Genomic DNA, 109,380 nt, shown 5'->3' with positions numbered 1-109,380 from the left:
CAAGAGTGGAGATGCGCAATGTTGAAATTCCTGAATCCATGCAGCGGGCAATGGCTCAAGAAGCTGAGGCACTTCGTGAAAAGCGAGCGCGAATCATCAAGGCCGAGGCCGAGCTTGAGGCGGCGGTGAAGCTTAGAGAAGCAGCTGGCCTCATCATGGAAAATCCCGCGGGTCTGGAACTGCGACGGATGCAGATGATTACCGAGGTAGGAGCCGAGCAAAACACGACCACGATCATCATGATGCCAAGTGAGTTCGTGTCGATGGCTAAAGGCATCTCGGAATGGACAACCAAGCGTGGCGGCGAGGGGCCAAGAGATGATCGGGAGACCTAACCCTTCCTTCAAGCGGACGTGCCTACGGCACGCCGCTTAAGTCAAACGTTAGGCAACATCAGAAGCCGCCATGAGCCTGCATCCAGACTATCCTGTCGTCACGGGAACCTATCAAATGACCGATGAATGGGCGGTCGCTCTTCCTGAAAGGTTCAATCGACGAATAGAAGATGGAAGCCTTGTTCTCTGGAGGGCAACACTCACCTTCTGGGTCACCATTTGGGGGAACGACAAAGGCACATCCGAAGAGCAGCGGCTAGCTTCAATTTTGGAAACAGCCAGTGGTCTTCGAGGCGAGCAACAGATCGAACGCACCGGGAAGCTTATCCGGCTGACATACGAGTTGCCGGAGGAAGATTACTCCCGGGAAAAGTCTTCCTATAAGTCAATTTCCGGTTATGTCATCGCACCCATGGGGCATGTTCAGATCTCTGCTTACTTTGATACGCCTGCCGCTCGCACCCTCGGGTACAAGATCATTCATTCAGTGCGCAATCTTGCCTAACCCTTCCTTCATGCTGGCGTGCCTCCGGCACGCCGCTTAATTCAAACGTTAAGGGAGCACATGACACCACAGCAATTAATCGGCGTCGGAGTTCGTTTGTTCGCGATGTGGCTCGTAATAAGCAGTGTTGCTTACTTCGTTGCCATTCCGGGCCACCTCTCGAACGCCCCGGGATTTCCTGATGGTGCCACCGCAGTTTCTTTTGCAATCGCTGTGGCTTACCTGTTGGGTGCGCTCTTGCTTTGGTTCTTCCCGATGGTAGTCGCGCATAGACTCGTTCCGAGAACCCGGTACGAGGACCGGTTGTCTTTCCAGTCGCAAGAGCTTGCGCGCGTCGGTTGCTGCCTCATGGGTCTTTGGGCTTTTGCCAAAACGCTCCCCACGCTGACCTGGTTCTTCTTTCGCGCCTTCCTGGTGACTGGATCGACATCTTCCTTTTCGGCGCTGGATCCACAAGCGAAGCTGGACATTGCCGTGGCGGCTTTCGAGCTTGCTTTCGCTATGCTCCTGATGGTGAGGGCTGGCACGTTCGCCAAGATCGTGGTTCCGGAGTCTCCTTCGCCACCCGTTCCCGATGATCTTTAACAAATCAATCGACACGGACCCGCCACAGAAGGAACTTCTTCGCTGAAAATGTAGGCAATCCGGTCATTTTTACGTTAGGCGCCGCAAGATGCGGCGCGTTCACTCGGAGGTTCTAAATGTCTCTCCCTTTGTCTGCATCCGACTTGGCCACGCGCCTGGCAGTCGAGGACGCCGTCGTTCAGATGTTCGTTGCCACCGACGAACGAGACTGGCCAGCGCTGGAGAGTTGCTTTACCAGCCCCTTTACGCTCGACATGACCTCCATGGTCGGTGGAACGCCGACCGAAATGACGCCAAACCAGGTGGCTCAGGCATGGGCTGCCGGATTCAAGCCGCTAGACCACGTTCACCATCAGATTGGCAACCTTCGAACTGAGGTCAGTGGTAATCAAGCGCTTGTCAGATGCCACGGCGTGGCTTTCCACCACCGGGGCAAAGCAATCGGCCTGAAGAGCCGCATCTTCGTGGGCACGTACGAACTGCAGTTGCTGCCGTTCCCGGACAGATGGCGCATCTCCCGGCTTGTCTTCAAGCTCAAGTTCATCGAGGGCAACCTGGAACTTGAGAAGTCGGCGTCGCTGTGAGAATGACGCCTAACCCTCTGTCGAGCGGACGTCTTGCCCGTCACTTCGCGTCGGTCAGGACGCCCCTCATGTCAAACGTTAGATTTCACACAATCCTCAGGGGAAAACATTGATTCCATTGCACTTTCAGCCATCCGTCGAAACAGTAGATGGATATACCAACGATGCCATTCGGATGACGCAAAAGATCTACGCCGTCGACATTTCCTCCTTTGCCCCATCCACACTGCGCCGAGTCGACTCCGTTCTGGAAGAATGGAAAACCGGCGGTGCCAAGATGGAACAGGTAGCAAAGTCCATCTATGCCTTCGGTTCGTTTGCTGGTGAGGTTTTGCTTAAGGCCAGGCATGGTGAGTGGTGTAAGCCAGATCAGCCCCAAAATGAAGAGGACTTCTTCGACTATCCGTTCCTGGCTGTTCGCCTGAGGGGTGGAGCAGTTTGGCGCCCCATCAATCTTGGCTTTCAAATCATGGACTCAGTGCCAAACTCAAACTATTGGAACTCAATCGTCGATCTTCTTGGAAGAGTACCAAGTGAAGCCTGACCTATCAATCGACACGGACCCACAACAGCAGGAGGCGGCCTCGCCGCGAAGTGTTGTGCGCCGGTTATCTAACGGCCGGCTATCTAACGTTAGGCGTCACAAGGCGCATAGCCGAACTGCTTACACTGGGAGATCCTGAATGAGCTATGACTTGCTTGTCTTTGCACCCGCTAAGGCGCCGAATGAACGCGAGGCATTTCTTTCCTGGTGGGAAGAGACATCCGAATGGTCCGAGAATCACAGCTACGACGATCCAAAGGTCTCTACACCAGAGCTTCAGGCTTGGTTCCTTGAGATGATCAAGTCGTACCCGGCAATGAATGGCCCCTTCTCTTCGGAAGAGTTTCCAGAAGATGATTCGGCTGTCACTGACTATAGCGTCGGGAAGGAAGCAATCTACGCCGCGTTCGCCTGGTCCAAGGCAGAAGCCGCATATGAGCAGGTCTTTAGCCTTGCAGCCAAGCATCAACTTGGGTTTTTTGATGCAAGCTCAGAAACCGGGGCAGTGTGGCTACCGGACGGGAAAGGTGGGCTCAAGCTTTCTCATCAAGGTGAGTCATCAGACACTGACGACAGTGACGCCTAGCCCTTCCATCGAGAGAACGTGGCCCGGCAAGCCGGGCGCCCCCTCTCATGTCAAACGTTAGACCTCAGAGTACAAGCTATGCGCGCCCTAGAACTCAAGATCCCACCGCCGCTCGTGGCGCTAATCATCGCGGTCACCATGTGGATCGCTAGAAATGTTGCGCCGACGCTTGAACTGTCGCCCGCCACTCGTATCGTCGCAGCCGGCGTCGTCGCGGTCATTGGTGGCTACTTCAGCATCGCCGGCACCATTGCGTTTCGGCGAGCCAGGACCACGGTCAATCCGTTGAAGCCGGAGAGGGCATCGTCACTCGTCACGTCTGGTGTCTATCGGATCACTCGCAATCCAATGTACGTCGCACTCGCCTTGCTTCTGGTGGCCTGGGGCTTCTACTTGTCTGCACCTGCGCTCCTGGCCGGCTCTGCGCTCTTCGTTCTCTATGTCACTCGCTTCCAGATCCAACCCGAAGAGAGGGTACTGCGGCGCATGTTTGGTAACGAGTACACGTCATACACACAGAGGGTGCGAAGGTGGCTGTGAGACCTAACCCTCCTTCAGGCGGACTTGCCCTCGGTGGGCGCATAAGTCAAACGTGAGTGTGTCCATGAGGCCGACAATAGCTGCATCCTGGAAATTTCTGACGCTAGCCGTCTTATTCGGCCCTATGGCGCTCGGCGTATGCGTGCTGCTCCTTCCCCGGTTTCGCTCGTTGCATGGCACAGTTGCCGAATGGATACTCCTGGCCGTACTGTTACTGCTTCCGTTTGTCGGCGCGTTCGGCCTGATCAAATACATGCCGTGCTCGCTCAGGGTTCGAATTGCAATCGCCGTGGCTTACATATTGGCCATGGCTATGCCGGTGCTGCTCACAGCCATCTTCATCGGATGTTCATGGGCGGGCACGTGCTTCTAGGCGCATGCTCTAACATGCTGGGCGATACGGACGCCCAAGGGCGTCCGCGCTTACGGCGCTCCTGTTCTCTGGTCGCTGGTCCTCTCCAACGTTAGGTGTCAATATGCGCTCACCACCCAGAACACCCAAGCCTCTGCGCGACATTCGGTACCTCGAGAGCATCGATCCCCCTCAGCTCGATCTTCCCATGCCGCACTACGCATCGAAGCTCTATGGTTTCCCACGCGCATGTGTAGCTCTTGGCCAGCGCGTCGGAATGAAGTGCGAAGAACTTGGAATGTCTATCGGCCACGCTGATCATCTCTACCTGTGCTTTACACCATCTCTGCCCGATGGGGCAGTCAGGATGACCGAATACGCCACGGAGCATTGGCATCGATTCGTGCTCTGCGGAATGGATCCAGCGTTCAATTCCCTGCCGGACGAAAGAAAACTGGCTGTAGTTACCGAGGCAACGTTTTCAGCACTGCGCATGCTTGCGCCAACCGAGACGCCAGCGCTTGAAGTGCTTCGACACTCAGTCGAGTCAGAAGGCGAGGTGCTCAGAGTGTGTCTTAAGGTCAAAGCGACGAAGCAATACCGTGTACGCGTTGAGCAAACGGTCCCCGTGCATCCACAACCCACCGAGGTATTCGTTGAAGTCACAAATCTGAGAACGCAGCGCTCGAAGATGGTTAGAGTTGCAGAGGTGAAGTTCTACGATGATGCTCCAAGCTTGGTCGATCGCATTGCCATCGTTGATCACAAGCTCACGATCCATCCTCGAAAGTCCTTTCGAGCCAGCCTCATTGCCGCGGACTACCAAGTTCCAATTCAACTTGGCCTGGCCGACCTGAGTGGCGCCTAATCCTTCCTTCAAGCGAACGTGCCTGCGGCGGTCCGCTTAAGTCAAACGTTAGACATTATGAGTAGTAGAGAGCCGGAGCATGAAGCGCATCATGTACATCGAGAACAAATCGGGTGGTTTGAGCGGTTCCGGCCGCATTGGCTGGGTGGAGATGTCGCGCTCGACGCGCTCGTACACGTACGCCGGGAAGCGTTTTCTGAAAACGAAGTCCGGCTACAAATACAACTGCATCGAGGAAGAGACGGGAGCGCGTTACTGGATCTCTGGCCCCAAGAGGAAAGGTGGCGACACGATGTACGGCGGCATTATCGACATTGATGACGATGCAAGGCTTGAGTACTGGGCCAAAGTCCGAGGCCAGCCGGAGTGTATTCATCTAAAGCAGACCAGGTAACCAGACATGTCTGACATTTCGCCTGGCTCGGACACGCAGCAGCAGGATGCTGCTACGCGGCGCTTGCTGTGCGCCGGGAAGCCCGAACGGTAAGCCTCATCAGCGGCGCATCTCTCATCATCAAACAAGCATGACAGCACTTCGCGAAATTCACAGGCACAAAAGTACCTTGCAGTTGGCACGCAAACTCCTCACTGCGGCAATAGTGCTTCAGCTCCCGTTTCTGATCGAGATCGCGCTCAGACAAGCCGATTTACTGCTTCACCTGAACATCCTGGGCAACAGGCAAATGCCGGAAAAGACGTTTTGGTTTTTGAGCCTCACGGCGTCCGCCCTGGCGATCGTCGGGTTCATAATCGTTTGTCGCCAGCTATCGCTATGGGAAGGCGATCTGGAAAACACCGAATTCGTACAGCGAACCCGGCTACTTGGAACCATGAAAATTGCTGCGGGCATCCAGCTCTTCTTCTATCTCGTCTTTCTGCTTCCGCTGTTCAGCCTCATTCCAGTAGTTTGGGCCAGGTCGAAAGCCACCGCCGCCATTCAAGACCTTGAGGTCTTGATGCCCGCTCGTCGGCGCTAGGCGGAGGAGCAGCAAGGATGCGCGTGCCCCCATGTCGCGCGGATGCGTCATGTGGCCGTTGCGGCCATGCCATCGGACAAAAACGGACCCAGTACAGGTAAGTTTTCTCGGTGCCAAGGCTATAGTGCAAATACCAAACCCGCTCCCGGACCTGGTCCAGCAAGCGGGCAGACTGCAGTGGAGGATTGCGGGGTTTTACAGAATTTTTATACTTGTATGAAATTACAGTGTATTTCTTTGAATCTCAGCATACAAGCGGCTTACAGGAGGTTCTAATGTCCAGATTAGATTGCAAGCGCCAGGTTATACCGCAGGTTTTGCGGCATACATCACGTTATATGTCAGCGACCTGTCCATGAGCACGACGTCGTCCGAACTGCTGAACATCATGTCGGTCCGCCTGTCCATGATTGAATCTGGCGTAACGAACCCGCATCCAATTGTCGTAGCAGCAACGAGGCTTTTGGTTGAGCGGCTCAATGCACTGCCGTCGGGCGAAGCCGTTCAAATTACCTACACAGAGAATCCTCTGCATGCCAAGTACATCAGGCAGAGCACAGGTGAAGTTCTTGCCGAGTTACAGCTGCCCCATGACATATAACCTTTTGCTCCAGCGGACAGCTTCGCCGCCCGCTGAGCGCGAACGTTAAACGGCAGTCATGTTCGGTCCTAATCCAATCGGTCACTGGAGTGGTATCAAAGCGCCGAATACGGGTGGTGGCTATCGCTTTCTGAAAGTGGGGGAGAAGTATCGTGTCGTGCGTCCTTTTTCGGACCATGACAGCGACTCGCACCCGGAGGGCGAATCGTGGACGTTTCTTGGTCACGCATTCCTCCGTACGACGATGGGCTCTCTTTGTTTGTCTCGCTAGATGGGGCAAATGAGTGGCATATTCCTATGCAGTGTCGTCCTGAGGAGCAGGGTAGCGTGGTCGATGAATTCGATGACTATGTACAGTCGGTTTAAGGCATTGGCCTCCGGCGACGAGCCGTTTAACAGGTCAACCCCGGCGGACGCCTACGGCGGCGCCTGGTTTCCGACGTTAGATGCCTCACGCCTCCTCTCAATCGTTTACGCGCCTTCACATCCCAAAAAACATGTCTAGTTTCACCATTTCCGGTCGCTTGGGCCCTGCACTCTTAGGCGGAGCCCTCGTTGCTCTGCTCGGTTGGGTGTCCTTCGGATCACTCCTGCCAGGTGCTGCGGCGCCTGTTGGCGCCTGGATGCTCGGTGCCGCCGTAGCGTTTGGCGCGCCGAGTACATCCAAGGCATGGCGTAGGGTTCTGCTCCTGGCAGGGCTGCTTTCATTTGTGGCGGCCTGGGCAATGTGGGTTGCGGTTTTAGGCGGAACGCAGGGTGCCGTTCAGGCCACACGCGCCGAAAACGCGCCAGGCTTCTCCCTTCTTGTCCTGGTTGGCGCTGTGTTGTTATTGTTCCTTGGACCTCCATTCTTCATCTTGCTCGGTCTGGGGCTCATCGTACTTGCCCACTTTGTGGGCCGAGAGCCACCACGCCGTAAGGGAAAAAAACCAAGCCTCGCAGATGAAACAGGCGACTAACCCTTCCATCGAGAGAACGGCACAGGGGCTTCACCCTTGTGCCGCCTCTCATGTCCAACGTTAAGACGCATGGCAACCTCAAACACCGCTGGATACTCTGGAACGCCGCTTTCCAGGAAGCTTGGCATCAAAGAGGCGCATCGAGTGCTGCTCATCGCAGCACCTGAGGAGTACGAAAGTCTGTTGGCCCCACTTCCACCAGCCGTGCAGTTTGTGAGCCAGCCCGATTCAAAGGTAGATATCGCTCACGCCTTTGTCACGCAGCGAGAAGAACTGGCAAAGACTCTGAGTGTCTTGCGCAAGAAGCTGAAATCCGACGCAGCGCTGTGGGTCTCCTGGCCGAAGAAGTCAGCCAAGGTTCCGACCACCATCACAGAAGACACTATCCGCGAGTTGGCGCTGCCACTCGGCTTCGTAGATATCAAGGTCTGCGCCGTCACGGAAGTCTGGTCGGGACTCAAGTTGGTGGTTCGCAAGGAGCTTCGCTGAGAATGCGGCCTAACCCTTCCATCAAGACAAACGTTAGGTACCACTCATGGTCGCCACCAAGCTCCTGCTGATCTTTGCTCTTCTCTGCACCTCAGCCCTGCCTGTATCTGCTGAATACACGCCAACGGGACGGAAGGCCATTTCCGTAATCTCGGCCGATTTTCCGCATCTGGATTTCATTTGGACAAGCGCCGAAGGCGATCTGGACGGTGACGGAATCGCTGATCTGGCTTTGGTGGCCACTGGGCAGAGAGGTGGAAATCCACAGCGCGAGGAGCGCCTTTTCATTCTCAAGGGAAATCCGGATGGAAGCTATGGAGTCCTTTCCGTGTCTGACGAGTTTTGTCGCGTGAGCAAGTTCTATAACATCGATATAAAAAAGAATTCTGTGTTTGTTCAGGCGGTCGAGTATGCGGATGCCGCTCGCGCGTCGAGTTACACCATGCAGTTTCGATACAACGCGAGTTTCAAAGACCTTGAATTCGTCGGCGAAGAAACTCTTGACGAGAACTATAACGATGGGTCTTACTACAGGGTCAGCAGCAATTACTTGACGAAAACTGCCATTCATTCACGCCACGCGGGCAAGAGGCACAAGGACGTCAACGTTCGCCTTAACAGCTTTCCGATACTCAGATTGCAAGGCTTTGACTGTTCGAACCGTGGCTCGTCTGATTCGACCGTCCACATTGACGAAAACTTCAAAGTGCGATCCCGGTGAAGAGCAAGACAGTTAACAAATCGACCCAGTGGCGACGGCCTGCGGCCGCGTCTGGCCTCCGTCGTTAGACTCCATTTCACATATGCCATCACCAGTCATCGTCGCGCTCGACTTCGAATCCTCGGCTGAGGCGTCGGCATTGGTCAATCGGCTCGGTCCCGAAGCCGATCACTACAAGGTCGGCCTTCAGCTGCTCACAGAGGCTGGACCGCAGGTAGTTCGAGAGCTGGTGTCGTCGGGCAAACAGGTCTTCCTCGATCTCAAGCTTCACGAGATACCCAACTCCGTAGCCAGTGCCGTCAAAGCCGCTGGCAAGCTTGGGGTTTCAATGGTCACGGTCCATGCGTCAGCGGGTTCGGCTGTTCTGCGAGCGGCTGCTACCGCTGCGGAGTCATACACCCATCTAAAAGTCCTTGGCCTTACGGTCATCACAAGCCTTTCCGACGCCGAGCTCCCAGAGATCGGCCTCGCACCATCAGTCAAAGACCAGGTTTTCCGCCTCGCTTCGCTGGCTTGCAAGTCAGGCTGCCACGGTATCGTGGCTTCCGCCGAAGAGGCCGCCTACTTGCGTGGTTCCTTGCCTGCCGGGGTACTCATCGTCTGCCCCGGCATTCAGCTTTCCCAGGCGGCCACAGACCAGGTGCGCATCTCCACTCCTGCTGCGGCAGCCAGGGCAGGCGCCACGCACATCGTCATCGGCCGAGCTATCGCAGGTGCTTCGGAGCCACTGGTAGCGTACCGGACAGCGGTCGAGTCGTTTAGCAATGGCGTCTAACCCCTCAATCAACCAGACGTATCCTGGCATGCCGGCATCTTGTTTTTCGGCGTCGTCCTCGCTACATTCCTGGTTTGGGTCGCATATGAAGTCGCGACACGCCACGCCGCATAACATATCAACCAGCGCGGAGCCACAGCAGCAGGACGTGGCGCCGCGGCATTTATTAGTAGTCCGATCATTTTTACCTTAGGCCTAAGGAGCCACCGATGTTTCGAATCTTAGGTAGCCGAGTTGTCGCGATCTGTCTTGTTGTGTTTGGCATCTTTTTTATGTATGCCGGTCACAAGAACGCCACCAAGTTTTCGGCATTGCGCGATCACGGCAAGACGACCAAGGCCGAGGTAACCAGACTGGAGTGGAAGGAGAAGAAGAATACCCATGCTGACAGCCTGTACACAGCGCATGTTCGCTTCACTACGGAGGATGGTCGCGAAATTCGGACTGAAGTCGGCGTTGCTGCGGAGCTTGGCCGTGCCTTGCGCAGCAACTCTGTCCCATCCACCATGACGGTTCGCTATCTACCTGAGGCACCCAGCACGCTTCAAGACATCAACCAGGACGACTCCTCTGATGCCCAGAAGGGAGTTGGTCGCTATATGCTGCTTGCGGGACTGGCAATGCTGGTCATCCGCTTCTTCTTTTCAGGGCGTGCGAAATGATGCCCGATCCTTCCTTCAAGCGGACCTGCCTGCGGCGGTCCGGTTAAGTCGAACGTTAGACCGTTCCTCAATGTTCCGCTCTGCCACCATCGCTGAAGTCACTGACCTATTGGAGGACGGTCTTCGCAGGTTGCATCCGGAGCATAGAGCGGCTTTAGAGAAGGCCTGCATAGCTCCGCGTGAGCTGTCGGTCGCGGATTCACCGGGTGAGTATGTCGTTGCCGTGGCCGCCTTTGGCGATAAGCTGCTGTACTGGTCCGACGTAGAAGAGGGGTGGGAGCTCGAACGCCCAGACGACAAGGGCGGCATTGCGTCGCGTGGCTGCAACCAGTTTGAGCTAACTCATGTCATGTATCAAACGCTGGGAGATCCCAATGCGGTCTAACTGGTCGGTCAACGCGGATCCACAACTGCAAGGTGGCTCCGCCGCAAATGTTGCGGTCCGGTCACCCTCTACGTTAGGCGTCACGTGACGGCCGCCGAGGACATTTATTACGACCTGGCGCCCGAAGAGGCGCGGGAACGGCTGCTCGAACTCGCCGGAGATGGGGACCACGAGGCAGAGTTTTATCTTGGTCACTTGGCGGACGAGAGCTCGCCCAGGAACCCGGTCGAAGCGCTGGTCTGGTACAAGAAAGCTGCCGCCGGCGGCCTGCTGGAGGCAAAGCACTGGGTTGCAAGCTTCACGTATCACGGCATGGGCACAAGTCAGGACGTCTTGGCTGCCGTCCGCCTTCTCCGCGAATGTGCGGAGGCGGGGCTGGATTCATCCCAGTGGAAACTCGGCCAGCACCTTCTGCAGTTCCCGGAGAACACGACCGAGGCTCTCCGGTGGTTGACGGCCGCGGCAAGCCAAGGGCACACGGGGGCAATCGAGTTGTTGGCTGAAGCCGGTCAACTTCAACGTTAGGCGTCACTTGAAGCAGTTCCTCGCATCGTCAATTCAAAATTGAGAGGTCACATGCTCACGCTTTACTACACCCCCAATACTTGTGCGCTGGCAACGCATCTGGCGCTGGCTCATGCAAATGCTGGATACGAACTGGTACGGATCGACTTCTCGAAGAACGAACAACGGGCGGCCGACTATCTGAAGGTCAATCCGAAGGGCCGGGTTCCAGCGCTCGTGACTGCACGCGGGGTCCTGACGGAAACACCGGCCATGCTCATGTTCATCGCCCAGACGTACCCGGATGCGCTTCTGGCTCCGCTTGGTGACACGTTTCGGCTTGCGGAGATGAACGCTTTCAACAGCTATTTGTGCTCCACGGTTCATGTCGCTCACGCCCATCGAATGCGCGGCCACAGATGGGCAAACGAACCTGAAGCGTGGGACGCCATGCGAAGGAAGGTTCCTCAATCTGTGGGTGATGCCTTCTCGCTTATTGAGAGTGAGTATTTGCGTGGACCGTGGGTTCTGGGAGAAGAGTTCTCTGTGGCAGATCTGTATCTTCTAACCCTTGCTCGTTGGCTGGAGGGTGACGGGGTGGACCTCGCCCGCCTTCCCCGAATCCTTGATCACAGGGCGCGAATGCTGGCACTTCCTCTCGTCGCCAAGGTCATTGCTAAAGAGGAAGGGCAGCCGAAATGAGGCCTGACTCTTCCGTCAGGCGGACACTTCAGAGTCCGCTTCGCACCCCGCCTCTCATGTCAAACGCTAGAAGGCATCAGCATGGGCTTCGATAGCACATGGCAGTTCATGGGAGGCATCGCAATTGGGCTAGCGGTGATCGGGTCGTTGTGCCTTCGCGCTGTCGCGTCATACGTGCTTGAGTGCTGGGGCCGCAGCACGAAAGGTGCAGTGCTACGTTCAGTGGAGAAGAATGACGATGGAAGTATGGTGTACGTCGTGTCTTATGAATTCACAGCCACTTCGACGTCCGGTTCGCCTCAGATTCAAGCGGGGAAGCAGACGACGCGCTATGGCTTTCGCGCCAGCGACATTGTTGCCGTTCGATATTGGCCGAAGTGGCCGAGGCTCAACCGAATCGCGGAGCGCGCCGTCTGAAGACGGCAAGGACACGGGAGATGCCGTCTAACATATCCATCGACGCGCACCCACAACGACAGGATGCGGCTTCGCCGCAATTGTTGATGGTCCGGTCATCTTTACGTTATGTCGCGAACGCCACCGCCTCCTGACGTCGGCAATCTCTGGCGGCGCGTGCACAAGCAATGGCGCGACGCTGGAGTGGGCGTAAGCGCTGGCGCAACTGAGGAAGCGATTGCGGAATTTGAGCGCCGGTACGAAGTAGCTTTTCCTGAGGATGTCCGAGCCTATTTCGTTGCTGAAAACGGAACTGGCCATGAGATGGATGATGTGTACTTCCGCTTTTGGCCGTTGGCGGAGATCAGGCCCGTGAAAGACGAACTGGATGATTCAGGCGGTGTCATCTATCCGGATCGCTTCGCGTATCCCGACTGCTTCGTGTTCGCTGATCATCTTATGAACAGTTGGCTTTACGCAGTCCGACTGACGAGCGACCGGAATCAACTCGCCCCGGTGTACCGCGTCACAGCCTCAGACGAGGGTGGGGAACAGATGGCTCCGACATTCCGTCTATTCATGAGCCGATACGCGGATCGGCCGGAGAGCATTCTTTGAGGCTGTTGCGACATAACCTGTCGTTCGAAACGGACGTCCAGCGGCGTTCGCCCCCTTCGTTCCCAACTTTGCCGGGTCGCCAGTCAACGTCGCGTTAGGCGTCACGAATTCCCTCGCACATCACTCTCCGAGATCAGCCACAACATGAAGATCGGTCAAGCAGTCATTCGCACGATCCTGGGGCTCTCAGGTGCAAGTGCACTTGCCCTGGTTCTCGCAGCCGGCTATTACGCCAACGAAGTGAGGGCTGCCAGAGTTGCAACACCGTCTCTGATTTCCGAAACCTGGAAGCGCTTTGGAGCCCGGCTGAAACCCACAGACTTGTCGAAGGACAGGCAAGCCATGTTGTTGGCAGTCGAAGACCCGGCGTTCACCCGGCATCACGGCGTCGATCTTCAAACTCCCGGCGCAGGAATGACGACCATCACGCAAGGTCTGGTCAAGCTCATTTACTTCCCGGACGGGTTCAAGCAAGGTATCGCTAAAGTTCGCCAGACGCTGATTGCGCAATACGCCCTGGATTCGCTGGTTTCCAAGAACGATCAAATGCAATTGTTCCTGAATATCTGCTATCTGGGCAGCAAGAATGGCCAGCCTGTTCATGGCTATGCGGCCGCCGCACAGGCATATTTCGGCAAGAGCTTTGCGGAACTCACTGACGAAGAGTTCCTGTCGCTCGTCGCAATGCACATAGCCCCCGATAACCTGAAGCCCGGGACGCCGGAAAATACCCAACGCGTACAACGTATTCACGCCTACCTTTCTGGCAAGTATCAGCCTGCGAGCCTGCTGGATGTTGACTACAACGGAAAGCAACACGGAACACTGGCGGAAGAAGTCCTTATGTCATTCTTGCGGCTTGTCACCGACGCAAAGCCTGAGCGCGCTGGCAGCTAACGTCCCTGACATACCATGACGATCAACCCTTCAATCGAGAGGACGTGTCCCGGCAAGCCGGGTCATGCCTTGCATCTCAAACGTTAGACAACACGAAATACGCCATGGCTTTCGCTTCACATGAGGAGTACTTCGCAAGCGTGCCCGCTGATTTGCGCCTTCAGCTCCAATCCATTCAGGAAAAAGTTGAGGCGTTGGTGCCTGGTGCCTCGCGCTGCATAAGCTACAACATGCCCGCGTTCAAGCGCGGTCGGGTGTTCTTTTACTTCGCCGCATTCAAGAAGCACATTGGTGTCTATCCGCCGGTCACGCAAGATGCACGCCTCATGCAGGAACTCGCGCCATACCGTGGCGAAAAGGGCAATTTGTCCTTCCCGCTGAAGGAGGCGCTTCCTATCGAGCTTATTGGCCGGGTTGCCCTGGCGCTGTCGCAAGAGTACGGCCGCAAGTGAACGGCGAGCGTGGTCCCTGACCTTTCGTTGCTTCCTGGAGTTCTCTTTGCCGCAGGTGGGGCAGGGGGCAGCGCCGACGCTGCGGCATGCGCGCACTGAGGCCTGCCTCTGCATAGGGCTGAAACGAAGACGGCGCTTTTTTGCGCGCCCCCTTGTTTTGCTATCAAATCAGTAGCTGCTTGCGCTCATCCGCATTGGTCTTGGGGCCTGTTTCGTATATGAAAATACCCAAAAACAGTTGATTCTGGCGCTGCCATACCTCGCAAAAGACCCTGTAGTGGCCTCCAAAGAGCGGTTTTGACCTCTTTTTATGCATGAAAACTGGCTGCAGACCAATGTGGACGGGCGCAAGCAGCTATTAAATCAATAGCATTTCGAGCGGGAAGGGGGCCTATCTGACGACCGGACTCGTGCGCACGCCTGTGCTTGTCTGTCGCATCCACGCCATAGATTCCAAAGCGTTCTTGGCGAGGTCGATTCTCATGGTGATAATCGCCGTGATTTGCCTCCCCAGGTGAACTGATGAAGCCGCAGGTCTCACGACCGGAGGCCCGCCTGGGATGGGGATCCTCGCATTCATGCGAGACAAGCGGCGAGCACTGGATAAGGACCCCGTGCATTCGTCACTGATGTACTTCTAATATTGGGGGGATTGGCTTTGAGCCTGACAAAGATTTCACTTGTGCTATTCATTGGGGGCCTGGTATGGCTCGGTGCCGAATATGCAGAGGACCGCAAGCGCCCTTCGCGCCACAAGGTCCCTTCTGAGGCTGAATTGAGCACTGCCACCGGCAAAGCCCTGAGCGCCCGCGTTGTTGAGCGCAAGACAAAAAAAGGTGTACTTGCGAGCCGTTACGCGGAGCTGGACATACAAACCTCTGCAGGCATCGAGACTGTGCGCGTGGGCGAGCCGAACTCTGAGCGTTCGCTGGACGGGCTGGGTGGTGAAACCGTGACAGTCAGGTTCGATCCGAAGGATGAAAAGTCGGTGTTCAGTCTGAGCACCCCAAGCCGCCAGGTGATCGCGTACCGCGATACAGCCGCGTTCAAGGCCAAGCTTGTCGAGGGCAACAGCGGCGGCTACACCATTGGCTGGATCGCGGTAGCGTTGGGCGTTCTTGGCTTCTGGTTTGGCCGTAAGGTGGCAGCGAGTTGACCAGAAGTGCTGTGTCTTGCCCGGGGCCGCGCAGCTCAAACGGGGGCACGGTATTTCTGCTACTCAAAACAGCCACACCAACCCCATGAGTCTTATCGCCGAGCCCATTTCTCCCCAGTTCGCGGCGAGCACGCTGCGGAATTTGCTGACACCGACCTTCGGACCCCTTCAGGGCTGGAAGAGCGGCCGTGGCCACAGCTGGTTCACAAGCTCCACCAAGCTGTTCAAGCTTGAGTTCTACGGGCGTGTGCCGAGTTGGTCGTTCGAGTTCGCATTGAATCTCTGCCCCAAATATCCGTCCCATATGAAAGCCGCTGTCTCGTCGATGGCGAGCTTCGATCTGGAGATCGACCTCAAGCGATTGGCCGACGCGCACAACCTGCCATTGAGCCTAAAGGGCGTGCTGCCTGGTGGTGAAAACCAATACACCATGCTGGTGAACAACGGCCCGGCAGCAGAGCGTGCCGCGGCTGAGCTTGCCTCTGTACTGGCGCATGCACTGCCGTTGCTGGCAGGGATCGACAGTTGGCAGGCGCTGGACCATTGGGCCAACCGCGTACCGGATGCCGACTGCCCGTTTCGGTTCTTGCGTCGGCCCACCACCTGGACACCCATGAACCACCATGCCGACCTCGCCATCGCCAGGGCAGCAGATGCGCCTGACTTTGCCGCCCGGGCATCGGGCAAGCTGTCTCGCTACCGCGAGCGCGGCACGCCGATGGTTGGCTTTCTGGAAACGTTTATCGCCGCATGCGGCCTGCCCACATGAGCCGGCGTGGCGCCCGGAACCCTCCATTCAATGGTGTAGCCGCCATTGTTGGCCTTGGCCGCCTCGCCAAGCAGGGTTGTACCGGGTATCTCAAACCTTAGGCGTCACCGGCCATGCAAAAACTTCTACTCGTCGGTGCGTGCTGGGCCTTCTGGCTGATTTATGTCGTCGCGACCGTCAAGACCGATCTGAGAGCCGGCATCTCCTTGTGGCCATTCGTCAAGATGGCAGTCGCTGCCGTTGTTGCCGGATACGTCAGCTCAGTCCTTCTGCGCCCTTCGACCGAAGCTCAGGATGAAGCCGAAGAATCCCACTGGCGGCCCATGCCGCTGTTGATCAGGGTTGTCCTGGCCGTCGCAATCTTCACTGGAGGCCTTGGGCTGATCGCCATGAGCCTGGCTACCTCTTTGTTCGGTGTCATCGGAGTGGTGATCGGGATTGCCTGCTTGCCCATAGCGCTCTACTTTCTTGTCGCCGGCAAATACAATCCGCACGATGTGCCTTGAGTACTCTAAAAAGGGCACTGAACCCTTCTATCGGGAGGTGCTGATCGGAAAACCGGTCAGCACGGCCCTTCCAAAGCGTTAAGCTGTGCACGTGACGGCAATTCCACTCTTGCTATCTGACGCGGACCACAGGCTTAATACGCGGAAAGCATCACACACAACACCATGCGTTCACTTTTAGCCCTGCTTGCGTTTGTCATCACCTCAACACTCGCCACGGCTGCAGAGCCCAGCAAGGTCAGGACTAGCTCGTTTGTACTTCTTGCTGAATCAAGGCTTCCCGATGCAGCGGCCTTTCGTGCACAGCTTGAGGTGCGGCTCAAGGGAAGGGTCAAGATTGATGACATGGAAACAGACGGCCAAAAGGTCATTCTTCTTCGATCGCGGGGTGGCACCGTGATGATTGGGCTGATCGATGCGCCCCTGCCAAAAGGCCAGATTGACGACTTGTGCCAAGGCGCCTGGTACTGGAGGAGGGCCTGCGAAGAGACTGCCCGGCACAAAGCCCATGTCTACGTCAGTATTCTGGACACGAATCTCGATCAGCTGGACGCTTATCTCTTGCAGACCGATGTGGTGGCCACGCTGATGGACCAGAATGCCATCGCAAGCTATTGGGGCGCGAGCCTGCAGTCCCGAGAAGCGTTCCTGAAACAGAGCGGGCAGGCCAGTCGTGCGGGGCCGCCCGTTTGGCTCTGGACTAACTTTCGTATCTCAACCGATGTGGAGAAGGGGTTCTCGCTGTCCACACAAGGAATGGAGAAGTTTGACCTGCGGGAGATCGAAGCCAAGGACGTGAACCGAAATGGCCTGGAAGTTTTCTCCCTGCTCATGAACATGGCCCAGTATCTCGTCAGCAGCGGACCGGTGATTAAAGACGGGGAAACGATAGGCGCTTCACCAGCGTTGAACATCAGGGTTCACCAGGGACCGTCCTACTGGCGGGAAGGTGTCACAGTCTACAGAGTGACGTACCCAAAAGAATGATTTGATGTCCGGATTAGATTGCAAGCGCCAGGCTATACCGCAGGGTTTGCGGCATACATTACATTCGGCGTCACTATCTAACTTTGCGTACCCAGTCATGATTCGAAAACTCCTGTCACTTCTCATCTCCTTTGCCGCATCTTCCGTCGCTTTCGCACAACCGGCTCAGTCGTTCGACAACAGCTCCTCGAACCTCATGGTGGTGTTACGGGAGTCTGTTGGTTCGAACAGGCAGGACGAATCGCTGGTGCCAATGGGTAAAACCAAGGTCAAGCTTGCGGACGGCAAGGAAATCGAAATCGAAACGGGATGGTACTCGTACATCGGAGACATGCACGTTCGTTTTGTCTTCGATACACCCACGTCAATGCCGAACGCCTCTCCGAAAGACCTGGAGCGCTTGAGGCTCACGCCGGAGGCCGCGCTCGAGCTTGCGGTCAGCAACATCAAGCGTGTGTATGGAGAGCCCAAGGCGACTCCCTGGAACGATCTCATGCAGGTCAAGGGAACGTCGCCCGATCTCGACAGCAGCTATTTCCTCGACCGGGAGTTTTGGCTGGGTCTGCTCAAACAACATCCTGAAGGTGTTGTTGCCCTCGTTGCGAAGCGTGGTGGGTTACTCTACTCACCCTTGTCGGACCAAAAGGCCGTCGAGGGAATGCGAAAGGGAGTTGAGTATTTGCACTCCAGCAGCGAACGTCTTCGTGTCTCTTCTGCGCTGTATCTTTTCAAGGACGGAAAGTGGTCAGTCTTCCAGGCTCCAGTGGCGAGGTAGTGGAGCGCCGCGTGACGCCTAACCCTTTCAGCGGGAGGGCGTTCAACATTGGGCTTCGCCTGCTGTCGGCCGCCTCTCATGTCAAACGTTAAGCCGCATGAAACGCTTTACCATCACCCTCATCCTTTGTATCGCAGCGTCTGGTGCATCGACCCATCAAGACAGACGACTTTCGCTGTCTTCGGGAGGAGCAATTCCCGAACTGCCTCCCCGGTATGCAGCAACGCGCGTTCAGATCGAGTTCTCGAAGGGCAGAGCAGGAAGGCTCACGAAGCTGACACTAACTTCCGTCGGAAAGAGCACTGTCGTAAAAGGCTGCTTGCTCGAACTTGTCCCTGCCAGTTCGCGGAAAGGAGTTGCCCTGGCTGGGTCCTGGTATCACGACAAGCAATTCCTGCCCGACTACATCCAGGTTCTGTTCAAGACGTCGCCATCACCTCGCGGCCTTCCAGAAGAGCCTGGCGTCTTGTTCCTATTCAGCCTGGAAGACGCACGACTACTTGAGGTCAAGAAGATAGTTCCGCTTCCCCAAGAACACGCGGTCGAGTATCAAGAAATCGCGCTACATGATGGTTGCCCCGGCAAGCCGTAGGCCACGTCGCCGTATGCGGCCTAACCCCTTGCTCAAGCGCCGACGCGCTACGGCAAGCCGTCTCGCCTCCGCGCGTGTCTTTGCTCAAGCGTTAGGCCTCACATGACTATCTGGCGATTCATCTTGCTTGGACTCGCATGGGGCTTGGCCATGTTGGCCTTCTTTCTTTATGATTTTCGAGGCGGTTCGAATCCAGTCCTCACGCTTCTTCTGGTGACGGGCCTATTTTTGATTGGTGGCATCCTGTTTGGTGTTTCCATGTTCCTCTTAACGAAAGTCGCAGCTCGTGTTGCCGGTTTCGACATATCGAAGACTCAAAAGACCAAGCTTGGACTTCGGAACTCGATTCTCATCGCTGCGGGTATCGTGCCTTCTGTGGCAATCATCGGGGTCGTATTCACGCTTCAATACGAATTCTTGTGGGTAGCACTGGCGGCATGCTTGGGGCCCACACTTGTTCTCTTGCCGGGCTCGGCCAAGTCAATCAGTGGCCGATTGCTGTTCGTTCGATGCATTGGTTCGGTGACAGTGGGTGCACTCGCCGCCGCTACAGCCGGTGCATTGTTCATGTCCTTCGAGTTGGCTCCGGTGTTCATGTTGACGTGCGTTGCGTATGCGGCGGCTTGGACTATCGCTCAAGTTATTTCTATATTGGTTCGTCCGCATTTCAGTCAGGAGGCAGGGCAGTGACGGCGAAATCCAACATGTCGCTCGATGCCGACCCACAGCTGCAGAAGGCCGATTCGCCGCGAGTATTGCCGTCCGGTCAGCTCCAACGTTGTCCAGCATCGATCCGCAGCGCAGGCATGCGAACCGAAATGGCATGAGAGCTTCGACCTGGCTTCGGTGCGTTGGCTACTCTGTCGTAGTCATTGCTTTACTGCTGCTTTTGAGGGTTGGCGACCTGTTGCCATTTGACCTTTCTCTTTGGTTTCAAGTTCTCTGGTCTGGCGCTTCGACTCCGCGCTACATGCGTGTCGTTCCCACGAGGGAGTCGAGTATGCTCGCGTGGGGTTTGCTGGCATTTGGCCTCATCCTGATTGCGACGGGTTGGGCGCTAAAGCCGAAACGAGAGGAGAAGTGACTTATGGTGACTTATGCATAACATGTCAATCGACACGGATCCACAACAGCAGGAGGCGGCTTCGCCCCGGGTTTTGGTGGTCCGGTCATCTTCACGTTAGGCTCCTTCTTCCCTACCTCATGCTTGCAAAGCTATTCGCAGCACTCCTGGCACTCTCTGGAGTACTGCTGGTCCTTGTCGGGAGCGCGGCTATCATCCAGGCCGAACCCAACTCACCCATGTTCTTTGGAATGCTATCTGCCATCGTCGCGTTCGGAGTGGGCTGCCTCATCGCCTCCATCGGTGTCTTCAGAATGCGGCGATACGGCTTCGTTTTATGCATTGGCCTGGGCGTAAGTGCCGCCGGCCTCGCGCTTATCGTTTCTGAATCTGCAGGCCAGGGAGTACTCTGGCCAATCTTTGCGTTCATGACGGCCAGCGGCGCTGCCGGCTTGTTTGTAAAGTCAGGCGCCGATGTTGCGGGATGAACCGCGCCGTGACCAAGTGTTCAATTTTCTTGACGGCATATTGCCTTCGCTCTACAGCCTGACAGCTCACGTCGAACTTTCGGCGTCTTTCAGCGTCATCAATTTGCAAGGGAGCTAGTTTTGAACAAAGCATGTGCAGTATCGGCAAGTTTGTTGGCCTTCTTCTCAGTTGAAGCCGCAGCCCAAGCCATACCAATGGAGGAACAGACATTTACTGAATTTGCCGCACAAGCAGTACGGCGCGAGGTTGGCGACACGCCTGTCTCAATAAAGGGGCCACTTACATTGTCGGTTGGCGCCTCGCAGGCCAATCTAGAGAGGGTTTTCGGTTTTTGCCGCTCTAATAATTCTGGTTGCGTATCCGAAATCGACCGGTATGCCAAGGGTGTGGCGCAAGTGCTAAAACAACAGAATGCGCCGGTAGATAAAAGCTCAGTGCGCCTCGTTGTCCGGTCAAGCGAATATATCAAGCGAGCGCAGGAATCTTTGGGTAGTGATGGCCCGACGCTTCAGGCGAAACCACTCGTTGAAGGGCTGGTATCGGTAGCCGTGCTCGATACGCCGCGCGCGGTGAGACCGCTTGATGATCGCGACCTGAGAAAGCTCAACATATCACAGAATCAGCTATTTGAACTTGGTGGTGAGAATCTGCAAGCCACACTGAAACCTCTCGCTGACAGTGCGAAGCCCGTCGGAAACGGGCAGATTGGAGCTATTCCAGGTAGTGTGTATGAGGTCGGCCGCGTCGCCATTCTTTCTCAGTGGGCATCTCTTGCAAATGCTCAGCAAGGTCTCCTTGTTATAGCTCTGCCAACAACGGATATGGTCTTGTACATATCGGAATCCACTCCGTCAGCAATAGATGCGCTTCGGGCGCTCTCCAAAGACACCGCTGCAAAATCATCCAATCCTCTTTCGCCAACCACCGTACTCAAATGGACCGCTGAGCGATGGATGCCAGTGCAGTGAGTGCCAAGGTGGCCGCATCAATGCCTGACCCTTCCATCAAGAGGGCGCACCCCGGCATGCCGGGTCGAGCCGCTCATCTCAAACCTTAGACGTCAAGAGAAAATATGCGCAGTCCCATTGAGCGTTTCAAAACTGTATGGCTCGACGCCAGGAGCCGTGGGTCGTCCAAACACAGGAACGCTGTTTGTGTTTCCACCATCGATGCGGATGGATACCCTAGTTCGCGATTTGTCGATTTGAAGGAAGCGGAAGAGACGGGTTTCGTCTTTTGCACGCATTTGGACTCTGGCAAGGCCCTGGACATCGCTCGCAACCCCAAGACCGGCATTACGCTGTGGTGGGAGCATATCGCCACGCAAGTACGCATCAAAGGCGTTTGTACGGTAATACCGGAACAGGAGGCCGAAGTACATTGGGCTGGCCGTCTGCGGGATGCCCAAATTGCCACAGCGACATTTCAGCAGAGCCGCCCGCTCGCAAGCCTCGAGTCGCTTTCGGATCAATACGGACGCGCCGTGGCTGCGTACGATGGCAAGCCAATCCCTCGCCCCGCGAACTGGGGCGGATTCAGGCTCCAGGCGGAGCACATTGAGTTCCTGGAGTTCAAAGAGAGCCGCCTGCATGCGCGCACGACCTATTCCCGCATTGGTTCCCGCTGGGAGCAAGCGTTCCTGCAACCTTAGGGTATCTCGCCGGGAGTAACCCATCATCTGAGCGGACCGCAACAGCAGGCCACGTGACACCGCGCTGTTAGTTCCGGTTCCGCGCGGCCTGCTGCTACAGTCCACTCAGCTCAAATGTTAGGCCCTAACAATGCCCGATTACGACAACCCCGAAGTTGAAGCCCAGTGGTGTGCAGAGCGCCGTGCTGAAGTATCCGAATACTTGCAACGCGAAGGCTTGGTGCATGGCCGAATCGGCTTAGAGCCTGCGTGGCACCTTGCCCCCTATGTCTCAATTTGGACCGTCGAAAGCCTTGAGAGCCCTGGTTCAGTGGGCTGGTGGGCTATCTCTGGCGATATGCCGAACGACTATGTTTCCTCAAGCAAGGCTGGAACTCCGCGGGAGGCGGTGCATGCCATCGCTTCTCTCTGGCAGGACGCGGCTCGATGCATGGCGCGTGGAGAGCGGCACCCAACGTTGGTCATTGGTACGGGAGAGAACATGGAAGAGCTCGCCCCCATGCTTGCATCGAGGGCCGGGTTACTGCTGGAATGGGCCGATGACCCTGCGGTATGGGAAGAAGATGAGCTTTAACGCGCTTCAAGTTTTTTCTCTAATGACCTCGGTCTGCTCGCATCACAGGCCTGAGCCTTGCTTCGGGTGGGTACACAAACCTTAAGTTCTTCGCATATGCCATCAACAACTCAAGCCCTGTTCATTTTTCTCGCGTGGTCTGGCGTTCAGGCTGTATTGCTTCTTGCGTCGCTACGTTCCAGGCAACCCTTGCCGGAATTGCTCGCAGCTGTAGAGACAGTCGAGCCTTCGATGGCGCCGGCGGAAAAAGGTGACATGGCCAGAGGATTCCTCTGGATCAGCGTTGTCTGGTTCGCCCTGGCCACAACCATTGCGGCGGTTTCTTTCAGTTCGGCATCAAAAGGAAGCCTGTGGGGCCTGGCCGTTTTTACCGCCATAGGTGGCTGGTCGCTCTACGACGCAGCGTCAAGCCCTGTCGTTCTGGGCCGCATGTACCCGGGGAGCATTAAATGGACAAACTGGCTTACAGCTGTGTTGAGCTCAACGGTCTGGTTATTGCTCTTTGTGATGCTGGCCATTCAATGGCTCTCCTGATGCCACCTGGCTCTCATCTCAAACGTCAGGCGTCATGATGACCATTTATGCAACAAGTAAGGTCGTACACGCTGCGCTGAAGCGCGCGCTCAGTCCGTGGTTTACGGCCAACGGCTGGAAGCGGCGGCCCGGTTACTCCTGTGCGTTTATTCGACCTGCCGGGCCGGGTTATTGGTGTCTGTGGTTTCAGGTCAGTTCCTGGGGAGGCCAACTCTCGGGAAGTTCATTCACACTGAATCTGGTTCATCAGGAGTCTGCGGAATCGTCACTCTGCAGTGGGCCAAATGCCCGCGTGCTGCGTACCCTGAGTGCAGCTGATATAGAGCTCGGCTTTTCCATCGCAGCGGAGCTGTCGAAACGCATTCCAGAGCCCGCGGCATCGGATCCAGTACACGAATGGGCAAAACTTCCGGGCTATCAGGGCGAGATGTGGCGCAAGAGAATCGCTGATCTTCAGAAAGTGAATCCTGACGCATGGAAGCCGGATGTCGATGTCTGGCTGCCGTATTACGCGGTGGCTGACCTGGCTCTTTGGGTCGATTTTCTGCTTCCGAGGTTTCCGCACCTTCTGCGCCAGAGCCAAGGGCAGGATTTCACCGCACAATGACGCTCATCATCCATACGCCTCCAACTACCCGGTTCACCCATGGAATCTCCCAAACTCAGAGTCGGTCAACCAATTACGCCTGAACAGTTCGACGAACTCACGGACGCGCAGCTGTCACGGCTCGTTCCCAAGGCGTATCGCGAATTTTTCCCCGGCAAAGATTTTTGTGCCGATGGGTACTTCTATCTTCACGACGGAACTGCCTGGAGCTTTTACCGAGGGGATTTTCTTGATGAATAGTGTTTGCCCGTCGCTGAGTGGCTTGGCAAACCTTTAAGGCGCCACAAATGCCGTTTCACCATAGAAGATGGCTCGTCCTGGTCGCGTTCCAGCTCGCCGTCACGCCGGCCCTGGCCATGGACTTCAATCTCATTGGCGAAACACTGATCATGTCCGGACCGGTTGTTGGCGGCGACGTTGCCCAGCTTAAGGATCAGCTTGCCACGAATCAAGTGAAACTCGTTTTGCTGCACAACAGCCCCGGGGGAGATCTCTGGAATGGGCAAGAACTTGCAAGGCGCATTCGGGATGCAGGCCTCGACACTGCAGTCTCAGGAAAATGCGAGTCCGCATGCGGCCTTGTTTTTCTCGGAGGGGTACACCGCTATTACAGCGACGGCACTCCTCTGGCGAAAACCATGATTGGCCTGCACGGGGCGCACAACAAGGAAACCAAACAGGCGATCCCGCAACTTGGGGCCCGGATGGCCTATCTCATCAGGGAAATGACCGAGAAGAAATTTCCGGACGATCTTCTGGATCGCACCGTCTATCCAAAAGATCCCTCGGATCTCACCTACATCTTTCATCCTGCGCGTTTCAAGGTGGATGGCAAGTCTCGTGGTGTCATGGAATGCAACAAACAGGCGGATGCGACTTTCAAATGCACGATGGTCGACGGCCTGGACGCGATATCTGTCGGGGTGACAACAAGCCCGGAGGTTCTTCGCCTCAGCGAGGAAGTGAAAGCCATGGTTGCAAGACCGTGAGGCGTCGTGCGTGAAAGTGCCTCACACGCTTATTTATCTGCCGCCGCTGATCAGCACGCTATAAGCCTCACGCGTCTCCGGCGACACCGACTCCACCAGTTGCGCATGCGGCGTCTTGTGACGCACCAGCACGCGGGCTGAGGCGATGGCTTTTGATTTGCAAAACCAGTGGCAAGTGTGCTGCATCAGGAAGAGTTCGGCTGACATCGTGAAGGCCTTGGCCTTGGGGCTGAGCCCGGCCGCGTTTTGGGCCACGCGCGCAATACCGGCGGCGTGAATCGCCAGCGCAATGCGCATGTCGAAGCTCATGGCCGGCAGGATCAGGGTCGCAAAGGGAAAGCTGATGGGCAGCCGGCTGACGCGGGCCTCGGGTTCAGGCACCCTGGCAAACTCCGTCGCAAATTTGCTGAACTGTACGGCCAGTTGCGCTTCGGAGTTGGCCAGTTGTTGCCAGATCTGTTCGCGGCGCTCGGGTTCTTTTTCGCCGAGTGCCCGCAGGTAGCCGTCGGCCAGGGTTTCCATGAGTTTTTCAATCTGGTAATTGCCCAGATGGCTGCCCAGCAGCGCTATGCGTTGGCGTTCTTCCCTGGCTTTCAGGAGGTAGGTGCCGATGGCGACAAAGGTCACCAGGAGAAAAAAGTCCATTTCAGTTCCGGTTGCATGTGTCAAGCGCTGGCAAAGATCTTGCCAGCATGGGTTGAGTGTAGTCACGCAACCCTTTCCCGCGCTGACTGCCGCGTAACACCCCTGACCCCTGATTCCCTTCTGTCGTTGATGGTGAAACCGGTGCAACGATTCGTGGGTTCTGCTTACAAAATCACCTGCCTCTCGGCCAATGCCTTGCCCCAGGTCAGCAACCGGTAGCTGCGATGAGCCGGTACGTAGTAGGGGTCACTTTCGACCAGCTCCGCGGCACGCGCCCTGGACGCAACCTCCATGACCCAGAGGCCTCCTACAAAGCTTTCGCCAGGTGCTTCACGCAAACCGCCTGCGATAAGAATTTCATCCTGGTGTTGCCGAAGATAGGCAAGATGAAGGGGTTCACGCTCCTGCCGGATCGCCAGCATGGCGGGTGTGTCGTCAAATAGGGCTATCCAGCGCATTGGGCCATCCTGATTGAAGTGATGAATGAAGTGATGAAGATGAGGGGCTGGGGGGCTGTGAGATTCACGATGAGGGTTGTTTGCCCTTGCCGGGAGCCTTTGACGGCTTGGCAGCGCGCACCTTGCCGCCCTGGCTTCCCGCCGCGGCTTGCCTTAAGCCTGCCAGGGCGGGTTCCAGTACTTTCATGTCTGCGTTGGCCGCGTAGACGGCATAAGCGGGGTACAAAAACTCCGGTTTGCCTGGCACGCGAAACAGGCGACCTTCCTTGATGTGGTTGCGCACCACGTTTTGCCGGAAATAACCGGCACCGCCCACCGCAAGCAGGTACTCCAGCCCCAACGGCCCCAGGCTGGAGGAGACCCCGACACTGGAAAGCTCCGGGAACGCCAGGCTGTGCTGAGCCGAGAATTCGCGCCCCCAGTCCACGTAGACGTAGTCGGCGGGCTGCGGCATCTCGAGCCTGGGCGAGGTGGTGACCAGCACCAGCTTTTCTTCGATCAGCAGTTCGATCCTGAGGCCGGGGCGCTGCCGCGGTGCATAGGCAATGACGATGTCCAGGGTTCCGTGGGCCACGCGTTCCAGCAGGTCTTCTGCAACGCCCACCTCGGTGCGAAGCGCCAGATCGGGTGCGTTTTTTCGCATCCAGAACAGCCAGTCGAGCATCAGCGGTTGCCAGAGGCTGATTTCACAGCCAACGGTCACCAGCGCGCGGCGCCCGGGTGGCACGGCCATCTGGTGGCGGGCGCGCTCCCAGACTTGCACCAGCGTCATGGCGTGCCGTACAAACTGCTCGCCTGCGGGTGTGAGCGACGCGCCGGCCTTGTTCCTGACGAAGAGCGTGCGTCCCAGCAGGTCCTCCAGCGTTTTCACACGAGCGCTGACCGCGGTCTGGGTGACATGCAGCCGTTCTGCGGCCTGGACAAAGCTGTGGCAGGACACGATTTCCAGGAAGGTGCGGGCGAGGTTGATATCCATGGCGTGTCTCCCATTTGTCCGGCCTTAGAGGCCGTGCTCTAAATGCAATTTTTCTGCATTCAAACGCAATATAAGTCGTTTTACTTTTATACTCGTAAACCCTATATTCTCGTCACGACCTCTGTTTTGGCAATCGTTGCCGCTCACGTCACTTCGAAAGGACCTTCCATGACACGCACCGCATTTTTCACTGAGCCCGCTTCCGCCAACGCCTCTGTCGGCGGTCGTTCGTTGCAGGCTTCTTCCTCGTTTTCTTCCTTGCTGCGCAAGGTGATGGATGCTGCGCAATTTCTGCTGCCCGGTGCACCATCTGTCGCCGCAGCGCCTGGCCAGCCCTACCCATGGTTGGCGGCCAATATCCGCCGCAACATGAGCCCGCGTGCCCAGCGCCTGATCCGCGCCGACTATTGATCCCTTTGGGCGCTGCGCCGCAACTGCGGTCGGCGCCGGTCTGGCGCTACATCTTCAGGCGCTGCGCATACCCCGTCATCTCCAGGTAACCCATTCCCGCGCGCTTGCCGTTGCTGTCGATCAGCTCGCTCAAGCCTTCCCAGTAAATCGCACCCGTCGACTGGCGGCTGTCCAGCTCCTGGTTGTCGATGACGGCGCGCACGGTATAAAAATCGGCCGGTGTTCGCACGATCCATTCCACCGGGTAGGTGGCTTGTGTCAGCGGGCTTTTCCAATAGCGCACGGGTTTAAAAATCACCTCGCCGCGGCTGAAGGTGTAAAGCCCTCCTTTGGCTGAGCGGAACGAGCCGCCATCCCACAGCGTGTTGCCGTCTTTGCCCCGCAGCCTGAAAGCGGTGAGGGCGCTGCCGTCCAGCAGGTTCATGCCTATCCAGTCCCAGCCCATGGCGTCTGAATGCAGGATCTCTTCGCTCCACTCGTGGTCCAGCCAGGCTGTTCCGGTGACGGCAAAGTTTTTCCCTTTGACTTGCAGGTTGCCGCGCATGGCGAGCTGCGGCTGGCTATAGTAGTAGCTGGCCTGCTTTTCGTCAGGCCCTTTGCGCGACAGGCCTTTGTTGCCCTGCAGCAGCACGCCCTGCGTTTCTTCGAACTGCAGCTTGAGTGCAAAGTCGCTGGCCGGCAGCTCAGCGGTGTACCTTGCGCCTTCGGCTTTCAGGGACCAGTCGCGCAGCTTGACGGCCATGTCCTTCTCGCTGGCCATTGCAACGCCAAAACCTTCCCGTGCGATGCGCTGGTCGTGCCAGAGTTTGTTGCCCTGCACATCGGTGATGGCGGCATGCGCAAAAACCAGCTGCCTTGCGGCGAATTTTGACGACATGCCCTGCGTATCGTCCACGCGTGAACGGAAAAAGGTCAGCTGAAAGCCGAAGAGGCGCCCACCCGCTGCACCACCCGCAGCGCTGGCCGTGGCCTGGCCGGTGATGTACCACCACTCGGTGCGAAAGCCGGGATGGGCACCGCGGTCGCGTGGGAACGCCAGTGTTTTGGCCGGCAGGGCGTGGGCTTCCAGGCCAGCCAGGCTCGCCAGGCCGGCCGCGCCTCCCAGCAACAGCTGGCGTCTTGGCAAACCGGCGGGCAGGGGCGGGCGCATGCAGGCTCCGGGGTTCTTCAGGCCGGCACCGGCCGCATCAAGCGGTTGATCTGCTCGTTCGCTGCCGTGCAGTCCCCCATTTTTTCAGCGACCCAGCTGGCGTTGTAGTACGTGGGCAGGTAACGCTCGCCGGAGTCGCACAGCAGCGACAGGATAGAGCCCTGTTCTCCGCGCGGCAGCATTTCATGCGCCAGTGTGAGCATGCCCACCAGGTTGGTGCCGGTCGAAGGCCCGACCCTGCGGCCCAGCAGCTGCGACAAGGCCTGCATGGCGGCCAGCGAGTCCACGTCGGCCACTTCCACCATGCGGTCTATCACCGTGCGGATAAAGCTGGCTTCCACGCGCGGGCGGCCAATGCCTTCAATGCGCGAGCCTGCGCCGGTGAGGCCGGCATCGCCGGTGCGGTGATAGGCGCTGAAAACAGACCCCATCGGGTCAGCCACGCACAGCTGGCTGCCGTGACGCTGGTAGCGCACGTAGCGCCCGATGGTGGCGCTGGTGCCACCCGTGCCGGCGCCCACCACAATCCAGCGTGGCACCGGGTGCCGCTCGCGGGCCATCTGGCTGAACATGCTTTCGGCGATGTTGTTGTTGCCGCGCCAGTCGGTGGCGCGTTCGGCATAGGTGAACTGGTCCATGTAGTGTCCGCCGGTCTCGAGCGCCACCTTGCGCGCTTCGTCGTACACCTGCACCGCGCTTTCCACCCAGTGGCAGCGCCCGCCATAGAACTCAATCTGCGCCACCTTCTCGGGCGAGGTGCTGCGCGGCATCACCGCGACAAAGGGCAGGCCCAGCAGCCGCGCGAAGTAGGCTTCGCTGACTGCGGTGGAGCCACTGGACGCTTCAACGACAGTGGAGTTCTCGTGGATCAACCCGTTGCACAGCGCATACAAAAACAGCGAACGTGCCAGCCGGTGCTTGAGGCTACCGGTGGGATGGGTGGATTCGTCCTTGAGGTAAAAATCAATGCCGCGCGCAGCGAACTCCGGCAGCGGCAGCGGAATCAGGTGCGTGTCGGCGCTGCGCAGGTAGTCGGCCTCAATGCGGGCGATGGCGGCGCTGAGCCAGGAGCTGCTGGAAGTCTGGAGGGAAGTCATTGCCTGATTCTCGCAGCAAGACCTGTTGGCGTAAAACGTCTTTTACCGGCTTGCCGGCCGGCGCAGGGGCTTCAGCGCCATTCCCAGTGGCGGGGCCCAAGGTCATTCATCAGGCCGGGAATTTCACTGCGGCCAATGCCGATGTCATTGAGCTGGTGGTCGTTCATCAGCCGCAGCTCATTCAGGTTCCGTCGCCTCTGCGCGTTTTTGCGCAGGGCGGCCAGAAACCTTTGGCCCAGCTCTGTGACTGGAAAGCTGGGCAGGGCTCCCGGAAAAATTCTCATTGTCTTCGTCAGCATTTCGCGCACTCCTGGTAGGAAGTGCCCTATGGTGCTAAAAATCATGATATTGTGGAAGTTGAATTTTCTGATCGAAATTATCAGGATTACTGATAGATACACTTCCATGCGCGAACTGAACCTGGACCAATTAAGAACGCTGGTGGCCATTACCGACCTGGGCACCTTTTCTGCCGCAGCGCAGGGCCTGCACCTGGCGCAGCCCACCGTGAGCCTGCATGTGAGCGAGCTTGAAAGCCGTTTGGGCACGCCGCTGGTGGTGCGCGGCGGTCGGCGCGTTGAGCCCACACCGGCAGGCGCCGTGCTGGTTGAGCGGGCCCGCCGCCTGCTGCGCGACGCCGACGATGCGGTCGATGCGGTGAAGCGCCACGTCGAGGGCCGCACAGGCCGGGTCCGGCTGGGCACCACCACCGGCGTGCTGGTGTACTTTTTGCCGCAGGTGCTCAAGGCCATGGAGCAAGCCCACCCCGACATCGATGTCGAGGTCAGTATTCTTGGTTCCGCCGACACGCTGCAGCGATTGCTGGACGGCACGCTCGATGTCGGCCTGGTCGCCACACCGCCGCCTGCGCAGCGCGGCATGGTGATCACCCACTGGCGCAGCGACCCGATGATGGCGTTTGTACCCAAGCGCTGGAAGGCACCCAAACATGCCACGCCCGCATGGCTGGCCACCCGCCCGCTGATCTTCAACGAAACCCCGACCCACATGTACCGCATGACCATGGCCTGGTTTGCCGACGCGGGCTTCACGCCGCGCGCACGCATTGAGCTCAACTACTCAGAGGCCATCAAGAGCCTGGTGGCCGCCGGTTACGGCGCTGCGGTGCTGCCGAGGGAACAGTCGCTGGAAGAATCCAACGTGCGGCATGACGTGCAGCTGGTGCCGCTCAAGCCCGCACTGACTCGCCACACGGCCATGGTCCACAGGCCGCTCGATACGCTCGACGGCGCCACCCGCAACCTGCTCAAGACACTGGCGAGTTTTCGGCAGGCCTGAGCAGGGGCGTGGCCGCGACAACGGGACGCTGCTGACGGCACTCAATTTCGCCTTTTTTTCAGAGTTCACAAAAAAAGTTGCGCCAGGATGTCGATTGGGGACTATCCCGAACGTCGTGAGGTAGGTGACCGGTCAATCGCATGTCCGGCATCAACAAAACACTCAACCAGGCATCTCAGCAAAAGGAGAAACCACCATGACCCTTCCGACGACCCCTACCATGACGGCCTTTGAGCGTTCGCCCGACCGCGGCCGTGGGCTGGCGCGTGACATGCGCGTTCGCTGGGCGCTTGAAGAAGTGGGGCAGCCTCACGAGGTTCGTCTTGTTTCGTTTGCGGCGATGAAGGAGCCCGCGCATCGCGCGCTTCATCCTTTCGGGCAGATTCCGACCTATGAAGAAGGTGATCTCGCGCTGTTCGAGTCAGGGGCCATCGTGTTCCATATTGCTGAGCGCCATAAAGGCCTGCTGCCAGACGATGCAAATGCCCGCGCTCGCGCCGTCGCATGGATGTTTGCCGCGCTCAACACGGTAGAGCCGCCCATCATTGACCGCTCAATGGCGGTGCTCTTCGAGCGTGACAAGCCCTGGTATGCGGACCGCCTGCCCGCCCTTGAGGACAGCGTCCATGCGCGGCTGGGCGACCTTTCCAGCCGGCTGGGCAATTCCGACTGGCTTGACGGTGCATTCAGCGCAGGAGACCTGCTGATGGTGACGGTGCTGCGCAGGGCGGCCGTATCGGGGCTGCTGGAGAAATACCCGAACCTTTCGGCCTATGTGGCCCGTGGTGAAGCGCGGCCAGCGTACCAGCGTGCTTTTGATGCGCAATTGGCGGTTTTCACTGGCGGGTCATCGGCCGCCTGAGGAGGGTCAGCCTTTGGGGCCGGTTGTTTTACGGGCTGATGAGAAAAAGCGCTTCCGTTTGGGTCATTGCCGACACTGCAGCAAGCTCATTTTATCTTGGAAAAGTATTCCCAGAATCTTCCGGTGTGGATCCAGTAGAGCGTTGGGCTTAAAAAATGCAGGTGTTGCGCTGTTTCTTCACCGATGCGGCCAAACACAACAACCATGCTTGTTTCTGACTTCCAAATAACCCGATACGGTGTGACGGACTTGGCGTCCTCGAACATCGAGGTGAAGCGTGTTGGAGTGAATAGCAACTCTGTCTTGCCGAGTGTCCGAAGCATAATCGCCTGAAACTCTATAGAGCCTGGGGGATGCTTACCCCATCCGTCAACGGTCAACCCTTTGTCAGAGCGCCAACGGCCCAGCAACCAATCGGCGGGGCCGGAGGAAGGCGTTTTGGATGGCATCGATTGAGGTGACGAATTTCGACTTCTGGCCAAAAGCGGCCATCCGCTTTATAGCATCAGGCTCTACTTTCACACCCCGCAATGCGACGCGAGAGTTCGGAGCTGCGGGCCAGGAAGAAGCGATGCAGCTCGCGGGCATAGCCGCTGCCCACCGCTTGCTGGACAGAGGGACGCGCAGCGAGAGCGGCGCGCCAGGCCTGCACTTTTGGCAAATGTTCAAAGAATCCTGTTTCGCCCACGTCGTCCAGCACATCGAAATAACGAAACACCGGACCAAACACCGCGTCCACCATGCTGAAGGATGCTCCGGCGAAATAAGGGCCTCGATCCGGCAACACCGCCTCAAGCTGGGCAAGCCGGCGCCCAATATCTTCACGGTGCCGCGCCAGCGACGCCGCATCGGCCGCGTTGTAGAACGCGCCTATCGCATTGAGCAAGGCAGATCCGAACTCCATCCAGGCACGATGCTGTGCGCGCTTGAGGGCATCCGCGGGATGCAGGCGTGGCAACAGGGTGTCGTCCAGGTATTCGCAGATCACGGCCGATTCAAAAATCGCATCGTCATCTACCCGTAGCACCGGCGTCTTGCCCAGCGGCGAGATCGCCTTGAACCAGTCGGGCTTGTTGGCGAGGTCGACGTTGATTCGCTCGAAGGCGACGCCTTTTTCCGCGAGCACGATGGCTGCGCGCTGCACGTAGGGGCACAGGGTGTGGCTGATGAGGGTGAGCTTCATGGTGATGTCTTTCAGCGCAGATCAGCGCAGCACCAGCAGGCGGCTGCGGCGCGCGGCCCAGGCGCCGTCACCCAGCAGCCATTGGGCGAGCGAGGCGACCAGCAGAAAGAGCGGGTATTCCCAGCCGCCCTTGGGGCTGGTAAACACCCAGCCGTTGGGCCAGTGCACCCAGACGACCACCAGCAGCACCGGCGCCAGCAGCAGCGATGCCTGGCGGCCATAAAAGCCCAGCAGAAGCGCCGCGCCGCCGGCCAGCTCCACTGCCACGACAACGTAGGCCATGAAGCCGGGCAGGCCGACCGATTCAAAAAACAGCGCCGTGCCGGGCAGGGTGAAGACGAAGATTTTGAGCAGCGCGTGGGTGACCCACATGGTGCCAAGGGCCAGGCGCAGCAGGGTGGCGCCGTGGCTGGCGCTGGAGGTTTCGGAGGTTTCGATGGTCATGGTGTAAAGCCCGGCGAAGGGCGTAGCGTTGAAGGAGCCGCCACTTTACGATTGCAAAAATACAATGTAAATTGGCAATCATGAAACCATCTATTGCAAAAACGCAATACGCGCTGACGGCCTCTGACCTGGAAATTTTGCTGGCCATGGTGCGCGGCATGACGCTGGCCGAGGCCGCGCGGCGGCTGGGCGCGGATGCGTCCACGGTGTTCCGCTCGGTGCAGCGCATCGAAAAAAATCTGGGCCAGCGGCTGTTCGAAAGGTCGCGCCTGGGCTACCTGCCCACAGAGCCCATGCTGGGCCTGGTGCCGCATGCGGAGCGCGTGGAGGCCGAGCTTGAAGCGGTGCGCGCCAGCATGCAGCGGCCGCATGAAGGCGTTTCAGGCCTGGTGCGCCTGACCACGACTGACGCGGTATTGCGCGGGCTGGTGCTGCCTTCGCTCAAGCCGCTGCTGGCGCAGCATCCGCTGCTGCAGCTGGACATGCGCACCGGCAATGAACTCGTGAGCCTGAGCCGGCGCGACGCGGACCTGGCGCTGCGTGCAACACGCAAGCCACCCGACCACCTGGTGGGCCGCAAGCTTGGCACCGTGCGCTTTGTGCTGTGCGGGTCCAAAGCGCAAGCGAAGATGGCGTCGTCCAAAAAAATCCCCTTGCTTGATGCGCTGGCGAAACTGGACTGGATAGCGCCTGATGAATCGCTTCCGGAACACCCCTCGGTGCTGTGGCGGCGCAAGCAGTTGCCCAAGGTCACGCCGCGGCATTATGCGGACGGCATTGTGGCGGTGATGGATGCGATCAAGGCGGGGTTGGGGGTGGGCATTGTGCCGCGCTTCATGCTGGCGGGAGAGCCCGGGCTGGTGCCGCTGGCGGACACCCTGGCCGACTGCGAGTCAGACCTGTGGCTGCTGGCGCACGCGGAGTCGCGCCACCTGCGGAGAATTTCCGTGGTGTATGACCACTTTGCAAACAGCATCAGGCTGGCCTGATGCGGCGGGCCCCGGCGTCAAAACGCTGAAGTCCGGAAGACGACTTCCCCGCTGGGAACGTGCACGACGCGCACTTCCTGTCGCGTGGGGTCGGCCACACTTTTCACGGCCACCGCCACGGCCAGCGAATAGTCGGCGAAAAGATGGTTCGAGCTCGACGGCAGCAGGCTGCCTTCGGCCGGATCGACATTTTCAATGCGGTAGTCGTGCGGCGGTGCTTTAGCAGGTCTCATGATGCAAGCCCTCTCTGGTGAATGCCTCCATGGTAGGAGTTCATCCCGGCGCTGTGATGACAATCGCGCGTCAAAAACGTGACCATGAGTAAGCAAACGAAAACGCCTTTCGGCGTGGTCGCCTGCATTGGAGAAAGCTAAAGATGGGAAGGCGGCAGGTGTTGCACCATGCAGCGCGCAGGCCTTGAATTCATTGGCCAACCCGCAGAGCGCCTCGTATCAAGATGTACAGCACGATAAACACGATGAGACGAGGCTCGCAGGGGAAGCGGCCATTGCCTGGCAGGCAGCAATTCTCAGTGCAGGTCGCGCCTGGGATCGCGGTCGGAGAGCTCCAGGTTTTTCATCTCGACGGCCACCGACTTCAGCATGTCGAGCGCGGTCTCCGGCGTTTGCACAATGCCCAGCCAGCCGAACAGGTGGTGGCGCAGGAACAGCAGGATCTTGCCGGTCAACGGGTCGCAGGCAACCCAGTGCCGCGGGCTGTAGCTGGGCTCCAGCGCACTCAACGGTGGGCAGTCCAGCGGGTAGGGTGGGTCCATGTCGGCGCGCAAGCCGGCAAGGCTGGCGACGAGTTCTTCGAGTTCTTCGGCCTGCAACCTCAGGGGCTGGTTGAGTGCCAGGGTCACGCTGCCGTCGTCATTGCGGGTGAGCTGCAAGCCGTGGGACGGCCGGGAGGAGGCATGCCGTGAGAACTTGCCCGTCGGGTTCGCGTTGGCGCCGGTCAGGGGGCTGGTGTTGGTGGTCATCGCGTTCTCCGCAGGCATTTGAAAGAGAAAAAAGGGCGTGGGAGACAAGGGCTGGCAAAACACCTGCGCACTTGACGGCCACCGCATGAGTCACAGTGTGATGCCGGGAGCGGCCGGATGGCGTCGGAAACCGGCCTCCACGCCTGTAGGACGGTGCACGGGGGGGCTGCCCCTTGCCCGTGCGCATCCTTTCGCGGCAAATGCCGCAAAGGGGCAAGGCTTACCAGTCTTCTTTCACCGCCAGCACGGCGTCCCGGCCTGCGGCCGCGCGGCCCGCCAGCCAGGCCGTCACGGTGCCGGCCACCACCACCGCGGCGCACAGCAGGGCCAGGCGCAGCCAGGGCACCATCAGGTCCATGGTCCAGTGAAAGCTTTGCGGGTTCACCACGTACACCAGTACGGTCGATACCGCGAGCCCCAGGGCCAGCCCCGCAAGCGCGCCTATCACCGTCCAGGCTGCGCCTTCGCCGGCCACCACGGCCAGGATTTGCCGGCGTGTCAGCCCGAGGTGCGCCAGCAGGCCAAACTCCTTGCGGCGTGCCAGCACCTGGGCGCTGAAGCTGGCGGCCACGCCGAAAAGGCCGATGGCGATCGCCACGCCCTGCAGCCAGTAGGTGACGGCAAAACTGCGGTCAAAAATCCGGAGCGATGTGGCGCGCAGCTGGCTGACGGAGGCCAGCTCCAGCAGCGCGCCGGCACCGGACTGCTGTTCGGCAAGGCCGCGCACGGCCTGCTGCACCTGGCTGTCGCTGGCGCCTTCCTTCAGCCACAGCGCGAGGTCGTTGGTGCGCCGGTCGCCGGTCAGGCGTTCGAAGTCCGCATGGGCCATGGCGATGGCGCCGAACTGGCGTGCGTAGTCGCGCCAGACGCCCGCCACATAAAACACGGGCGTTTCGGATCCCACCTTGCTTGCTATTAAATCAGGAGCAGATCGCGCAGATCCTGATTGGTCTAGAGCCATAAAAGCTTGTGAAAGTGGGCGAAAGACGGTGCCTGGGCGTGCCGCGTACAGGTCCACCATCGGCTCGCTCACGTAGATGCCGATGTGCCCGGGCGGCACCGGCAATGCCTGGCCCACCAGCGGCAGCGCGGTGGCCGGGTTGTCCAGCGGGCGGGCGATCAGGGTGACGCTGGGCCTGGCGGTATCCAGCAGCAGCTGCGTGGTGCGCAGGCTGCCCACCCGCGCCACGCCGGGCAGGCGGCCCAGCGCATCCACAAACTCCGGCGAGAAATACGCCGTATCGCTGGCGGAGGTTCCCAGCGCCGTGCGCACATACAGGTCTGCCGGCAGCACCACGTCCAGCCATTGCGTTACAGACTCGCGAAAGCTGGTCACCATCACCGTGAGCGCCACGGCCAGGCTCAGTGATGCCACCACGCCGCTCACGGCCACCGCGGCGCTTTCGCGCACGCGGCGCGCACGCTCCACGGCCAGCAGCGGCAGCAGCCGGTGGGCGACCCAGGGGCTGAGCCGGTTGTAGATCAGCGAAATCAGCCAGGGCAAGGCGGTGATGCCGCCGACCAGCAGCAAGCCCACCGACACGTAGGCCGCCAGTGGAATGCCAAACAGCGGTGGAACCAGCGCCAGCAGAGCGCCGGCAGCTATCAAAATGATACTGAACCAGTGGCCGCTGCCGGTGCCTGCCGCGGCGCCGAGGCCCTTGAGGGTTTGCGCGGGCGGCAGTTTTTGCGCCGCACGAGCCGGCCACCAGCCGCCCACGCCGGCGGCGGCAATTCCCAGCGCGCCGTAAGTGAGTGCGGCCCAGCCGTTCCATTGCAGGGTAGGTGCGACGCCGGAAAAGTAGCCGCCCCCCAGGTCCCCGCCCAGCAGCCGCAGCGCCAGCGCAGCCAGGCCGGAGCCCAGCGCGATGCCCAGCACGCTGCCGGCCACGCCCAGCAGCAGCGACTCGGCCAGCACCAGCTGCAGGCGTTCGCGGCCCGTGAGGCCCAGCACGCCCAGCAGCGCGAATTGCTGCGCGCGTTTGGCCACGCTCAGCGAGAGCACCGAAAACACCAGGAAGGCGCCTGTGAACAAGGCCACCAATGCCAGCACCGTCAGGTTGACGCGGTAGGCGCGCGACAGGTTGCTGACGCGTTCGGCCGCATCGCCCGGCGCCGTGGCGGTGATGTTGGACGGCAGCTGCAGCGACTCGATCACACGGCGCGCATCGGCGCCGGCGCTGAGCCTGAGGTCGATGCGCGAGAGTTGTCCGGCCTTGCCGAAGAGTTCTTGCGCGGCGGCAATGTCCATCACGGCCAGGGGCCCGCCACCGGCGCCGACGCTGCCGGCCACAGAAACCCTGCGCAGTTCAAGGCCGCTTTGCAGGCGCAACTCCGGCGAGTGCAATGCTTGCTGCGCGGCGGGGTTCAAGAACACCTTGCCAGGCGCAAACAGGGCGAAGCGTCCCGCGTCGGAAGACGGCACCGGCATCAGCGACGGCGCGATGGCGGCCACCGCCAGCGCGTCGATGCCGATGATGCGCAGCGGCAGGCGGCCGGTGGGGGAGGTGCCGTCCAGCGCATACGTGCTGATTTCAAGCACCGGGCTGGCCAGCGCGACTTGCGGATGGTTGGCCACGCGCGCGTACACCGCCTCGTCAAAGCTGCCCTGCACGGCACGCAGCTCCAGGTCGGGTTGACCGTTGACCGCGCGCACCGCCTGTGAGAACTCACTGAGTGCCGACGCATTGATGAGCTGTACTGAAAACGCCAGGGCCACGCCCAGCATCACGGCCACTACGGCGGCGGCGTTGCGCCAGGGGTGGTGTTGCAATTCCCGCCAGGAGAAGCTTGAGAGCAGGGCGCGCATGCGCTCATTGTGCCTTTCAGCGCCGCAGCGAAATCAGGCCCTGGGCAGATGAACGAACCCGCCATCTGTATCGGTACAGAATCAGGCTTTCTGGCTCTGTCGGGAAAACGCCTGGTCATTTAAGCTTGCGGTCTTCCGGATGCCCTGGACCCGGATCTTTCTGATTTCTCACCCGGAATGAAAGCGTATTCACCATGCAACTCCCTACCTACGACGACGTCACCGCCGCTGCCGCGCGGCTTGAAGGCCATGCGCACCGCACGCCCGTGTTGCGGTCCAGTACGGCCGATGCCCGCTGGGGCGCGAATTTCTTTTTCAAATGTGAAAACTTCCAGCGCATGGGCGCTTTCAAGTTTCGCGGCGCCTTCAATGCGCTGTCGAAGTTCGACGCGGCGCAGCGCCGGGCCGGTGCTATCGCGTTTTCGTCAGGCAACCATGCGCAGGCGATGGCGCTTTCGGCGAGGCTGCTCGGTATGCCCGTGGTCATCGTGATGCCCAAAGATGCACCCGCTGCCAAGCTGGCCGCCACGCAGGGCTATGGCGCGGAAGTGGTGCTGTACGACCGCTTCACCGAAGACCGCGAGGCCCTGACGAAACGGCTCGCCACCGAACGCGGCATGACCTTGATCCCGCCTTATGACCACCCCGACGTGATCGCCGGCCAGGGTACGGCAGCGAAAGAGCTGATCGAAGAAACCGGCCCGCTGGACCGTCTCTACATATGTCTGGGCGGCGGCGGGCTTACCAGCGGCTCGGCGCTTGCAGCCCGCGCCCTGTCGCCGCAGTGCAAGGTCTATGGTGTCGAGCCTGAAGCGGGGAACGACGGCCAGCAGTCGCTGCGCGCAGGCCGCATCGTGCATATTGAAACGCCAAAAACCATTGCCGACGGCGCACAAACCCAGTACCTGGGCGAGTACACCTTTGCCATCATCCGGCGCGATGTGGACGACATCCTCACGGTAAGCGATGCGCAGCTGGTCGAGTCCATGCGCTTTTTTGCCGAACGCATGAAGATGGTGGTGGAGCCGACAGGCTGCCTGGCGTTTGCCGGGGCATGCGCCGCGCTGCAGGCCAACCCTGCCGCACCGGGTGAAAAGGTGGGCGTCATCATCAGCGGCGGAAATGTTGATTTGAAGCGCTACGCGGAGTTGCTCGCCCAGGCCTGAGCAAGGGGGGGCAGCTTACGGAAGAATTCCGTCGGCGCTCAGATGCAGCCGGCGATCAGCGCGGGCGGCTGCGGCTTCCGAATGGGTGACCAGCACCAGCGAGGCGCCGTGTTCGCGGGTCTGGGCAATCAGCGCATCCATTACTTTGGCGGCCGTCGTTGGGTCCAGGTTGCCGGTGGGTTCATCGGCCAGCAGCAGGCTGGGCCGGTGTACCAGGGCACGGGCAATCGCCACGCGCTGCAGCTGGCCGCCGCTGAGTTGCTGGGGCAGCCGCCCGCCCATGCCCGACAGGCCGACCGCATCCAGCAGTGACTGCACGCGCGCGTCGTCCGGCTCGCCGAGCAGCAGCAATGGCAGGGCCACGTTCTGCGCGACATCCAGGTGCGGCAGCACATGAAAGGCCTGAAACACAAAACCCACATGGCGGCGGCGTAGCAGCGCACGCTCGTCGTCGGTCATGGTGCCCAGGTCCTGGCCGTTCAGCAGCACGGTGCCTTCGTCCCAGGTGTCGAGTCCGGCCATGCAGTTGAGCAGCGTTGATTTGCCGACGCCTGATTCGCCGATGATGGCGACGAACTCGCCGGGCTCAACATCCAGCGTGACATGGCTGAACACGGCGGTTGTGCCGTAGCGCTTGGCGAGGTTCCTGAGTTGAAGGCTCATGTCGTCTGCCCAACAGAAGCGTCAACCAGTGCAAGCACCTGCTGCAACGCATCGGCCGCATCGCAGGCCACGACCTGGCGCTGCGGCATGGAGCGCAGCCAGGTGATCTGGCGCTTGGCCAGCTGGCGCGTGGCGAAAATGCCTTTGTCGCGCAGCTCGGCCAGCGGGTAGTTGCCGTCCAGTGCTTCCCACGCCTGGCGGTAGCCGACGCAGCGCATCGAAGGCAAGTCGGGGTTGAGGTCGCCGCGTGCGCGCAGGGCTTTCACTTCGTCCATAAACCCGCCGGCCAGCATGGCGTCGAAGCGTTGGGCAATACGCTCGTGCAGCCAGCTGCGGTCTTGAGGTTCAAGGGAAATAAGGGCTGTAGCCATTGATGGCTGTGCGCCAGCAGCTATGGTTTTTGTAGCGTTTTGCTGGTGGAAGAACGACAGCGGCTGGCCTGACACGCGGAAAACCTCCAGCGCACGCGAAATGCGCTGCGAATCGTTCGGTGCGAGCCGGGCGGCGGTGACCGGGTCCACCCGGGCGAGTTCGGCATGCAGAGCCGGCCAGCCGTTGGCGGCTGCTTCGTCGGCTATCACGGCGCGCGCGGCGGGGTCGGCTTTGGGCATGTCGTCCAGCCCGTCGAACAGCGCCTTGAAGTACAGCATGGTGCCGCCCACCAGCAGCGGCAGTTTGCCGCGTCCGCGGATGTCTTCCATCAGCCGGTTGGCGTCGGCCACAAACTCGGCCGCGCTGTAGGCGTGCAGCGGGTCGCGGATGTCAATCAGGTGATGCGGCACAGCGGCCAGCTCGGCCGCTGTGGGCTTGGCAGTGCCGATGTCCATGCCGCGATAGACCAGTGCGGAATCGACGCTGATGATTTCCACCGCGTGGCGCTGTGCAATCGCCATGGCGGCGGCGGTTTTGCCGGAGGCCGTCGGTCCGGCCAGTGCGATGCCGCGCATGTCAGGCCCTGGCTGCGGCCTCATGGGCAGGCTCTCCGTATTTCTGGATCACGGTCCAGGCCGTGGCGGCGATCAGCGCGCTCCAGAACCAGACGCCGTTGGTCAGCGGCCGCACCGTGCCGTCCATGTGGGTTCCCAGCCAGCCGCCCATGCCGAAGGCCACGACCATCATGAGAAATCCGTTGAGGGCCGAGGCAGCGCCCGCCGCCTGGGGGAAGGGACTAACGGCGCCGCTCTGCCCGCAGGGCTGGTGCACGCCATGCCCCAGCATGAACAGGTAGTAGGGCAGCATGATGGCCCAGACGTTCTGGATGCCGGCCCAGGCCAGCACGCCCATCAGGGTTCCGCCGGCCAGTGTGAGGCACGCGGCCACGGCCACCGAGCGCCGCACGCCAAAGCGCGGCAGCAGCCGACGGCAGATGAAGGTGCCGGTGAGGTAGCAAAAACACATCGAAAACATGATGAGGCCGTAATGTGTTTTGGTCAGGCCCAGCACCTTGATAAACACGAACGACGAGGTGGCCAGAAAGGTGAAGAGGCCGCCGTAGGAGGCCGCGGTCAACACCGAAAACGCCAGGAACGTGGGGTTGCGAAGAATATGGACCCAGGTGCGCAGCAGTGTGGCCGGCTGCAGCGCACGCGGGTTTTTCTGTGCCAGGGTTTCTTCAAACCGCAGTGAGATGAGGGCCAGCGTGGCCGCGCCGAACACGGCCAGCGCCATCAGGGCCATGCGCCAGCCGAAAAGCTCCGACAGCAAGCCGCCCAGCGGTGCACTGATGCAGGCCAGCACGCCCAGGCCGCTCAAGCCTTTGGACATGGCGCGGGCGCCTTCAAGCGGCTGGTACAGGTCGCGCACGATGGCGCGCGCGCACATCACTGCAGCGCCCATGGCGGCGCCCTGCACGATGCGCCAGGTGATCAGCAGTGTCATCGACGATGCGAGCGTGCTGCCGACGGAAGCGAGGGTGTAGGCGCACAGGCCCCAGAGCAGGATGGGACGGCGGCCGAAGCGGTCCGACAGCGGGCCCCAGATCAGCTGGGAGGTACCGAAGGCCAGCAGCAGGGCGCTGAGCGTGAGCTGCGCCTGCGACATCGGCGCGCCGAAACCTTCAGTCAGGGAGGGGAGGGCGGGCAGGTAGAGGTCGGTCGTGACCGGCTGGATGCCCAGCAGCATCGACAGGACCAGCACCACCATGCCGGGCGACATGGCAGGCGCCGCGGTCTTCGAAACAGGAACATCCATTGAGCTGAGCGTATCAGACAAAACGCCTGCTGCATCGCGGTACTGGCATGGCCCGAGGGGCCGTTTCCAGAATCAATTCAGGACCCGGAAGAAGGGGGCAGAGGGAGCAGGCGGTCCAGGCCGGTGATTTTTGCGTGCTGCAGCAGCATGATGGTCTTGGCGTCTTCAATGGCGCCGCTGCGCACCATGGCCAGCGCTTCTTCCAGTTGCAGCTCGATCACCTCGATGTCTTCACCTTCATGGGCGATGCCGCCGCCTTCTCCTGCCCGGTCTGAACTTTCGTAGGAGGCTACGAAGAAATGCAACTTTTCAGTGACCGAACCCGGGCTCATGTAGGCCTCGAACACCTTGTGCGGCGCCTGGATGCGGAACCCGGTTTCTTCGGCTGCTTCGCGGCGGATGCAGGTCTCGGGGTCGTCGCCATCGAGCAGTCCGGCGCAGGCCTCGATGAGCATACCGTCGGCGCAACCATTGACCCAGGCCGGCAGCCGGAACTGCCTTGTCAGCACCACGGTTTGCCGCCGGACGTTGACAAGAAGGATCGCTGCGCCGTTGCCGCGGTCATAGACCTCGCGTGTCTGCTGCTGCCACGTGCCGCCGCGGCGGCGCAACTCGATGGTGAGTTTGCGCAACACATACCAGTTGTCGGACAGGCGTTCATCGCCGAGCACGCGCACGTGTGGTGCGGGCGGTGGAATCAGGAAGGAAGGGCGCATTCGGATTGGTTGATTTCGTGTAATATCGTGCATTATTATGAAATTTCGTGCAATTGTCCAGCTTCACGCCAGATAGAAACCGGAGCCGAAACCCCATGCTGACCAGCCAACGCAAACACCTGCTGCTGACACGCCTTGACCGTGACGGGCAACTGGTTGCCAAGACCGTCAGCCAGGAACTGGGTATTTCGGAAGACACCATCCGGCGCGACCTTCGCGAGCTGGCCCAGGCGGGCAAGCTCCAGCGTGTCCATGGCGGGGCCTTGCCTGCTTCACCGGCCGTCGGCAATGTGACGGTGCGCGAGCAGATTGCGCCGCTGGACAAGCAGGCCATCGGCCGGGCGGCGGCGGCCATGGTCCAGCCAGGGCAGGTGGTGATCATCGACGGCGGCACCACCGCGCTGCAGATGGCGCGGCACCTGAGTGAAGACCTTCATGCGACGGTGTTTACCCACAGCCCGGCGGTTGCCATGGAACTGGCTCGCTGTCCCCACCTCGTGATTCAGCTGCTTGGCGGGCGGCTCTTTCGGCACTCCATGGTGGCCATGGGGGCCGAGTTGATGGAGCAGCTATCCCGCCTGCGGGCCGATGTGTTTTTCATGGGGGCGACCGGCGTGCATGCGTCGGCGGGCGTGACCACGGGAGATTCCGAAGAAGCCGCCGTCAAGCGGGCGCTGCACCGCTGCGCCTCGGAAACGGTGCTGCTGGCATCGGGCGAAAAACTTGGCGCGGCTTCGGCCTGCCGCATCATGGCGTTGGCCGATGTGTCGGCGGTGGTGGTTCACCGCGACGCGCAGGCAGCGTGGATCAGCAGCGCCAGACGTGCCGGCGTGCGTGTGGTGAGGGCGGGCTGATCAAGCCTGGGGTATCAGGGCGCTGTCGGGGCGGCCAGGCTGTTCAGCGCAGGCCTGACTTGTACCGGGCAATGGCCTTGGCCCGGAGGTCTTCGCTGATTTCTGTTTCACTTGCGGCAGGAGCGGCCGCGACGGCGCGCGACGGTGCGGGCGATGCAGCGGACGCTGACAGCAATGGTTCGCTGCCGCTGCGGGGTCCGAAAATCTTGGTCTGCGCATAGGCCGCATAGCTGCGCAGGCGCTCGTCCTTGCTGTTGAGCGCTTCCTGAATTACTTCAGTGGCGTACGGCAGGTCATGCAGGAATTGATGGACATTCAACGAACGGCCGAACTCCCGCTTCATGGGAATGACCATCCGCACCGCGTAGGCCATGAGATCGGAGTCGTCAGGCGGCGTCATGGTTAACAGCATGGTTTACGTGTCTTGATGGGGGGAACTCAAGCACCTGAAATCATCTCGCCGTGCTGGGCAAGGTCAAGGCCCAGTTCTTCCTCTGCCGTGGTTACGCGAAGGCCTGCAAGGGGCTTGACCACCAGCAAAATCAGCCAGGTCGCGACGCCTGCGTAAGCTGCAACGGCGCAGGCTCCCACGAGGTTGGTAAACACGGTGGCGGTCACGGGTGCAATTTCCTTGAGCGCAAAGACCGGGGTCAGGACCGTGCCGATGATGCCGCCCACGCCATGCAGGGCAAATACGTCAAGCGAGTCGTCAATTCCTGTGGCACGCTTGAAGCGGGTCACGGCCAGGAAGCAGCCGACGCCGCCCGCAAAGCCCAACACCGATGCGCCCATGACGCCGACAAAACCGGACGCCGGCGTGATGGCGACGAGGCCGGCAATGGCGCCAGTTGCCATGCCCAGCACGCTGAACTTGCCGCGCTGGACATATTCGCAAATGCCCCACATGAACGCGCCAACGCAGGCCGCCACCTGGGTGGCCAGCAGGGCGCCCACGGCGCGCGAACTGGCTTCAAAGGCCGAACCGGCATTGAAGCCGAACCAGCCCGCCCACAAGAGCCCGGCGCCGATGATGGATATCAAGAGGTTGTGCGGCACCATGGGTTCGGTTCCGAAACCCTTGCGCGGACCCACAACCTTGGCCGCCACCAGGCCGCTGACGCCGGCCGCGATGTGCACCACTGTGCCGCCCGCAAAGTCCATGTGGCCCATGCTGGCGAGCCAGCCGGTGGGTTGCCAGATCCAGTGCGCCACAGGGGCGTATACCAGGATGGTCCAGAAGGCCGCGAAGAAAATGGTGGCGCTCAGGCGCATTCGCTCCACAGTGGCGCCGATGATCAGCGCGAAGGTAATGATGGCGAATGCCAGCTGGAACAGGAAGAAAGCGGATTCCGGCACGGAAGGCGCTGAAACGTGCGCGCCGACTTTTGCGCCCAGCAGGCCTTCGCTCAGTGCCCGGCTCATGTCACCGATCCAGGGGTTGCCGGGCGTGAAGGCCAGCGAGTAGGCAATGCCCGCCCATACCAGCGTGACAACTGTGGTGGCCGCAAAGGTGTGCGCCACGATGGAGAGCGCATTTTTGGCCCGCATCATGCCGCTGTAAAACAGCATGATGCCGGGAATGGTCATCAACAGCACCAGGACGGTCGAGATGAGCATCCAGGCGGTGTCTGCGCCATTGAATTTCGCAACGGCAGGCGCCGCGGCGGCGGCGGCGGTCTGGGCATGAAGAGGGGCAGACGCCAGAAGCGCCAGCACAGGGGCCAGCACATTGATGGCAGACGGCCTGCGGATAACCAGGACTTGGCTCATACATTCCCCTCTCGTTGTTTTAGCTGCTATCAGCTGCTATGCGGTACGAGGGATGTTACATCCGGCTACATGTATTGGGTAAGTAAAAAATACCTGTTTTTGGGCATTATTCCTTGTTCTGTAGCATTTCGGCTTGTTTTGGGGCGCGTTTGCCGCCGGCCACCTGCAATGCCTCATTCTGCTGCGCACCGTCAGCAAGGCTCCTGTCCATCTGAAACAGCTGTGCCAGTGCCTGCCGGTATTGCGGCTGGCCGACCAGGTTGGTGTCGTGGTGCGAGCCACCCGGCACCAGCAGGAAGAGCTTGGGCTGCGCTGCGGCGTCATAAAGTTTGCGCCCCAGGTCCGGCAGGATGAGGCGGTCTTCGCCGCCATGCACCACCAGCAGGGGGGAGCCGATCTTGCCGACTTTTCGGACGGCCTCGAAACGTTGGGTGATGAGCAGCGACACCGGCATCCAGCCCCACTGGGACGTACTCACCACATCGGCGATGGAGGTGAATGTGCTTTCGACAATCGTGCCGCTTTCATCGGCCACTTCAGTGGCCAGGTTGATGGCAATTGGCCCGCCCAGCGAGTGTCCGAAGATGTAACGGGGGCGGCCGGGGTACTTTTTGGCCAGCCAGTCCCACGCGGCGCGGGCGTCTTCGTAGGCCGATGTTTCCGACGGCAGTTCGTAGGTGCTTTTGCCAAAACCGCGATAGTCGATCCCCAGGACCGAGAAGCCGAGCTCCTGCATGCGGCGCATGCGCGGCGCGGAGCCGGTAACGTTGTAACGCGCGCCATGCAGGTACAGCAGCACGGGGGTTTTGCTTGCGGCATCGGGCTCGTCTGCCGGCAGCCACAGGCCGTGCAGGCGGACGGGGTGGTCGCCGTCACTGCCGTTGCCGCCAGCGGCGTTGAAGTCAATCCAGACGTCTTCCATGCCAACAGCGGCGGCAGCGCCCCCGCTCCAGGTGCGGTCGCTGGGCTGGAAGATCCAGGCCCGCTGCTTTTCGTCAAGGGTGGCGCAGCCCGCCAGCAACGCCAGCGTCATCAGGAAAGAAGTAAAGAGGTGCCAGCGTTTCATGCAAGTGAATGATTCGCCGGGCGCCGGAAAGTTCAGCGTCCGCGCATGAAGAGCGTGTCAAGCTCCCGGATGCTGACCTGCCGCCAGGTGGGCCGCCCGTGGTTGCACTGGTCGGAGCGCTCAGTGGCTTCCATCTGGCGCAGCAGGGCGTTCATTTCGTCAAGCGTGAGCTTGCGGTTGGCGCGCACGGCGCCGTGGCAGGCCATGGTCGACAGCAACTCGTTCTGGGCCCGCTGTATGACGGTGCTGGCGTCGTGCTGGGCCAGTTCGGCCAGCACGCTGCGGGCCAGCTCCACCGCATCGCCCTGCGCCAGGCTGGTGGGCACGGCGCGCACCGCCAGGGTTTTGGGCGAAAAAGGCGTGATTTCCAGGCCCAGCGTTGCCAATGCCTGGGCGTTGGCCTCAGCCGTGGCCACTTCCTGGGGGCTGGCGGCAAAGGTGGCCGGAATCAGCAGCGGCTGGCTGATGATGCTGGCACCATCGGCGCCATCGGCACCGTCCATCTGGGTTTTCAGGCGTTCATAGACGATGCGCTCATGGGCAGCGTGCATGTCCACAATGACAAGGCCCTGGGTGTTTTCGGCCAGCACGTAGATGCCCTGCAGCTGGGCGATGGCGCGGCCCAGCGGCCAGTCGCCGGAGGGCAGGGCGCTTGCGCCTTCAGGCACGCCAGGGTTTGCCATGCCATTTCCGGCTGGGGGAATGGTGACGTACAGGGCATCCTCGCCAGATTCCCGCGGGCTGGGCGCGACGGCTTGCGATGACGGCCACATGGCGTCAAAGTCGGAGGCCCTGTGGCCGCCGTTTGCTACAAAATTGATAGCTGGTTGCGCCCATCCCTGTTGCGAAAAAGCCTTGTTTTGTTCAAGAAATCCGGTGGGCGTGACAGCAGCGTCTTCCGTGCCGGCCTGGACAGCTGCCATGGAGCGCGGAACGGCCAGCGCGTTTTCGGTGGCGTGGCGCACGGCCTGGTGCACCTCGCGGCTGTCGCGAAAACGCACTTCGATCTTGGTCGGGTGCACGTTCACGTCCACGCGGGACGGGTCGATCTCGACATACAACGCATAGACCGGCTGGCGGTGGCCGTGCAGCACGTCTTCATAGGCACTGCGCGCAGCGTGGGTCAGCACCTTGTCGCGCACGTAACGGCCGTTGACATACGCGAACTGCTGGTCGGCGCGCGAGCGGGCGGCATCCGGAATGCCGGCGACGCCCCAGACGCGCACGGCCGGCAGGCCGTCGGCGCGGCGGGCCGAGCTTTCATAGCTGACGGCGACGGACTGCTCAACAAATTCGCTGCCCAGCACGTCGGCCAGGCGCTGCTGGTGGGCGTTGTCGCCTGCCGCCGCGCGCCATTGCTCGACCAGCTTGCCTTCGTGCCAGATGGCAAAACCCACATCGGGCCGCACAAGGGCATGGCGGCGTACGGCTTCAATGCAGTGGGCCAGTTCGGTGGCATCGGTTTTCAGGAATTTGCGGCGCGCGGGCGTGGCGTAAAACAGCTCCCGCACTTCCACGCTGGTACCGCGGCTGCGGGCGGCGGGCTTCAGTTCGCCGGTGCGGCCGTCAAGCTGCCATGCGTGTTCATCCGCGGCGGTTCTGGACAGCAGGCTCATGTCTGCGATCGAATTGATCGCCGCCAGCGCCTCGCCCCGAAAACCCATGGTGCCGACGGCTTCGAGATCCTGCAACGACGCAATCTTGCTGGTGGCATGGCGCCTCAGGGCGACGGGAAGTTCTTCGCGCGGGATGCCGAAGCCGTCGTCTTCGACCATGATGAGCCGCACGCCACCGGCCAGCAGCCGCACAGTCACCTGTGTGGCGCCGGCGTCCAGTGCGTTGTCGACCAGCTCGCGCACGACGGACGCTGGGCGCTCCACCACTTCGCCGGCCGCAATCTGGCTGATCAGTTCATCGGGAAGTTCGCGGATCGGGCGGCGGGCGGGCAGGGTCATTGCGCAGATTTTACGGGTTTGGCTGTTGAGGGACATGCCGTAAACCCCCTGCGTCCTGAGGCTTTCCCGCACTGGTTCAATCAGCAACTTGTAATAGTCTGTTGGCGATTTGCAAGGTTTGGGGCATGCCATGAAGCTCATTGGCCATCCCTGCAGGCCTGCTGGTTTCATACCTGTCAAAATTGCCGGCATGGAACTAGTCACCTTTCTCATCGATTTCATTCTTCATGTCGACAAGCACCTGGAAGCCTTTGTCACCAGCTACGGCGCATGGGTGTATGCCCTGTTATTCCTGATTATTTTTGTGGAGACCGGCGTAGTCGTCATGCCTTTTTTGCCGGGCGATTCACTGTTGTTTGTGGTGGGTGCGATGTGCGGTGTCGGCCTCATGAGTTTTCCGGTAGCGGTGGCGTTGCTGTTTGTGGCGGCTGTGCTGGGCGACCAGTGCAACTACAGCATAGGGCGGGCTTTGGGGCCCAAGGTGTTCCAGTGGGAAAACTCGCGCTGGTTCAACAAAAAGGCTTTTGACCAGGCCCACGCGTTTTACGAGCAGTATGGCGGCATCACCATCATCGCGGCGCGTTTCATGCCCTTTCTTCGCACCTTTGCCCCTTTTGTCGCGGGCGTATCGGACATGACACGCAGCAAGTTCACGTTGTACAACCTTGTGGGCGGCGCGCTGTGGGTCGGTGGAATCATCACGGTAGGGTATTTTTTCGGCAACATTCCGTTTGTCAAAACCCATCTCGACAAAATCATCTGGGCCATGATTTTTATTCCCGGCCTGATTGTTATTTTCGGCGCCTGGAAGGCCAGGCGCAAAGCAGGCAACGCCGGCGCCTGAAGGTGCGCTGATACGCATTCGCCCAAAAGGCCTGTTGTTGAACGGGCTTGATGCAACGCCGCCACGCGCAACTGCGCACGTGATAAAAAATGACAGTGCCGCCTTTCCGGCTGGCAGGAAACCTGAATGAACATCACCCCCCTGGACCTTGCCGCAGTGCACACGCTGCCGGAATTACTGGCCTTTCGCGTGGCACACAGCCCCGAGGCTGAGGCTTACCGTGAATTTGATGCCGTCACCGGGCAATGGTGCAGCACCTGCTGGGCTGAGGCCAGCGAGCGGGTCGCGCGGTGGCGACGCGCGCTGGCGGCCACGCAACTGCCGGCCCATGCAAGTGTCGCGATCCTCTTGCCTAACGGCCTTAATGCGGTGAGCATTGACCAGGCAGCCCTGTCGTTGGCGCTGGTGCCTGTGCCGCTGCACGCCATTGACAATGCCGGCAGCATTGCCTACATCCTGGCCGACTGCGAAGCTTCCCTGCTGATGGTGTCATCGCTTTCGCAGTGGCAGGCCATTGAGGCTGTCGGAACGCCCTTGCCGGCGTTGCGCTGCGTGGTGGTCGCCGCGCCTGAAGCGGCATTGAGCGGGGCGGGTGGGCCGGTGGCTGTTGTGCCCCTGGCCGACTGGCTGGCGGTGGGGGAAGGGTACGCCGGCTTGCTGCCCGCACCGCAGGAGGACGACCTCGCGGCCATCGTCTATACCTCCGGCACCACGGGAAAACCCAAGGGTGTGATGCTGACGCACCGCAACATCGTGTCCAACGTGCGGGCCATCCTGTCGCTGGTGGTGCCGGCGGTGGACGATGTGTTCCTGTCGTTCCTGCCGCTGTCGCATACGTTTGAACGGACTGCCGGTTATTACCTGCCCATTGCCGCCGGAAGCTGTGTGGCTTATGCGCGTTCCGTGCCCTTGCTGGCCGAGGACCTGAAAACCGTGCGCCCCACCGTGCTGATTTCGGTGCCGCGTATTTACGAACGCGTATTTGCCAAACTGCAGGAAACACTGACGCAGTCGCCGCTTAAAACACGCCTGTTTCTGGCGGCGCAGTCTGTCGGCTGGCGGCGGTTTTGCCGCGCACAGGGATTGCTTTTGGCGGAAAGCGAAAAAAGTCCGTGGGCATGGCTGGATCCCCTGGTCTGGCCCCTGCTGGAGCGGCTGGTGGCCGGAACCCTGCGGGCGCAGTTTGGTGGGCGCGTGCGGGTGGCGGTGAGCGGTGGTGCGCCCTTGTCGCATGCGGTGGCACGCTGTTTCCTCGGCCTGGGCCTGCCGCTACTGCAGGGCTACGGCATGACGGAGACATCGCCCGTGGTGTCGGGCAATGGTGTGGACGACAACGACCCGGCCACGGTGGGCAGGGCCTTGCCGGGTGTCGAGGTGCGCATCAGCGCCAACCAGGAGCTGCAGGTACGCGGCCCGCTGGTGATGAAGGGCTACTGGAAACGCCCCGAAGACACGGCCCGCGTGCTGACGGACGACGGCTGGCTGTGCACAGGAGATCAGGCCGTGATCGATGGCGGGCGTATCCGCATCATGGGACGCCTGAAGGAAATCATCGTGACGTCGACCGGCGAAAAAGTACCGCCTGGCGACCTGGAGGTGGCGATTGCCGCCGACTCCCTGTTCGACCAGGTCTTTGTCGTCGGTGAAAACCGCCCCTTCATCGCCTGTGTGGCGGTGGTCAACCCGGCCGAATGGCGGCGTGTGGCTGCAGCGCTGGCGGTGGACCCCGAGGATCCGGCCAGCCTGCACCTGCCGGCTGTCCACAAGCTCGCGCTGGAGCGCATGGCAACCCAGACAAAGGACTTTGCACGCTACGCGACGCCGCGTGCCGTGTACCTTACGCGGGAGCCGTGGACGCTCGAAAACACCCTGATGACGCCGACGCTCAAGCTCAAGCGCAACAACCTGATGACCCGTTATGCACGCGAAATTGAGGCGATGTACCGTCCCGAAGCGCGGATCAGCGGCCACCCTTGAGAAACAGGTCTCGGTCAGGTGCGAAATTGGCATGTAGGGGCAGCATGGCACCGCCCAGCGCGCGAGCGTCGGAGCCAATGCTGCCGGCGATCACCTGGGCGGGCCAGAGGCCTTCCCAGTTGTAGCGGCCGAGTGCTGCGCCCGTGGCTTCAATCAGGCGCTGCAGCAGCGGGCGGCAAAAGGAGCCATCCATCACCACGGCATCAATATCCAGCAGGGCCGTTGCGCTGACCACGCTGTGGGCCAGTGCATTGGCGGCGCTGGCCACCCAGGCCTGGGTGTCGGACTCGAACGGCGGCTGCAGGGCGCGTTCGTCATAGGCTGCAGTCGGATCAAGCCCGCGCGCCTTGAAACACTGCTCCAGTTCCCAGAGCGAAGCCTGGCTGACCAGCTGTGGCGGCGCGCCGGGTGGCCGGGCCGCCTGCAATGGCAGCGACGCCACGGCGCCGGCGTTGTTGTGGATGCCGGCGTGAAGCTGTGAGTTGATGACCAGGCCGCCCCCCACAAAGGTGTCGACAAACAGGTAGAGAAAGCTCTTGAGGTCGCGCCCACGGCCCGACACCAGCTCGGCCACGCAGGCCGCCGAGGTATCTTTGGCAAAACTCACAGGCAGCTCGGTCATGGCTTGCACTTCGGCGCTGAGGTCGATGTGGTTCCATCGGTCCGACTGCTGCGCTGACAGCCCCAGCATCCGGTGCCAGCCACCGAGCTGGAAGGGAGCGGCCACCCCCACACCGACCAGTCGCGGAGCCAGTGCACCGAGTTGCTCGCGCAGGATGCGCAGGTTCTGGCCGATCACGGGGAGCAGTGTGTCGGCATCTGGGAAGGCATAGGCCAGCGACAGGCGTTGGCGGACCTGACCGGTGAAGTCGACCAGCAGCCAGTCGGTGCTGCGCCGGCCAATCTTGATCCCCACAGAGAAGGCTCCGTCGGGGTTCAGCGCCAACGGCACCGAGGGCTGGCCAATGCGCCCGCGCACGCGATCATGCCGGATCAGCAGGTCGTCTTCTTCCAGCCGGGCAGTGATCAGCCCGATGGTCTGTGCGGTCAGGTTGGTCAGGCGGGCCAGTTCGGCTTTCGGTACGCTGCCGTGCAGGCGGATGGCCTGCAGCACCACGCGTTCGTTGAACTGGCGCATACCCACGTGGTTGGAGCCGCGCTGGCGCAGCCACACAGGTGTGGCTGCTTCGGATTCCGCAGGGGTAGCGGGAGTGGCGGCGGTGACAGGAGATTCGGTCATGGACGCAGATTTTCGCCGATGACCCCTTTGCGCAGGATGAAGTTGCCAAAAGGCTGCAATTCACCCGTCACCACAATGGCATAGGCCTGGCGTACCCGTTCATAAAACGCGTAGCGCTCAACGGCCTCGGCCTGCTGGTGCGGCAGCCAGCCCGGGGCCAGCAGCGCCAGTACCTCGCGCTGTAGCTCTGAACGGTAGGGTGCCTCGGTACCGCTGACCTGCATGTAAGCCACCGGATGATCCACGTCTTCAGCCAGAGGCAGCAGCGACGCCACGGCCCGCACTGTCCGCGCCATGCCATGGCCAGGCAGGCGCAGCACGGGTTTGCCCGCGCCCACACTCATGGCCGTGAAGTTGGCGTCGGCCAGCAGCAGCGCATCGTCATGGCCCATCTCGGCCAGCAGCTTGAGCAAGTCGGGCGTGAGTAGAGGGTCAATGCCTTTAAGCATGAGCGGGCCTCACGCATTTTGGAGTGACAGTGCCCCCTCGAGCGGCAGCAGTACGCGAAGCGATAAGCGCGGGGGGCCCCTCTTTACCAGCCGGGGCCGCGGATCTGGCTTTGCCAGTCCGCAGGCGCAGCGCCCCCTCGGGGGGCAGCGTAGTACACGCAGTGACAAGCGTGGGGGCCAATATGTCAGGCAAGTGCGGACTCCGGCAGTTCTTCGGCCGTCTTGGCGCCCGTCATCACGGCCACGGTGTCGCTCATGCTGATGGTCTTGGGATTGACGACCGCCGCACGGCGGCCCAGGCGCTGGATGTGGATGCGGTCGGCGATTTCAAACACATGCGGCATGTTGTGGCTGATCAAGATGACGGGCAGTCCCTTGTCGCGCACCCGGCGAATCAGCTCCAGCACCATGTTGCCTTCTTTCACGCCAAGGGCGGCCGTGGGTTCATCCATGATGACCACATGCTGCGCAAAGGCAGCGGCGCGCGCCACGGCCACGCATTGGCGCTGGCCGCCGGAGAGTGTTTCCACGGCCTGCGTCATCGAACGAATCCCGACCTTGAGTTCCTGCATGCGGGCAATGGCCTGCTCCAGCATCTTCTTCTTGTCGAGCAGGCGCAGCCAGCGGCCCAAGGGGCCGGGCTTGAGGAGTTCGCGGCCCAGAAACAGGTTTTCCGCAATGCTCATGGCAGGGGCCACGGCCAAATCCTGGTAGACGGTTTCGATCCCGGCACGGCGCGCATCGATAGGAGACTTGAAGCGCATCGGCTTGCCGTCGAGCAACAGTTCGCCTTCGTCAGGCACGGTGGCGCCCGACAAGGCCTTGATCAGCGAGGATTTTCCGGCGCCGTTGTCACCGATCACGGCCAGGATCTCTCCGGCGCGTAGTTCGAAGTCGGTACCGTCCAGTGCGGTGACCTGGCCGTAGCGCTTGACCAGTCCCTTGGCCTGCATGATCAGAGGTGCGGAAGTGGGGAGGGGCGTTGAGGTGTTCATCAGCGGGGCCCTTTGCGCGACATCTGGTCGGCCGCGACTGCCAGGATCACCAGAATGCCGGTAATCAGTGTCTGGTAGACGGAGGCAACGCCCATCAGGGTGAGACCGTTGCGAAACACGCCCACAATCACCGCGCCGACGAGCGTGCCGAGGATGATGCCGCGTCCGCCAAACAGGCTGGTGCCGCCCAGCACCACGGCGGTGATGGCATCGAGGTTTTCGGTTTGCCCGGCATTCGGGTCGCCGACGCCGGTGCGCGCCACCGACAGGAGCGCGGCGATGCCGTAAAAAAGACCGGCCAGCGCGTACACGGCCACCAGTACGCGGTCGACCCGGATGCCGGTCAACCTTGCTGCTTCGGCGTTGTTGCCCACGGCATACAGGTGCCGGCCCGGCGCGGTGTCCCGCAAGACAAACCACGCCAGCAGATACAGGCCAATCATGGTGACGGTTCCCAGGCTGACTTCGGTGCTGCCCAGATCGAATGTGTTGCCCAGCGCGGTCAATTCCGCCGGGAGGTTGGGAACGATTTGCGCGTTGGAGTAGATCTGTGTGATCGCAAATGCGATGTTCAGGGTGCCCAGCGTCACGATGAAAGGGGGCAATTTGATACGGGTGACCAGCAAGCCATTGACGAGGCCGAAGCCGGTCGTGACCGCCAGGCCGCAAGCAATGGCCAGGTAGGGGTTGATGCCGTAATTCACGGCGAACTTGGTCATCACCATGCCGCCCAGTGCCATCACCATGCCACAGGACAGGTCGATGCCGGCCGTCAGGATGATCAGGGTCTGTCCAATGGCCAGGACACCGACCACCATCACCTGCTGCAGCACCAGGGACAGGTTTGCACCCGTCAGGAAGCGGTCTGACTGGGTGGTAAAAAAGATGCAGGTGGCCAGCAGGGCCAGCCAGGGGCCGAGGGCCCCCCACGGGATGTGGCGCGAAGACAGGTTCATCGGTAAAGATCCAGGATGGAGAAAATGATGTTGTCATCCTGCACCGGACCTGGTGCAAGATGACAGGCGGCAGGCGTCTGGCCGATTACTTCGCACCCCAGCAAAGGTTCAGTCCCGTTTTGGTGTCTTTGCTGTCTACACCCGGAAGGGCTTTTGCCGAGACCAAGGTCACGCCGGTGTCGGTGTAACCCGAAGCCTTTTTGCCGCCCTTGGCGTAGCTGACACCTGCTGCCACGCCCAGCGCCGCCATGGTCAGGGGGTATTGCTGCGACGTTGCGGTGATGATGCCGGCTGCCGTGTCCTTGATGCCCTGGCAGCCGCCATCGACCGAGACAATGGTCACGCCTTTTTCCTTGCCGGCCTTTTTCAGCGCATTAAACGCACCCGCGGCCGCAGGCTCGTTGATGGTGTAGACCACGTTGACGTCGGGATTTTTCTGCAGGCAGTTTTCCATGGCCGTCTGGCTCTTGGCCTGGTCACCAAAACCATCGGCCATGCAGACCACGGCCGCGTCTTTGGACAGCTCGTTGGATTTCGCGTCTGCCGCAGGCAGGCCGAAACCCTTCATGAACCCATTGTGACGCTGCGCCCCCACCGGATGGCCTGGGAACAGGTCGATCGTGACAATCCTGGCAGGTTTGCCGGCCATGGCCGCCTTCGCATACTGGCCGATCAAAACGCCGGCTTTGTAGTTGTCGGTGGCGAACAGGGCATCGGCACCTTCAAAAGGGCTGTCCAGTGCAATCACCTGCACGCCTTTGGCCTGGAGTTTTTTGACGGTAGGGCTGATGGCGTCGCCGCTGGCGGTGATCAAAATGGTTTTGGCGCCGCCGGCAGCCATGTTTTCCAGTGCGGTGATCTGGCCTGCTGTGTCGCCGTCGGATTTGCCGGCGGCGGTCAGCAGCTTGGCGCCGAGTTTTTTGGCCTCGGCTTCAGCACCTTCCTTCATCTTGACGAAGAAGGGGTTGGTTTCGGTTTTTGTAATCAGGCCGATCACGGGTTCGCCCGCTGCAAAGGCCGATGTGGCGGCCAGGGCGAGGCTGGACAGTGCCAGGAGGGCGGTGGTCTTTTTCATGAAATGGTCTCCTTGTTGAATCGACATTCAGGCCCGGGTTCGCGGGAAAGTACCCATAAGTGATGGGTGTTGGTGAACTATAGTGGCGCTTGAGTTATTAAATCAAGTTGTTTTAGTTATGGATTACCCTGAGAAAAACCCTGAAAAAGTGCTGCAAGTTGCAACCGCTGGTGAGGCATTGATTGACCTGATCGTTCAACCGGACGGACGTTATGAACCTTGCCCGGGTGGCGCTGTTTTCAACCTGACGCGTGCGCTGGCCCGGCAGGGCGTCAGCACCCTGTACCTCAACCCTTTGTCGCGCGATCGCTTTGGCCGCCAGCTGGCTGCCGCGCTGACCGGGGATGGTGTGCGGCTGGCCTGCCCACAGCCTGTGGCACAAAGCACCTCACTGGCCGTGGTGGGGCTAAATGATGCAGGCCATCCCGACTACGTTTTTTACCGGCAGGATGTGGCGGACCGTGCGGTCACGGCGGACAGCCTGATCCAGTCGTGTCAACGCGTCCCCGCGCTCGAGATGGTGTATACCGGTGCCCTGGCACTCGCGCCCGAGGATGCGGGCCGCTACCTGCCATGGCTGCGTGCCCAGCATCAGGCGGGCAGCATGGTGGTGGTGGATGCCAACCTGCGGCCGTCGGTCATGCCGGACCTGCAGGACTACAGGCGCAACGTGCACGCTGCGCTGCAACACGCCGACGTCGTCAAGGTCAGCGATGAAGACCTGGAAAGCCTGGCGATACCTGGCGCTGATGTATTTGCGCGGGCGCAGCATCTGCTCGGCACGAGCGGTGCCGGCTTGCTGGTTCTGACCCTGGGGCCGCACGGAGCCTGTCTGTTGACAAGCGATGGCCGGCGGTGGCGCGCCCGCGAATCCCGGCCGTTGTCGGTGGTGGATACCGTGGGTGCAGGCGACTGTTTTCTCGCCGGTTTCATGGCCGCTTTGCTGGCGCGAAAAAACGGTGTGACTGGCACTGCTGACCTGCTGGCACTACCGGATGATGTGGGACGCAGCTTGCTGGCCCACGCCATGGCCAGTGCCAGCTTGTGCGTGATGCGACGCGGCTGTGTGCCCCCGACTGGGGCGGAAGTGCAGGCCAGGATTGAACAGGCAACCTGCGTATTTGACTGACGGCCGCTACCGATGCCTTACTGAAAAGATCAGGGAAAGAAGTCGGAAATCGTAAGTAAGCGTATTATCTGTCCGAAATCCTGTGCGCAGGTACGCTGCAGGACCCGGAGACACTCAGATGAACGCACCTCATACCCTGTCACGCTGGAGCGACCCTGGCTCCAGTCGCGTGCCCTTTTGGGCCTACACCGATGCGCAGCTGTACCAGCGCGAGCTGGAAAAAATCTTTTACGGCACGCACTGGTGCTATGTGGGCCTGGAGGCCGAGATTCCCAATGTGGGCGACTACAAACTCAGCCATGTCGGTGAACGACAGGTGCTGATGGTGCGGGATCGCATCGCACCCAAAGACCGTGCCACCGACCACGGCATACGCGTTGTTGAAAACCGTTGCGCCCACCGCGGCGTGCGCTTTTGCCAGAACCCGCAGGGCAATGCGCGCAGCTTTGTCTGCCCGTATCACCAGTGGACCTACAAGCTCAATGGCGACCTGGCGGGGCTGCCTTTCAAGGACGGCGTGAAAGAGGGGGATTGCGTCAACGGCGGCATGCCCGAAGGGTTCGATCTCAAGGACCATGGGCTGACCAAGTTGCGAGTCGCAGTGCTGCACGGCCTGGTGTTTGCCACTTTCAGCGATGACACCGAACCGCTGGAAGACTATCTCGGCCCGCAGATCACGCCGTGGCTGGACCGCATCTTCAAAGGCCCCGACGGAGCGCGCAAGCTGACGCTGCTGGGCTACAACCGCCAGCGCATTCCGGGCAACTGGAAGCTGATGATGGAAAACATCAAGGACCCTTACCACCCCGGCCTGCTGCACACGTGGTTTGTGACCTTCGGCCTTTGGCGTGCCGATCAGAAAAGCCGCATGGTGATGGACGGCGAGGGCCGCCATGCCGTGATGATTTCGCGCCGCAACGAGGGTGGGCAGAACGACGCCGTGACCGAAGGCGTGACCTCGTTCAAGGCCAACATGGCCCTGCATGACGACCGCCTGCTGGACGTGGTGCCCGAGCCTTGGTGGAAGATGCCCGACCCATCCAGCCCGGGCGGCGACATCACGCCCACCGTGACCATGATCACGCTGTTTCCCAGCCTGATCATCCAGCAGCAGGTCAATTCGCTGAGCACACGCCACATCGTGCCGCGTGGGGAGGGTGAGTTTGATTTCATCTGGACGCACTTCGGCTTTGCCGACGACACACCCGAAATGACGCAGCGCCGCCTGCGCCAGGCCAACCTGTTCGGACCGGCCGGTTTCGTCAGTGCGGATGACGGTGAAGTGATCGAGTTCAGCCAGGCCGGCTTTGCACAGGCCTGCGACACCGGCTCAACACTGTGCGAGCTGGGCGGCACCGGCACCGAGATGACGGAGCACATGGTCACCGAAACCCTGATCCGCAGCATGTATGCCTACTGGAAGAAAGTCATGGGTCTATGACGGCGAGTGAACAGGGACTGCAGCGCCTGATGCTGCAACTGGAGGTGGACCAGCTCAACGCAGCCTACGCGGCGGCGCTGGACGAAAAGCGGTTTGATGCGTGGCCGGAATTCTTTGTGGAGGAGGGCAATTACAAGGTGCAGGCCCGCGAGAATTTTGACCGCGGCCTGCCGCTGGCCCTGATGGCGCTGGAAAGCCGGGGCATGATGAAGGATCGGGTGTATGGCGTCACGCAGACGATCTATCACGGGCCTTACTACATGCGCCACATCGTCAGCCCGGCGCGCATCCTCTCGGAAGAAGGCGATGTCGTCAAGGCCGAGGCCAACTACGCGGTGTTTCGCACCAAGCCGGGTGGGGTGAGCGAGGTCTACAACGTCGGGCGTTATATCGACGAGATCATCAAAAAAGACGGCGTCCTGAAATTCAGGAGCCGTCTTTGTGTGTATGACAGCGAGATGATCCTCAACTCGCTGATCTATCCGGTATAGAGGGAATAGAAATAGCCGGCGCAATCGGTACCCACCCGGCAGGTGCCGAGCCCGCGTTGTCTGGCGTTTCTTCTAGCGCCTCTTCCCGACTTCATTACCGATCAGGGCGCCCGCTGCTGCGCCGCCTACGGTACCCAGGGTGCTGCCGAAAACGGCATTGCCCACGACACCACCTGCGACTGCACCAACACCGGTGCCTATCTGTGCATTGGTCGGGCTGGTGCTGCAACCACCCAGGCCGATCAGTGCCGCCGCTGCTACTGCTGACATCATCAATTTCGTATTCATCTTGTCCACCTTTGCTCAGAGTTTCAGGCTCTTGCTGGGGTATTCACATCGTGAAGTCCTGACCTTGCCTGTGATTTCACTGTAGGGGGACGGATATTTGGAGGTTGTAGGAGAAAGTTGCCGCGGCATGTCGGCTTGCCGCGGTCTTTGGTGGTAATTTTCGGCGCATCAATGTGCGCCGATGCGGTGCTTAAACGGCGCGGTTGCGCGCCAGTGGCGGGTTGCGCGCGAAGTAGCGCGTGATGCCGCGCATCAAGGCGTCGGCCAGCTGTACCTGGTATTCGTCGCTGCGCAGTTTGGCTTCTTCGTCGGGGTTGCTGATAAAGGCGGTCTCCACCAGCACACTGGGAATGTCAGGCGCTTTCAGGACAGCGAAGCCGGCTTGCTCGACTTTCGGTTTGTGCAGCTTGCCGACATTACCGATCTCGCCCAGCATGGCGCTGCCGAGCTTCAGGCTGTCGTTGATCTGCGCCGTGGTGCTCATGTCGAGCAGAGCTTTCTGTACCTGGGCGTCCTTGGCCTTGACGTTGATGCCGCCCACCAGGTCGGCCGAGTTTTCCTTGTCGGCGATCCAGCGCGCGGCGCTGCTGGACGCGCCTTTTTCGCTGAGCGCGAACACGCTGGCGCCCTGTGGACGCGCCGTAAAAAATGCGTCGGCGTGGATGCTGATAAAGAGGTCGGCCTGCACGCGACGCGCCTTTTGCACGCGCACATGCAGCGGCACAAAGAAGTCGGCATCGCGCGTGAGGTAGGCGCGCATATTGGGCTGCTGGTTGATGCGGTCGCGCAGGCGGTGCGCGATCTGCAGCACCACGTCTTTCTCGCGCGTGCCGCCGGGGCCGACGGCACCGGGGTCTTCTCCGCCATGGCCCGGGTCCAGCGCGACGATGACGAGGCGGTCGGTCTTGTTCTTCGCAATGACGGCCGCTTCGGGCGAGGTCTTGGCGCCGCCGGGGGTGGCAGGGCCGGTCGTTGGCCCGTGGGTCTTGTCCTTGTCTTTTTCCGCGACGACTGCCGGCGGTGGCTTGCCGTCGGCCTGCTTGCCCGACTGCCGTGCGATCAGGTCGGCAATAGGGTCATTGGCAGGCGCGGGCGTTGCGCCTGGTTGCCTGTCGGCGAGCTTCTCGGCAATCAGGGCTTCGAGCGGGTCGGCGACCTGCGTCGGGTACAAGTCAAACACCAGCCGGTACTGGTAGGCGGCCACAGGCGGCAGCGTGAACACCTGCGGCTGTATGGGCTGCTTGAGGTCTATCACCAGCCGCACCACGCCAGGGGCGTTTTGCCCCACGCGTATGCCCGAGATATTCGGGTCGTCGGATTTCACCTTGGCGACCAGTTCGCGCAGCGCGGGAATCAGGTCTATGCCTTCCATGTCGACGGCAAGGCGCGGCGGGTCGGCGACGAAAAATTGTTTTGCCTTGATTTCGCCGTCGGACTCGATGGTGAGCCGCGTGTAGTCTTTGGACGGCCAGACACGTACCGCCACGATGGTTGCGCCGCGCGCGATGTGCTGCACACCCAGCAGAAGCACCAAGCTGCCCAGTTGCAGGGCGCTGCGGCGGTTCAGGGTCCGGCGCTTCATGCCAGCAGCTCCACGCCCGTGGGCGTGTGGGCTGTCAGGGTGACGGCACGCGTTTCATCAGGCAGGACTTCCAGCTGCAGCAGCAGGTCGGGCTGCGGCAGATGCGGGCCGGCGTTCTCGGGCCATTCGACGAGCTTGAGGCCCGGGCTGGCAAAGATGTCGCGGAATCCGGCTTCTTCCCATTCGCGGGGATCGTTAAAACGGTAGAAGTCGAAGTGCCAGATGTTCAGGCCGGCGTGCCGGCTGGACGCGGGCAGGGTGTAGGGCTCAACCACCGCATATGTCGGGCTTTTGATGCGGCCCTCGACGCCCAGGCTCTGCAACAGGTGACGCACGAAGGTCGTTTTGCCGGCGCCCAGGTCGCCCTGCAGTTCGACCAGTGCGCGCACGATGGAGGGATGCCGCGCCAGTGTCTGCGCGAAGGCTGCCGTGGCCGCTTCGTCCTGCCAGGCAATGTTTTTTACAATCAGCGGGTGCCCGCCAGCAATTCTTTGAACAGTCATCAATTCGTTTCTCAAATTCAAACTTGGGCGCGCGAGCTTGGATTTTCGCAAATTGGCGTGGCCGGTGTGGATTTATCGTCGGCCGAGCCTGGATTATCAGCCTGGCTCGCTGCAGGCTTCCATGGTGACATGCATTACATGGCGGCGCACGGGCTCAAACGGGCCCGGCCGGCCGAGCTGATTCCGGGCACCATCAGCGTCATCACGGCACGCATGGACTATCTGCCCGCATCGACGGCTGCCGCCCCAGGCGAATGGCAGGCCCTGGAGTTCAGCCGGCTTGAGCGGCCTGCGGAAGGGATCGTATCGGTGTATGCACGTGGCCGCGACTATCACAAGATCATGCGCACCCGCCTGCAAAAGCTCAGCGAACGCATCTCCGGCCACGTCGGCCAGCTCGGCCATCGGGCTTTCACCGACTCTGCGCCTGTGCTGGAGGCCGAACTGGCAGCCCGCAGCGGCCAGGGCTGGCGTGGCAAACACACCTTGCTGCTCAACCGGGAAGCGGGCTCCATGTTCTTCCTGGGGGAAATCTACGTCGACATTGCCCTGCCGCCCAGCGAGCCGGTGACGCCGCACTGCGGCACTTGCCAGGCCTGCATTGACGTATGCCCCACGCAGGCGATCATCGCGCCCCACAAACTTGATGCGCGGCGTTGCATCTCTTACCTCACCATCGAACACGTGGGCCCGATCCCGCTGGAGCTTCGTCCGCTGATGGGTAACCGGATTTATGGCTGCGACGACTGCCAGCTGGTCTGCCCGTGGAACAAGTTCGCCCAGCGTAGCGCCTTGCCCGACTTTGACGAGCGCAGCAGCTTGACCGGGCAGCAACTCGTCACTCTGGTCGGCTGGACGGAGGCGGATTTTTTGCGATTCACCGAAGGCAGCCCGATACGCCGTATAGGCCATGAACGCTGGCTGCGCAATATTGCGGTGGCCATGGGCAATGCCCTGCGGGTGCTCGATCCTGAGGCGGGAACGCCCCTGCGCGAAGCCCTGCAAATGCATGCCGCTTCTCCCAGCGAGCTGGTGCGGGAACATGTGGCTTGGGCCCTCGGTCAATAAATTTGAATGAAATTGGCCTGCAGCCCTTTAAGGGTGTGCGCAAGCAGCTATTAAATCAATAGCAATTTGCCGGCTTCTCCCTAACGCAGAACACCCAGCGCAAACGGCAGGCTGACTACGCCCAGGATGGTGGACAGCGTCACCAAACCCGCCACGTAACCCCCGTTGTACCCCATGCGCGCCGCCAGCACGTACGCGCTGGAAGCCGTCGGCAGGGCAGAAAACGCCAACAGGATGGTGCTTTGCACCGGCGACAGCCCGAAGGCTTTACACAGGCCCAGGGCCATGACCGGCATCAACAGGTGCCGTATCGACAGCACGGCCACTGCCAGCGTTTTGGCTTGCGACAGGTGGCCGAACTGCATGCCGGCGCCTGCCGCCATCAGGCCCAGTGCCAGCGAGGCGGCTCCGATGCGGGTCACCGTGGGTTCGAGCCAGACAGGCAGGGTAAAGCCGAGCAGGTTGGCCACCAGGCCTGTGGCCGTGGCAAGGATCAGCGGATTGCGCACCAGCTCGCCCATGAAACCGCGCTGGGCATGCCGCGCCATGGGCCACACCGCCGCCACGTTGAAAAGCGGCACGCACACACCAATCAGCACGGCGATCAGCTGCAGGCCCTGGCTGCCCGCCAGCCGGTCGGCCAGGGCCAGCGCAATGAAGGAGTTGAAGCGAAATGCCACTTGCGCGCTGGCGGCGTGCTCACGCGAGTCGATGTGCCTGCCCAGCCATGGCAGGTGCGGCAGGCTGTAGGCCATCGCAATACCGGCAACCCCCAGCAGGATACCGGCGCTGATGAGGCTGGAGGCGGCGCCCAGGTCCAGCGGGCTTTTGACGATTGAATGAAAAAGCAGGACCGGAAACAAAAAGTAATAAACCAGGCTCTCCACCTGTTCCCATACGGTGCGGTTGAGGGCGGTGTAGCGGCAGACAAGGTAGCCGCAAACAATGAGGGAAAAGTCGGGAAAAAGAAGCTGCGCGTAGTTCACTCGCCGAGAATAACCGCAATCCCCCCGGGTTTGCCCTTATGCGTAATCCACAACTGCGGGGCATGAATGTTGCGATTACCATTTCTGCTGTTTTATTGAAGGACTGAACATGCAACGTCGTTATCTGTTTGCCTATTCCGTGGTGTCCGCGCTTGCGCTGGGCACCGCCGCAGGCCCCGCATTGGCACAGGGTTATCCCAACAAGGTGGTCAAGCTCGTGGTGCCGTTTGCACCCGGTGGCACCACTGATATCGTCGCCCGCGTCATCTCCGAGCCCCTGGGCAAGGCCTTGGGCCAGAGCGTGATCGTCGAAAACCGGGCCGGCGGCGGCGGCGTGGTGGGCGCACTCGAGACATCGCGCGCCGTTCCCGATGGCTATGCGCTGGGTGTGGCCACGGTGTCCACCACCGCGGCCAATCCCGCCATCAACCCCAAGATCCCGTACAACACGCTGACGGACTTCACGCCCATCATCAATATTGCGGCAACGCCCAACATCATTGCGGTTCACCCGAGCTTTCCGGCGCGCAACTACAAGGAGTTTGTGGCTGAGCTCAAAAAGAACCCCGGCAAGTATTCCTATTCATCCTCGGGCACCGGCGGCATCGGTCACCTGCAGATGGAGCTCTTCAAGAGCATGTCGGGCACCTTCGTGACGCACATTCCCTACCGCGGTGCAGGTCCGGCCCTGAACGACACGGTGGCGGGGCAGGTGCCCATGATTTTTGACAACCTGCCGTCGGCCCTGCCATTCATCCAGCAAAAACGCCTGATCCCCATTGTGGTGGCCGCGCCCCAGCGCCTGGCCGTGCTGCCGGATGTGCCCACCTTCAAGGAAGTCGGCCTGGAACCTGTGAACCGCATGGCCTATTACGGCATCATCGGCCCGAAGGGTTTGCCAAAGGACGTGGTCGACAAGGTCAGCGCCGGCGTGAAGAAGTCGCTGGAAGACCCGGCGATACGCAAACGGATCGAAGACACCGGCTCCCTGATCATTGCGAATACGCCTGAGCAGTTCACGGCGCAGATCAAGGCCGAATTTGATGTCTATAAAAAGGTGGTCGATTCGGCCAAGCTCAAGCTCGAATAAGGCTGGGAATCCGGCACGACCGGATGTGAAGCTACCCGTAAGCCGCCGTGCATTCAAATGTGCGGCGGCTTTTTTGTTATGGTCACCCCATGCAGCCAGAAAGCCAGTCCAGTATTGATGGGTTTATTGACGCCTTGTGGCTGGAAGACGGGCTGTCCAAAAACACGCTGGCGGCTTACCGCCGCGACCTGTCGCTCTACGCCGGTTGGCTGGCTGCCAGGGAGCAGGGAGGGCGAAGACTTGACGAGACGGCGGAGGCCGACCTCAACAGCTACTTTTCGGCCCGGCACGCTGCGACCAAGGCAACATCCGCCAACCGGCGCCTGACGGTGTTCAAGCGCTACTTTCGCTGGGCATTGCGCGAACACCTGATTGCTGCAGATCCGACGCTCAAACTCCAGTCGGCAAAGCAGGCGCTTCGGGTGCCCAAAGTCATGAGCGAAGCCCAGGTTGAAGCACTGCTGGCCGCACCCGACGACGACACGCCGCTGGGCCAGCGCGACCGCGCCATGCTGGAGCTGCTGTACGCCAGCGGCCTGCGTGTGAGCGAGCTGGTGGGCCTCAAGACATTTCACCTGGGACTGAACGAAGGGGTGCTTCGCGTCATGGGCAAAGGCAGCAAGGAACGGCTGGTGCCCTTCGGCCAGGTGGCGCGGGAATGGATTGTGAAATACCTGGCGGACGCCCGTCCGGCCATCCTGGGCGGGCAACAGACCGACGACCTGTTTGTCACCGGCCATGGCAAGGGCATGAGCCGCGTGATGTTCTGGATGCTGGTGAAAAAATATGCACGGCTTGCCGGCATCAACTCGCCGCTGTCACCCCACACTTTGCGCCACGCGTTTGCCACACACCTGCTGAACCACGGCGCCGATTTGCGCGCGGTGCAGATGCTGCTGGGGCATGCCGATATTTCCACCACCACGATTTATACCCACGTGGCACGTGAACGGCTGAAGGCGCTGCATGCGCAGCATCACCCTCGAGGTTGAGCGGTGGAGCCCTCAAGGGGCGGCGCTGTACATATAGTTTCGGCTGAAGGGATAGCTTGATTGGGCGCCGGTGACGGCGGTGTTGTGCACATCGCCCGAGGGCCGCGCCGCCAGCATCTGGTGCAGCGAAATCCAGCCCTGCTCAAAACTCATCGCACTGCCCGCCAGGTAAAGACGATAAGCCCGGAGCGTCTTCTCGGCGCGCTCGGCGCCGCCATCCGCAACCAGCACCTGGCGCGCCTCGTCCAGCTTGGCTTCCAGCGCGTCTGACCAGTTCCACAGCGTGCGGGCATAGTGCGGGCGCAGGTTTTCGGTGTCCACCATCTCCAGGCCCGCGCGTGACATATGCTCCAGTACGGCGCTGACATGCATCAGCTCGCCGCCCGGGAAGATGTACTTTTCGATGAAGTCACCCATGCCGGCGCCGAGCTGGCGGTTTTCCAGGCCGCCGGCGGTGATGCCGTGGTTCATGACCAGCCCGCCCGGTGCCAGCAGGCGCATGATTTTCTGGAAGTAGCCGGTCATGTTGGCGTGGCCCACGTGCTCAAACATGCCCACGGAGGACACCTTGTCAAAGGGCTGATCCTCCGGCATGTCGCGGTAGTCGCGTAGCTCCATTCGCACGCGCCCGCCCAGGCCTTTTTCCTCGATCAGGCGCTGCACATGCGCATGCTGATTTTTCGACAGCGTGATGCCGGTGGCGTCCACGCCGTAGTGCTCAGCGGCCCACAGCAGCAAGCCGCCCCAGCCGGCGCCAATATCAAGAAACCGTTCACCGGGCTTGAGCATGAGCTTGCGGCAGATATGGTCGAGCTTGGCTTCCTGGGCCTGGGCCAATGTCATGGCGTTGTCGCTGTAGTAGGCGCATGAATACACCCGTCGGGGGTCGAGCCAGAGCGCATAGAAGGCATCGGACACGTCATAGTGGAACTGGATTTGCGCTGCATCCCGGCTTTGGGTGTGGGCGGCCAGGGACTTGGCGCGGTGCAGCAGGCCGGACCACCAGCCTGTGTCGCTTTGCACCGGGTTGCCGGGAAGCAGCTTGGTGACGGCGCGCATCACGTCGCGCATGGCGCCTTCCAGTTGAAGCTTGCCTTCGACGTAGTCCTCTGCCAGGGCGCCGATCTGGCCGGCCTTGAGGCGGGCGATGGAGGACCAGTGCGAAAACGCGAGCTTGACGGGGGCGTTGGGCTCTCCGAGACGCTGGCCCTGCGGCAGCTGCAAGGCGATGTCCGCGGGCAAGCCCGGCATTTGCGAAGGGATGTCTGGGACGAGATGCCGGATCATGCGCAAACTCCTTTTCAAGAGTTTTGCAGTCTAGCGCTGTTCGAAAATCCCTGCCGTGACTGTATGTGTAGGAATTCGCCGCGTCCTGGCGTCTGTTCCTAGACCAGAAGCGCCAGTTCCACCTCGTCAAAACCAGCCCGCCGGCGGGCGTCCAGGTTCAGCGGGCCCTTCAGGCGAGGCGCCCCATACTGCCTGGCTAGCACCGGATAGGTCGCCACCGGGTCCAGCCCCCGCTGGGCGCACAGGTGGCGATACCAGTGGTTGCCGATGGCGACGTGGCCGATCTCGTCGGCGAGGATGATGTCCAGGATGTCGACGGCCCGAAGCGCTTCGGGAGAACCGACCTTGCGCAGTTTCGCCTGCATGGGCGGGGTGGCGTCCAGGCCGCGGGCCTCCAGGGTGCGTGGCACCAGCGCCATGCGCGCGAGCACATCGCCTTCGGTTTTGGCGGTCATGTCCCACAGGCCCGTGTGTGCGGGGAAATCGCCGTAGTCGTAACCCATGGCCTGGAGATGGGCGCGCAGCAGGCTGAAATGGTGGGCTTCTTCGGCCGCCACCTGCAGCCAGTCCAGGTAGTAGGCCCGCGGCATGCCGGCAAAACGCCAGATGGCGTCCAGGGCGAGGTTGATCGCGTTGAACTCAATATGGGTGACGGCATGGAGCAGGGCCGCCAATCCTTCGTGAGTGAACGGTGAGCGCTTGGGGACGTCGAGGTGGGACCGCAGTTCCGGCCGTTCCGGGCACCCGGGCAAGCTAGGCACCGCGGGAATCACCAGCTCCGTTGCTATCAAAACAGTAGCTGCTTGCGCGTGTGCCTGTTGGGTCAGGAGCACTTTTTGTTCCGGATTTGTGGCGAGCAGGGCCTGCAGCGCTTGCTGGCGCAGTTCTGCAGGGGCCGGTAGGTCCGTCATGAATCCATTGTCGTTGATACCTCGGGGATGTCTGGATTGGCTGCCGGCGGCTTGTGCTGGATGGCAGGGGGAGGCCTCCTTACAATCAGTACATGGCTGCCGCGCTCTTTCCTGCCTGTGGCCTTTGGCTTTAATTTTGAGTGAGAACGCATGGCTATTTACCAATTGGACAAGCTGACCCCCACCGTTCCTGCATCTGCCTGGGTGGCCGACAACGCCCAGGTGATTGGCGATGTGCGGCTTGGCGAAGACTGCAGCGTCTGGTTTGGCGTGGTGATCCGGGGCGACACCGAAACCATCACGGTAGGCCGGGGTACCAATGTCCAGGACAACAGCGTGCTGCATGCCGACATGGGCGTGCCCCTCACCCTCGGCGAAGACGTCACGGTCGGCCACCAGGTCATGCTGCACGGCTGCACCATCGGCGATGGCTCGCTGATCGGCATCCAGGCGGTGGTGCTCAATCACGCGAAGATCGGCAAGAACTGCCTGGTAGGCGCGGGCTCCGTGGTCACCGAAGGCAAGGAATTCCCGGACGGCTCCCTGATCATCGGCAGCCCCGCCAAGGCGGTGAGGCAGCTTTCCCCCGAGCAGATCGAGGGTTTAAAAATGATCGCGAAGCACTATATAGAGAATGCCCAGCGCTACAAGGCCGGACTCAAGAAAATCGCCTGAACACCCAATGACCAAACCACCAAATACATGCAGAGCGTTAACGTCAGGGCTCCCCTTCAAGCAGGGGCCGCGGAACCGGCTTCGCCGGGCCGCAGGCGCAGCGGCCCCCTCGGGGGGCAGGGAGCTACACGAAGTGAGCGACCGTGGGGGCCTGTTTAATGTCTGAGTTGCATAAATTCATCTTTGAAGGCCTGCCGGTTCGCGGCATGCTGGTCCGCCTGACCGATTCCTGGCAGGAAATCCTCAAACGCAGACAGGCGGCCGGCGGCTACCCGGCCGAGGTCATGCAGCTGCTGGGAGAAATGACCGCCGCAGGTGCGCTGATGCAGAGCAACATCAAGTTCAACGGTGCGCTGATTCTTCAAATCTTCGGCGACGGCCCGGTCAAGCTGGCCGTGGCCGAAGTGCAGCCCGACCTGAGCTTGCGCGCCACCGCCACGGTGACGGGTACGGTCGATGCGGGCAGCTCACTGAGCCAGCTGGTCAACGTAAGCAATCAGGGCCGCTGCGCGATCACGCTGGACCCCAAGGACAAGCTGCCGGGGCAGCAGGCCTACCAGGGTGTGGTGCCGCTTTTTGGCGACCAGCGCGAGAAGATTGAGAACCTGGCGGAAGTGCTTGAGCATTACATGCTGCAAAGTGAGCAGCTCGACACCAAGCTGATTCTTGCAGCCGACGGCAAGGTGGCTACCGGTCTGCTGATCCAGCGGCTGCCGGTCAAAGGCCAGGGGAACCTTGAAGGCCAGATCGACCGGGACGCCAATGAAGACCAGATCGGCGTCAATGAAGACTACAAACGCATTGCCATGCTGGCCGGCACGCTCAAACGCGAAGAGCTTTTAACCCTCGATGCCGACACGATCCTGCGCCGCCTTTTCTGGGAAGAGCAGGTTACCCGGTTTGAACCCGCCACCCCCAGTTTTGCCTGCAGCTGTTCGCGCGACCGTGTGGGCAACATGCTGCGCAGCCTTGGTACAGACGAAATCGAAAGCATCATTTCCGAACGCGGCAAGGTCGCGGTCGGGTGCGAATTTTGCGGCGCACAGTATGAGTTTGACCCGGTGGATGCGGCGCAGCTTTTCACCAGCCAGACCAACCAGCAGCCACCCACGTCCACCGTGCAATAGTTTCGTGGGCCGCGCTGCGGCAGGGCAATGCCTCAAGCGGTTGCTGCAGCGCGCTCCGCCAGCAGGTCGCTGAGCAGGCGGTGCTCACAAGCAGGATCGCTGCACTTTTCGCAGACCCACACCCAGGCCTTCTTGCTTTTTTGGGGGCTTGGTATTGCACCGGGCGTGCTTCGGGTGAAAGCTGGAGCACGGGGCCGCAGGCTTTGCGCGGCCTCCAGCGCCCGGGTAAGGCGCTGCTCCGCGGTCCCGTACATGACGCGATAGGGAATGCCCGCTTGCGACAGGGCTGCACGAATCGATTGGTCGGCGTTGTGTTGAAGGTGCCGGCATTCATCGGCCGTTTTGGCCGCTTGCAATGGCGCTTCTTCCAGTCCCATGAGCAGCGTCAGCCCAAAGCTGGGGAGGTCGGCAGGAAGGGGGGCGGCATCAGTCACGGCTACGGTGGCTTCGTGCCCCGAGATTTTCAGGGCGTTGTCCAGCGCAGCGGCAAGCTGTCTCTTTCCGGTAAGTGGAGCGCCGGTAACGGCAATTTTCAACACGGGCACTTTCGCAGGATGGATGCCAGGGCTTACTTGGTCACCTGCACGAAGATTTCATTCGGCTTGACCATGCCGAGTTCGATCCGGGCTTTTTCTTCGACCATTTCGAGGCCTTCCTTGAGGTCCCGGACTTCTGCAGCGAGCTGGTCATTGGCGGCCTGTGCCTGGGTGTTTTTGGCGAGTTGTTCGGTCAGCCGGTGCTGCATGTCGCGCACGCTGGGAATGCTGCCCCGGCCAATCCAGAGTTGCGCGTGGAATATGGCCAGGAGCGCAATCAGGATGGCGGGAACGAGCCGGTTTCCCATGCCTATGCTTGAGCGTGATGATTAAAGGGCAGGGTTTTTTCGCCGGGCCGCACCAAGAAAAAACGCACCCCCCCGGGGGGCAGCGAAGTACGCGAAGCGACGAGCGTGGGGGCCATTTACCGGAGGTTATAGAAGGCCGCGCGGCCCGGGTAGGTGGCGATGTCACCCAGGTCTTCTTCGATGCGCAGCAACTGGTTGTATTTCGCCATGCGGTCCGAGCGCGAGAGCGAGCCCGTCTTGATCTGGCCGGCATTGGTGCCCACGGCGATGTCGGCAATCGTGGAGTCTTCGGTTTCGCCCGAGCGATGGCTGATGACGGCGGTGTAGCCGGCGCGCTTGGCCATCTCGATGGCGGCAAAGGTTTCGGTCAGGGTGCCGATCTGGTTGATCTTGATCAGGATGGAGTTGGCAATCTGCTTGTCGATGCCTTCTTTGAGGATCTTGGTGTTGGTGACGAACAGGTCGTCGCCGACCAGCTGCACCTTTTTGCCCAGACGCTCGGTCAGGGTCTTCCAGCCGTCCCAGTCGCCTTCGGCCATGCCGTCTTCGATGCTGATGATGGGGTATTTGTCGACCCAGGTGGCCAGGATGTTGGTCCACTCGGTGGCATCCAGGCTCAGGCCTTCCGCGCCCAGGACGTATTTGCCGTCCTTGTAAAACTCCGATGCTGCGCAATCGAGGCCCAGGGCGATTTGTTCACCGGCCACATAACCGGCGGCGTCGATGGCTTCCAGGATCATCTGGATCGCAGCTTCATGGTTGGCCACATTGGGGGCAAAGCCGCCTTCGTCGCCGACGGCCACGCTCATGCCCTTGTCGTGCAGAATTTTCTTGAGGGCATGAAACACTTCAGCACCGTAACGCACGGCTTCGCGAAAGCTGGGCGCGCCGACAGGAATGATCATCAGCTCCTGCAGGTCCAGGTTGTTGTTGGCATGCGCGCCACCATTCACCACGTTCATCATGGGAACAGGCATTTGCATGGCGCCGCTGCCACCGAAATAACGATACAGGGGCAGGCCGGCTTCTTCAGCCGCTGCGCGTGCCACGGCCATGCTGACAGCCAGCGTGGCGTTGGCGCCCAGGCGCGATTTGTTGTCGGTGCCGTCCAGGTCAATCAGTGTGCGGTCCAGGAAGGCCTGTTCGCTGGCGTCCAGGCCCAGCACGGCTTCGGAGATTTCGGTGTTGATGTGTTCGACGGCCTTGAGCACGCCCTTGCCGAGGTAGCGCGACTTGTCGCCGTCGCGCAGCTCAATGGCTTCACGCGAACCGGTGGACGCGCCCGAAGGCACTGCAGCACGGCCCATGACGCCGGACTCCAGCAGCACGTCGCACTCAACGGTAGGGTTGCCACGGCTGTCGAGAATTTCGCGGCCGACGATATCAACAATTGCGCTCATTAGGTTCCTTTTTTTGTAGAGAGGGGATCAGACCGGGGCGGCAACGCCTTCGACCAGGACCATATTGAAAAACTCGGTGGCGCCAGCACGCTTGGCACGTGCGGCGCGGTACATTTCGTCGTCATAAAAGGCCTTGGCCTTCTCGTAGCTGGGAAAGCGCAGCATGGCGACGCGTGCAGGTTGCCAGGTGCCTTCCAGCGCCTCAAACTTACCACCGCGTACCAGGTATTCACCCCCAGCGGCTGCAACTGCGGCGGGCGCGGCCGCCATGTACTGCTTGTACTGCTCGGGGTCGGTGATCTTCATGTCGACAATGATGTAGGCGAATGTCATGGCTTGTGTAGGCTTGCGGGATGGATCGCTGGCTCAGGCGCTGAAGTTGTTTTCGAGGAAGCCGTTTTTCTTGGTGACACGATCCAGCTCGAGCAGTGTTTCCAGCAGCGCCTTCATGTGCTTGAGCGGTACGGCATTGGGGCCGTCGCACAAGGCCTTGGCCGGGTCTGGATGGGTTTCCATGAACAGGCCAGAGACGCCGACGGCCACTGCGGCACGCGCCAGCACCGGCACCATCTCGCGTACGCCGCCGCTGCTGGTGCCCTGGCCGCCGGGCAGCTGCACCGAGTGGGTCGCGTCAAATACGACCGGCGCGTTGGTCTCCCGCATGATGGCCAGGCTGCGCATGTCGCTGACCAGATTGTTGTAGCCAAAGCTGGCGCCGCGTTCGCAGGCCATGAAGTTGTCTTCCGGCAGACCGGCTGCCTTGACGGCCGCGCGCGCCTTGGTGATGACGTTCTTCATGTCGCCCGGGGCCATGAATTGGCCCTTCTTGATATTGACCGGCAGGCCGGACAGTGCGACGGCGTGGATGAAGTCGGTCTGGCGGCACAGCAGGGCCGGTGTTTGCAGCACATCGACGACTTTGGCGACCTGGGCGATCTGGTCTTCGGAATGGATGTCGGTCAGCACCGGCACGCGAATTTCCTTTTTGACCTTGGCCAGAATCTCCAGTCCTTTTTCCGTGCCCAGTCCACGAAAGGCCGTCTCGCTGGTGCGATTGGCCTTGTCGAAACTGCTTTTGAAGATGAAGGGAATGCCCAGCGAGGAAGTAATTTCCTTGAGCGTGCCGGCAGTGTCCATCTGCAACTGCTCGGACTCCACCACGCAGGGGCCGGCGATGAGGAAAAAAGGTTGGTTCAGACCAATGTCGAATCCGCAGAGTTTCATGGTCAGGCTACCGCCTTGAGAGGCTTGGCGGCCGCTTTCGGGTCCTGGCCTGCCGTGGTGCGCTGTTGGAGTACGGCCGCGATATAGGCATTGAACAGCGGGTGGCCATCCCAGGGCGTGGACTTGAACTCGGGGTGGAACTGCACGCCGACAAACCAGGGGTGGACGTCTTGCGGCAATTCGACGATCTCGGTGAGTTGCTCGCGCTGCGTCAGCGCGGAAATGACCAGGCCCGACGCACGCAGGGCATCAAGGTAGTTGACGTTGGCTTCATAGCGGTGGCGATGGCGCTCCGTCACCACGTCACCATAAATCTTGTGGGCCAGTGTGCCGGCTGCGACGTCCGAGCTTTGCGCACCCAGGCGCATCGTGCCGCCCAGGTCGGATTTGGCATTGCGTGTCTTGATGGTGCCGTCGGCGTCTTTCCACTCGGTGATGAGCGCGATCACCGGGTGCGGGGTAGCGGGGTCGAACTCGGTGCTGTTGGCGTCCTTGAGTCCTGCCACGTGGCGCGCGAATTCGATGGTCGCTACCTGCATGCCCAGGCAGATACCGAGATAGGGCATCTTGTGCTCACGGGCAAAACGGGCCGCGCAAATCTTGCCTTCAACGCCGCGAACGCCGAAGCCGCCGGGCACCAGAATTCCGTCAAAGCGTGCCAGGCGCGAGACATTGTCCTGCGTGATGGTTTCGGAGTCGACATATTCGATGACCACCTTGGCGTGGTTTTTCATGCCGGCGTGGCGCAGGGCTTCGTTGAGAGACTTGTAGCTGTCGGAGAGGTCCACATATTTGCCGACCATGGCGATGTGAACTTCGGTCTGGGGGTGCTCGGTCTCATAGACCAGGTCGTCCCAGCGCTTGAGGTTGGCCGGTGGCGTGTTCAGGCGCAGCTTGTCGCAGATCAGGCCGTCCAGGCCCTGTTCGTGCAGCATGCGGGGCACTTTGTAAATGGTGTCGACGTCCCACATCGAGATCACGCCCCATTCGGGAACGTTGGAGAACAGCGAGATTTTTTCGCGCTCTTCGTTGGGAATTCGGCGGTCGGCACGACAGAGCAGCACGTCGGCCTGGATGCCGATTTCACGCAATTGTTTGGCAGTGTGCTGGGTCGGCTTGGTTTTGAGTTCGCCGGCGGCAGCGATCCAGGGGACGTAGCTCAGGTGCACGAAGGCGGTGTTGTTGGCGCCCAGGCGCAGGCTCATCTGGCGCACGGCTTCCAGGAAGGGCAGGGACTCGATGTCGCCGACGGTGCCGCCGATTTCGACGATGGCCACGTCGACCGCATCAGCCGTTTCGTAGCCGGCGCCGCGCTTGACGAATTCCTGGATTTCGTTGGTGACGTGCGGGATGACCTGCACGGTCTTGCCCAGGTAGTCGCCGCGGCGTTCTTTTTCAAGCACGCTTTTGTAGATCTGGCCGGTGGTGAAGTTGTTGGCCTTGCGCATGCGCGTTTCGATGAAACGCTCATAGTGGCCGAGATCCAGGTCGGTCTCTGCGCCATCGTCGGTCACAAAAACTTCGCCATGCTGGAAGGGCGACATGGTGCCCGGATCCACATTCAGGTAGGGATCGAGCTTGATTAAAGTGACTTTGAGGCCTCGCGATTCGAGGATCGCAGCTAAGGAGGCTGAGGCGATTCCCTTGCCCAGGGAAGACACCACACCGCCGGTGACGAAGACAAATTTGGTCATGTCAGGTACGAACCGCAAGTTCGTAGAGGTGGTAAACGGAGATTATACGGGTTGCCCGCCGGGTTACCTCTTGCAGGGGATACTGAATTTCAGCCCACAGCTGTTCGGGCTTGCACGGTGGCTCGCAGCCCACGTAAGGCTGGCCGGTGTTGACCAAGCAAGCCGGGGCCGCGGAACCGGCTTAGCCGGGCCGCAGGCGCAGCGGCCCCCTCGGGGGGCAGCGCATTACACGAAGCGAAAAGCGTGGGGGCCTTTCCTCCAACTGAGATACATTGCGGAACATGACGAATCAAGTGAATCCCATGGGAAGCGGCCCGGACGGCAATGAAGCCCTGGACCTGGCCGGCAGACACATCGTGCTGGGCCTGTCGGGTGGCATTGCCTGCTACAAGGCAGCTGAACTGTGCCGGGCGCTGATCAAGGCGGGTGCCACGGTGCAGGTGGTCATGACCGAAGCTGCCGAGCAGTTCATCACGCCCGTCACCATGCAGGCCCTGAGCGGACGGCCGGTCTACAGCAGCCAGTGGGACAGCCGTGAAGCGAACAACATGGCGCACATCAACCTGTCGCGTGAATCCGATGCGATCCTGGTTGCGCCCATGAGCGCCGATTTCATGGCCAAGCTGCTTCATGGGCGTGCCGACGACCTGCTGAGCCTGATGTGCCTGGCCCGGCCCATCGACAAGGTCCCGCTGCTGGTGGCCCCGGCCATGAACCGTGAGATGTACGCGCACCCCGCCACGCAACGCAACTTTATTCAACTGGATGCTGATGGTGCCACGGTACTGGGTGTGGGCAGCGGTTTCCAGGCTTGCGGCGAGACCGGCGACGGACGCATGCTGGAGCCAGAGCAGATCCTCGAAGACCTGATTGCCTTCTTTGCGCCCAAGGTGCTGGCTGGGCAGCATGTGCTGGTCACGGCCGGCCCGACCTATGAGGCCATAGACCCTGTGCGCGGCGTCACCAACCTGTCGAGCGGGAAAATGGGTTTTGCCATTGCGCGGGCTGCGCACGAAGCGGGGGCTGAGGTCACCCTTGTTGCGGGTCCGGTCGGGCTGCCCACGCCACGCGGGGTCACTCGCGTTGACGTCAAATCTGCACAAAATATGCTTGAAGCCGTTACAGGACGTGCGCAAGCAGCTACTATTTTTATAGCAACGGCGGCCGTCGCCGACTGGCGGCCGGCAGCGCCTTCAACGCAGAAGATCAAGAAAGACGGCTCCGGCCAGACGCCGCAGCTGGTGTTTACCGAAAATACGGACATCCTGGCCACTGTCGCGCAGTCGCCTGCAGCCCAGGCCGGCCAGCTGTTTTGCGTGGGCTTTGCGGCTGAAAGTCATGATCTGGCTGACAACGCAGAAGCCAAGCGCCTGCGCAAAAAAGTGCCGCTGCTGGTCGGCAACATTGGCCCGGATACCTTCGGGCAGGACCACAATGCTTTGCTGCTGGTGGATGCGCAAGGCAGCACCGCGCTACCCAGGGCTTCCAAGCTCTCACTGGCGCGCCAGCTGGTGGCCGAGATCGCGACCCGGATGGCGGCGCCGCCGTCCAACGGGAAAGCGACCGCACCATGAACCTTCCCTCGAACACACCGCCAGACGGCGATTTTGTCAGCTATGTGGAACGCCTGACAAAAGCGAACGCGCCGGCCAGCCATGAAGACCAGCCGAGGCCGCAGGAAAAGATTTCGTTTCGCACGCCGTCTCCGGCAAGCCCCGCAACGCCTGCTGCCAAACCCGCGACAATCGCCGGCTCCGGCGCCGCTTTTATCGCTCACATCAAATGGGTTGTCATCCTGTGGATCGCCACGCAGGTGCTGTCCGAGGTGGTGCCCGGCGCGGGCTTCCTGTTTCTGCCCGCGCTGCTGGTTTACGGGGCGTGGGCAATCTTTCAGGCCAACCGTCACTCATCCGGCGCGCTGGTCCAGCGCCTGCGCGAGCTGGCGCGGCAAATGGCCGAAGAAGCCCAGAAAAATCAACCACCCAGGAAAAAATAGTTCATGCACATCGACGTCAAGATCCTCGACCCGCGCCTTCAAAACAACCTTCCCGCCTATGCAACACCCGGCAGTGCCGGCCTCGATTTGCGTGCCTGCCTGGACTCCCCGCTCACGCTGGCCGCCAACGCCTGGCAACTGGTACCGACCGGCATTGCGATCTACCTGCACAACCCCGGCTATGCCGCGCTCATCCTGCCGCGTTCGGGGCTGGGCCACAAGCACGGCATCGTGCTGGGCAATCTGGTTGGCCTGATTGACAGTGACTATCAGGGGCAGCTGATGGTCAGCGCCTGGAATCGCAGCGACGTGCCATTCACCATCGAGCCGATGGAGCGGATTGCGCAGCTGATGATCGTGCCCGTGGTGCAGGCGCAGTTCAATGTGGTGGCGGAATTTCCCGCCAGTGAGCGTGGCGAAGGCGGGTACGGCTCCACGGGCAAAGCCTGAACGGCTGGCGGGCAAAAGGCGTCAGGGAGGGTGTTTTCCTACAACCCCTGCGACACGGCTCCCACGCCGCGACAGCTCTAATCCCCACCTTGTATTTGCTGCGGCGTGCCCTTAATGGGTCATGGGAGTCTCCGCGCTCCTGGTATCGGCTTCTCGCTAGCGTGAAGCCGATGACAGGGGCCGGGAAGCTCATGAACTTATTAACAGGAGAGACTCATGCAAAACACATTCCGCTTTATTTCCTCGGCTTCTGCCGTGCTGGCACTGGTGGGCTTGGCCGCTTGCGCGCCCATGAGCCCGAGCGGCGATTCGTCCTATCCGGCCACCACTTCAACCTATCCTGCTTCTTCGTCCTACCCTGCCAATCAGCAAAATAACTATGTAGAGTATGGGCGGGTCATCAATGTGGAAGCCATCCAGACTACGGAAAAAGGCCGCGGCTCTGGCGTGGGTGCTGTGCTGGGCGGTGTGGCGGGTGCTGTGGTGGGTCACCAGATCGGTGGCGGCAGCGGCAAGGATGCGGCAACCGTGGTGGGTGCGGTGGGCGGTGCGGTGGCCGGTAACGCCATTGAAAAGAACCGCAACGCGACCATTCGTGAGAGCTATCGCGTCTCCGTGCAACTGGACAATGGCAGCTCACGCGCCTACGACGTGCCCAGCTACGGCAACCTTCGCGTGGGAGACCGCGTAAAGATTGAAAACGGCCAGATCAACCGGATCATGTAACGCTGCGGTTCATCCGCCTTTAAAGAGCCGGCTACTCCCGCAGGGGATGGTCGGCTTTTTTTACGTCCGGAATCACACCTGTCTCAGTGCAGCGTGCCACTTCCCGGCGTGATCGGCTCAAGTTTAAAAAAACCGGTGCCAAGTGATCCCTGGCCGATTTCCTCTTCGCTGGCTTCGCGCACGGCTTCAACCTTGAGGTTCAACCGGATGGCAATGCCCGCAAGGGGATGGTTGCCGTCGAGCACGACGTGATCGGGATAGATCTCGGTCACGGTGTAAATATGATCATGAGGTGCTTGCCCGGTGCTTCCTGGCGGAAGGGCCATGCCGTCGAAGGTCATGCCTTCTTCCAGTTCGGCGGGAAAAATCTTGCGGGGTTCGAGGAAAACCAGGTTCTCGTCGTAGTCACCGAAGGCATTTTCTGGCTCAAGGTGCAGCTCGAGCTTCTCTCCGGCTTCATGGCCTTGCAGTGCCTCTTCGATCTTGGCGAGGAGGTCATCGCCGCCGAGCAAAAACTCGATGGGTTCGTCCAGCTCGTCCAGCACATCGCCCAGAGTGTCTTTCAGCGTCCATGTCAGGGCTACGACGCATTGCGGGGTGATTTTCATCCGACAATTGTCCCATGGATGTAAATCAATCTCTAGAGCTCCTCGCCGGCCTGAGCCCGGCGCAATTCATGCGCCGGCACTGGCAAAAAAAGCCGCTTCTCATCCGCCAGGCGCTGCCGGGGCTGCAGCCTGTGCTCAGCCGCGCAGCACTGTTCAGGCTCGCGTCGCGTGAGCAAGTCGAGTCCCGGCTGATTGTCCAGCAGCCCAAGGGATGGCGGATGAAACAGGGGCCTTTTGCCGCGCGAAGCCTCCCGCCGCTGAGCCAGAAAGCCTGGACCTTGCTGGTGCAGGGGGTGGATCTGCATGACGCCGGCGCGCATGCGCTTTTGCAGAAGTTCCGTTTTGTGCCTGATGCCCGGCTCGACGACCTGATGATTTCGTTTGCTACGCCCGGCGGCGGCGTTGGGCCGCACTTTGACAGCTATGACGTGTTCCTGTTGCAGGCCAGCGGCCGGCGGAGATGGAAGATCGGGCGGCAGAATGACCTGACGCTGCAGGAAGATGTGCCGCTGAAAATCCTACGGAATTTTGTTCCTGAGGAAGAGTTTGTACTGGAGGCGGGCGACATGCTCTACCTGCCTCCGCGCTATGCCCACGACGGCATTGCCGAGGCGTCGCTGCAGGCCGATGGAAAACCTGCAGATTGCATGACATATTCCATCGGATTCAGGTCGCCTGCACAGGGAGAACTGGCCGCGGAACTGCTGCATCGCCTGGCCGAGTTCACTGAGGACGAGCGCCATGAGGGCGATGAATCTGCCGCGGAAGAAATCGGCCGCAAGGCACGGCCCCGCCTGTACCGCGATGCGGGGCAGGCCGCAACCGCAACACCGGCTGCCATGCCGTCAGAGCTTACGGCCTTCGCCGGCCAGGCCGTTCTGGACGCGTTGAAAGATCCCCTGGCCGTGGCTTGCGCCCTGGGTGAATACATGACCGAACCCAAGCCCTCGGTATGGTTCGATGAGGTGGAGTGCGAGTGGAACGCCGATGCGGCGCGGCAGGGGAGTGCCGGCGTGCATCTCGACACACGCACGCGGATGATGTATGACAGCGACCATGTGTTTATCAATGGCGAGAGCTATCGCGCCAAAGGTGCCGATGCTGCCCTGATGCACCGCCTGGCCGACCAGCGCAGCCTGGCCCCCCGGGAGCTGCGCAAGGCTGGCGCATCGGCCATCGCGCTGCTGGGCGACTGGCACGACGCGGGCTGGCTGCGGCAGACGCTGCCTGCGGAAGACGACTGACCTGCTTGCCAAACAGCCTGGAGACGTTTTATGGATACGGAAAAAACCAGTTCTGCCCTGCCGCCTGCCTTGCTGGAAGGCCGGTTTACTGGCCGCAGCGATTTCACGGAGTTGATCAGGCAGTCGCTTTCAGCGGCAGCCGCACAGGGTTGGCGCGAAATCATTGTGTGCGATCCCGATTTCGAAGACTGGCCCCTGGGAGAACGTGCAGTCGTTCAGGCGCTGAATGATTGGTCCATGACGGGCCGGAAATTCACGATGCTGGCCAAAAACTACGATGAAGTGGTCAGGCGGCACGCCCGGTTCGTCACCTGGCGGCGTACCTGGGCGCACATTGTGGAATGCCGCGCCAATACGTCGGGCGCGGCGGACGATATGCCCAGCGCCTTGCTCGGCCCCGGCTGGGTCTTTGAGCGGCTGGATGTGCAGCGCTGCACTGGCATTGCCGGCTCTGAGGTTGCCAGGCGGGTGGCGTTGAGGGAGCGGATCAATGAGCGTTTGCTGAAAAGTTCGCCGTCGTTCCCCGCCACCACGCTGGGGCTTTAAGGCGGGCATTTGTGCGTCTGAGGGCGCTAAGGGCCTGTAAAGGCTGGCTTAGGGTTTTCCGGCTTGCGTTCCCATTTGTAATATCCGGCATATAATTTAAAGCTGGGTAGAAAGAGCTCGAGTCCTTTCCCCGGTCAAAAATAACTTGAATTCCGGTTTGGGTTTTCTTTTGGCAATTTCCGGAAATTGTTTTCTTAAATATCATCAAGGATCGTAAAAATGAACAAGTCACTCGTTTTGGCAGCTATCGTTGCCGCTGTTGCTCTGGCTGCTTGCGGCAAGAAAGAAGAAGCTCCAGCACCGGCACCAGTTGCTGCACCAGCTCCAGCTCCAGCCCCTGCTGCTGACGCATCGGCTCCTGCCGCTGCTGCATCCGCTCCGGCTGCTGCCGCCTCGGCACCTGCTGCTGACGCCGCTGCCGCTGCAGCCGCTGCTACGGCCGCTCCAGCCAGCGCTGCGAAGTAATTCTTCAGCGAGTCGAAAAAAGCCGCCGCGAGGCGGCTTTTTTATGGACGCTTGTTTGCCGCGATGGACGGCATGCACCCGCATTGCAGGGCCCACGACCCTTCCTCAGATATGGATCCAGCGTGTGCCGACGTCGGGCCTGGCCACAATGATGTCTTCCGCGTCCCAACCCACGGCTGCGGCCATCAGGTTTTGCACCAGCTCCGGCCGGTTGTTTTGCGCGCTGAGATGGGCTGCCACCAGGTAGCGTAGCCCCTGATGCATGACGCCGCGGGCGACATCCGCTGCGGCCGTATTGGAAAGATGCCCAAATTGGCCGCCCACCCGCCGCTTCAGGAATGCGGGATAGGACGATTGGGCCAGCATGTCGGAATCGTGGTTGCACTCCAGCATCAGGGCGTCGCAGCCCCCAAGGTTTTCCAGTACATGCGAAGTGGCATGACCGAGATCAGTGAGGATGCCCAGCTTTGCCGATCCGTCGGTACAGCTCAGTTGCAGGGGTTCCCGGGCATCGTGGGGCACCGTAAAAGGCGTCAGCTGCATGCCGCCGAGGTCAATGGCTTTACCGTCGCGCGCCTTGTGCAGCAACCCGTCAAAATCCGGTGCCCCTATGCCTGCGTGGGTGCCATGGCTCATCCAGACCGGGATCCGGTAGCGAAGCGACAGTGACCGGGCGCAACCGACGTGGTCACCGTGCTCATGGGTGATGAACACGGCGTGAATGTCTTCGGGTTGCAGGCCCGCCTCACCGAGCCTGTAGAGCAGGTGCTTGAGCCCTAGCCCGCAGTCGACAAGAACGCGAAGCGGCGTGATTCCTGACGCTTCAACCAGTGTGGCATTGCCTGAACTGCCACTGCCCAGACTTTTGAACCTCAACACACCGGTATGGAATCGTCAGTCGGGATGAACAGGGTCACGAACCGGGATTTATCGCAGATCGTCGGCAATCACCTGGATGATGCGCTGGGCATTGGCCGATGCTTCAGGGGCGCCCTGGGCATTGAGGACCGATACCGTGGTGCTTTCACCCTGGCTCTTGACGGCGATACGGTACTTCAACGGCGGCACGGCGGCTGGCGAGCCGCTGAACAGCTTGCTGAAGAAACCGGGCTCGGTTTTGTTCACGATGGGCTCGACGTAGCGCACGAAGTAGGTTCCCTGGCTGCGGTCGCGATCTTCAACCGTGAAGCCGGTGCGGTCCAGTGCCAGGCCGACGCGGCGCCATGCACGTTCAAAGCCTTCGTCGATCTGCACGACGGGCTGGCTGTTGACAGTGGCGATCCGCGAGGTCTGTTTGTCTGCACCGGCGGCCACCAGGGCCTTCGATTGCTCTTGCGTGACACCCAGCTTGACCATCAGGCGCCGCAGGAATTCGGCTTCCAGCTCCGGGTCGGCAGGGCGCGGTTGCCACATGGTGCTGTCGCCGCCGGTTTGGCCGGCTTTGACGCCGGTCAACACCTCGACCATGCCGCGGTGGCTGACATAGATTTCCGTGCCGCCATCAGGACGGCGCTCCAGCCGTGTGCGGAACTTGTCGCGTTCACCGGTGGAGTAAAGGCTGTCGAATACTTTGCCGATGGTGTTGCGGATGAAATCCTGCGGGAGCTTGGCGCGGTTTTCAGCGTAATCGGTTTCCATGATGCCGAGGTTTTCCTGGTCCTGGGACAGCAGGAAGCCGCTCTCCAGCCAGAAATCACGCACGGGCGTCCAGAGCTTGTCTGCGGGCCGGTTCACCACCAGCCAGCGCTGGCTTCCCGCGCGCTCGATGCGAACGTCGCCCACGGTCACAGCGGCTGTCTGCACGGCCTGGGTTGGCTGGCCTACCTGGTAGCTGCTGGCGGACACCGCGGTGCCGGGCACCACATAACGGGTTTCGCGGCTCAGTTGTGTGAGGTCGGGAGGGATCGCCAGGGAAGGGGCTTTGGCGCCGCTGCTTTTGTAGTCGACGCGTTCGCCTTCCATCACATCCCTGATGGAGGAGCAGCCGGCGAGCAGACCGAGGGCAACCAGTGCAGACACGGTGGCGGCGCTCCGGGCTTTGGAAAATGCAGGATGTGTTGGCAATATCTTCACTTGGGTTCCCTTAAAAATCAGATCAGGCAAATCAGACCAGGCCGCAGATGCGCAGGGCGCTTTCCACGGCGGCTTCGTTCGATGTTTCCAGCGGCGTCATCGGCAGGCGCAATGTGCCGCCGCAAAGGCCCATCCGGGCCATGGCCCACTTGACGGGAATCGGGTTGGCTTCGACAAACAGGTTTCGATGCAGCGGCAGCAATTTAAGTTGCAGCTCCATGGCGCGGCGGGCATCGCCGGCCACGGCGGCCACGCACAGCTCGTGCATGAGGCGAGGCGCGACGTTGGCCGTCACGCTGACATTGCCCTGGCCGCCGCAAAGCATCAGCGCCACGGCGGTCGGGTCGTCGCCTGAATACACGGCAAAGCCCTTGGGCACTTCCTTGATCAGCCACTGGGCGCGCTCGATGTTGCCGGTGGCTTCCTTGATGCCGACAATGCCGGGCACCTGGGCCAGGCGCAGCACGGTGGCATGCGCCATATCGGCGACGGTGCGGCCGGGCACGTTGTAAAGCACGGTGGGGAGGTCGCCAACCGCTTCCGCAATCGCCTTGAAGTGCCGGTACTGGCCTTCCTGGGTGGGCTTGTTGTAATAGGGAACGACCTGCAGCTGGCAGTCCGCGCCGACGCCTTTGGCAAATTTGGCCAATTCGATGGCTTCGGCGGTTGAGTTGGCGCCGCAGCCGGCCATGATAGGCACGCGCTTTTTGGCTTGCTCCACCGACACCCGGATGATTTCGCAATGTTCTTCGACATTGACGGTTGGGGATTCGCCGGTGGTGCCGACCACGCCGATGCAGTCGGTCCCTTCGGCAATGTGCCAGTCAACCAGCTTGCGCAGGGTGGGGTAATCTACGCTGCCGTCTTCGTGCAAGGGCGTTGCCAGTGCAACGATGCTGCCAGTAATGGGTTTCATGCTCTGCTTGTAAACGTTCGCGGCCATGCAGGTATCTGGGGTGTTCCGGCCTGAACAGCTTCAAGCCGGCCCCGGAAAAGGCCAATCCTGCATTCTACCCAGAGCCTAGGTCAGTCTATAGCGGGGTGGAGCCCCCTCCGCGGTATGAAGGGGGGCGGATAAACCCGCAGTGGTGGCTGATTCGCGGACGGCGGCGATGCGCTGGACAAATCGTGGCGGACGCTCCTCAAAACCCTCCTCGAAGGCCACCACTCTCAAGCCCTGGCAGACCTGCAGCAATTCACCGGGACGCAGCAAAAAGTCGGGGCGCGAGGGTTTGCCCACCGTTTCATTGCCCTGCGTAAAAGTTTCGTAAATCAGCACGCCACCCGGCGCCAGACTGGCCAGCAGCGCGGGCAGGAGCGGGCGCCACAGGTAATTGGTGACGATGACGGCCTCAAACTGTCGTCCTTCAAAGGGCCAGGGACCCTCCTCAATGTCGGCCACCACGGCTTCAACGGTTTGGGCGGGGCGTGTGGGAAGAGCTGATGCTATGAATTCGATAGCTGCTTGCGCACGGTCTACAAGGGTCAGAGGATGTTCTTTCTCATAAAACCAGCGCGCGTGGCGGCCATGGCCGCAGGCCACGTCCAGCACCATGCCACCCTGGGGCACCAGGTGCGACCAGCGCTGCACCCAGGCGGAGGGTGGTTCCGTGCCATGCGCATTGTTTTCCATCAGTAGGGTCTTACGTCATCTTTGAGCGCGGCGAGCGCCATCGCCTCGACCCGGCCCGGCGCGATCAGCTTGAGCCAGCGGCCCAGCTTGCCCTTGGCCGTCATGACCACCTCGCGTTCCCGGCGCTCCATGCCCTCAAGGATGAGCCGCGCGCATTCCTCGACACTCATGGCGTCGTCTTCTTTCAGGCCGCTGGCACCTGCCGCCACGCCGGCCGCGTTGAAGCCACGGTGGCGGATGCGGGTGGCGACCACGCCCGGGTAGGCCGTCGTTACGCTGACACCGGCCGTTTTAAGCTCGGCCCGCAATGCCTCGAAGAAGCCCGTCATGGCGAATTTGGTGGCGCTGTAGGCGGTGCGGCCGGGCACGCCGATCAGGCCTGCCAGGCTGGAGACCGCCACGATGCTGCCGTGGCGCACTTTTAAATACGGCAGTGCGGCATGGGTGCACCAGACGCTGCCCCAGAGGTTGATGCGCATCAACTGTTCGTACCAGGCCAGGTCCTGGGCCTTGACGTCTTCAAAAAGGGCTTGCGCCGACATGCCTGCGTTGTTGATCAAGGCATCGATTTGCCCGAACCGGCCGATGGCGGCGGCCACCAGCTGGCGGCATTGGTCCTCTTGCGACACATCGGTCTTGACGGCCAGGGTCAGTGCCCCGTGGGCAACGCATTGGCCCGCAACCTCATTGAGCAGTGCTTCATTGCGCGCGGCCAGCACCAGCGCCATGCCGGCGCCGTGGGTTTTGGCCAATTGCCGCGCCATTTCAGCGCCTATGCCGTCCGAAGCTCCGGTAATTACTATTGTTTTCATAGCTGCTTGCGCCCGTCCTGATTGGGCCGCAGCCCAAAACACACATAAAACCCCCAGGCAGGGCCTTGCGCTAGAAGCAGGCCCAGACCTGGTTGGCGAGTGTGAACAGGAAATCCGGCCGTGTGTAGAGGGCAAACACCCCCAGCGACGCGATGATCGCAAGCGTCCACAGGCCGATTCTTTTGGCCACGTCAGGCCCCTTGGGGCACGGCCGCGCGTGCAATCGGTGATTCACGAACCGGCAGGTTCACCAGCGCGGCAAACACGCCCAATGCAATCGCGATGTACCAGACGATGTCGTAGCTGCCCGTGCGGTCATATAAATAGCCGCCCAGCCAGACGCCCAGGAAGGAGCCGATCTGGTGGCTGAAGAAGATAAAGCCACCCAGCATCGACAAGTGCTGGATGCCGAAGATCTGCGCCACGACGGCATTGGTCGGCGGGATGGTCGACAGCCATAGCAGGCCCATCAGGCTGGCAAAGATGTAGACGCTCAAGGGGCTGAGCGGTGCCGCCAGGAACACGGCGATCACGATGGCGCGCGAGAGATAAATCGTCGCCAGGATCTTGCGCTTGGCAATTTTCTGGCCCAGCGAGCCCGCAATGTATGTGCCGAACACATTAAAGAGGCCGATCAGCGCCAGCGCGTAACTTGCGACTTGGGGCGACAGGCCCTTGTCCTTGAGGTAGCTGGGCATGTGGACGCCGATGAACACCACCTGGAAGCCGCAGACAAAGTAGCCCGCCATCAGCAATTGAAAGCTCGGGTACTTGAAAGCCTCGCGCAGCGCCTGAAGGATAGTCTGCTCGCGTTTGGCAGGCTGCCCGCCGGTGAAACCGCCTTCGCGCAGGCCCAATGCCAGCGGCGCAATCAGCAGCACGGCGCCGCTCAGCACCAGTAAAGCCTCTTTCCAGCCCAGGCTGCTGATCAGGAAACCTTCGGTCGGCACCATCAGGAACTGGCCGAATGAGCCCGCCGCCGCGGCCACGCCCATGGCCCACGAGCGTTTATCGGCCGAAATATTGCGCCCGATCACGCCATAAATCACGGCATACGTGGTTCCGGCCTGCGCGGCACCAATCAGCACGCCGGCTGTCAGGGTGAACAGGAAACCGGTGGGCGACAGCGCCATGCCCACCAGGCCCAGCCCGTACAGCAGGGCACCGCCCACGATCACGCGGAAGGCGCCAAAGCGGTCAGCCGCCATGCCGGCAAAAATGCCGAACACCCCCCAGGACAGGTTTTGCACCGCCAGCGCAAAGGCAAAAGTCTCGCGCGTCCAGCCCTGCGCCTGCGTGATGGGCTGCAGCCAGAGGCCAAAACCGTGGCGAATGCCCATGGACAGCGTGACGATGGTGGCGCCGCAGATCAGCACCTGCAGCATGGAGAGTTTTTTGGTTTCGGTGGTCATGGGCGAGTCGCCGCGAGTGGCGAAAAAAAGGAAAGGCCTGAGGCGGCCGGAAGGCTCTTTGCCGACTGTAACGAAAATGGCGGAACACTGCCCGGGCCGCACTTCGTTCCCTGTCTCAAATCAGGTTGGCTGTATATTTATACAGTGACTTTGCCGGCCCCGACTACAATTGCGGCAATTCTTTCATCTGCCATGGCTGACAAACTACCCACCGAATATTCCGAAGGCTCGATCCGCGTGCTCAAGGGCCTGGAGCCCGTCAAGCAACGGCCGGGCATGTATACGCGCACCGACAACCCCCTGCACATCATCCAGGAAGTGCTGGACAACTCCGCCGACGAGGCCCTGGCCGGCTACGGCAAGAAGATCAAGGTCACGCTGCACACCGACGGCTCGGTGAGCGTCGACGACGACGGCCGAGGCGTTCCTTTCGGCCTGCACCCTGAAGAAAAGGTACCGGTCATCGAGATCGTCTATACCCGGCTGCACGCGGGCGGCAAATTTGACAAAGGCAAGGGAGGCGCCTACAGCTTCTCGGGTGGCTTGCACGGCGTCGGCGTGAGCGTGACCAATGCACTGTCCAAGCGGCTGGAAGTCACCTCTTACCGTGAAGGCATGGTCGCCCACCTGGTGTTCTCGGGCGGTGACGTCATTGAAAAGCTGCACCTGCGCAAAAACGGCGATGGAGACCGCAAGACGGGTACCACCGTCCGCGCCTGGCCCGATTCCAAATACTTTGAATCGGCCGCGCTGCCCATGGCCGAGCTCACGCACCTGCTGCGCAGCAAGGCGGTGCTGATGCCCGGCGTCACGGTAACGCTGACCAACGAGAAAACCAAAGATACCCAAACCTGGCTCTACAAGGGCGGCCTGCGCGATTACCTGATGCAGACGCTAACCGGCGACCCGGTGATCCCGATGTTTGAGGGCGAAGGTTTTGCCGACGCTTCGCACGAGAGTTTTGCCGAAGGCGAGGGCGCGCAGTGGTGCGTGGCCTTCACCGAAGAGGGGCAGCCGGTGCGCGAAAGCTACGTCAACCTGATTCCCACCAGCGCCGGCGGCACGCACGAAAGCGGCCTGCGCGACGGCCTCTTCAATGCCGTCAAGAGCTTTGTCGACCTGCATTCGCTGCTGCCCAAGGGGGTCAAGCTCTTGCCGGAAGACGTTTTTGCCCGCGCCAGCTATGTCCTGAGCGCCAAGGTGCTCGATCCACAGTTCCAGGGCCAGATCAAGGAACGCCTCAATTCACGCGACGCGGTACGGCTGGTGTCCAGCTTTGTGCGGCCCACGCTGGAGCTTTGGCTTAACCAGCACGTCGATTACGGCCGCAAACTGGCCGAACTGGCCATCAAGGCCGCCCAAACCCGGCAGAAAGCCGGCCAGAAGGTCGAAAAACGCAAGGGCTCCGGTGTGGCCGTGCTGCCCGGCAAGCTGACCGACTGCGAAAGCCGGGATTTGGCGCACAACGAAGTCTTCCTGGTCGAGGGTGATTCGGCCGGCGGCAGCGCCAAGATGGGCCGCGACAAGGAAAGCCAGGCCATCCTGCCGCTGCGCGGCAAGGTGCTCAATACCTGGGAGGTCGAGCGCGACCGCCTGTTTGCCAACACCGAAATCCACGACATCGCGGTCGCCATCGGGGTCGACCCGCACGGCCCGAACGATACGCCGGACCTCTCTGGCCTGCGCTACGGCAAGGTTTGCATCCTGAGCGACGCCGATGTGGACGGCTCGCATATCCAGGTGCTGCTTTTGACCCTCTTTTTCCGCCACTTCCCCAAATTGATCGAATCAGGTAATGTCTATGTGGCCCGGCCGCCGCTGTACCGGGTGGATGCGCCGGCGCGGGGCAAAAAGCCGGCTTCAAAGGTGTACGCCCTTGATGAAGGCGAACTGACCGCCATATTGGACAAGTTGCGCAAGGATGGCGTGAAGGAAGGCGCCTGGAGCATCAGCCGCTTCAAGGGCCTGGGCGAGATGAGCGCGGAACAATTGTGGGAAACCACACTCAATCCTGACACCCGCCGCCTGTTGCCCGTGCAACTGGGCAACCAGGATTTTCTGCAGACCGAGACGCTCATCACCAAGCTGATGGGCAAAGGCGAGGCCGCAGCGCGCCGCGAACTGATGGAGTTGCACGGTGACGCCGTGGAAATAGATATTTGATGAATTCTTTTTTGAAATTGCCGTCAACCTTGCCGCGCTTTGCACGCCTGTTGCGTGCGCCGGCATTGCCCTTGCTCGTTCTGGGGCTGGCGGCGCTGTTCGCGGGGCCCGCCCGGGCTGACATCTGGGGTTACGTCGATAAAGAAGGCATTGCGCATTTCTCGGCTGTACGGCTCGATGAGCGTTATGAGCTTTTTTTCCGCGGCGCAGAAAGCTTTAGTGCAGGCAACAGCGTTGCCAAAAGCGGCAAGGCGGTTGGCAATGGCGCCAATCAGGCCACCGGCGTGGCCAATGCGCCGCCCAAGCTGCTGGCCTACTTTGATGTGTCGCCCAACTACAAGGCCGTCAAGCACTTGCTGCGCGAGGCTTCTGCCAAGCACGGCATCGACTACGAGCTGCTGCAGGCACTGATCGCCACCGAATCCGGATTCAACGCCCAGGCCGTTTCGCCCAAGGGTGCGGTCGGGCTGATGCAGCTGATCCCGCCGACAGCGGAGCGCTATGGCGTGCGGGCCACCAAGGATTCCACCATCCACAAAAGGCTCACCGATCCCAAGACCAACATCCGGGCCGGCTCCAGCTACCTCAGTGACCTGATTGCCATGTTTCCCGGCCAGCTCGAATTGGCCATCGCTGCGTACAACGCCGGCGAAGGCGCCGTTCAGCGTGCCGGCAACAAGATTCCGAACTATCCTGAAACCAAAAACTACGTCAAGACCGTGATGCAGCTCTATAACCACCTCAAGCCACCCAGCATGGCGTCCGGCGGCCGCGTTCGCATGGAAATGATGGGCGGGGCCACCGGCCGCGGCAACATGGTGTCACCCACGGTGGTGTCCACCGCCACGCCAGAGGCCTTGCCCGAGCCGTACTGAGGTCACAATGCGCCTTGTGTCCTGCCCGGCAGCCTGATAGACAGCTTTTCTTTTTGTAACCCTGTGGCGGCCGCACCCGCGTGTGCCGGCATGCCTCACGCCACCTTACCCGCCAAGCCAAACTCAAGATGGATCTCTTTACACCGGACGCAGTAGCCCCGATCCCCGAACCCGCAGACCAGGATTCCCTGGCCGCGTACGCGCAGCGGGCTTACCTTGAATATGCCCTCAGTGTCGTCAAGGGCCGCGCCTTGCCCGACGTTTGCGATGGCCAGAAGCCGGTGCAGCGCCGCATCCTCTTCAGCATGTCGCGCATGGGCCTGGGTTTTGGCGGGGCGAATGGCGCGAGCGGTGCCAAGCCTGTCAAGAGCGCGCGCGTTGTCGGCGACGTGCTCGGTAAATACCACCCGCACGGCGACCAGGCGGCGTATGACGCCATGGTGCGCATGGCGCAGGACTTCAGCCAGCGCTATCCGCTGGTCGATGGCCAAGGCAATTTCGGCAGCCGCGACGGCGACGGCGCAGCGGCCATGCGATACACCGAGGCTCGGCTGGCCCGCATCACGACGCTGCTGCTCGATGAGCTTGATGAAGGCACGGTCGACTTCGTACCCAACTACGACGGCTCTTTCGAAGAACCGCGCCAGTTGCCGGCACGGCTGCCGTTCACGCTGCTCAATGGCGCCAGCGGCATTGCCGTGGGCCTGGCCACCGAAATCCCCAGCCACAACCTGCGCGAAGTCGCCGACGCCTGTGTGGCGCTCATCAAGACGCCCAAGCTTGCCGACGAAGAGCTGTATGCGCTGATCGCCGGGCCCGACTACCCGGGTGGCGGGCAAATTATTTCCAGCGGCGCGGAAATCGCGGCGGCCTACAGCACGGGCCGCGGCTCGCTCAAGGTGCGCGCCCGCTGGAAGATCGAAGAACTCGCGCGCGGCCAGTGGCAGCTGGTGGTGCAGGAGCTGCCGCCCGGCGTCAGCACGCAGCGTGTGCTCGAGGAAATCGAAGAGCTCACCAACCCGAAAATCAAGGCCGGCAAAAAAGCCCTGAGCCAGGACCAGGTGCAACTCAAGCAGACCATTCTGGCCGTGCTCGACGTGGTGCGCGACGAATCCAGCAAGGACGCCGCCGTGCGCCTGGTGTTCGAGCCCAAGACCAGCAAGATCAGCCAGTCCGAACTCATCAACACGCTGCTGGCCAACACCAGCCTGGAAAGCTCCTCGCCCATCAACCTGACCATGGTCGGGCTGGACGGCAAGCCGACGCAGAAAAACCTGCGCCAGATGCTGGCGGAATGGATAGAGTTCCGCCAGACCACGGTGCAAAAGCGCTCGCAGCACCGGCTCGACAAAGTGCTGGCCCGCATCCACATCCTCGAAGGCCGCCAGCTGGTGTTGCTCAACATCGACGAGGTGATTGCCATCATCCGCCAGTCGGAAGAGCCCAAGCTGGCGCTGATCGCGCGCTTCCAACTCAGCGAAATCCAGGCCGAGGACATTCTTGAAATCCGCCTGCGCCAACTGGCACGGCTTGAAGCCATCAAGATCGAGCAGGACCTGAAAAACCTGCGCGAAGAGCAAGGCCGGCTTGAGGAAATCCTGGGCAGCCCGGCTGCGCTCAAACGTCTGCTGGTCAAGGAAATTGAGGCTGACGCCAAGCAATTCGCCGATGCGCGCCGCACGCTGATCCAGGCCGAGAAAAAAGCCGTGCTCGAAGTCAAGGTGCTCGACGAGCCGGTGACCGTGGTCATCAGCGACAAGGGCTGGGTGCGCGCACGCAACGGTCACGGACATGACCCGGCAGGCTTCGCCTTCAAGGCGGGCGACGGGCTGTACGGCACCTTCGAGTGCCGCACCATCGACACGCTGCTGGCCTTTGGTTCGCGCGGCCGCATTTATTCGGTGCCGGTGTCATTGCTGCCCGGTGCGCGCGGCGACGGCCAGCCGCTCACCACCCTGATTGATCTGGAGTCGGGCACGCAGCTGGTGCATTATTTTGCGGGCCCGTCCAATGCCGCATTGCTGCTGAGCGCCAGCGGCGGCTACGGCTTCCTCGCCACGGTCGAGAACATGACGTCGCGCCTCAAAGCCGGCAAGGCCTTCATCAGCTGCGCTGAAGGTGAAACCATTTGCAGGCCTTCGCATGCCGCTTTCACCAGCGCAGCGGCGCCCTTGGTGCCGGCCACGCATGTGGCTTGCGCCTCGACCGGCGGCCGCATCCTGACGTTTGAAATCGCGGAACTCAAGATGCAGGCCGCCGGCGGGCGCGGCCTGATGCTGATCGACCTCGAAGCCAAAGACACTTTGGCTGGTGCAGCCGCTTACACGCGCAGTGTGAAGATCGAAGGCATTGGCCGCGGCGGCAAGGCGCGCGAGGAGACGCTGGAAATTCGCAGCCTGAACAATGCCCGTGCGGCGCGCGCGCGCAAGGGCAAGGCGGCCGATCTGGGCTTCAAACCCACCGGCATCAACCGCGTTGAGTAAAACTGACCGAAAGCCAAAACTGGCGGGCGCAAGAAGCTATTGATTTAATAGCAAGATGCTGCGCTCGCCGGTCTGCCAGCTTTCAGCAATCAAGCTGCCAGCAACAGATCAAGCTTCTTCAGGCCGGCCACCGTCTCCAGGCAGGCTTGCGCCACTTCCTTGCCCTTGGTCAGGAAATGTTCCGTGAAGAACTTGCGGTGTTCCTCATGCTCATGAAAATGCTGCGGCGTCAGCACCGCTGAAAACACCGGCACGCCGGTTTCCAGCTGGATGCCCATCAATGCGCTGATCACCGCGTCAGCTACAAACTCATGGCGGTAGATGCCGCCATCGACCACCAGACCGCAGCAGACCACGCCTGCATAACGGCCCGACTGTGCGAGCTTTTTCGCGTGGAGCGGAATTTCGAACGCGCCGGGCACTTCAAACGTGTCGATGGATTCAGCGGCGACGCCTTGCCTGGCCATCTCAGCCAGGAAAGCGCCGCGGCCCTGGTCCACGATGTCTTCGTGCCAGGACGACTGGATAAAGGCGAAACGTGCCTTGGTGGGTGTGCCGCCCGAACGGGAAGCCGAAGGTGGGGAAATATCTGTCTGACTCATGGATGCCTTTTTGCCAGGTGTTACCAGAATCAGGGCGCACGAGCCTGCGGCCAGCACGTGGGAGAACGAACAGCCGCTGCGGAGAACCCGCACCCAGCCATAGGCGCCCACGGCACAGCCGTAAACATCGCGCTCTCTTTCATCCGGACTGTGACCGTCGGCTTCGGAGTTGAACCGAATCTGCTGACCCTGGTTGCCGTATGAAGCACGGCAACCAGGCGCTCGCGGGCTGATGCAGTTTCCTGCAAACACCGCCGGTGGGGAATTTCACCCCGCCCTGAGAACGCTGCCCGGCGAAATGGCCGAGCGTTACGAGTTTAAGCCGGGCCGCTGGATAGCGCTTGTCGCCGGCGCGTCGGCCCCACAGCCATTGCGGATGCTGTGTAGCCGGCTTATTCGACTTCAGCCACCAGGTCAATCTCCACACAGGCGCCCATGGGGACTTGCGCCACGCCGAACGCGCTACGCGCATGCTTGCCAGCGTCGCCGAAGACTTCTGCAAACAACTCGCTGGCGCCGTTGGTCACCAGGTGCTGCTCGGTGTAGTCGCCGGTGGAGTTGACCAGGCTCATGAGCTTGACGATGCGCTTGACCTTGCCCAGGCCGACGGCGGCTTCGAGCGTGCCCATCAGGTCGATGGCGACCGAGCGCGCGGCGGCCTTGCCTTCTTCTGTCGTCATGTTCTTGCCGAGCTGGCCGACGAGGGGCTTGCCGTCCTTCTTGGCGATATGGCCGCTCAGGAACACCAGGTTGCCGGTCTGCACGAAGGGCAGGTAAGCTGCCAGGGGCGTTGCCACGGTGGGCAGGGTGATGTTCAGTGCTTTCAGCTTGTCGTAGGCGCTCATGGTGGTCCTTTTGGTGAAGAAAAATGGTTCCAGCCCAATAGGAACGAGTGCAAGCAGCTATGTTTTTGATAGCGAAGGAGGCTGCGTGACCGGCTGGCAGTGCAGGGAATTGTAGGATGGTGCGCGGGTTCCGGAGGCCTTTGGGGTCATGAAAGGAAATGATGGAACGGCGCCAGGGCCTGCGCGGCTTGTTCCGTGCTCTTTCAACCTTCCACATGCCGGCGTCACTCGGGCTTGATGCCGGCCTTTCGCACCACAGCACCCCAGCGGTCTACTTCGTTGCGCATGAAGGCACGCAGTTCGTCGCGTGTCGAGCCTTTCAGGTCAATGCCCAGGGTGGTAAGGCGCTCGCGTGTGGAAGGGTGCGCCAGCGCCGCCACCGCTTCGCTGCGCAGCCGCTCGACGATCTCGATCGGCGTGGTGGCCGGCGCCACCAATGCCCACCACTGGTTGAACTGCATGCCCTCAATGCCGGCTTCGTGCGCGGTCGGTACGCCGGGCAGGGCGGCGAGGCGCGCATTGCCGGTCACCATCAAGGCAGAGATCCTGTTCGCGCCGAGCAGCGAACTGCCGCTGGCCAGCGTGGCGAAATGCGCGTCCACCTGGCCGGCCGCAACATCGGTGAGCGCGGGCGCAGAGCCGCGATAGGGAATGGCGTTGACCTTGATCCCGGTGGCGCTGGCGAACAGTTCGCTGGAGAGGTGGCTGATGGAGCCATTGCCGCTGTGGGCCAGCGCCAGCGGCACCTTGCTGCTCCGGTAGTTTTTGAGGAAGCCCTTGATGTCGCCATTCTTGTACTGCGCGCCGCCGGCAAACAGCAGCAGCGGCGAGGTGCCGACCATGGACACCGGCGTGAAGTCGCGCAGCAGGTCGTAGGGCATCTTGTTGAACACGGCCGGCGCAATCGCATGCGGCAGCTCGACGATGGCGAAGGTGTAGCCGTCGGGCGCGGCCTTGGCCGCGGCTTCGGTGCCGATGCGCCCGGAAGCGCCGGAGCGGTTGTCGACCACCACGCTTTGCCCCATGGTCTCGCCCATGCGCTGGGCAATCGCGCGGGCGATGGCGTCGGTGCTGCCGCCCGGCGCCCAAGGCACGATGAGGCGGATGGGTTTGTCGGGGTAGGCGGCATGGGCGGTTCCCGCCAGAGTGGCGCAGGCCAGAAGCAGGGTGGTGAGCAGTCGGGTCTTCACGGTGAAATTTCCTTTGCGGGCTGAAGAAAAGGGGGCGTGCGGTCAAGGGATGGGGTTAAAGGTGTCACGGTCGCCTTTGGCCGTGAGCAGCAGCAACGCGTGTTCTGATGCCTGCACTTGGCCAAGTGCGCGCAGGCGGGCCAGCGCATTGAGGCAGGCGCCGGCGCAAAGCTCCACCCACAGGCCTTGCGCTGCAAGCCTGGCGCTGCCCTGGATGGCGCCGGCGTCATCAATGACCACGGCGCCGCCGCCCGACTGCTGCACGGCCAGTTGCTGTTGCAGCGTGACGGTGCTGCCGCCTGTCGAAAACTGCGTCGTCTGGCCGTTGAATTCCGACTGCAGCGGCGCGCCCTCGAGCACACGGGAAAGGCGGGGGAACGGCTCAACGGCCCATAACCTGGGCATGTGCCCAATGAGTCCCGCCCGGTGCAAATCACGCAGTGCGCTGTAAATGCCCCAGAGCAGGTCGCCACGGGCGGTGGGGACCAACACGTGGTCCGGCACGCAGCCGCCAGCGACAAATTCGAGCGCCACGGCGCGGTAGCCTTCCACGCCAAAAGCAGGGCTGCCGACCGCCGGCACGCTGTAGTTGGTGAGGGCAAAGGCCCCGTCCTGCTCGACCCGCCGTCGTACATGGTTCCAGCGCTCAAAGCCGTGGTCGAACTCCATGCGCCGGGCGCCCAGGTGATGGAGGGCCCGCGCGAAGGGCGCCGGCATGTCGCGGTAGGTGGCGATTTCGCAGGGCAGCCCGGCCGCGGCGCAATAGGCTGCTGCCGAAACTGCTGCGTTGCCGCTGGAGGCCAGCACCACGGTCTGCGCGCCTGCGTCCAGCGCCCGGCTGACGGCCTGTGCCGACATGCGGTCTTTGTGCGAGCCAGTGGGGTTCATGCCCTCATGCTTGGCGCTGAGCTGGCACAGGCCAAGCTCGCGCGCCAGGCGCGGCAGGTCCAGGCAAGGCGTGTTGCCTTCACCCAGGGAAACGCCGCGGGTGTAGGGCAGCCAGTCGCCCCACTTATAACCTGTGCTGGCTGTTTTCAGTGTTTGGGGCAACCCGGTGTAAACGGCTTCCAGGCTGGCGGGCGTGCCCTGTGCCGCGCAGTGCGGACAGCCGGCGGGTAAATCTTGCAGCGGGTATTCACGGGCGCAGAGGATGCACCGCAGCCTCATCAGTCGGGGGTTGCGGCTGATGGCGTTCCATGCCGCAGGGTTTGGAAGGGATTCGGGGAAAACAGGATTCATGGGCAGATGGTACGAAGACGATGGCCTCTCATGCATCGCTTGTTTGCGATTTAAAATAAGTAAAACTTATAGGAAACCGCCATGGCCGAAGCCAGTGCACGTCAGATTGAAGTGTTCCGCATGGTCATGCGGCTGGGCACCGCCAACCGCGCGGCGGCGGCGCTGCACGTGAGCCAGCCGGCCGTCACGCAGCTGCTGCAGCAGCTCGAAGCGCGCGCCGGGCTCAAGCTGTTTGACCGGCCCAAAGGCAAGCTGACGCCCACGCCGGAGGCGCACGCGCTGATGGAAGAGGTCGAGCGGGTCTACGAAGGCCTCGAGGCCGTGCAGCGAAAAATCGTGGCCCTGCAGTCGCATGAGGACACCGTGCTGCGCATCGGTTCACTGCATGCCATGGCTGCCAGCGTGATGCCCTGGGCGCTTGCCGAGTTTCAGCGAAGCTACCCGCGCACGCGTTGCCTGCTGCTGGTCGACAGCTCGAAGGTGCTGCGTGAGGCCTTGTTCCAGGGGGCGGTGGACCTGGCTTTCCTGGGCGACGAGGCGGACACCAGCGGCCTGGTGTCCTCGCTTTTTTACCAGGTGCCCGCGGTGTGCGTCATGCCCGCGGCCCACCCGCTCGCTCGCAAGCAGGTCCTGCAGCCCAGGGATCTCGCAGAAGTGCCGCTGGTCGGCCTGTCTGCCTCGGATACGGCCCAGCGCCGGCTGGAAGCCGCGTTCGCACAGGCGGGTGTGCAGCCGCGCTTTGTGATTGAAACGCCTTACAGCGCAACGCAGTGTTCGCTGGTGCTGGCCGGGGCCGGGCTGGCAGTTACCAATCCGCTGGTGGCGCGTGAACATGTGGCGCTGGGCCTGCGCAGCGTTCCGCTGGCGGCTGATGTGTCGTTCCGGGCCTTGCTGGCTTTCAAACCGCGCCAGGCCCAGTCGGGCGCCGCGCAGGAATTTGTGAGCCTGTGCCGGCGCTGCCTGGCACGCAGCCTGCCTGAGGGCTCGTTGCTGGAAGAGCTGCCAGCGCCGCCGAAGCCGCTCAGTCCCCGGCGCTTGCCACCGGCTCCACCGTAACGGCCACGTCGAGGATGTGCTGCGCACCGCCGCGGATCACACCGCGCATGGGCGATACATCGAGGAAGTCGCGGCCGATGGCCAGTGTGACGTAATCTTCACCCGGCGCGCGGTTGTTGGTGGGGTCGAAGTCGAGCCAGGCGCCCAGGCCGGGGCAGTACACCGAAGCCCAGGCATGCGAGGCGTCGCTGCCCACCAGCCGTGGCTGGCCGGGCGGTGGCGTGGTGAGAAGGTAGCCGCTGACATAACGCGCCGGCAGGCCCATGGCGCGGCAGCAGGCCACCATGATGTGCGCGAAATCCTGGCACACGCCTTTGCCCAGCTTGAGCGCTTCGAGCGCCGGCGTGTTGACTTCGGTGCTTTCGCTCTCGTAGGTCATGGTGCTGTGAATGCGTTCCATCAGGTCGCGCGCTGCCTCGGGCAGTGGCCTGCCCGGCAGGAAGCTGGGGCGGGAAAATTCAATGAAGGCATCGTCGCGCGGCACATAGGGCGAGGCGAAGAGGAATTCGGAGGCGCTGTCGTAGGCCGCGCCGGCGCGGTAACGGAACTGTTCGCGCACCTGCTCCCAGGCGGGCGATGCAGGCTTGCCGGCGGACAGGGTCGCTTCTGATTGCAGCGGGTTGAGGGCCGACGTGGAGACGATGCTGTCAGCCACCACCGTCAGGCTCTCATGCGCCGCCTGCAGGGAAAAGTAGGTGCGCGTATTGCCGTAGACATCTTCGGTTTCGCGCAACTGGACCGGTTCGGGGTTCACCCGCAACGCATAGTCCAGCAGGGTCTGGCCGTTTCGGCTGGCGGGCTTGAGGTGCACCACATGGTGCGCGTTTTCCACCACCGGAGCATAGCGGTAACGGGTTTCGTGAACGACGTGAAGCAGCACGGAAAAACTCCTAGGGCCTCAGGCGCCCAGGCTCTGGCTGGCAGAAGCCGCGTGGCTGAAGTAGCGGCGGCTCAAGGTGTCTGACAGTTCCAGCGCGGCATCGCAGCACTGCTCGAGCAACTGCACCAGCCGCCCATCATGTTGCCCGCCGTTTTCATCTTCGCCATCGCCGGTGCTGGCCTGGGCGTCCTGGCACAAATCAGCCAGGGCCCAGCTGCCGGGGTCGGGCAGTTCCATCGCCAGGTCGGGCATGTCGCCCGGCGCGCTGCCCGCCAGCTTGGCGAGGCGCCCGCGCAGGGTCTGCACCACCCAGCCGAGGGAGCGCGGGTTGTCGCGGTCCAGCACCAGCAGATCGAGCAGGGCCGGGATGTCGCGGCGCTGCTGGTACTGCGCGTGGAAGGTGATGGTGCTGTCGAACAGCGCCACCATGGCGTTGAAGCCGCCTTCTTCAAAAATCGATCCGGTTTCAAAGCCGCGAATCAGCGCGCCGGCCAGGGTGTTGAGCCGTTCAATCAACCGGCCCACGCTCAGGAGGCGCCAGCCGTCGTCGCGGGTCATGCGGTCGGTTTGCGCACCCGTCATGGCCGAGAGGAAGCCGCTGGCCGACTCCAGCGCCCGCAGCGCCTCGACGGAAGAATATTCGAGCAGGTATTGGCTGGATTGGCTCTGGCTTTGCCCGCCCTGGCTTTGGGTCTGGCCCACCGCGCTGAACGATGAGCAGCGCTGGAAGAAGTCGGTCTCGGTGCGCACGATCATGTGCCATTGTTCCTGCGACAGGCGTTCGCGCACGGCAGATGCGGCGCTCTTGAGCGCCCGCAGGTTAAAGCCTACGCTGGCGGCCTGTTCGGTGTCGGCCAGGTTGGCGATCAGGGCGCGTTCGAAGACGCGGCGCGCATGCGTGGCCGGCGGCACGGTGTCCAGCACCAGCGCGTTGCCGACGGCCATGCTGGTCAGCCAGGCCAGCAAGGGCTGCGAGGTCTGGTCTTCGCCGCCCAGGCATTGCAGCGTGATTTGCGCCAGCCGCGTGGAGTTTTCGGCACGCTCGGTGTAGCGGCCCAGCCAGAAAAGGTTTTCGGCCGCGCGGCTGGTCACGGGCGGGCGGTGGCGCAGCGGCGCTGCGGCCCAGACAGGCGCCGGCTGCTCGGTGCGCGATGCGGTGGTGTGTTCGGCCATCGCCTTGGCTGCCGAGGGGTCGCCCAGCACCCACACGTCGGCACTGCTGCCGCCGTGCTGCATCGACGACATGTTTTCGTTCTTGCCCGCCAGCCGTGCCAGCCCGCCCGGCAGCACCTGCCAGGAGCCGTTGCCATCGGCCACCGCAAACACGCGCAGCATGGCCGAGCGCGGGGAAATCCGCTCACCCTGCCAGGTCGGCGTTTGCGGCAGAGGCAGGTAAGCCTGCACGGTGAAGTCTTCGCCCCGGCGAACAATGCGGCCAGCCCATTCGTCCAGTGCACGGCGCGACAGGGTATGGCCGATGACGGATTCCATGCCGGTGCCCGGATAGGTCGGTTTGATCACGCAGGTCTTGAGCTGGCTCAGCACGTCCTGCATCACTGCCTGCTCGCCGCACCACCAGGTGGCCAGCGAGGGCAGGGCCAGCGTTTCACCAAGCAGGTGCTCGGAGAGCGCGGGAAGAAAGCCGAGCAGCGCACTTGATTCGAGGAAGGCCGAGCCCGGCGTGTTGACCACCAACACATTGCCCGCGCGTATCACCTGCAGCAGGCCGGGCACACCCAGTGTGGAGTCCGAGCGCAGTTCCAGCGGATCGAGGAATTGGTCGTCCAGGCGCTTGAGCAGTCCGTGCACCCGCTCCAGGCCGCGCAGGGTTTTCAGGTAAAGCTTGTCATCGCGCACCAGCAGGTCGCTGCCCTCGACCAGTGTCAGGCCCAGGAAGCGCGCCAGGTAGGCGTGCTCGAAATAGGTTTCGTTGTAAGGCCCCGGCGTCAGCAGCACCACGCGGCTTTCCTCGTTGCTGTCCGTCGGGCTCATGGCCTTGAGGCCATCCACCAGCGCCTTGTACGACGCGGCCAGCCGCTCGACCTTCATTTCGCGGAAGGCTTCGGGAAACAGCAGTGAAATCGTCAGGCGGTTTTCCAGCAGGTAGCCCAGGCCCGAAGGAGCCTGCGTGCGCTGCGACACCACCGACCAGCGGCCGTCGGGGCCGTGCGCGATGTCGAAGGCGGCAATGTGCAGATAGGTGCCGCCGGCCGGCTGCACGCCCTGCATGCCGCGCAGGTAACCCGGGTGGGCATGCACCAGCGCGCTGGGCAGCAGGCCTTTGGAGAGCAGCTCCTGCGGGCCGTAGATGTCGGCCATCACGCGGTCCAGCAGGCGGGCGCGCTGCTGGATGCCGGCCTCGATCTGCGCCCAGTCGGCGGGCGAGACCATCATGGGGAACAGGTCCAGCGACCAGGGCCGCTGCGGGCCGTTGGCGTCGGCGTAGACGTTGTAGGTCACGCCGTTGTCGCGGATCTGGCGGCGCAGGTTGGCGGTGCGGTGGTTCAGGTCGTAAAAGCCGTCGCTGCCGAGGAAGTTGAAAAAGCGTGTCCAGTCGGGCGACAGGGTGTCGTCCGTCCCGGCCGCCGGGGCTTCGGGCCGGGCCGGGGCTGTTTCAGGGGGGCTGCCCGCGGCCCGCAGCGCGGGCTGTGCCGGCGCGGCCGCTTCAGCGGGCGCGGGGCCTTCGGACACACGGCCCCGCAACTCATCGAAATGCCCCGCCGCCGCATGAGGCGCCAGCGCGGCAGCCAGTGCGCAGGGGGATTCAAGCGACTGGGCGGCAAAAAGTGACTGGGTGTTATTTTCCACGTGGGTGCAAGTATGCCTGTGGCCCATCCCCTGCAAGGCTCAAGGCGGGTTCAATGCGCGGCCAAAATGGCTATTTATGCCGCTTGCGCATGCAAATGTTGCAGCCATAAGACAGCCGGGGAGGCGCTTCGCCCGAGGGCCCTCAAGCTCCCGGGCGGCTGTCGCCAGCACGGATTCAACGCAAATCGAGCGTGAACGGGAACTCCCGGCTCGGCTGCGCCGGCGCGACGCGCATCTTGCCGGGTGTATGGCCCATGCGGAAAAAGCGTGTGAGGCGGCGGCTTTCAGCCTCGTACGAATTGACCGGCAGCGTGTCGTAGCTGCGCCCGCCCGGGTGCGCCACATGGTACTGGCAGCCGCCCAGCGAGCGTTCCATCCAGGTGTCGACGATGTCAAACGTGAGCGGTGCATGCACGCCGATCGACGGGTGCAGGGCCGATGGCGGGTTCCAGGCCTTGTAGCGCACACCGGCCACATATTCGCCGACGCGGCCGGTGCTTTGCAGCGGCAATGCACGGCCGTTGACGGTGACGACATAGCGGTTGTCGTTCAGGCCCGTCACATGCACTTCGACGCGCTCGAGCGATGAATCCACGTAACGCACCGTGCCACCGGCCGAGCCTTCCTCGCCCATCACATGCCAGGGCTCCAGCGCGCTGCGCAGCGTCAGCTCAATGCTGTTGGCCTTGACCTGTCCGATCAACGGGAAGCGGAACTCGAAGTGAGGTTCGAACCAGGCCATGTCGAAGCCGTAGCCGGCTTCGCGCAACTCGGTTAGCACGTCTTCAAAATCCATGCGGATAAAGCCCGGCAGCAGGAAGCGGTCGTGCAGTTCGGTGCCCCAGCGCGTGACACGGCCGTGGTAGGGCTTGTTCCAGAAGCGCGATACCAGCGCGCGCAGCAGCAATTGCTGGGCAATGCTCATGCGCGCATGCGGCGGCATTTCAAACGCGCGCAGCTCCAGCAGGCCCAGGCGCCCGGTGGCGGAGTCGGGCGAATACATCTTGTCGATGCAGAACTCGCTACGGTGCGTGTTGCCGGTGACGTCGACCAGGATGTTGCGCAGTGTGCGGTCAACCAGCCAGGGCGGCATGTCGGCACCGTATTTTTTGCGGTTGTTCTCGATCTCGCGCAGGGCGATTTCCAGTTCGTACAGCTGGTCGTTGCGGGCCTCGTCCACACGCGGCGCCTGGCTGGTCGGGCCGATGAACATGCCCGAGAACAGATAGCTCAGCGACGGGTGGTTGTGCCAGTAGGCGATCAGGCTGCCCAGCACCTCGGGCTTGCGCAGGAAGGGGCTGTCGGCCGGCGTGGCGCCACCCAGCACAAAGTGGTTGCCGCCGCCGGTGCCGGTGTGGCGGCCGTCGGTCATGAATTTCTCGGCCGACAGGCGCGTTTCATGCGCAATCTTGTAGAGGAACTCGGTGTGTTCCACCAGCTCGCCCCAGTTGTAGGCCGGGTGGATGTTGACTTCAATGACGCCCGGGTCAGGCGTGACCTGCAGCATCTTCAGGCGCGGGTCGCGCGGTGGCGGGTAGCCTTCGAGCACGATGCTCACGCCCAGCGATTGCGACGTTGCTTCCACCGCGGCCAACAGGTCGAGGTAGTCTTCGAGCCTTTCCATGGGCGGCATGAAGACGTAGATCGCACCCACTTCGCCGCGGCCGGATTTGTTGGCCTTGCTGTCCGGGTCGGCCTTCGGTTTGTCTTTCGGGCCATTGGCGCGGGATGGGTCTCGTACTTCCACGCAGAGCGCGGTGCGCGTGAGCCAGGCGGCCGATTCAAAGGGCTTGGGCGCGCGATCGTCGGCAGGCGTTGTTGCCTCAGCGGCCGGCTTGCCATTCAACCCGTCCGTACCGTTCGTTCCGTTGTTTCCCAGCGGACGGAACTGCAGAATGCGGCTGGCTTGCGACAGCGCGGTGTTGCCCGTCATATAGCGCGCCATGTACTGCGCGAGCGAACTGGCGCTGCCGCCCGCGGATGCGGCCGCCGGTGTGGCGCCGCGGGCTGCGCTGAAGCTGCCGTTGTAGCGCGCCGCCAGTGCGGAAGCCGCCGGCAGGTCCTGTCGTGGGGCAAACGGATCGGACTCGATCATGTAAGGGTAGTCGGTCTTGGACACCCAGGGCACCGAATCCAGCGGCAGGCGATAGCCCATGGGCGAGTCGCCCGGCATCAGGTACATGCGTTCTTCGCGGAAGAACCAGGGACCGGTGGTCCATTTGGGCCCACTCAGCGCGGGCGAGGCGCCTGCGTTTCGTTGCTTGAGTTGCTCCTTGGTTTGCAGCGGCAGCACATAGCCCACCACCGAATCCAGGCCCTGCATGAAGACGCGGCGCAGGCGTTCGCGTTCCATGGCGTCGTCCAGCTTCGAATCAAACGGGTCGACGTTGACCGGCAGCCGGCGTTCGCGCCAGAGGTAGTACCAGGTATCTTCATAGCCTGGCGTGATGTAGGTGGTGGCCAGGCCCAGCTTGCCCGCCAGTGTCTGCACAAAACGCTGCGCGTCGGCGCTGGTGTAGTTGCAGGGCTGGCGTTCGTCGGCAAACAGGTCCGGGTTTTGCCAGATCGGCTGGCCGTCCTTGCGCCAGAAGATGCTCAGCGCCCAGCGCGGCAGTTGCTCGCCGGGGTACCACTTGCCCTGGCCGAAATGCAGGAAACCGCCTTCGCCATATTCGGCGCGCAATTTCTGCACGAGCTCGGTCGCGTAGCCGCGCTTGGTCGGGCCCAGCGCGTCGATGTTCCATTCGGCCGCGTCGCGGTCGGTGGTGGCCACAAAGGTCGGCTCGCCGCCCATGGTCAGGCGCACGTCGCCGGCCGCCAGGTCTTGATCGACCTTTTCGCCGAGCGCCAGCACCGCTTGCCATTGCTCCTCGGTGTAGGGCTTGGTCACGCGTGGTGACTCGTAAATGCGCTGCACCGCCATGTGGTGCTCGAACTCGACTTCGGATTTGTCGACGCCGCCTTCGACCGGCGCTGCGCTCGACGGCTCGGGCGTGCACGCCAGCGGAATGTGGCCTTCGCCGGCCATCAGTCCCGAGGTCGGGTCCAGGCCGACCCAGCCGGCACCGGGCAAAAACACCTCGCACCAGGCGTGCAGGTCGGTGAAATCAGCTTCCGCACCGCTGGGGCCGTCGATGGATTTGACGTCAGCTTTCAGCTGGATCAAATAGCCCGAGACAAAGCGCGCGGCCAGGCCCATGTGCCGCAGCAGCTGCACCAGCAGCCAGCCGGTGTCGCGGCAGGAGCCGCAGGCCAGGCGCAGGGTTTCTTCAGGCGTCTGCACGCCGGGCTCCATGCGGATGGAGTATTTGATGTCCGACTGCAGGCCCTGGTTCAGGCCCACCAGGAAGTCTATGGTGCGTTTGGGCGTGCGGTCGATTTTTTCGAGGTAGCGCTTGAGCAGCGGTGTGGCCGGCTGGGTGGCCAGGTAGGGCGCCAGTTCGCGGGCCTGCAGCGCGTTGTAGGTAAACGGGAATTCCTCGGCAGCGGGTTCCAGGAAGAAGTCAAACGGGTTGAACACCGCCATTTCCACCACCAGGTCCACCGTGACCTTGAACTCGCGCGTCGGCTCGGGAAACACCAGCCGGGCCTGGTAATTGGCAAACGGGTCCTGCTGCCAGTTGATGAAGTGGCCGGCGGGCTCAACCCTGAGGGAATACGACAGTACCTGTGTGCGGCTGTGCGGCGCAGGCCGCAGGCGGACGACCTGGGGGCCGAGTTTGACCAGGCGGTCGTATTTGTAATGCGTGATGTGGCTCAGGGCGACGTGGATGGACAAGGCAACCTCGCTTTTAAAGGACCGGGCGTGCAATCACGCCCTCAGGAAAATACGTTCAACAGACCGCCACATCTTGCGGTCTCAGGAACACCGTGTAAACAGCTTACCCGGATTTGGTGGCATTTCTGAAAGCAAGAGCTGCGCCACGTGGTCTCTTGAGTGTGAACCGGCTGTTTGGCGCTGTTTGTTGTTTACCTGCCGCGCTTTCCCGTTAAGCTCAAAGCGGTCAGTGCATAAAAACAGTTCAAAGGGGAGGCGGGGTTTGAATCGACCTGTATCGGCCGGAGCACGGCTGTATGCGGCAAGCCCGGGGCCGGTGTTTGCCGGTTTTATTGCGGGTGTTGCCTTGCAGTTGCAGCAGTCCGCCTTGTGGCCGCAACCGGTATATGCCGCCATGGCACTGCTGGCCTGCACCCTGGCTGGCCTGTACCTGCGCTTTGGCAGGCTGCGCCTTCCTTCGTGGGGCAGGGTGGTTTCGGCCTTTGCCCTCGCTGCCTTGCTCGGTGTGGGCCTCACGGGCTGGCGTGCCGGCGTTTTCCTGACTGCGGCGCTCGATCCGGCGCTGGAGGGCCGCGATATCGAGGTCACGGGTCAGGTGCTGGCGATGCCGCAACCCGGAGAAGACGGCGTGCGCTTTCGCCTGGCCGTGGAATCTGCCCGCCTCAATGGTGGCAAAGTCACCTTGCCGCCGCACGTCATGCTGGGCTGGTATTCGGGCTTTGCCGGGCGCGAGCCCGCCGTGCCGGCCCAAGACGCCGACCCATTCGAGATAGCGCTGGCCCTGCAGCGTCAGCCGCAAGTCCTGCGCGCCGGCGAACGCTGGCAGATGACGGTGCGGCTCAAGGCGCCGCACGGCAACAGCAATCCTTTTGGTTTTGACTACGAACTCTGGCTGTGGGAGCAGGGCATCCAGGCCACCGGCTATGTACGTGCCGGCCCGCGCGACACACCGCCGGCGAAACTTTCCAGCAGCTGGCAACACCCCATAGAGCAGGCCCGGCAAGTCGTGCGTGAAGCGATCTTTCAGCGCATCGAAAACCGGCAACTGGCCGGTGTCATTGCCGCGCTGGTGGTCGGCGACCAGGCCGCCATCGAACGCGCCGACTGGGATGTGTTTCGTGCCACGGGCGTAGCTCACTTGATGAGTATTTCAGGCCTTCATATAACGATGTTTGCCTGGGCTGCCTCACTGCTGATCGGCGCGCTGTGGCGGCGATCAGCGCGTTTCACGCCGCGGCTGTGTCTCGCATTGCCGGCGGCCGCTGCGGGTGCCTTGGGCGGCTTGCTGCTGGCCACCCTGTATGCGCTGTTTTCCGGCTGGGGCGTGCCCGCGCAGCGAACCATCTGGATGCTGGCCACGGTAATCCTGCTTCGGCAAGGCGGCAGGCAGTGGCCCTGGCTACAGACCTGGTTGCTGGCCATGGCCGTGGTGGTGGCGCTGGACCCATGGGCGTTGATGCAGGCGGGGTTCTGGTTGTCTTTTGTTGCGGTGGGCGTCTTGTTTGCTACAGATTCAGGAGCTGCTCGCGCTCATGGGGAAAGGGCTGCAGCCCAATTCGACTCAAAAAACCTGCCTGAAAACGGGCACTGGTGGCAACGCCGACCCAGGTGGCTGGACGGCGTTGTCCGCGCCATGCGGGAGCAATGGGTCGTCACGCTGGCGCTCACGCCCCTGTCGCTGCTGCTGTTCAACCAGGTCTCGCTGGTCGGCCTGCTGGCCAATGCCGTGGCCATTCCGGTGGTGACGCTGCTCATCACGCCGCTGGCTTTGCTGGGTGTGGCGTGGGCGCCGGTGTGGTCGCTGGCGGCATGGTCGGTCGGCGGGCTGGCGATATTTTTGCAATGGCTGGCGAGCTGGCCGCTGGCCTCGGTCAGCGTGGCGGCGGCGCCGCTGTGGTGTGCTGTCGCCGGCGTGGCGGGCGGCGGCCTGCTGGCTACACGTCTGCCGTTTCATTTTCGAGCGCTGGGCCTTCCCCTGTTGCTGCCGGTGCTGTTGTGGCAACCGGCCCGCGTGGCGCAGGGGCAGTTCGAGCTACTGGCCGCGGACATCGGGCAGGGCAATTCCGTGCTGGTGCGCACGGCAAGCCACACGCTGCTGTATGACGCCGGCCCGCGCTTTTCGCGCGAAAGCGATGCCGGGCACCGGGTGCTGGTGCCGCTGCTGCGCGCGCTGGGCGAACGGCTGGACATGCTCATGATCAGCCACCGCGATATCGACCACATCGGCGGGGCCCAGGCCGTCCTGGCCATGCAGCCTGAAGCCAGCCTGGTGAGTTCGATTGAAGACGCGCATCCGCTGCAAACGCTGCGCAAAGCCAGCCGCTGCGTGGCCGGCCAGCGCTGGGAATGGGACGGTGTGGCATTTGAGGTGCTGCACCCCGTGGCCGCCGACTACGACGCTGCCAGCAAGTCAAACGCCATGAGCTGCGTGTTGCGCATATCCAGCAGCGCCCCTGGCGGCAGCCGCGCAGCCCTGCTGGTCGGCGACATCGAATCGCCGCAGGAACTCCGGCTGGCGACCAGCGTTCCGGCCAGCCTCCAGGCCGACTTTCTGCTGGTACCGCACCATGGCAGCAAAACATCGTCCAGCGCGGTGTTTCTTGATGCCGTCAGGCCGCAGTGGGCGGTGGTGCAGTCGGGTTACCGAAACCGTTTTGGCCACCCGGTGGAGTCCGTGGTGGCGCGTTATGAGGAGCGCGGCGTACGCCTGGTGAAGTCGCCGCAGTGCGGGGCTGCTACCTGGCAAAGCCTTCGCCCCGGCGAGATTTTGTGCCAGCGGGAGCAGGGCAAACGCTACTGGCATCATGAGCCCGGGCGTTAAAAATTCGGGTGGACGCACCGCCTTGGCGCATAACTTGCTAAGCTACGTTAAAACAATTGCCATGCGCATAACTTGCTGGAGATCAAGCCAATGAGCCGACCGATGTTTGACGAAATGAACGCCACGGAGTCCAGCGTCCGTGAGCATTACCAGGGTTACCAGCGGTGGCTGGCCCGGCAGCCTGCCGACGTGATGCAGGCCCGCCGAGCCGAAGCTGAAATGATTTTCCGCCGGGTCGGCATCACTTTTGCGGTTTATGGTGCCAAGGACGAAGACGGCGCCGGCACCGAACGCCTGATTCCCTTTGACCTGATTCCCCGCATCATTCCCGCCCACGAATGGGCCAGCATGGAAAAAGGCCTGGTACAGCGCGTCACCGCGCTCAACCGCTTCATCCACGACGTGTACCACGGCCAGGAAATCATCAAGGCCGGCGTGGTGCCGTCCGAGCAGATCTTCCAGAATGCGCAGTTCCGACCCGAGATGATGGGCGTTGATGTGCCTGGCAATATCTATTCGCACATCAGCGGCATCGACATCGTCCGTGCACCCGACGCGCAGGGCAACGGCGAATACTACGTGCTCGAAGACAACCTGCGCGTGCCCAGCGGCGTGAGCTACATGCTGGAAGACCGCAAGATGATGATGCGGCTGTTTCCTGAACTCTTCAGCGAAAACCGCGTTGCACCCGTTGCCCATTACCCCGATCTGTTGCTTGAAACCCTGCGCGGCATGGCGCCGCCGGCCACGGCCGAGCCCACGGTGGTTGTGCTGACGCCCGGCATGTACAACTCGGCCTACTTCGAGCACGCCTTCCTTGCGCAGCAGATGGGCGTCGAGCTGGTTGAAGGGCAGGACCTGTTCGTCAAGGACAACTTTGTCTACATGCGCACCACGCGCGGCCCCAAGCGCGTCGACGTGATCTACCGGCGCGTGGACGATGACTTCCTGGACCCGCTGGCCTTCCGCCCCAATTCCACCCTGGGCTGCGCGGGTCTCCTCAATGTGTACCGCAGCGGCAATGTCTCGCTGTGCAACGCCATCGGCACCGGCGTGGCAGACGACAAGTCCATCTACCCCTACGTGCCCAAGATGATTGAGTTCTACCTCGGCGAGAAGCCCATCCTCAAGAACGTGCCGACCTACATGTGCCGCAATAACGAGGATTTGCAGTACACCCTGGCCAACCTGAAAGACCTGGTTGTCAAGGAAGTGCACGGCGCCGGCGGCTACGGCATGCTGGTGGGGCCGGCCGCCACCAAGGCCGAGATTGAAGAGTTCCGCGCGGCCTTGCTGGCCAATCCGTCGGGCTACATTGCGCAGCCCACGCTCAGCCTTTCAACCTGCCCCACGTATGTGGAAAGCGGAATTGCGCCGCGCCATATCGACTTGCGGCCTTTTGTGCTGAGCGGTAAAGAAGTGCAGATGGTGCCGGGCGGCCTCACGCGTGTGGCGCTCAAAGACGGCTCGCTGGTGGTCAATTCGTCGCAGGGCGGCGGCACCAAGGACACCTGGATATTGCAGGACGGCTCGTCCATGCAGTACCAGTCCCAATCGCAGTCGCAATCCCGGGGAGGAAAATAATCATGTTGTCACGCACTGCAGACCACCTCTTCTGGATGTCGCGCTACACCGAGCGGGCCGAGAATACAGCGCGTATGCTGGATGTGAACTACCAGACCTCTTTGCTGCCGCAGTCCGATGCACTGGTGCAGGCCGGCTGGCAGGGCCTGCTCAGCATCAGTGAGCTCAAGCCTTCGTTTGCCGCCAAGTACGGCGACACCATCAATCCGCGCGACGTGATGGACTTCATGGTGCGTGATGAGAAAAACTCGTCCAGCATCATTTCCTGTCTGCAGAACGCCCGTGAAAACGCCCGTGCCGTGCGCGGCACGCTGACCACCGAAGTGTGGGAAACGCAGAACCAGACTTACCTCGAGGTCATCCGCATGCTGCGCAGCGGCGACTTCGAGCGCGACCCGGGCCAGTTCTT

Annotated in this window: 117 protein-coding genes and 1 riboswitch (2 of these 118 only partly in view); of the genes, 66 read left to right on the top strand and 51 right to left on the bottom strand. The window is 61.6% G+C overall.

Going from position 1 to position 109,380, the window contains the following annotated elements:
- The 36 genes from AC1DWQ_RS20105 to AC1DWQ_RS19930 all read left to right on the top strand — a co-directional run.
- Positions 1-335 carry the 3' portion of a slipin family protein gene (locus AC1DWQ_RS20105; protein ID WP_477671205.1) on the top strand. The gene continues 460 nt to the left of window position 1, outside the view, so only the last 335 of its 795 coding nucleotides appear in the window; the start codon falls outside the window, past its left edge; its stop codon occupies positions 333-335.
- Between the two features lie 70 nt (positions 336-405).
- A complete protein-coding gene (locus AC1DWQ_RS20100) occupies positions 406-840 on the top strand; it encodes a hypothetical protein (protein WP_477671204.1) in 435 nt (144 codons plus the stop codon).
- Between the two features lie 60 nt (positions 841-900).
- Entirely contained in the window at positions 901-1,425 is a 525-nt protein-coding gene (locus AC1DWQ_RS20095) for a hypothetical protein (protein ID WP_477671203.1), read from the top strand.
- 116 nt (positions 1,426-1,541) lie between these two features.
- A complete protein-coding gene (locus tag AC1DWQ_RS20090; protein WP_477671202.1) occupies positions 1,542-2,009 on the top strand; it encodes a nuclear transport factor 2 family protein in 468 nt (155 codons plus the stop codon).
- 109 nt (positions 2,010-2,118) lie between these two features.
- The gene (locus AC1DWQ_RS20085; protein WP_477671201.1) at positions 2,119-2,553 is read left to right on the top strand and encodes a hypothetical protein; all 435 of its coding nucleotides are present in this window, start codon (positions 2,119-2,121) and stop codon (positions 2,551-2,553) included.
- Positions 2,554-2,692: 139 nt separating this feature from the next.
- Entirely contained in the window at positions 2,693-3,139 is a 447-nt protein-coding gene (locus AC1DWQ_RS20080) for a hypothetical protein (protein ID WP_477671200.1), read from the top strand.
- Positions 3,140-3,217: 78 nt separating this feature from the next.
- Positions 3,218-3,679, top strand: a complete 462-nt coding sequence (locus tag AC1DWQ_RS20075) for a methyltransferase family protein (protein WP_477671199.1) — start codon at positions 3,218-3,220, stop codon at positions 3,677-3,679.
- Between the two features lie 560 nt (positions 3,680-4,239).
- Entirely contained in the window at positions 4,240-4,899 is a 660-nt protein-coding gene (locus AC1DWQ_RS20070) for a hypothetical protein (RefSeq protein WP_477671198.1), read from the top strand.
- Positions 4,900-4,978: 79 nt separating this feature from the next.
- Positions 4,979-5,293, top strand: coding sequence for a 1-deoxy-D-xylulose-5-phosphate synthase (locus AC1DWQ_RS20065; protein ID WP_457279021.1), 315 nt, complete (start codon positions 4,979-4,981; stop codon positions 5,291-5,293).
- 130 nt (positions 5,294-5,423) lie between these two features.
- Positions 5,424-5,876 carry a hypothetical protein gene (locus tag AC1DWQ_RS20060; protein ID WP_457279020.1) on the top strand — a complete coding sequence of 151 codons (453 nt, stop codon included), beginning with the start codon at positions 5,424-5,426 and terminating at the stop codon, positions 5,874-5,876.
- Positions 5,877-6,231: 355 nt separating this feature from the next.
- The gene (locus AC1DWQ_RS20055; protein ID WP_477671197.1) at positions 6,232-6,477 is read left to right on the top strand and encodes a hypothetical protein; all 246 of its coding nucleotides are present in this window, start codon (positions 6,232-6,234) and stop codon (positions 6,475-6,477) included.
- Between the two features lie 1,028 nt (positions 6,478-7,505).
- Positions 7,506-7,925 carry a DUF3052 domain-containing protein gene (locus tag AC1DWQ_RS20050; protein WP_477671196.1) on the top strand — a complete coding sequence of 140 codons (420 nt, stop codon included), beginning with the start codon at positions 7,506-7,508 and terminating at the stop codon, positions 7,923-7,925.
- Between the two features lie 46 nt (positions 7,926-7,971).
- Complete coding sequence (locus AC1DWQ_RS20045; protein ID WP_477671195.1) at positions 7,972-8,646, top strand: hypothetical protein; 675 nt, start codon at positions 7,972-7,974, stop codon at positions 8,644-8,646.
- 82 nt (positions 8,647-8,728) lie between these two features.
- On the top strand, positions 8,729-9,421 hold the full coding sequence (pyrF, locus tag AC1DWQ_RS20040; protein WP_477671194.1) for an orotidine-5'-phosphate decarboxylase: 693 nt from the start codon (positions 8,729-8,731) through the stop codon (positions 9,419-9,421).
- Between the two features lie 209 nt (positions 9,422-9,630).
- Positions 9,631-10,083, top strand: a complete 453-nt coding sequence (locus tag AC1DWQ_RS20035; protein ID WP_477671193.1) for a DUF3592 domain-containing protein — start codon at positions 9,631-9,633, stop codon at positions 10,081-10,083.
- 70 nt (positions 10,084-10,153) lie between these two features.
- The gene (locus AC1DWQ_RS20030; RefSeq protein ID WP_477671192.1) at positions 10,154-10,468 is read left to right on the top strand and encodes a hypothetical protein; all 315 of its coding nucleotides are present in this window, start codon (positions 10,154-10,156) and stop codon (positions 10,466-10,468) included.
- Positions 10,469-10,552: 84 nt separating this feature from the next.
- Positions 10,553-10,993 (top strand): tetratricopeptide repeat protein, encoded by a 441-nt coding sequence (locus AC1DWQ_RS20025; protein WP_477671191.1) that lies wholly within the window; start codon positions 10,553-10,555, stop codon positions 10,991-10,993.
- A gap of 51 nt (positions 10,994-11,044) precedes the next feature.
- Positions 11,045-11,674: a glutathione S-transferase family protein gene (locus tag AC1DWQ_RS20020; RefSeq protein ID WP_477671190.1), complete on the top strand. Its 630-nt coding sequence runs from the start codon at positions 11,045-11,047 to the stop codon at positions 11,672-11,674.
- A 525-nt stretch (positions 11,675-12,199) separates the two neighbouring features.
- Positions 12,200-12,688 carry an SMI1/KNR4 family protein gene (locus AC1DWQ_RS20015; protein WP_477671189.1) on the top strand — a complete coding sequence of 163 codons (489 nt, stop codon included), beginning with the start codon at positions 12,200-12,202 and terminating at the stop codon, positions 12,686-12,688.
- A 144-nt stretch (positions 12,689-12,832) separates the two neighbouring features.
- A complete protein-coding gene (locus AC1DWQ_RS20010) occupies positions 12,833-13,585 on the top strand; it encodes a transglycosylase domain-containing protein (protein WP_477671188.1) in 753 nt (250 codons plus the stop codon).
- Positions 13,586-13,689: 104 nt separating this feature from the next.
- Positions 13,690-14,037, top strand: a complete 348-nt coding sequence (locus tag AC1DWQ_RS20005) for an iron chaperone (protein WP_477671187.1) — start codon at positions 13,690-13,692, stop codon at positions 14,035-14,037.
- A 658-nt stretch (positions 14,038-14,695) separates the two neighbouring features.
- The gene (locus AC1DWQ_RS20000; RefSeq protein WP_477671186.1) at positions 14,696-15,193 is read left to right on the top strand and encodes a hypothetical protein; all 498 of its coding nucleotides are present in this window, start codon (positions 14,696-14,698) and stop codon (positions 15,191-15,193) included.
- 85 nt (positions 15,194-15,278) lie between these two features.
- Positions 15,279-15,962, top strand: coding sequence for a hypothetical protein (locus tag AC1DWQ_RS19995; protein ID WP_477671185.1), 684 nt, complete (start codon positions 15,279-15,281; stop codon positions 15,960-15,962).
- Between the two features lie 113 nt (positions 15,963-16,075).
- Positions 16,076-16,468, top strand: a complete 393-nt coding sequence (locus tag AC1DWQ_RS19990; protein WP_477671184.1) for a hypothetical protein — start codon at positions 16,076-16,078, stop codon at positions 16,466-16,468.
- 165 nt (positions 16,469-16,633) lie between these two features.
- Positions 16,634-17,455 (top strand): DUF4261 domain-containing protein, encoded by an 822-nt coding sequence (locus AC1DWQ_RS19985; protein WP_477671183.1) that lies wholly within the window; start codon positions 16,634-16,636, stop codon positions 17,453-17,455.
- A gap of 97 nt (positions 17,456-17,552) precedes the next feature.
- On the top strand, positions 17,553-18,230 hold the full coding sequence (locus AC1DWQ_RS19980) for a DUF1444 domain-containing protein (RefSeq protein ID WP_477671182.1): 678 nt from the start codon (positions 17,553-17,555) through the stop codon (positions 18,228-18,230).
- 97 nt (positions 18,231-18,327) lie between these two features.
- Positions 18,328-18,822: a hypothetical protein gene (locus tag AC1DWQ_RS19975; RefSeq protein WP_477671181.1), complete on the top strand. Its 495-nt coding sequence runs from the start codon at positions 18,328-18,330 to the stop codon at positions 18,820-18,822.
- Positions 18,823-18,924: 102 nt separating this feature from the next.
- A complete protein-coding gene (locus tag AC1DWQ_RS19970; protein ID WP_477671180.1) occupies positions 18,925-19,512 on the top strand; it encodes a hypothetical protein in 588 nt (195 codons plus the stop codon).
- Positions 19,513-20,025: 513 nt separating this feature from the next.
- The gene (locus tag AC1DWQ_RS19965; protein ID WP_477671179.1) at positions 20,026-20,373 is read left to right on the top strand and encodes a hypothetical protein; all 348 of its coding nucleotides are present in this window, start codon (positions 20,026-20,028) and stop codon (positions 20,371-20,373) included.
- 120 nt (positions 20,374-20,493) lie between these two features.
- Positions 20,494-21,342 (top strand): DUF1444 domain-containing protein, encoded by an 849-nt coding sequence (locus tag AC1DWQ_RS19960; protein WP_477671178.1) that lies wholly within the window; start codon positions 20,494-20,496, stop codon positions 21,340-21,342.
- A gap of 104 nt (positions 21,343-21,446) precedes the next feature.
- Positions 21,447-22,025: a pyridoxine/pyridoxamine 5'-phosphate oxidase gene (locus AC1DWQ_RS19955; protein WP_477671177.1), complete on the top strand. Its 579-nt coding sequence runs from the start codon at positions 21,447-21,449 to the stop codon at positions 22,023-22,025.
- Positions 22,026-22,155: 130 nt separating this feature from the next.
- On the top strand, positions 22,156-22,599 hold the full coding sequence (locus tag AC1DWQ_RS19950) for a DUF4826 family protein (protein ID WP_477671176.1): 444 nt from the start codon (positions 22,156-22,158) through the stop codon (positions 22,597-22,599).
- A gap of 96 nt (positions 22,600-22,695) precedes the next feature.
- Entirely contained in the window at positions 22,696-23,133 is a 438-nt protein-coding gene (locus AC1DWQ_RS19945) for a hypothetical protein (protein ID WP_477671175.1), read from the top strand.
- A 34-nt stretch (positions 23,134-23,167) separates the two neighbouring features.
- Complete coding sequence (locus AC1DWQ_RS19940; RefSeq protein ID WP_477671174.1) at positions 23,168-23,740, top strand: hypothetical protein; 573 nt, start codon at positions 23,168-23,170, stop codon at positions 23,738-23,740.
- A gap of 39 nt (positions 23,741-23,779) precedes the next feature.
- Complete coding sequence (locus AC1DWQ_RS19935; RefSeq protein WP_477646891.1) at positions 23,780-23,980, top strand: hypothetical protein; 201 nt, start codon at positions 23,780-23,782, stop codon at positions 23,978-23,980.
- A gap of 47 nt (positions 23,981-24,027) precedes the next feature.
- Positions 24,028-24,729, top strand: coding sequence for a hypothetical protein (locus tag AC1DWQ_RS19930; protein WP_477671173.1), 702 nt, complete (start codon positions 24,028-24,030; stop codon positions 24,727-24,729).
- Between the two features lie 33 nt (positions 24,730-24,762).
- Here the strand turns inward: AC1DWQ_RS19930 and AC1DWQ_RS19925 are convergent, their stop codons facing one another.
- From AC1DWQ_RS19925 to AC1DWQ_RS19915, 3 genes are all read right to left on the bottom strand, one after another.
- On the bottom strand, positions 24,763-25,374 hold the full coding sequence (locus tag AC1DWQ_RS19925) for a hypothetical protein (protein ID WP_477671172.1): 612 nt from the start codon (positions 25,372-25,374) through the stop codon (positions 24,763-24,765).
- A 164-nt stretch (positions 25,375-25,538) separates the two neighbouring features.
- Positions 25,539-25,832, bottom strand: a complete 294-nt coding sequence (locus tag AC1DWQ_RS19920) for a YciI family protein (protein ID WP_477671171.1) — start codon at positions 25,830-25,832, stop codon at positions 25,539-25,541.
- A gap of 64 nt (positions 25,833-25,896) precedes the next feature.
- On the bottom strand, positions 25,897-26,808 hold the full coding sequence (locus tag AC1DWQ_RS19915; protein ID WP_477671170.1) for a LysR family transcriptional regulator: 912 nt from the start codon (positions 26,806-26,808) through the stop codon (positions 25,897-25,899).
- Between the two features lie 168 nt (positions 26,809-26,976).
- Here AC1DWQ_RS19915 and AC1DWQ_RS19910 point away from each other — a divergent pair, with 168 nt between their 5' ends.
- Positions 26,977-27,219, top strand: coding sequence for a hypothetical protein (locus AC1DWQ_RS19910; RefSeq protein WP_477671169.1), 243 nt, complete (start codon positions 26,977-26,979; stop codon positions 27,217-27,219).
- A gap of 46 nt (positions 27,220-27,265) precedes the next feature.
- Here AC1DWQ_RS19910 and AC1DWQ_RS19905 read toward each other — a convergent pair whose 3' ends face one another.
- From AC1DWQ_RS19905 to AC1DWQ_RS19895, 3 genes are all read right to left on the bottom strand, one after another.
- On the bottom strand, positions 27,266-28,369 hold the full coding sequence (locus AC1DWQ_RS19905; protein ID WP_477671168.1) for a lipocalin-like domain-containing protein: 1,104 nt from the start codon (positions 28,367-28,369) through the stop codon (positions 27,266-27,268).
- A 17-nt stretch (positions 28,370-28,386) separates the two neighbouring features.
- Complete coding sequence (locus tag AC1DWQ_RS19900; RefSeq protein WP_477671167.1) at positions 28,387-29,466, bottom strand: PLP-dependent cysteine synthase family protein; 1,080 nt, start codon at positions 29,464-29,466, stop codon at positions 28,387-28,389.
- Between the two features lie 71 nt (positions 29,467-29,537).
- Entirely contained in the window at positions 29,538-29,873 is a 336-nt protein-coding gene (locus AC1DWQ_RS19895; RefSeq protein ID WP_477671166.1) for a DUF1127 domain-containing protein, read from the bottom strand.
- On the opposite strand from AC1DWQ_RS19895, the gene AC1DWQ_RS19890 reads away from it, so the two are divergent.
- Together AC1DWQ_RS19890 and AC1DWQ_RS19885 are read left to right on the top strand one after the other, a co-directional pair.
- Complete coding sequence (locus tag AC1DWQ_RS19890; RefSeq protein ID WP_477671165.1) at positions 29,872-30,765, top strand: LysR family transcriptional regulator; 894 nt, start codon at positions 29,872-29,874, stop codon at positions 30,763-30,765. The two genes, AC1DWQ_RS19895 and AC1DWQ_RS19890, sit on opposite strands and share 2 nt — an antisense overlap.
- A gap of 196 nt (positions 30,766-30,961) precedes the next feature.
- Positions 30,962-31,627, top strand: coding sequence for a glutathione S-transferase family protein (locus tag AC1DWQ_RS19885; protein ID WP_477671164.1), 666 nt, complete (start codon positions 30,962-30,964; stop codon positions 31,625-31,627).
- Positions 31,628-31,713: 86 nt separating this feature from the next.
- Here AC1DWQ_RS19885 and AC1DWQ_RS19880 read toward each other — a convergent pair whose 3' ends face one another.
- The 3 genes from AC1DWQ_RS19880 to AC1DWQ_RS19870 are packed head-to-tail and all read right to left on the bottom strand — an operon-like array spanning position 31,714 to position 33,254.
- Positions 31,714-32,076, bottom strand: a complete 363-nt coding sequence (locus tag AC1DWQ_RS19880; RefSeq protein WP_477671163.1) for a hypothetical protein — start codon at positions 32,074-32,076, stop codon at positions 31,714-31,716.
- A gap of 56 nt (positions 32,077-32,132) precedes the next feature.
- The gene (locus AC1DWQ_RS19875) at positions 32,133-32,810 is read right to left on the bottom strand and encodes a glutathione S-transferase family protein (protein ID WP_477671162.1); all 678 of its coding nucleotides are present in this window, start codon (positions 32,808-32,810) and stop codon (positions 32,133-32,135) included.
- Positions 32,811-32,831: 21 nt separating this feature from the next.
- On the bottom strand, positions 32,832-33,254 hold the full coding sequence (locus AC1DWQ_RS19870) for a DoxX family protein (protein ID WP_477671161.1): 423 nt from the start codon (positions 33,252-33,254) through the stop codon (positions 32,832-32,834).
- Between the two features lie 80 nt (positions 33,255-33,334).
- Between AC1DWQ_RS19870 and AC1DWQ_RS19865 the strand changes: the two genes are divergently transcribed.
- Positions 33,335-34,243: a LysR family transcriptional regulator gene (locus AC1DWQ_RS19865; protein WP_477671160.1), complete on the top strand. Its 909-nt coding sequence runs from the start codon at positions 33,335-33,337 to the stop codon at positions 34,241-34,243.
- Positions 34,244-34,260: 17 nt separating this feature from the next.
- Here the strand turns inward: AC1DWQ_RS19865 and AC1DWQ_RS19860 are convergent, their stop codons facing one another.
- From AC1DWQ_RS19860 to AC1DWQ_RS19850, 3 genes are all read right to left on the bottom strand, one after another.
- The gene (locus AC1DWQ_RS19860) at positions 34,261-34,476 is read right to left on the bottom strand and encodes a hypothetical protein (RefSeq protein WP_477671159.1); all 216 of its coding nucleotides are present in this window, start codon (positions 34,474-34,476) and stop codon (positions 34,261-34,263) included.
- A gap of 296 nt (positions 34,477-34,772) precedes the next feature.
- Positions 34,773-35,225 carry a hypothetical protein gene (locus AC1DWQ_RS19855; protein ID WP_477671158.1) on the bottom strand — a complete coding sequence of 151 codons (453 nt, stop codon included), beginning with the start codon at positions 35,223-35,225 and terminating at the stop codon, positions 34,773-34,775.
- A gap of 220 nt (positions 35,226-35,445) precedes the next feature.
- Positions 35,446-38,034, bottom strand: a complete 2,589-nt coding sequence (locus AC1DWQ_RS19850) for an ABC transporter permease (RefSeq protein ID WP_477671157.1) — start codon at positions 38,032-38,034, stop codon at positions 35,446-35,448.
- A gap of 194 nt (positions 38,035-38,228) precedes the next feature.
- Between AC1DWQ_RS19850 and AC1DWQ_RS19845 the strand changes: the two genes are divergently transcribed.
- On the top strand, positions 38,229-39,200 hold the full coding sequence (locus AC1DWQ_RS19845) for a threo-3-hydroxy-L-aspartate ammonia-lyase (protein ID WP_477671156.1): 972 nt from the start codon (positions 38,229-38,231) through the stop codon (positions 39,198-39,200).
- Positions 39,201-39,215: 15 nt separating this feature from the next.
- On the opposite strand, the gene AC1DWQ_RS19840 is transcribed toward AC1DWQ_RS19845, so the two are convergent.
- The 4 genes from AC1DWQ_RS19840 to nudK form a co-directional block, all read right to left on the bottom strand.
- Positions 39,216-39,863, bottom strand: coding sequence for an ABC transporter ATP-binding protein (locus AC1DWQ_RS19840; protein ID WP_477671155.1), 648 nt, complete (start codon positions 39,861-39,863; stop codon positions 39,216-39,218).
- Entirely contained in the window at positions 39,860-40,834 is a 975-nt protein-coding gene (miaA, locus tag AC1DWQ_RS19835; RefSeq protein WP_477671154.1) for a tRNA (adenosine(37)-N6)-dimethylallyltransferase MiaA, read from the bottom strand. Before miaA ends, AC1DWQ_RS19840 begins: the two co-directional genes overlap by 4 nt.
- Positions 40,812-42,053, bottom strand: a complete 1,242-nt coding sequence (locus AC1DWQ_RS19830) for a multidrug effflux MFS transporter (protein WP_477671153.1) — start codon at positions 42,051-42,053, stop codon at positions 40,812-40,814. Before AC1DWQ_RS19830 ends, miaA begins: the two co-directional genes overlap by 23 nt.
- Positions 42,054-42,130: 77 nt before the next feature.
- Positions 42,131-42,769 carry a GDP-mannose pyrophosphatase NudK gene (gene nudK, locus AC1DWQ_RS19825; protein WP_477671152.1) on the bottom strand — a complete coding sequence of 213 codons (639 nt, stop codon included), beginning with the start codon at positions 42,767-42,769 and terminating at the stop codon, positions 42,131-42,133.
- Between the two features lie 95 nt (positions 42,770-42,864).
- Here nudK and AC1DWQ_RS19820 point away from each other — a divergent pair, with 95 nt between their 5' ends.
- Positions 42,865-43,623, top strand: a complete 759-nt coding sequence (locus tag AC1DWQ_RS19820) for a DeoR/GlpR family DNA-binding transcription regulator (protein ID WP_477671151.1) — start codon at positions 42,865-42,867, stop codon at positions 43,621-43,623.
- 43 nt (positions 43,624-43,666) lie between these two features.
- On the opposite strand, the gene AC1DWQ_RS19815 is transcribed toward AC1DWQ_RS19820, so the two are convergent.
- The 4 genes from AC1DWQ_RS19815 to mutL all read right to left on the bottom strand — a co-directional run bounded on the left by AC1DWQ_RS19815 (position 43,667) and on the right by mutL (position 48,414).
- A complete protein-coding gene (locus AC1DWQ_RS19815; RefSeq protein WP_477671150.1) occupies positions 43,667-44,035 on the bottom strand; it encodes a hypothetical protein in 369 nt (122 codons plus the stop codon).
- Between the two features lie 26 nt (positions 44,036-44,061).
- Positions 44,062-45,393 (bottom strand): ammonium transporter, encoded by a 1,332-nt coding sequence (locus AC1DWQ_RS19810; RefSeq protein ID WP_477671149.1) that lies wholly within the window; start codon positions 45,391-45,393, stop codon positions 44,062-44,064.
- A 106-nt stretch (positions 45,394-45,499) separates the two neighbouring features.
- On the bottom strand, positions 45,500-46,459 hold the full coding sequence (locus AC1DWQ_RS19805) for an alpha/beta hydrolase (protein ID WP_477671148.1): 960 nt from the start codon (positions 46,457-46,459) through the stop codon (positions 45,500-45,502).
- A 32-nt stretch (positions 46,460-46,491) separates the two neighbouring features.
- Complete coding sequence (gene mutL, locus AC1DWQ_RS19800) at positions 46,492-48,414, bottom strand: DNA mismatch repair endonuclease MutL (protein WP_477671147.1); 1,923 nt, start codon at positions 48,412-48,414, stop codon at positions 46,492-46,494.
- Between the two features lie 190 nt (positions 48,415-48,604).
- Between mutL and AC1DWQ_RS19795 the strand changes: the two genes are divergently transcribed.
- Both AC1DWQ_RS19795 and AC1DWQ_RS19790 read left to right on the top strand, forming a co-directional pair.
- Positions 48,605-49,258: a DedA family protein gene (locus tag AC1DWQ_RS19795; RefSeq protein WP_477671146.1), complete on the top strand. Its 654-nt coding sequence runs from the start codon at positions 48,605-48,607 to the stop codon at positions 49,256-49,258.
- Between the two features lie 126 nt (positions 49,259-49,384).
- The gene (locus tag AC1DWQ_RS19790; protein ID WP_477671145.1) at positions 49,385-51,235 is read left to right on the top strand and encodes an AMP-dependent synthetase/ligase; all 1,851 of its coding nucleotides are present in this window, start codon (positions 49,385-49,387) and stop codon (positions 51,233-51,235) included.
- Here AC1DWQ_RS19790 and AC1DWQ_RS19785 read toward each other — a convergent pair.
- The 5 genes from AC1DWQ_RS19785 to AC1DWQ_RS19765 form a co-directional block, all read right to left on the bottom strand.
- Positions 51,219-52,475, bottom strand: coding sequence for an ROK family transcriptional regulator (locus AC1DWQ_RS19785; RefSeq protein ID WP_477671144.1), 1,257 nt, complete (start codon positions 52,473-52,475; stop codon positions 51,219-51,221). The genes AC1DWQ_RS19790 and AC1DWQ_RS19785 overlap by 17 nt on opposite strands.
- On the bottom strand, positions 52,472-52,924 hold the full coding sequence (locus tag AC1DWQ_RS19780) for an RbsD/FucU family protein (protein ID WP_477671143.1): 453 nt from the start codon (positions 52,922-52,924) through the stop codon (positions 52,472-52,474). The genes AC1DWQ_RS19785 and AC1DWQ_RS19780 overlap by 4 nt, the downstream gene beginning before the upstream one ends.
- A 185-nt stretch (positions 52,925-53,109) precedes the next feature.
- Positions 53,110-53,919, bottom strand: coding sequence for an ATP-binding cassette domain-containing protein (locus AC1DWQ_RS19775; protein WP_477671142.1), 810 nt, complete (start codon positions 53,917-53,919; stop codon positions 53,110-53,112).
- Positions 53,919-54,875 carry an ABC transporter permease gene (locus tag AC1DWQ_RS19770; RefSeq protein ID WP_477671141.1) on the bottom strand — a complete coding sequence of 319 codons (957 nt, stop codon included), beginning with the start codon at positions 54,873-54,875 and terminating at the stop codon, positions 53,919-53,921. Before AC1DWQ_RS19770 ends, AC1DWQ_RS19775 begins: the two co-directional genes overlap by 1 nt.
- Before the next feature lie 85 nt (positions 54,876-54,960).
- The gene (locus AC1DWQ_RS19765; protein ID WP_477671140.1) at positions 54,961-55,950 is read right to left on the bottom strand and encodes a substrate-binding domain-containing protein; all 990 of its coding nucleotides are present in this window, start codon (positions 55,948-55,950) and stop codon (positions 54,961-54,963) included.
- A gap of 118 nt (positions 55,951-56,068) precedes the next feature.
- Here AC1DWQ_RS19765 and AC1DWQ_RS19760 point away from each other — a divergent pair, with 118 nt between their 5' ends.
- From AC1DWQ_RS19760 to AC1DWQ_RS19750, 3 genes are all read left to right on the top strand, one after another.
- On the top strand, positions 56,069-57,079 hold the full coding sequence (locus tag AC1DWQ_RS19760) for a PfkB family carbohydrate kinase (RefSeq protein ID WP_477671139.1): 1,011 nt from the start codon (positions 56,069-56,071) through the stop codon (positions 57,077-57,079).
- Positions 57,080-57,197: 118 nt separating this feature from the next.
- On the top strand, positions 57,198-58,520 hold the full coding sequence (locus AC1DWQ_RS19755) for an SRPBCC family protein (protein WP_477671138.1): 1,323 nt from the start codon (positions 57,198-57,200) through the stop codon (positions 58,518-58,520).
- Between the two features lie 29 nt (positions 58,521-58,549).
- Positions 58,550-59,011 (top strand): aromatic-ring-hydroxylating dioxygenase subunit beta, encoded by a 462-nt coding sequence (locus AC1DWQ_RS19750; protein WP_477671229.1) that lies wholly within the window; start codon positions 58,550-58,552, stop codon positions 59,009-59,011.
- 72 nt (positions 59,012-59,083) lie between these two features.
- On the opposite strand, the gene AC1DWQ_RS19745 is transcribed toward AC1DWQ_RS19750, so the two are convergent.
- The 3 genes from AC1DWQ_RS19745 to tsaE form a co-directional block, all read right to left on the bottom strand.
- Positions 59,084-59,299, bottom strand: a complete 216-nt coding sequence (locus AC1DWQ_RS19745; protein WP_477671137.1) for a glycine zipper 2TM domain-containing protein — start codon at positions 59,297-59,299, stop codon at positions 59,084-59,086.
- 190 nt (positions 59,300-59,489) lie between these two features.
- The gene (locus tag AC1DWQ_RS19740; RefSeq protein ID WP_477671136.1) at positions 59,490-60,881 is read right to left on the bottom strand and encodes an N-acetylmuramoyl-L-alanine amidase; all 1,392 of its coding nucleotides are present in this window, start codon (positions 60,879-60,881) and stop codon (positions 59,490-59,492) included.
- Complete coding sequence (gene tsaE / locus AC1DWQ_RS19735; protein ID WP_477671135.1) at positions 60,878-61,384, bottom strand: tRNA (adenosine(37)-N6)-threonylcarbamoyltransferase complex ATPase subunit type 1 TsaE; 507 nt, start codon at positions 61,382-61,384, stop codon at positions 60,878-60,880. Before tsaE ends, AC1DWQ_RS19740 begins: the two co-directional genes overlap by 4 nt.
- A gap of 15 nt (positions 61,385-61,399) precedes the next feature.
- On the opposite strand from tsaE, the gene queG reads away from it, so the two are divergent.
- A complete protein-coding gene (queG, locus tag AC1DWQ_RS19730) occupies positions 61,400-62,452 on the top strand; it encodes a tRNA epoxyqueuosine(34) reductase QueG (RefSeq protein WP_477671228.1) in 1,053 nt (350 codons plus the stop codon).
- An 80-nt stretch (positions 62,453-62,532) separates the two neighbouring features.
- Here the strand turns inward: queG and AC1DWQ_RS19725 are convergent, their stop codons facing one another.
- A complete protein-coding gene (locus tag AC1DWQ_RS19725) occupies positions 62,533-63,438 on the bottom strand; it encodes an AEC family transporter (RefSeq protein ID WP_477671134.1) in 906 nt (301 codons plus the stop codon).
- Positions 63,439-63,547: 109 nt separating this feature from the next.
- Here AC1DWQ_RS19725 and AC1DWQ_RS19720 point away from each other — a divergent pair, with 109 nt between their 5' ends.
- Positions 63,548-64,528, top strand: a complete 981-nt coding sequence (locus AC1DWQ_RS19720; RefSeq protein ID WP_477671133.1) for a tripartite tricarboxylate transporter substrate binding protein BugE — start codon at positions 63,548-63,550, stop codon at positions 64,526-64,528.
- Between the two features lie 89 nt (positions 64,529-64,617).
- Entirely contained in the window at positions 64,618-65,520 is a 903-nt protein-coding gene (xerD, locus tag AC1DWQ_RS19715) for a site-specific tyrosine recombinase XerD (protein ID WP_477671132.1), read from the top strand.
- 12 nt (positions 65,521-65,532) lie between these two features.
- Here xerD and AC1DWQ_RS19710 read toward each other — a convergent pair whose 3' ends face one another.
- Together AC1DWQ_RS19710 and AC1DWQ_RS19705 are read right to left on the bottom strand one after the other, a co-directional pair.
- Positions 65,533-66,807 carry a class I SAM-dependent methyltransferase gene (locus AC1DWQ_RS19710; RefSeq protein ID WP_477671131.1) on the bottom strand — a complete coding sequence of 425 codons (1,275 nt, stop codon included), beginning with the start codon at positions 66,805-66,807 and terminating at the stop codon, positions 65,533-65,535.
- A gap of 98 nt (positions 66,808-66,905) precedes the next feature.
- Entirely contained in the window at positions 66,906-67,718 is an 813-nt protein-coding gene (locus tag AC1DWQ_RS19705) for a ferritin-like domain-containing protein (protein ID WP_477671130.1), read from the bottom strand.
- A gap of 150 nt (positions 67,719-67,868) precedes the next feature.
- Between AC1DWQ_RS19705 and AC1DWQ_RS19700 the strand changes: the two genes are divergently transcribed.
- Both AC1DWQ_RS19700 and hslO read left to right on the top strand, forming a co-directional pair.
- Positions 67,869-68,393 (top strand): gamma carbonic anhydrase family protein, encoded by a 525-nt coding sequence (locus AC1DWQ_RS19700; RefSeq protein WP_457278945.1) that lies wholly within the window; start codon positions 67,869-67,871, stop codon positions 68,391-68,393.
- Between the two features lie 158 nt (positions 68,394-68,551).
- On the top strand, positions 68,552-69,520 hold the full coding sequence (gene hslO / locus AC1DWQ_RS19695; RefSeq protein ID WP_477646843.1) for an Hsp33 family molecular chaperone HslO: 969 nt from the start codon (positions 68,552-68,554) through the stop codon (positions 69,518-69,520).
- A 32-nt stretch (positions 69,521-69,552) separates the two neighbouring features.
- On the opposite strand, the gene AC1DWQ_RS19690 is transcribed toward hslO, so the two are convergent.
- The 6 genes from AC1DWQ_RS19690 to AC1DWQ_RS19665 all read right to left on the bottom strand — a co-directional run bounded on the left by AC1DWQ_RS19690 (position 69,553) and on the right by AC1DWQ_RS19665 (position 74,682).
- Positions 69,553-70,059, bottom strand: coding sequence for a hypothetical protein (locus AC1DWQ_RS19690; RefSeq protein ID WP_477671129.1), 507 nt, complete (start codon positions 70,057-70,059; stop codon positions 69,553-69,555).
- Between the two features lie 29 nt (positions 70,060-70,088).
- A complete protein-coding gene (locus AC1DWQ_RS19685) occupies positions 70,089-70,364 on the bottom strand; it encodes a septum formation initiator family protein (RefSeq protein WP_477671128.1) in 276 nt (91 codons plus the stop codon).
- Between the two features lie 116 nt (positions 70,365-70,480).
- A complete protein-coding gene (gene eno, locus AC1DWQ_RS19680) occupies positions 70,481-71,764 on the bottom strand; it encodes a phosphopyruvate hydratase (protein WP_477671127.1) in 1,284 nt (427 codons plus the stop codon).
- Positions 71,765-71,791: 27 nt separating this feature from the next.
- The gene (locus AC1DWQ_RS19675) at positions 71,792-72,097 is read right to left on the bottom strand and encodes a DUF1330 domain-containing protein (protein WP_457278940.1); all 306 of its coding nucleotides are present in this window, start codon (positions 72,095-72,097) and stop codon (positions 71,792-71,794) included.
- Positions 72,098-72,130: 33 nt separating this feature from the next.
- A complete protein-coding gene (gene kdsA / locus AC1DWQ_RS19670) occupies positions 72,131-72,988 on the bottom strand; it encodes a 3-deoxy-8-phosphooctulonate synthase (protein WP_477671126.1) in 858 nt (285 codons plus the stop codon).
- Between the two features lie 2 nt (positions 72,989-72,990).
- A complete protein-coding gene (locus AC1DWQ_RS19665) occupies positions 72,991-74,682 on the bottom strand; it encodes a CTP synthase (protein ID WP_477671125.1) in 1,692 nt (563 codons plus the stop codon).
- Positions 74,683-74,963: 281 nt separating this feature from the next.
- Here AC1DWQ_RS19665 and coaBC point away from each other — a divergent pair, with 281 nt between their 5' ends.
- From coaBC to AC1DWQ_RS19645, 4 genes are all read left to right on the top strand, one after another.
- Positions 74,964-76,256, top strand: a complete 1,293-nt coding sequence (coaBC, locus tag AC1DWQ_RS19660) for a bifunctional phosphopantothenoylcysteine decarboxylase/phosphopantothenate--cysteine ligase CoaBC (RefSeq protein ID WP_477671124.1) — start codon at positions 74,964-74,966, stop codon at positions 76,254-76,256.
- A complete protein-coding gene (locus AC1DWQ_RS19655) occupies positions 76,253-76,678 on the top strand; it encodes a hypothetical protein (RefSeq protein WP_477671123.1) in 426 nt (141 codons plus the stop codon). The genes coaBC and AC1DWQ_RS19655 overlap by 4 nt, the downstream gene beginning before the upstream one ends.
- 3 nt (positions 76,679-76,681) lie before the next feature.
- Entirely contained in the window at positions 76,682-77,128 is a 447-nt protein-coding gene (gene dut, locus AC1DWQ_RS19650) for a dUTP diphosphatase (protein WP_477671122.1), read from the top strand.
- A 216-nt stretch (positions 77,129-77,344) separates the two neighbouring features.
- Positions 77,345-77,854, top strand: coding sequence for an outer membrane lipoprotein (locus AC1DWQ_RS19645; protein ID WP_477671121.1), 510 nt, complete (start codon positions 77,345-77,347; stop codon positions 77,852-77,854).
- Between the two features lie 83 nt (positions 77,855-77,937).
- On the opposite strand, the gene AC1DWQ_RS19640 is transcribed toward AC1DWQ_RS19645, so the two are convergent.
- The gene (locus AC1DWQ_RS19640; RefSeq protein ID WP_477671120.1) at positions 77,938-78,462 is read right to left on the bottom strand and encodes an FKBP-type peptidyl-prolyl cis-trans isomerase; all 525 of its coding nucleotides are present in this window, start codon (positions 78,460-78,462) and stop codon (positions 77,938-77,940) included.
- A 14-nt stretch (positions 78,463-78,476) separates the two neighbouring features.
- Here AC1DWQ_RS19640 and AC1DWQ_RS19635 point away from each other — a divergent pair, with 14 nt between their 5' ends.
- The 3 genes from AC1DWQ_RS19635 (at position 78,477) to AC1DWQ_RS19625 (ending at position 80,717) form a co-directional block, all read left to right on the top strand.
- Complete coding sequence (locus AC1DWQ_RS19635; RefSeq protein WP_477671119.1) at positions 78,477-79,706, top strand: JmjC domain-containing protein; 1,230 nt, start codon at positions 78,477-78,479, stop codon at positions 79,704-79,706.
- A gap of 30 nt (positions 79,707-79,736) precedes the next feature.
- Positions 79,737-80,252: a hypothetical protein gene (locus tag AC1DWQ_RS19630; protein WP_477671118.1), complete on the top strand. Its 516-nt coding sequence runs from the start codon at positions 79,737-79,739 to the stop codon at positions 80,250-80,252.
- Between the two features lie 219 nt (positions 80,253-80,471).
- Entirely contained in the window at positions 80,472-80,717 is a 246-nt protein-coding gene (locus AC1DWQ_RS19625; protein ID WP_477671117.1) for a hypothetical protein, read from the top strand.
- Between the two features lie 105 nt (positions 80,718-80,822).
- Here AC1DWQ_RS19625 and AC1DWQ_RS19620 read toward each other — a convergent pair whose 3' ends face one another.
- The 6 genes from AC1DWQ_RS19620 to AC1DWQ_RS19595 form a co-directional block, all read right to left on the bottom strand.
- Positions 80,823-81,596, bottom strand: a complete 774-nt coding sequence (locus AC1DWQ_RS19620) for an MBL fold metallo-hydrolase (protein WP_477671116.1) — start codon at positions 81,594-81,596, stop codon at positions 80,823-80,825.
- Positions 81,597-81,644: 48 nt separating this feature from the next.
- A complete protein-coding gene (gene bamC / locus AC1DWQ_RS19615) occupies positions 81,645-82,790 on the bottom strand; it encodes an outer membrane protein assembly factor BamC (RefSeq protein WP_477671115.1) in 1,146 nt (381 codons plus the stop codon).
- A gap of 31 nt (positions 82,791-82,821) precedes the next feature.
- Entirely contained in the window at positions 82,822-83,706 is an 885-nt protein-coding gene (dapA, locus tag AC1DWQ_RS19610; RefSeq protein ID WP_457278927.1) for a 4-hydroxy-tetrahydrodipicolinate synthase, read from the bottom strand.
- Positions 83,707-83,811: 105 nt separating this feature from the next.
- Complete coding sequence (locus AC1DWQ_RS19605) at positions 83,812-84,423, bottom strand: class I SAM-dependent methyltransferase (protein WP_477671114.1); 612 nt, start codon at positions 84,421-84,423, stop codon at positions 83,812-83,814.
- Positions 84,423-85,235 (bottom strand): SDR family oxidoreductase, encoded by an 813-nt coding sequence (locus AC1DWQ_RS19600; RefSeq protein ID WP_477671113.1) that lies wholly within the window; start codon positions 85,233-85,235, stop codon positions 84,423-84,425. The genes AC1DWQ_RS19605 and AC1DWQ_RS19600 overlap by 1 nt, the downstream gene beginning before the upstream one ends.
- A 191-nt stretch (positions 85,236-85,426) precedes the next feature.
- Positions 85,427-86,647, bottom strand: coding sequence for an MFS transporter (locus tag AC1DWQ_RS19595; RefSeq protein WP_477671112.1), 1,221 nt, complete (start codon positions 86,645-86,647; stop codon positions 85,427-85,429).
- A 192-nt stretch (positions 86,648-86,839) separates the two neighbouring features.
- On the opposite strand from AC1DWQ_RS19595, the gene AC1DWQ_RS19590 reads away from it, so the two are divergent.
- From AC1DWQ_RS19590 to parC, 3 genes are all read left to right on the top strand, one after another.
- Entirely contained in the window at positions 86,840-88,810 is a 1,971-nt protein-coding gene (locus AC1DWQ_RS19590; RefSeq protein ID WP_477671111.1) for a DNA topoisomerase IV subunit B, read from the top strand.
- A complete protein-coding gene (locus AC1DWQ_RS19585; protein WP_477671110.1) occupies positions 88,810-89,685 on the top strand; it encodes a lytic transglycosylase domain-containing protein in 876 nt (291 codons plus the stop codon). Before AC1DWQ_RS19590 ends, AC1DWQ_RS19585 begins: the two co-directional genes overlap by 1 nt.
- A gap of 128 nt (positions 89,686-89,813) precedes the next feature.
- Positions 89,814-92,168 (top strand): DNA topoisomerase IV subunit A, encoded by a 2,355-nt coding sequence (gene parC, locus AC1DWQ_RS19580; RefSeq protein ID WP_477671109.1) that lies wholly within the window; start codon positions 89,814-89,816, stop codon positions 92,166-92,168.
- Between the two features lie 89 nt (positions 92,169-92,257).
- Here parC and AC1DWQ_RS19575 read toward each other — a convergent pair whose 3' ends face one another.
- The 4 genes from AC1DWQ_RS19575 to AC1DWQ_RS19560 all read right to left on the bottom strand — a co-directional run bounded on the left by AC1DWQ_RS19575 (position 92,258) and on the right by AC1DWQ_RS19560 (position 96,044).
- Positions 92,258-92,770, bottom strand: a complete 513-nt coding sequence (locus AC1DWQ_RS19575; protein ID WP_477671108.1) for a 6,7-dimethyl-8-ribityllumazine synthase — start codon at positions 92,768-92,770, stop codon at positions 92,258-92,260.
- 127 nt (positions 92,771-92,897) lie between these two features.
- Positions 92,898-93,059: riboswitch (FMN riboswitch) on the bottom strand.
- Positions 93,060-93,162: 103 nt separating this feature from the next.
- Positions 93,163-93,615, bottom strand: a complete 453-nt coding sequence (locus AC1DWQ_RS19570; RefSeq protein ID WP_457278917.1) for a RidA family protein — start codon at positions 93,613-93,615, stop codon at positions 93,163-93,165.
- Positions 93,616-93,839: 224 nt separating this feature from the next.
- Positions 93,840-94,805 carry a tripartite tricarboxylate transporter substrate binding protein gene (locus AC1DWQ_RS19565; RefSeq protein ID WP_477671107.1) on the bottom strand — a complete coding sequence of 322 codons (966 nt, stop codon included), beginning with the start codon at positions 94,803-94,805 and terminating at the stop codon, positions 93,840-93,842.
- 42 nt (positions 94,806-94,847) lie between these two features.
- On the bottom strand, positions 94,848-96,044 hold the full coding sequence (locus AC1DWQ_RS19560; protein ID WP_477671106.1) for a pyridoxal-phosphate dependent enzyme: 1,197 nt from the start codon (positions 96,042-96,044) through the stop codon (positions 94,848-94,850).
- An 81-nt stretch (positions 96,045-96,125) separates the two neighbouring features.
- Here AC1DWQ_RS19560 and AC1DWQ_RS19555 point away from each other — a divergent pair, with 81 nt between their 5' ends.
- The gene (locus AC1DWQ_RS19555; RefSeq protein WP_477671105.1) at positions 96,126-97,100 is read left to right on the top strand and encodes a LysR substrate-binding domain-containing protein; all 975 of its coding nucleotides are present in this window, start codon (positions 96,126-96,128) and stop codon (positions 97,098-97,100) included.
- Here AC1DWQ_RS19555 and AC1DWQ_RS19550 read toward each other — a convergent pair.
- The 3 genes from AC1DWQ_RS19550 to AC1DWQ_RS19540 form a co-directional block, all read right to left on the bottom strand.
- Positions 97,066-97,980, bottom strand: a complete 915-nt coding sequence (locus tag AC1DWQ_RS19550) for a transglutaminase family protein (RefSeq protein ID WP_477671104.1) — start codon at positions 97,978-97,980, stop codon at positions 97,066-97,068. The genes AC1DWQ_RS19555 and AC1DWQ_RS19550 overlap by 35 nt on opposite strands.
- Before the next feature lie 18 nt (positions 97,981-97,998).
- Positions 97,999-100,788 carry a circularly permuted type 2 ATP-grasp protein gene (locus AC1DWQ_RS19545; RefSeq protein WP_477671103.1) on the bottom strand — a complete coding sequence of 930 codons (2,790 nt, stop codon included), beginning with the start codon at positions 100,786-100,788 and terminating at the stop codon, positions 97,999-98,001.
- Between the two features lie 175 nt (positions 100,789-100,963).
- Positions 100,964-104,566, bottom strand: a complete 3,603-nt coding sequence (locus AC1DWQ_RS19540; protein WP_477671102.1) for a transglutaminase family protein — start codon at positions 104,564-104,566, stop codon at positions 100,964-100,966.
- 262 nt (positions 104,567-104,828) lie between these two features.
- On the opposite strand from AC1DWQ_RS19540, the gene AC1DWQ_RS19535 reads away from it, so the two are divergent.
- The 3 genes from AC1DWQ_RS19535 to AC1DWQ_RS19525 form a co-directional block, all read left to right on the top strand.
- Positions 104,829-107,387 (top strand): DNA internalization-related competence protein ComEC/Rec2, encoded by a 2,559-nt coding sequence (locus AC1DWQ_RS19535; RefSeq protein ID WP_477671101.1) that lies wholly within the window; start codon positions 104,829-104,831, stop codon positions 107,385-107,387.
- 90 nt (positions 107,388-107,477) lie between these two features.
- Positions 107,478-108,971: a circularly permuted type 2 ATP-grasp protein gene (locus AC1DWQ_RS19530; RefSeq protein WP_477671100.1), complete on the top strand. Its 1,494-nt coding sequence runs from the start codon at positions 107,478-107,480 to the stop codon at positions 108,969-108,971.
- Positions 108,972-108,973: 2 nt separating this feature from the next.
- Positions 108,974-109,380: the 5' end (the start) of an alpha-E domain-containing protein gene (locus tag AC1DWQ_RS19525; protein ID WP_457278908.1), read on the top strand. Its footprint extends 556 nt past the window's final position; 407 of the gene's 963 nt are visible here — the first part of the coding sequence; it begins with the start codon at positions 108,974-108,976; its stop codon lies off the right edge, out of view.

The sequence above is a fragment of the Polaromonas sp. P2_G11 genome, assembly GCF_056403595.1.
Note: the sequence above shows the minus strand (reverse complement) of the source record. Positions and strands in the feature narration are given on the sequence as shown.

Excerpts from the sequence above, each read along its gene's own strand:
- AC1DWQ_RS20100 (WP_477671204.1), top strand. The coding sequence starts at position 406 with ATGAGCCTGCATCCAGACTATCCTGTCGTCACGGGAACCTATCAAATG.
- AC1DWQ_RS20095 (WP_477671203.1), top strand. The coding sequence starts at position 901 with ATGACACCACAGCAATTAATCGGCGTCGGAGTTCGTTTGTTCGCGATG.
- AC1DWQ_RS20090 (WP_477671202.1), top strand. The coding sequence starts at position 1,542 with ATGTCTCTCCCTTTGTCTGCATCCGACTTGGCCACGCGCCTGGCAGTC.
- AC1DWQ_RS20080 (WP_477671200.1), top strand. The coding sequence starts at position 2,693 with ATGAGCTATGACTTGCTTGTCTTTGCACCCGCTAAGGCGCCGAATGAA.
- AC1DWQ_RS20075 (WP_477671199.1), top strand. The coding sequence starts at position 3,218 with ATGCGCGCCCTAGAACTCAAGATCCCACCGCCGCTCGTGGCGCTAATC.
- AC1DWQ_RS20070 (WP_477671198.1), top strand. The coding sequence starts at position 4,240 with ATGCCGCACTACGCATCGAAGCTCTATGGTTTCCCACGCGCATGTGTA.
- AC1DWQ_RS20065 (WP_457279021.1), top strand. The coding sequence starts at position 4,979 with ATGAAGCGCATCATGTACATCGAGAACAAATCGGGTGGTTTGAGCGGT.
- AC1DWQ_RS20060 (WP_457279020.1), top strand. The coding sequence starts at position 5,424 with ATGACAGCACTTCGCGAAATTCACAGGCACAAAAGTACCTTGCAGTTG.
- AC1DWQ_RS20055 (WP_477671197.1), top strand. The coding sequence starts at position 6,232 with ATGAGCACGACGTCGTCCGAACTGCTGAACATCATGTCGGTCCGCCTG.
- AC1DWQ_RS20050 (WP_477671196.1), top strand. The coding sequence starts at position 7,506 with ATGGCAACCTCAAACACCGCTGGATACTCTGGAACGCCGCTTTCCAGG.
- AC1DWQ_RS20045 (WP_477671195.1), top strand. The coding sequence starts at position 7,972 with ATGGTCGCCACCAAGCTCCTGCTGATCTTTGCTCTTCTCTGCACCTCA.
- pyrF (WP_477671194.1), top strand. The coding sequence starts at position 8,729 with ATGCCATCACCAGTCATCGTCGCGCTCGACTTCGAATCCTCGGCTGAG.
- AC1DWQ_RS20035 (WP_477671193.1), top strand. The coding sequence starts at position 9,631 with ATGTTTCGAATCTTAGGTAGCCGAGTTGTCGCGATCTGTCTTGTTGTG.
- AC1DWQ_RS20030 (WP_477671192.1), top strand. The coding sequence starts at position 10,154 with ATGTTCCGCTCTGCCACCATCGCTGAAGTCACTGACCTATTGGAGGAC.
- AC1DWQ_RS20020 (WP_477671190.1), top strand. The coding sequence starts at position 11,045 with ATGCTCACGCTTTACTACACCCCCAATACTTGTGCGCTGGCAACGCAT.
- AC1DWQ_RS20015 (WP_477671189.1), top strand. The coding sequence starts at position 12,200 with ATGTCGCGAACGCCACCGCCTCCTGACGTCGGCAATCTCTGGCGGCGC.
- AC1DWQ_RS20010 (WP_477671188.1), top strand. The coding sequence starts at position 12,833 with ATGAAGATCGGTCAAGCAGTCATTCGCACGATCCTGGGGCTCTCAGGT.
- AC1DWQ_RS20005 (WP_477671187.1), top strand. The coding sequence starts at position 13,690 with ATGGCTTTCGCTTCACATGAGGAGTACTTCGCAAGCGTGCCCGCTGAT.
- AC1DWQ_RS19995 (WP_477671185.1), top strand. The coding sequence starts at position 15,279 with ATGAGTCTTATCGCCGAGCCCATTTCTCCCCAGTTCGCGGCGAGCACG.
- AC1DWQ_RS19990 (WP_477671184.1), top strand. The coding sequence starts at position 16,076 with ATGCAAAAACTTCTACTCGTCGGTGCGTGCTGGGCCTTCTGGCTGATT.
- AC1DWQ_RS19985 (WP_477671183.1), top strand. The coding sequence starts at position 16,634 with ATGCGTTCACTTTTAGCCCTGCTTGCGTTTGTCATCACCTCAACACTC.
- AC1DWQ_RS19980 (WP_477671182.1), top strand. The coding sequence starts at position 17,553 with ATGATTCGAAAACTCCTGTCACTTCTCATCTCCTTTGCCGCATCTTCC.
- AC1DWQ_RS19975 (WP_477671181.1), top strand. The coding sequence starts at position 18,328 with ATGAAACGCTTTACCATCACCCTCATCCTTTGTATCGCAGCGTCTGGT.
- AC1DWQ_RS19970 (WP_477671180.1), top strand. The coding sequence starts at position 18,925 with ATGACTATCTGGCGATTCATCTTGCTTGGACTCGCATGGGGCTTGGCC.
- AC1DWQ_RS19965 (WP_477671179.1), top strand. The coding sequence starts at position 20,026 with ATGCTTGCAAAGCTATTCGCAGCACTCCTGGCACTCTCTGGAGTACTG.
- AC1DWQ_RS19955 (WP_477671177.1), top strand. The coding sequence starts at position 21,447 with ATGCGCAGTCCCATTGAGCGTTTCAAAACTGTATGGCTCGACGCCAGG.
- AC1DWQ_RS19950 (WP_477671176.1), top strand. The coding sequence starts at position 22,156 with ATGCCCGATTACGACAACCCCGAAGTTGAAGCCCAGTGGTGTGCAGAG.
- AC1DWQ_RS19945 (WP_477671175.1), top strand. The coding sequence starts at position 22,696 with ATGCCATCAACAACTCAAGCCCTGTTCATTTTTCTCGCGTGGTCTGGC.
- AC1DWQ_RS19940 (WP_477671174.1), top strand. The coding sequence starts at position 23,168 with ATGATGACCATTTATGCAACAAGTAAGGTCGTACACGCTGCGCTGAAG.
- AC1DWQ_RS19935 (WP_477646891.1), top strand. The coding sequence starts at position 23,780 with ATGGAATCTCCCAAACTCAGAGTCGGTCAACCAATTACGCCTGAACAG.
- AC1DWQ_RS19930 (WP_477671173.1), top strand. The coding sequence starts at position 24,028 with ATGCCGTTTCACCATAGAAGATGGCTCGTCCTGGTCGCGTTCCAGCTC.
- AC1DWQ_RS19925 (WP_477671172.1), bottom strand. The coding sequence starts at position 25,374 with ATGGACTTTTTTCTCCTGGTGACCTTTGTCGCCATCGGCACCTACCTC.
- AC1DWQ_RS19920 (WP_477671171.1), bottom strand. The coding sequence starts at position 25,832 with ATGCGCTGGATAGCCCTATTTGACGACACACCCGCCATGCTGGCGATC.
- AC1DWQ_RS19915 (WP_477671170.1), bottom strand. The coding sequence starts at position 26,808 with ATGGATATCAACCTCGCCCGCACCTTCCTGGAAATCGTGTCCTGCCAC.
- AC1DWQ_RS19910 (WP_477671169.1), top strand. The coding sequence starts at position 26,977 with ATGACACGCACCGCATTTTTCACTGAGCCCGCTTCCGCCAACGCCTCT.
- AC1DWQ_RS19905 (WP_477671168.1), bottom strand. The coding sequence starts at position 28,369 with ATGCGCCCGCCCCTGCCCGCCGGTTTGCCAAGACGCCAGCTGTTGCTG.
- AC1DWQ_RS19900 (WP_477671167.1), bottom strand. The coding sequence starts at position 29,466 with ATGACTTCCCTCCAGACTTCCAGCAGCTCCTGGCTCAGCGCCGCCATC.
- AC1DWQ_RS19890 (WP_477671165.1), top strand. The coding sequence starts at position 29,872 with ATGCGCGAACTGAACCTGGACCAATTAAGAACGCTGGTGGCCATTACC.
- AC1DWQ_RS19895 (WP_477671166.1), bottom strand. The coding sequence starts at position 29,873 with ATGGAAGTGTATCTATCAGTAATCCTGATAATTTCGATCAGAAAATTC.
- AC1DWQ_RS19885 (WP_477671164.1), top strand. The coding sequence starts at position 30,962 with ATGACCCTTCCGACGACCCCTACCATGACGGCCTTTGAGCGTTCGCCC.
- AC1DWQ_RS19880 (WP_477671163.1), bottom strand. The coding sequence starts at position 32,076 with ATGCCATCCAAAACGCCTTCCTCCGGCCCCGCCGATTGGTTGCTGGGC.
- AC1DWQ_RS19875 (WP_477671162.1), bottom strand. The coding sequence starts at position 32,810 with ATGAAGCTCACCCTCATCAGCCACACCCTGTGCCCCTACGTGCAGCGC.
- AC1DWQ_RS19870 (WP_477671161.1), bottom strand. The coding sequence starts at position 33,254 with ATGACCATCGAAACCTCCGAAACCTCCAGCGCCAGCCACGGCGCCACC.
- AC1DWQ_RS19865 (WP_477671160.1), top strand. The coding sequence starts at position 33,335 with ATGAAACCATCTATTGCAAAAACGCAATACGCGCTGACGGCCTCTGAC.
- AC1DWQ_RS19860 (WP_477671159.1), bottom strand. The coding sequence starts at position 34,476 with ATGAGACCTGCTAAAGCACCGCCGCACGACTACCGCATTGAAAATGTC.
- AC1DWQ_RS19855 (WP_477671158.1), bottom strand. The coding sequence starts at position 35,225 with ATGACCACCAACACCAGCCCCCTGACCGGCGCCAACGCGAACCCGACG.
- AC1DWQ_RS19850 (WP_477671157.1), bottom strand. The coding sequence starts at position 38,034 with ATGCGCGCCCTGCTCTCAAGCTTCTCCTGGCGGGAATTGCAACACCAC.
- AC1DWQ_RS19845 (WP_477671156.1), top strand. The coding sequence starts at position 38,229 with ATGCAACTCCCTACCTACGACGACGTCACCGCCGCTGCCGCGCGGCTT.
- AC1DWQ_RS19840 (WP_477671155.1), bottom strand. The coding sequence starts at position 39,863 with ATGAGCCTTCAACTCAGGAACCTCGCCAAGCGCTACGGCACAACCGCC.
- miaA (WP_477671154.1), bottom strand. The coding sequence starts at position 40,834 with ATGAGGCCGCAGCCAGGGCCTGACATGCGCGGCATCGCACTGGCCGGA.
- AC1DWQ_RS19830 (WP_477671153.1), bottom strand. The coding sequence starts at position 42,053 with ATGGATGTTCCTGTTTCGAAGACCGCGGCGCCTGCCATGTCGCCCGGC.
- nudK (WP_477671152.1), bottom strand. The coding sequence starts at position 42,769 with ATGCGCCCTTCCTTCCTGATTCCACCGCCCGCACCACACGTGCGCGTG.
- AC1DWQ_RS19820 (WP_477671151.1), top strand. The coding sequence starts at position 42,865 with ATGCTGACCAGCCAACGCAAACACCTGCTGCTGACACGCCTTGACCGT.
- AC1DWQ_RS19815 (WP_477671150.1), bottom strand. The coding sequence starts at position 44,035 with ATGCTGTTAACCATGACGCCGCCTGACGACTCCGATCTCATGGCCTAC.
- AC1DWQ_RS19810 (WP_477671149.1), bottom strand. The coding sequence starts at position 45,393 with ATGAGCCAAGTCCTGGTTATCCGCAGGCCGTCTGCCATCAATGTGCTG.
- AC1DWQ_RS19805 (WP_477671148.1), bottom strand. The coding sequence starts at position 46,459 with ATGAAACGCTGGCACCTCTTTACTTCTTTCCTGATGACGCTGGCGTTG.
- mutL (WP_477671147.1), bottom strand. The coding sequence starts at position 48,414 with ATGACCCTGCCCGCCCGCCGCCCGATCCGCGAACTTCCCGATGAACTG.
- AC1DWQ_RS19795 (WP_477671146.1), top strand. The coding sequence starts at position 48,605 with ATGGAACTAGTCACCTTTCTCATCGATTTCATTCTTCATGTCGACAAG.
- AC1DWQ_RS19790 (WP_477671145.1), top strand. The coding sequence starts at position 49,385 with ATGAACATCACCCCCCTGGACCTTGCCGCAGTGCACACGCTGCCGGAA.
- AC1DWQ_RS19785 (WP_477671144.1), bottom strand. The coding sequence starts at position 52,475 with ATGACCGAATCTCCTGTCACCGCCGCCACTCCCGCTACCCCTGCGGAA.
- AC1DWQ_RS19780 (WP_477671143.1), bottom strand. The coding sequence starts at position 52,924 with ATGCTTAAAGGCATTGACCCTCTACTCACGCCCGACTTGCTCAAGCTG.
- AC1DWQ_RS19775 (WP_477671142.1), bottom strand. The coding sequence starts at position 53,919 with ATGAACACCTCAACGCCCCTCCCCACTTCCGCACCTCTGATCATGCAG.
- AC1DWQ_RS19770 (WP_477671141.1), bottom strand. The coding sequence starts at position 54,875 with ATGAACCTGTCTTCGCGCCACATCCCGTGGGGGGCCCTCGGCCCCTGG.
- AC1DWQ_RS19765 (WP_477671140.1), bottom strand. The coding sequence starts at position 55,950 with ATGAAAAAGACCACCGCCCTCCTGGCACTGTCCAGCCTCGCCCTGGCC.
- AC1DWQ_RS19760 (WP_477671139.1), top strand. The coding sequence starts at position 56,069 with ATGGATTACCCTGAGAAAAACCCTGAAAAAGTGCTGCAAGTTGCAACC.
- AC1DWQ_RS19755 (WP_477671138.1), top strand. The coding sequence starts at position 57,198 with ATGAACGCACCTCATACCCTGTCACGCTGGAGCGACCCTGGCTCCAGT.
- AC1DWQ_RS19750 (WP_477671229.1), top strand. The coding sequence starts at position 58,550 with ATGCTGCAACTGGAGGTGGACCAGCTCAACGCAGCCTACGCGGCGGCG.
- AC1DWQ_RS19745 (WP_477671137.1), bottom strand. The coding sequence starts at position 59,299 with ATGAATACGAAATTGATGATGTCAGCAGTAGCAGCGGCGGCACTGATC.
- AC1DWQ_RS19740 (WP_477671136.1), bottom strand. The coding sequence starts at position 60,881 with ATGAAGCGCCGGACCCTGAACCGCCGCAGCGCCCTGCAACTGGGCAGC.
- tsaE (WP_477671135.1), bottom strand. The coding sequence starts at position 61,384 with ATGACTGTTCAAAGAATTGCTGGCGGGCACCCGCTGATTGTAAAAAAC.
- AC1DWQ_RS19720 (WP_477671133.1), top strand. The coding sequence starts at position 63,548 with ATGCAACGTCGTTATCTGTTTGCCTATTCCGTGGTGTCCGCGCTTGCG.
- xerD (WP_477671132.1), top strand. The coding sequence starts at position 64,618 with ATGCAGCCAGAAAGCCAGTCCAGTATTGATGGGTTTATTGACGCCTTG.
- AC1DWQ_RS19710 (WP_477671131.1), bottom strand. The coding sequence starts at position 66,807 with ATGATCCGGCATCTCGTCCCAGACATCCCTTCGCAAATGCCGGGCTTG.
- AC1DWQ_RS19705 (WP_477671130.1), bottom strand. The coding sequence starts at position 67,718 with ATGACGGACCTACCGGCCCCTGCAGAACTGCGCCAGCAAGCGCTGCAG.
- AC1DWQ_RS19700 (WP_457278945.1), top strand. The coding sequence starts at position 67,869 with ATGGCTATTTACCAATTGGACAAGCTGACCCCCACCGTTCCTGCATCT.
- hslO (WP_477646843.1), top strand. The coding sequence starts at position 68,552 with ATGTCTGAGTTGCATAAATTCATCTTTGAAGGCCTGCCGGTTCGCGGC.
- AC1DWQ_RS19685 (WP_477671128.1), bottom strand. The coding sequence starts at position 70,364 with ATGGGAAACCGGCTCGTTCCCGCCATCCTGATTGCGCTCCTGGCCATA.
- eno (WP_477671127.1), bottom strand. The coding sequence starts at position 71,764 with ATGAGCGCAATTGTTGATATCGTCGGCCGCGAAATTCTCGACAGCCGT.
- AC1DWQ_RS19675 (WP_457278940.1), bottom strand. The coding sequence starts at position 72,097 with ATGACATTCGCCTACATCATTGTCGACATGAAGATCACCGACCCCGAG.
- kdsA (WP_477671126.1), bottom strand. The coding sequence starts at position 72,988 with ATGAAACTCTGCGGATTCGACATTGGTCTGAACCAACCTTTTTTCCTC.
- AC1DWQ_RS19665 (WP_477671125.1), bottom strand. The coding sequence starts at position 74,682 with ATGACCAAATTTGTCTTCGTCACCGGCGGTGTGGTGTCTTCCCTGGGC.
- coaBC (WP_477671124.1), top strand. The coding sequence starts at position 74,964 with ATGACGAATCAAGTGAATCCCATGGGAAGCGGCCCGGACGGCAATGAA.
- AC1DWQ_RS19655 (WP_477671123.1), top strand. The coding sequence starts at position 76,253 with ATGAACCTTCCCTCGAACACACCGCCAGACGGCGATTTTGTCAGCTAT.
- dut (WP_477671122.1), top strand. The coding sequence starts at position 76,682 with ATGCACATCGACGTCAAGATCCTCGACCCGCGCCTTCAAAACAACCTT.
- AC1DWQ_RS19645 (WP_477671121.1), top strand. The coding sequence starts at position 77,345 with ATGCAAAACACATTCCGCTTTATTTCCTCGGCTTCTGCCGTGCTGGCA.
- AC1DWQ_RS19640 (WP_477671120.1), bottom strand. The coding sequence starts at position 78,462 with ATGAAAATCACCCCGCAATGCGTCGTAGCCCTGACATGGACGCTGAAA.
- AC1DWQ_RS19635 (WP_477671119.1), top strand. The coding sequence starts at position 78,477 with ATGGATGTAAATCAATCTCTAGAGCTCCTCGCCGGCCTGAGCCCGGCG.
- AC1DWQ_RS19630 (WP_477671118.1), top strand. The coding sequence starts at position 79,737 with ATGGATACGGAAAAAACCAGTTCTGCCCTGCCGCCTGCCTTGCTGGAA.
- AC1DWQ_RS19625 (WP_477671117.1), top strand. The coding sequence starts at position 80,472 with ATGAACAAGTCACTCGTTTTGGCAGCTATCGTTGCCGCTGTTGCTCTG.
- dapA (WP_457278927.1), bottom strand. The coding sequence starts at position 83,706 with ATGAAACCCATTACTGGCAGCATCGTTGCACTGGCAACGCCCTTGCAC.
- AC1DWQ_RS19605 (WP_477671114.1), bottom strand. The coding sequence starts at position 84,423 with ATGGAAAACAATGCGCATGGCACGGAACCACCCTCCGCCTGGGTGCAG.
- AC1DWQ_RS19600 (WP_477671113.1), bottom strand. The coding sequence starts at position 85,235 with ATGAAAACAATAGTAATTACCGGAGCTTCGGACGGCATAGGCGCTGAA.
- AC1DWQ_RS19595 (WP_477671112.1), bottom strand. The coding sequence starts at position 86,647 with ATGACCACCGAAACCAAAAAACTCTCCATGCTGCAGGTGCTGATCTGC.
- AC1DWQ_RS19590 (WP_477671111.1), top strand. The coding sequence starts at position 86,840 with ATGGCTGACAAACTACCCACCGAATATTCCGAAGGCTCGATCCGCGTG.
- AC1DWQ_RS19585 (WP_477671110.1), top strand. The coding sequence starts at position 88,810 with ATGAATTCTTTTTTGAAATTGCCGTCAACCTTGCCGCGCTTTGCACGC.
- parC (WP_477671109.1), top strand. The coding sequence starts at position 89,814 with ATGGATCTCTTTACACCGGACGCAGTAGCCCCGATCCCCGAACCCGCA.
- AC1DWQ_RS19575 (WP_477671108.1), bottom strand. The coding sequence starts at position 92,770 with ATGAGTCAGACAGATATTTCCCCACCTTCGGCTTCCCGTTCGGGCGGC.
- AC1DWQ_RS19570 (WP_457278917.1), bottom strand. The coding sequence starts at position 93,615 with ATGAGCGCCTACGACAAGCTGAAAGCACTGAACATCACCCTGCCCACC.
- AC1DWQ_RS19560 (WP_477671106.1), bottom strand. The coding sequence starts at position 96,044 with ATGAATCCTGTTTTCCCCGAATCCCTTCCAAACCCTGCGGCATGGAAC.
- AC1DWQ_RS19555 (WP_477671105.1), top strand. The coding sequence starts at position 96,126 with ATGGCCGAAGCCAGTGCACGTCAGATTGAAGTGTTCCGCATGGTCATG.
- AC1DWQ_RS19530 (WP_477671100.1), top strand. The coding sequence starts at position 107,478 with ATGAGCCGACCGATGTTTGACGAAATGAACGCCACGGAGTCCAGCGTC.